99 protein-coding genes, 1 pseudogene and 1 riboswitch (2 of these 101 only partly in view) are annotated in these 115343 nt (G+C 63.1%); of the genes and pseudogenes, 79 read left to right on the top strand and 21 right to left on the bottom strand.

What is annotated here, in order from left to right:
* A protein-coding gene (locus GBB14_RS02020; RefSeq protein WP_151528491.1) for a polysaccharide biosynthesis tyrosine autokinase crosses the window boundary here: on the bottom strand, nucleotides 1-707 show its 5' portion. Its footprint begins 751 nt before the window's first position; only the first 707 of its 1458 coding nucleotides appear in the window; its start codon is at nucleotides 705-707; its stop codon lies beyond the left edge, outside the window.
* An 86-nt stretch (nucleotides 708-793) separates the two neighbouring features.
* The gene (locus GBB14_RS02015; protein ID WP_151528492.1) at nucleotides 794-2299 is read right to left on the bottom strand and encodes a sugar transferase; all 1506 of its coding nucleotides are present in this window, start codon (nucleotides 2297-2299) and stop codon (nucleotides 794-796) included.
* A gap of 342 nt (nucleotides 2300-2641) precedes the next feature.
* On the opposite strand from GBB14_RS02015, the gene GBB14_RS02010 reads away from it, so the two are divergent.
* Complete coding sequence (locus tag GBB14_RS02010; RefSeq protein ID WP_192796090.1) at nucleotides 2642-3574, top strand: LCP family protein; 933 nt, start codon at nucleotides 2642-2644, stop codon at nucleotides 3572-3574.
* A gap of 40 nt (nucleotides 3575-3614) precedes the next feature.
* Here GBB14_RS02010 and GBB14_RS02005 read toward each other — a convergent pair whose 3' ends face one another.
* A complete protein-coding gene (locus tag GBB14_RS02005) occupies nucleotides 3615-4949 on the bottom strand; it encodes a DUF4921 family protein (protein WP_151528494.1) in 1335 nt (444 codons plus the stop codon).
* A gap of 42 nt (nucleotides 4950-4991) precedes the next feature.
* Here GBB14_RS02005 and GBB14_RS02000 point away from each other — a divergent pair, with 42 nt between their 5' ends.
* Both GBB14_RS02000 and GBB14_RS10560 read left to right on the top strand, forming a co-directional pair.
* Nucleotides 4992-5393, top strand: coding sequence for a hypothetical protein (locus GBB14_RS02000; RefSeq protein WP_151528495.1), 402 nt, complete (start codon nucleotides 4992-4994; stop codon nucleotides 5391-5393).
* A 196-nt stretch (nucleotides 5394-5589) separates the two neighbouring features.
* Entirely contained in the window at nucleotides 5590-6423 is an 834-nt protein-coding gene (locus tag GBB14_RS10560) for a hypothetical protein (protein WP_192796089.1), read from the top strand.
* Nucleotides 6424-6440: 17 nt separating this feature from the next.
* Here GBB14_RS10560 and GBB14_RS01990 read toward each other — a convergent pair whose 3' ends face one another.
* Entirely contained in the window at nucleotides 6441-7550 is a 1110-nt protein-coding gene (locus GBB14_RS01990; RefSeq protein WP_151528496.1) for a glycerate kinase, read from the bottom strand.
* Between the two features lie 165 nt (nucleotides 7551-7715).
* On the opposite strand from GBB14_RS01990, the gene GBB14_RS01985 reads away from it, so the two are divergent.
* The 15 genes from GBB14_RS01985 (at nucleotide 7716) to ffh (ending at nucleotide 30203) form a co-directional block, all read left to right on the top strand.
* Complete coding sequence (locus GBB14_RS01985; RefSeq protein ID WP_192796088.1) at nucleotides 7716-8846, top strand: triacylglycerol lipase; 1131 nt, start codon at nucleotides 7716-7718, stop codon at nucleotides 8844-8846.
* 95 nt (nucleotides 8847-8941) lie between these two features.
* Nucleotides 8942-10318: an NADP-specific glutamate dehydrogenase gene (gene gdhA, locus GBB14_RS01980; RefSeq protein ID WP_151528498.1), complete on the top strand. Its 1377-nt coding sequence runs from the start codon at nucleotides 8942-8944 to the stop codon at nucleotides 10316-10318.
* 175 nt (nucleotides 10319-10493) lie between these two features.
* On the top strand, nucleotides 10494-11234 hold the full coding sequence (locus GBB14_RS01975; protein WP_151528499.1) for a DivIVA domain-containing protein: 741 nt from the start codon (nucleotides 10494-10496) through the stop codon (nucleotides 11232-11234).
* A gap of 64 nt (nucleotides 11235-11298) precedes the next feature.
* Complete coding sequence (locus GBB14_RS01970; protein ID WP_151528500.1) at nucleotides 11299-11847, top strand: DUF177 domain-containing protein; 549 nt, start codon at nucleotides 11299-11301, stop codon at nucleotides 11845-11847.
* The gene (gene rnc, locus GBB14_RS01965) at nucleotides 11844-12620 is read left to right on the top strand and encodes a ribonuclease III (protein WP_151528501.1); all 777 of its coding nucleotides are present in this window, start codon (nucleotides 11844-11846) and stop codon (nucleotides 12618-12620) included. Before GBB14_RS01970 ends, rnc begins: the two co-directional genes overlap by 4 nt.
* A 7-nt stretch (nucleotides 12621-12627) precedes the next feature.
* Complete coding sequence (mutM, locus tag GBB14_RS01960; RefSeq protein ID WP_151528502.1) at nucleotides 12628-13482, top strand: bifunctional DNA-formamidopyrimidine glycosylase/DNA-(apurinic or apyrimidinic site) lyase; 855 nt, start codon at nucleotides 12628-12630, stop codon at nucleotides 13480-13482.
* Between the two features lie 60 nt (nucleotides 13483-13542).
* Complete coding sequence (locus GBB14_RS01955; protein ID WP_151528503.1) at nucleotides 13543-15003, top strand: sodium:alanine symporter family protein; 1461 nt, start codon at nucleotides 13543-13545, stop codon at nucleotides 15001-15003.
* Between the two features lie 90 nt (nucleotides 15004-15093).
* Nucleotides 15094-15363, top strand: a complete 270-nt coding sequence (locus GBB14_RS01950) for an acylphosphatase (RefSeq protein WP_225976583.1) — start codon at nucleotides 15094-15096, stop codon at nucleotides 15361-15363.
* 129 nt (nucleotides 15364-15492) lie between these two features.
* Entirely contained in the window at nucleotides 15493-19005 is a 3513-nt protein-coding gene (gene smc, locus GBB14_RS01945; protein ID WP_192796105.1) for a chromosome segregation protein SMC, read from the top strand.
* A 153-nt stretch (nucleotides 19006-19158) separates the two neighbouring features.
* Nucleotides 19159-22671: a hypothetical protein gene (locus GBB14_RS01940; RefSeq protein WP_151528506.1), complete on the top strand. Its 3513-nt coding sequence runs from the start codon at nucleotides 19159-19161 to the stop codon at nucleotides 22669-22671.
* Between the two features lie 57 nt (nucleotides 22672-22728).
* The gene (gene ftsY / locus GBB14_RS01935) at nucleotides 22729-24336 is read left to right on the top strand and encodes a signal recognition particle-docking protein FtsY (protein WP_151528507.1); all 1608 of its coding nucleotides are present in this window, start codon (nucleotides 22729-22731) and stop codon (nucleotides 24334-24336) included.
* 181 nt (nucleotides 24337-24517) lie between these two features.
* Nucleotides 24518-25807: an ammonium transporter gene (locus GBB14_RS01930; protein ID WP_151528508.1), complete on the top strand. Its 1290-nt coding sequence runs from the start codon at nucleotides 24518-24520 to the stop codon at nucleotides 25805-25807.
* A 215-nt stretch (nucleotides 25808-26022) separates the two neighbouring features.
* Nucleotides 26023-26361 carry a P-II family nitrogen regulator gene (locus tag GBB14_RS01925; RefSeq protein WP_151528509.1) on the top strand — a complete coding sequence of 113 codons (339 nt, stop codon included), beginning with the start codon at nucleotides 26023-26025 and terminating at the stop codon, nucleotides 26359-26361.
* A gap of 75 nt (nucleotides 26362-26436) precedes the next feature.
* Nucleotides 26437-28512: a [protein-PII] uridylyltransferase gene (locus GBB14_RS01920; RefSeq protein ID WP_151528510.1), complete on the top strand. Its 2076-nt coding sequence runs from the start codon at nucleotides 26437-26439 to the stop codon at nucleotides 28510-28512.
* A 62-nt stretch (nucleotides 28513-28574) separates the two neighbouring features.
* Entirely contained in the window at nucleotides 28575-30203 is a 1629-nt protein-coding gene (gene ffh / locus GBB14_RS01915; RefSeq protein WP_151528511.1) for a signal recognition particle protein, read from the top strand.
* A 125-nt stretch (nucleotides 30204-30328) separates the two neighbouring features.
* Here ffh and GBB14_RS01910 read toward each other — a convergent pair whose 3' ends face one another.
* Complete coding sequence (locus GBB14_RS01910) at nucleotides 30329-32527, bottom strand: acyltransferase family protein (protein WP_151528512.1); 2199 nt, start codon at nucleotides 32525-32527, stop codon at nucleotides 30329-30331.
* Between the two features lie 382 nt (nucleotides 32528-32909).
* Here GBB14_RS01910 and rpsP point away from each other — a divergent pair, with 382 nt between their 5' ends.
* The 4 genes and pseudogenes from rpsP (at nucleotide 32910) to betT (ending at nucleotide 37285) form a co-directional block, all read left to right on the top strand.
* Nucleotides 32910-33389: a 30S ribosomal protein S16 gene (rpsP, locus tag GBB14_RS01905; protein ID WP_151528513.1), complete on the top strand. Its 480-nt coding sequence runs from the start codon at nucleotides 32910-32912 to the stop codon at nucleotides 33387-33389.
* 154 nt (nucleotides 33390-33543) lie between these two features.
* Nucleotides 33544-34050, top strand: coding sequence for a ribosome maturation factor RimM (gene rimM, locus GBB14_RS01900; protein WP_151528514.1), 507 nt, complete (start codon nucleotides 33544-33546; stop codon nucleotides 34048-34050).
* Entirely contained in the window at nucleotides 34050-34877 is an 828-nt protein-coding gene (gene trmD, locus GBB14_RS01895; protein ID WP_151528515.1) for a tRNA (guanosine(37)-N1)-methyltransferase TrmD, read from the top strand. The genes rimM and trmD overlap by 1 nt, the downstream gene beginning before the upstream one ends.
* A 231-nt stretch (nucleotides 34878-35108) precedes the next feature.
* A pseudogene (betT, locus tag GBB14_RS01890) lies at nucleotides 35109-37285 on the top strand (choline BCCT transporter BetT).
* Here the strand turns inward: betT and GBB14_RS01885 are convergent.
* Entirely contained in the window at nucleotides 37282-37608 is a 327-nt protein-coding gene (locus GBB14_RS01885) for a hypothetical protein (protein WP_151528516.1), read from the bottom strand. The pseudogene betT and the gene GBB14_RS01885 sit on opposite strands and share 4 nt — an antisense overlap.
* A 92-nt stretch (nucleotides 37609-37700) precedes the next feature.
* Here GBB14_RS01885 and GBB14_RS01880 point away from each other — a divergent pair, with 92 nt between their 5' ends.
* Nucleotides 37701-40001 carry a Tex family protein gene (locus GBB14_RS01880; protein WP_151528517.1) on the top strand — a complete coding sequence of 767 codons (2301 nt, stop codon included), beginning with the start codon at nucleotides 37701-37703 and terminating at the stop codon, nucleotides 39999-40001.
* 22 nt (nucleotides 40002-40023) lie between these two features.
* Here the strand turns inward: GBB14_RS01880 and GBB14_RS01875 are convergent, their stop codons facing one another.
* The 5 genes from GBB14_RS01875 to GBB14_RS01855 all read right to left on the bottom strand — a co-directional run bounded on the left by GBB14_RS01875 (nucleotide 40024) and on the right by GBB14_RS01855 (nucleotide 43849).
* Nucleotides 40024-40809 carry a thiazole synthase gene (locus GBB14_RS01875; protein WP_151528518.1) on the bottom strand — a complete coding sequence of 262 codons (786 nt, stop codon included), beginning with the start codon at nucleotides 40807-40809 and terminating at the stop codon, nucleotides 40024-40026.
* A 5-nt stretch (nucleotides 40810-40814) separates the two neighbouring features.
* Nucleotides 40815-41024 (bottom strand): sulfur carrier protein ThiS, encoded by a 210-nt coding sequence (thiS, locus tag GBB14_RS01870; protein WP_151528519.1) that lies wholly within the window; start codon nucleotides 41022-41024, stop codon nucleotides 40815-40817.
* A gap of 17 nt (nucleotides 41025-41041) precedes the next feature.
* Nucleotides 41042-42175, bottom strand: coding sequence for a glycine oxidase ThiO (gene thiO / locus GBB14_RS01865; protein ID WP_151528520.1), 1134 nt, complete (start codon nucleotides 42173-42175; stop codon nucleotides 41042-41044).
* The gene (locus GBB14_RS01860) at nucleotides 42168-42821 is read right to left on the bottom strand and encodes a thiamine phosphate synthase (RefSeq protein WP_151528521.1); all 654 of its coding nucleotides are present in this window, start codon (nucleotides 42819-42821) and stop codon (nucleotides 42168-42170) included. Before GBB14_RS01860 ends, thiO begins: the two co-directional genes overlap by 8 nt.
* Nucleotides 42813-42918, bottom strand: a riboswitch (TPP riboswitch). Its footprint overlaps the gene before it by 9 nt.
* A 13-nt stretch (nucleotides 42919-42931) precedes the next feature.
* Nucleotides 42932-43849 carry a DUF1648 domain-containing protein gene (locus tag GBB14_RS01855; RefSeq protein ID WP_151528522.1) on the bottom strand — a complete coding sequence of 306 codons (918 nt, stop codon included), beginning with the start codon at nucleotides 43847-43849 and terminating at the stop codon, nucleotides 42932-42934.
* 229 nt (nucleotides 43850-44078) lie between these two features.
* Between GBB14_RS01855 and rplS the strand changes: the two genes are divergently transcribed.
* From rplS to GBB14_RS01815, 8 genes are all read left to right on the top strand, one after another.
* Complete coding sequence (rplS, locus tag GBB14_RS01850; RefSeq protein ID WP_018019112.1) at nucleotides 44079-44420, top strand: 50S ribosomal protein L19; 342 nt, start codon at nucleotides 44079-44081, stop codon at nucleotides 44418-44420.
* 198 nt (nucleotides 44421-44618) lie between these two features.
* Complete coding sequence (gene lepB / locus GBB14_RS01845; protein ID WP_225976576.1) at nucleotides 44619-45512, top strand: signal peptidase I; 894 nt, start codon at nucleotides 44619-44621, stop codon at nucleotides 45510-45512.
* A gap of 19 nt (nucleotides 45513-45531) precedes the next feature.
* Nucleotides 45532-46173, top strand: coding sequence for a ribonuclease HII (locus GBB14_RS01840; protein WP_151528523.1), 642 nt, complete (start codon nucleotides 45532-45534; stop codon nucleotides 46171-46173).
* Complete coding sequence (locus tag GBB14_RS01835; RefSeq protein WP_151528524.1) at nucleotides 46170-46475, top strand: DUF2469 domain-containing protein; 306 nt, start codon at nucleotides 46170-46172, stop codon at nucleotides 46473-46475. Before GBB14_RS01840 ends, GBB14_RS01835 begins: the two co-directional genes overlap by 4 nt.
* A 208-nt stretch (nucleotides 46476-46683) precedes the next feature.
* Nucleotides 46684-47103, top strand: a complete 420-nt coding sequence (locus GBB14_RS01830; RefSeq protein WP_151528525.1) for a YraN family protein — start codon at nucleotides 46684-46686, stop codon at nucleotides 47101-47103.
* Nucleotides 47090-48616 carry a YifB family Mg chelatase-like AAA ATPase gene (locus GBB14_RS01825; RefSeq protein ID WP_151528526.1) on the top strand — a complete coding sequence of 509 codons (1527 nt, stop codon included), beginning with the start codon at nucleotides 47090-47092 and terminating at the stop codon, nucleotides 48614-48616. The genes GBB14_RS01830 and GBB14_RS01825 overlap by 14 nt, the downstream gene beginning before the upstream one ends.
* Nucleotides 48613-49803 (top strand): DNA-processing protein DprA, encoded by a 1191-nt coding sequence (gene dprA, locus GBB14_RS01820; protein ID WP_151528527.1) that lies wholly within the window; start codon nucleotides 48613-48615, stop codon nucleotides 49801-49803. The genes GBB14_RS01825 and dprA overlap by 4 nt, the downstream gene beginning before the upstream one ends.
* Nucleotides 49804-49995: 192 nt before the next feature.
* Entirely contained in the window at nucleotides 49996-50877 is an 882-nt protein-coding gene (locus tag GBB14_RS01815; RefSeq protein ID WP_151528528.1) for a tyrosine recombinase XerC, read from the top strand.
* On the opposite strand, the gene GBB14_RS01810 is transcribed toward GBB14_RS01815, so the two are convergent.
* Nucleotides 50878-51363 (bottom strand): M23 family metallopeptidase, encoded by a 486-nt coding sequence (locus tag GBB14_RS01810; RefSeq protein WP_151528529.1) that lies wholly within the window; start codon nucleotides 51361-51363, stop codon nucleotides 50878-50880.
* A 391-nt stretch (nucleotides 51364-51754) separates the two neighbouring features.
* Here GBB14_RS01810 and rpsB point away from each other — a divergent pair, with 391 nt between their 5' ends.
* The 6 genes from rpsB (at nucleotide 51755) to GBB14_RS01780 (ending at nucleotide 58118) form a co-directional block, all read left to right on the top strand.
* Nucleotides 51755-52588 carry a 30S ribosomal protein S2 gene (rpsB, locus tag GBB14_RS01805; protein WP_151528530.1) on the top strand — a complete coding sequence of 278 codons (834 nt, stop codon included), beginning with the start codon at nucleotides 51755-51757 and terminating at the stop codon, nucleotides 52586-52588.
* Nucleotides 52589-52852: 264 nt separating this feature from the next.
* Nucleotides 52853-53686: a translation elongation factor Ts gene (tsf, locus tag GBB14_RS01800; RefSeq protein WP_151528531.1), complete on the top strand. Its 834-nt coding sequence runs from the start codon at nucleotides 52853-52855 to the stop codon at nucleotides 53684-53686.
* 179 nt (nucleotides 53687-53865) lie between these two features.
* Entirely contained in the window at nucleotides 53866-54591 is a 726-nt protein-coding gene (gene pyrH, locus GBB14_RS01795; protein ID WP_192796087.1) for a UMP kinase, read from the top strand.
* Nucleotides 54592-54737: 146 nt separating this feature from the next.
* Nucleotides 54738-55295 carry a ribosome recycling factor gene (frr, locus tag GBB14_RS01790; protein WP_151528853.1) on the top strand — a complete coding sequence of 186 codons (558 nt, stop codon included), beginning with the start codon at nucleotides 54738-54740 and terminating at the stop codon, nucleotides 55293-55295.
* Between the two features lie 171 nt (nucleotides 55296-55466).
* Nucleotides 55467-56387: a phosphatidate cytidylyltransferase gene (locus GBB14_RS01785; protein ID WP_151528533.1), complete on the top strand. Its 921-nt coding sequence runs from the start codon at nucleotides 55467-55469 to the stop codon at nucleotides 56385-56387.
* Between the two features lie 108 nt (nucleotides 56388-56495).
* Entirely contained in the window at nucleotides 56496-58118 is a 1623-nt protein-coding gene (locus GBB14_RS01780; protein ID WP_342447784.1) for an MFS transporter, read from the top strand.
* Between the two features lie 101 nt (nucleotides 58119-58219).
* On the opposite strand, the gene GBB14_RS01775 is transcribed toward GBB14_RS01780, so the two are convergent.
* Nucleotides 58220-58681 carry a lipopolysaccharide assembly LapA domain-containing protein gene (locus GBB14_RS01775; protein ID WP_225976575.1) on the bottom strand — a complete coding sequence of 154 codons (462 nt, stop codon included), beginning with the start codon at nucleotides 58679-58681 and terminating at the stop codon, nucleotides 58220-58222.
* 131 nt (nucleotides 58682-58812) lie between these two features.
* Between GBB14_RS01775 and rlmN the strand changes: the two genes are divergently transcribed.
* Complete coding sequence (gene rlmN, locus GBB14_RS01770) at nucleotides 58813-59916, top strand: 23S rRNA (adenine(2503)-C(2))-methyltransferase RlmN (protein ID WP_151528534.1); 1104 nt, start codon at nucleotides 58813-58815, stop codon at nucleotides 59914-59916.
* 128 nt (nucleotides 59917-60044) lie between these two features.
* Here rlmN and GBB14_RS01765 read toward each other — a convergent pair whose 3' ends face one another.
* Nucleotides 60045-60470, bottom strand: coding sequence for a DUF2631 domain-containing protein (locus GBB14_RS01765; protein ID WP_151528535.1), 426 nt, complete (start codon nucleotides 60468-60470; stop codon nucleotides 60045-60047).
* A gap of 225 nt (nucleotides 60471-60695) precedes the next feature.
* Here GBB14_RS01765 and dxr point away from each other — a divergent pair, with 225 nt between their 5' ends.
* The 5 genes from dxr to GBB14_RS01740 all read left to right on the top strand — a co-directional run bounded on the left by dxr (nucleotide 60696) and on the right by GBB14_RS01740 (nucleotide 66723).
* Nucleotides 60696-61859, top strand: coding sequence for a 1-deoxy-D-xylulose-5-phosphate reductoisomerase (gene dxr / locus GBB14_RS01760; RefSeq protein ID WP_151528536.1), 1164 nt, complete (start codon nucleotides 60696-60698; stop codon nucleotides 61857-61859).
* Between the two features lie 64 nt (nucleotides 61860-61923).
* Nucleotides 61924-63072: an RIP metalloprotease gene (locus GBB14_RS01755; protein WP_151528537.1), complete on the top strand. Its 1149-nt coding sequence runs from the start codon at nucleotides 61924-61926 to the stop codon at nucleotides 63070-63072.
* Between the two features lie 73 nt (nucleotides 63073-63145).
* Nucleotides 63146-64276 carry a flavodoxin-dependent (E)-4-hydroxy-3-methylbut-2-enyl-diphosphate synthase gene (gene ispG, locus GBB14_RS01750; protein ID WP_151528856.1) on the top strand — a complete coding sequence of 377 codons (1131 nt, stop codon included), beginning with the start codon at nucleotides 63146-63148 and terminating at the stop codon, nucleotides 64274-64276.
* A gap of 115 nt (nucleotides 64277-64391) precedes the next feature.
* Nucleotides 64392-65264 carry a type I methionyl aminopeptidase gene (map, locus tag GBB14_RS01745; RefSeq protein WP_151528538.1) on the top strand — a complete coding sequence of 291 codons (873 nt, stop codon included), beginning with the start codon at nucleotides 64392-64394 and terminating at the stop codon, nucleotides 65262-65264.
* 31 nt (nucleotides 65265-65295) lie between these two features.
* Nucleotides 65296-66723, top strand: coding sequence for a cobyric acid synthase (locus tag GBB14_RS01740; protein ID WP_151528539.1), 1428 nt, complete (start codon nucleotides 65296-65298; stop codon nucleotides 66721-66723).
* Between the two features lie 72 nt (nucleotides 66724-66795).
* Here the strand turns inward: GBB14_RS01740 and GBB14_RS01735 are convergent, their stop codons facing one another.
* From GBB14_RS01735 to GBB14_RS01725, 3 genes are all read right to left on the bottom strand, one after another.
* Complete coding sequence (locus tag GBB14_RS01735; RefSeq protein ID WP_151528540.1) at nucleotides 66796-67560, bottom strand: hypothetical protein; 765 nt, start codon at nucleotides 67558-67560, stop codon at nucleotides 66796-66798.
* Between the two features lie 145 nt (nucleotides 67561-67705).
* Nucleotides 67706-69097 carry a mycothione reductase gene (gene mtr / locus GBB14_RS01730; protein WP_151528541.1) on the bottom strand — a complete coding sequence of 464 codons (1392 nt, stop codon included), beginning with the start codon at nucleotides 69095-69097 and terminating at the stop codon, nucleotides 67706-67708.
* Between the two features lie 113 nt (nucleotides 69098-69210).
* Nucleotides 69211-70176 carry an alpha/beta hydrolase gene (locus tag GBB14_RS01725; protein WP_151528542.1) on the bottom strand — a complete coding sequence of 322 codons (966 nt, stop codon included), beginning with the start codon at nucleotides 70174-70176 and terminating at the stop codon, nucleotides 69211-69213.
* Between the two features lie 677 nt (nucleotides 70177-70853).
* On the opposite strand from GBB14_RS01725, the gene mqo reads away from it, so the two are divergent.
* The 6 genes from mqo (at nucleotide 70854) to cobA (ending at nucleotide 77061) form a co-directional block, all read left to right on the top strand.
* Entirely contained in the window at nucleotides 70854-72356 is a 1503-nt protein-coding gene (mqo, locus tag GBB14_RS01720) for a malate dehydrogenase (quinone) (protein ID WP_151528543.1), read from the top strand.
* Nucleotide 72357: 1 nt separating this feature from the next.
* Nucleotides 72358-73458, top strand: coding sequence for an ATP-binding protein (locus GBB14_RS01715; protein WP_151528544.1), 1101 nt, complete (start codon nucleotides 72358-72360; stop codon nucleotides 73456-73458).
* A gap of 19 nt (nucleotides 73459-73477) precedes the next feature.
* Nucleotides 73478-74224 carry a VWA domain-containing protein gene (locus tag GBB14_RS01710; RefSeq protein ID WP_151528545.1) on the top strand — a complete coding sequence of 249 codons (747 nt, stop codon included), beginning with the start codon at nucleotides 73478-73480 and terminating at the stop codon, nucleotides 74222-74224.
* 96 nt (nucleotides 74225-74320) lie between these two features.
* Nucleotides 74321-74929: a cob(I)yrinic acid a,c-diamide adenosyltransferase gene (gene cobO, locus GBB14_RS01705; protein ID WP_151528546.1), complete on the top strand. Its 609-nt coding sequence runs from the start codon at nucleotides 74321-74323 to the stop codon at nucleotides 74927-74929.
* Nucleotides 74923-76287 (top strand): cobyrinate a,c-diamide synthase, encoded by a 1365-nt coding sequence (locus tag GBB14_RS01700; RefSeq protein ID WP_151528547.1) that lies wholly within the window; start codon nucleotides 74923-74925, stop codon nucleotides 76285-76287. Before cobO ends, GBB14_RS01700 begins: the two co-directional genes overlap by 7 nt.
* Nucleotides 76288-76326: 39 nt before the next feature.
* Entirely contained in the window at nucleotides 76327-77061 is a 735-nt protein-coding gene (gene cobA / locus GBB14_RS01695) for a uroporphyrinogen-III C-methyltransferase (protein WP_151528548.1), read from the top strand.
* On the opposite strand, the gene yaaA is transcribed toward cobA, so the two are convergent.
* Entirely contained in the window at nucleotides 77058-77792 is a 735-nt protein-coding gene (gene yaaA, locus GBB14_RS01690; protein WP_151528549.1) for a peroxide stress protein YaaA, read from the bottom strand. The two genes, cobA and yaaA, sit on opposite strands and share 4 nt — an antisense overlap.
* A gap of 32 nt (nucleotides 77793-77824) precedes the next feature.
* Here yaaA and GBB14_RS01685 point away from each other — a divergent pair, with 32 nt between their 5' ends.
* The 4 genes from GBB14_RS01685 to GBB14_RS01670 all read left to right on the top strand — a co-directional run bounded on the left by GBB14_RS01685 (nucleotide 77825) and on the right by GBB14_RS01670 (nucleotide 81952).
* A complete protein-coding gene (locus tag GBB14_RS01685) occupies nucleotides 77825-79591 on the top strand; it encodes a proline--tRNA ligase (protein ID WP_151528550.1) in 1767 nt (588 codons plus the stop codon).
* A 272-nt stretch (nucleotides 79592-79863) separates the two neighbouring features.
* On the top strand, nucleotides 79864-80640 hold the full coding sequence (gene nagB / locus GBB14_RS01680) for a glucosamine-6-phosphate deaminase (RefSeq protein WP_151528551.1): 777 nt from the start codon (nucleotides 79864-79866) through the stop codon (nucleotides 80638-80640).
* A 205-nt stretch (nucleotides 80641-80845) separates the two neighbouring features.
* Entirely contained in the window at nucleotides 80846-81586 is a 741-nt protein-coding gene (locus GBB14_RS01675; protein WP_151588400.1) for an LPXTG cell wall anchor domain-containing protein, read from the top strand.
* 186 nt (nucleotides 81587-81772) lie between these two features.
* Entirely contained in the window at nucleotides 81773-81952 is a 180-nt protein-coding gene (locus GBB14_RS01670; RefSeq protein ID WP_151528553.1) for an antitoxin, read from the top strand.
* Nucleotides 81953-82075: 123 nt separating this feature from the next.
* On the opposite strand, the gene GBB14_RS01665 is transcribed toward GBB14_RS01670, so the two are convergent.
* The gene (locus GBB14_RS01665; RefSeq protein WP_192796086.1) at nucleotides 82076-82966 is read right to left on the bottom strand and encodes a hypothetical protein; all 891 of its coding nucleotides are present in this window, start codon (nucleotides 82964-82966) and stop codon (nucleotides 82076-82078) included.
* Between the two features lie 40 nt (nucleotides 82967-83006).
* Here GBB14_RS01665 and rimP point away from each other — a divergent pair, with 40 nt between their 5' ends.
* The 9 genes from rimP to GBB14_RS01620 all read left to right on the top strand — a co-directional run bounded on the left by rimP (nucleotide 83007) and on the right by GBB14_RS01620 (nucleotide 92963).
* A complete protein-coding gene (rimP, locus tag GBB14_RS01660) occupies nucleotides 83007-83618 on the top strand; it encodes a ribosome maturation factor RimP (RefSeq protein WP_151528555.1) in 612 nt (203 codons plus the stop codon).
* Nucleotides 83615-84607 (top strand): transcription termination factor NusA, encoded by a 993-nt coding sequence (nusA, locus tag GBB14_RS01655; protein WP_151528556.1) that lies wholly within the window; start codon nucleotides 83615-83617, stop codon nucleotides 84605-84607. Before rimP ends, nusA begins: the two co-directional genes overlap by 4 nt.
* A 336-nt stretch (nucleotides 84608-84943) precedes the next feature.
* Nucleotides 84944-85291: a YlxR family protein gene (locus GBB14_RS01650; RefSeq protein ID WP_151528557.1), complete on the top strand. Its 348-nt coding sequence runs from the start codon at nucleotides 84944-84946 to the stop codon at nucleotides 85289-85291.
* Nucleotides 85292-85429: 138 nt separating this feature from the next.
* Nucleotides 85430-88348: a translation initiation factor IF-2 gene (gene infB, locus GBB14_RS01645; protein WP_151528558.1), complete on the top strand. Its 2919-nt coding sequence runs from the start codon at nucleotides 85430-85432 to the stop codon at nucleotides 88346-88348.
* A gap of 195 nt (nucleotides 88349-88543) precedes the next feature.
* Complete coding sequence (gene rbfA, locus GBB14_RS01640; protein ID WP_151528559.1) at nucleotides 88544-88978, top strand: 30S ribosome-binding factor RbfA; 435 nt, start codon at nucleotides 88544-88546, stop codon at nucleotides 88976-88978.
* 3 nt (nucleotides 88979-88981) lie between these two features.
* On the top strand, nucleotides 88982-90052 hold the full coding sequence (locus GBB14_RS01635) for a bifunctional oligoribonuclease/PAP phosphatase NrnA (RefSeq protein ID WP_151528560.1): 1071 nt from the start codon (nucleotides 88982-88984) through the stop codon (nucleotides 90050-90052).
* Nucleotides 90053-90162: 110 nt separating this feature from the next.
* On the top strand, nucleotides 90163-91443 hold the full coding sequence (locus GBB14_RS01630; protein WP_225976581.1) for an MATE family efflux transporter: 1281 nt from the start codon (nucleotides 90163-90165) through the stop codon (nucleotides 91441-91443).
* A gap of 64 nt (nucleotides 91444-91507) precedes the next feature.
* A complete protein-coding gene (locus tag GBB14_RS01625) occupies nucleotides 91508-92314 on the top strand; it encodes a metallophosphoesterase (protein ID WP_151528562.1) in 807 nt (268 codons plus the stop codon).
* A complete protein-coding gene (locus GBB14_RS01620; RefSeq protein WP_151528563.1) occupies nucleotides 92304-92963 on the top strand; it encodes a 4'-phosphopantetheinyl transferase in 660 nt (219 codons plus the stop codon). The genes GBB14_RS01625 and GBB14_RS01620 overlap by 11 nt, the downstream gene beginning before the upstream one ends.
* 16 nt (nucleotides 92964-92979) lie before the next feature.
* On the opposite strand, the gene truB is transcribed toward GBB14_RS01620, so the two are convergent.
* Nucleotides 92980-93921 (bottom strand): tRNA pseudouridine(55) synthase TruB, encoded by a 942-nt coding sequence (truB, locus tag GBB14_RS01615; protein ID WP_151530471.1) that lies wholly within the window; start codon nucleotides 93919-93921, stop codon nucleotides 92980-92982.
* 32 nt (nucleotides 93922-93953) lie between these two features.
* Here truB and GBB14_RS01610 point away from each other — a divergent pair, with 32 nt between their 5' ends.
* From GBB14_RS01610 to GBB14_RS01540, 15 genes are all read left to right on the top strand, one after another.
* Entirely contained in the window at nucleotides 93954-94928 is a 975-nt protein-coding gene (locus GBB14_RS01610; protein ID WP_151528565.1) for a bifunctional riboflavin kinase/FAD synthetase, read from the top strand.
* Between the two features lie 115 nt (nucleotides 94929-95043).
* Complete coding sequence (gene rpsO / locus GBB14_RS01605) at nucleotides 95044-95313, top strand: 30S ribosomal protein S15 (RefSeq protein ID WP_151528566.1); 270 nt, start codon at nucleotides 95044-95046, stop codon at nucleotides 95311-95313.
* A 188-nt stretch (nucleotides 95314-95501) separates the two neighbouring features.
* Nucleotides 95502-97739, top strand: a complete 2238-nt coding sequence (locus GBB14_RS01600) for a polyribonucleotide nucleotidyltransferase (RefSeq protein ID WP_151528567.1) — start codon at nucleotides 95502-95504, stop codon at nucleotides 97737-97739.
* A 541-nt stretch (nucleotides 97740-98280) separates the two neighbouring features.
* The gene (locus GBB14_RS01595) at nucleotides 98281-99204 is read left to right on the top strand and encodes an aldose epimerase (protein WP_192796245.1); all 924 of its coding nucleotides are present in this window, start codon (nucleotides 98281-98283) and stop codon (nucleotides 99202-99204) included.
* A 92-nt stretch (nucleotides 99205-99296) separates the two neighbouring features.
* Nucleotides 99297-100958 carry a sodium:solute symporter family protein gene (locus GBB14_RS01590; RefSeq protein WP_151528569.1) on the top strand — a complete coding sequence of 554 codons (1662 nt, stop codon included), beginning with the start codon at nucleotides 99297-99299 and terminating at the stop codon, nucleotides 100956-100958.
* Between the two features lie 27 nt (nucleotides 100959-100985).
* Nucleotides 100986-101246 carry a cell wall anchor protein gene (locus tag GBB14_RS01585; RefSeq protein ID WP_151528570.1) on the top strand — a complete coding sequence of 87 codons (261 nt, stop codon included), beginning with the start codon at nucleotides 100986-100988 and terminating at the stop codon, nucleotides 101244-101246.
* A 228-nt stretch (nucleotides 101247-101474) separates the two neighbouring features.
* Nucleotides 101475-102662, top strand: a complete 1188-nt coding sequence (gene galT / locus GBB14_RS01580; RefSeq protein ID WP_151528571.1) for a galactose-1-phosphate uridylyltransferase — start codon at nucleotides 101475-101477, stop codon at nucleotides 102660-102662.
* The gene (gene galK, locus GBB14_RS01575) at nucleotides 102663-103928 is read left to right on the top strand and encodes a galactokinase (RefSeq protein ID WP_151528572.1); all 1266 of its coding nucleotides are present in this window, start codon (nucleotides 102663-102665) and stop codon (nucleotides 103926-103928) included.
* Between the two features lie 78 nt (nucleotides 103929-104006).
* Nucleotides 104007-104759: a 4-hydroxy-tetrahydrodipicolinate reductase gene (gene dapB, locus GBB14_RS01570; protein WP_151528573.1), complete on the top strand. Its 753-nt coding sequence runs from the start codon at nucleotides 104007-104009 to the stop codon at nucleotides 104757-104759.
* A gap of 55 nt (nucleotides 104760-104814) precedes the next feature.
* Entirely contained in the window at nucleotides 104815-105567 is a 753-nt protein-coding gene (gene thyX / locus GBB14_RS01565) for an FAD-dependent thymidylate synthase (protein WP_151528574.1), read from the top strand.
* Nucleotides 105568-105657: 90 nt separating this feature from the next.
* Nucleotides 105658-106563, top strand: a complete 906-nt coding sequence (dapA, locus tag GBB14_RS01560) for a 4-hydroxy-tetrahydrodipicolinate synthase (RefSeq protein ID WP_151528575.1) — start codon at nucleotides 105658-105660, stop codon at nucleotides 106561-106563.
* A 2-nt stretch (nucleotides 106564-106565) separates the two neighbouring features.
* Nucleotides 106566-108698 (top strand): ribonuclease J, encoded by a 2133-nt coding sequence (locus tag GBB14_RS01555; protein ID WP_151528576.1) that lies wholly within the window; start codon nucleotides 106566-106568, stop codon nucleotides 108696-108698.
* Between the two features lie 75 nt (nucleotides 108699-108773).
* A complete protein-coding gene (locus GBB14_RS01550; RefSeq protein WP_192796084.1) occupies nucleotides 108774-109403 on the top strand; it encodes a TIGR03085 family metal-binding protein in 630 nt (209 codons plus the stop codon).
* A 110-nt stretch (nucleotides 109404-109513) separates the two neighbouring features.
* Nucleotides 109514-112798 carry a DNA translocase FtsK 4TM domain-containing protein gene (locus GBB14_RS01545; protein WP_370451573.1) on the top strand — a complete coding sequence of 1095 codons (3285 nt, stop codon included), beginning with the start codon at nucleotides 109514-109516 and terminating at the stop codon, nucleotides 112796-112798.
* Nucleotides 112799-113011: 213 nt separating this feature from the next.
* Complete coding sequence (locus tag GBB14_RS01540) at nucleotides 113012-114061, top strand: TerC family protein (protein WP_151528578.1); 1050 nt, start codon at nucleotides 113012-113014, stop codon at nucleotides 114059-114061.
* Between the two features lie 53 nt (nucleotides 114062-114114).
* Here the strand turns inward: GBB14_RS01540 and GBB14_RS01535 are convergent, their stop codons facing one another.
* On the bottom strand, nucleotides 114115-114408 hold the full coding sequence (locus tag GBB14_RS01535; RefSeq protein WP_151528579.1) for a YciI family protein: 294 nt from the start codon (nucleotides 114406-114408) through the stop codon (nucleotides 114115-114117).
* Here GBB14_RS01535 and pgsA point away from each other — a divergent pair.
* Nucleotides 114407-115033, top strand: coding sequence for a CDP-diacylglycerol--glycerol-3-phosphate 3-phosphatidyltransferase (gene pgsA, locus GBB14_RS01530; protein WP_151528580.1), 627 nt, complete (start codon nucleotides 114407-114409; stop codon nucleotides 115031-115033). The genes GBB14_RS01535 and pgsA overlap by 2 nt on opposite strands.
* 4 nt (nucleotides 115034-115037) lie before the next feature.
* Nucleotides 115038-115343, top strand: the 5' portion of a protein-coding gene (locus tag GBB14_RS01525; protein ID WP_151528581.1) for a CinA family protein. The gene runs 195 nt beyond the window's last position; only the first 306 of its 501 coding nucleotides appear in the window; the start codon lies at nucleotides 115038-115040; its stop codon lies beyond the right edge, outside the window.

Here is a 115343-nt window from a genome sequence, read left to right as displayed (position 1 = left end):
CTGAAATCAACCCGCTTGTTCTCGCTAATACTCCTGTCCTCTGGGATAGTGCCCAATTGAGGCAGGGTCGTTATTTCTGCGATGTCTTCACTGCTGTGCAGGCGACGATCGGTCATGTGCACGATCAAGGAAATGAGTAAACCGAGTGCGAGCCCTAGAAACGCTCCTGCCAAGCCGAAGGCCACCGGACTCGGGTTGCTCGGCTCATTCGGTAAGGATGGCGGTGCTACAACGTTCGCATCGATGGTGGGCAAGGTTCGGCCCTCTGGAGTGGAGGTTTTCTTCACCATGTCGGTGAATACCTCGACGGTGGCATCAGCAATGTCCTTCGAAAGCTGCGCTTGATTTGTGGTGGCAGAAATTTCCAGTAACACCGAGTTAGCATTGGCGCTGGCAGAAACCGCATCAACTATCTGTTGACGGGATGCTGGTGTCGCCATATGATCAGCCACTTTGTCGATAACAGCGGCGTTGGTGACCAATTCTGCATAGGATTTCACCATTTGCTGCGAGGTTAAGTTAGCTTGGTAGGGATTGGAGGCCTCGCCGGTAGCTTGGTTCACCGAGATATACACCGTGGCTTGGGAGACATATCGATCTTCCCGCACATAGGAGACTCCAAGACCGGCGGGGATACCGAGGATCATAACCAGCAATATGATCCACCAATGACGAGAAAAGTAACTTTTGAATGAAGTGAAGAACATGAACGGCGTCCTTGGCAGATGCGGTGGTAGTGGATGAGAAAATGTGGTGTGTCCTGACTATGCAGGGCGCTTCTCTGTATAGGCGGCTAGTAAGCGCCGTCGCGTGAGAGCACAGCATGAGCAGTGCTCCACAAAATGTGGATGTCTGTCAACAACGACCAGTTTTCCACATAAGACAGATCTAGGCGCACCGACTGCTCCCAGGTTAGATTGGAGCGGCCCGAGACTTGCCACAGTCCGGTCATACCGGGACGTACGAGCATACGGCGAGCGACGAAGGGATCGTATTGCATGACTTCCTCGCGTAGCGGTGGACGGGGCCCTACTAGGCTCATGCTGCCGCCGAGAACGTTGAAAAGCTGGGGCAGCTCGTCCAAACTGAAACGGCGCAGAAACTTGCCAAAGCGGGTGACGCGGGGATCGTCTTTTATCTTGAAAAGTACCCCGTCCTTGCATTCATTCTGCATCCGCAGGTGCTCTTTCATCTTATCGGCGTCGATTACCATGGAGCGGAACTTGACCATGCCGAAAGGCTGGTTATTGAGGCCCAGCCTTTCGGCCACGTAAAATACAGGGCCACGGCTAGTGAGTTTCACGCCGAGAGCACAGATCAGCAGCACTGGGGAAAACAGCAGAATGAGCAGGCAGGCGCCGATTTTGTCCAACAGTAGCTTTCCAAGCCTACTAGCACCACGATAGCGGGGCTTATCGACGTGAATAAGTGGGATTCCCGCTACGGGGCGTACCAGTATGCGGGGGCCTGCCACATCGATGATGCCGGGCGCCACTAGAATGTCCACGTTGAGCTCTTCCAAGTCCCAACTGAGTTCCCGCATGCCTTGCAAGCCGATGGTGTAGGCACCGGTTATTGCCACGGTGTCAGCGCCGGTGCGTTGGACGAGATGTTTGATATCGCGCCAACTAGACACCACTGGGGTTGAAGAGTGCACTCCCGGTAGTAGCTGGAGTTCCTCTGAAGATTCGGTACTGCAAAGACCTACAATTCGCCAAGGGGTCGATTGGTGGCTGACGACGGTGCTCAGTACTTCGCCTAGAGAGGACTCGCCTACGGCAATTACGCGCCGCTCGCAGCGTCCGTTTTTGTAGTTGCGCCTCATCTGGCTCCGCCATAGCCAACGGCTGAGCAGCAGTAGCGCGAGCCCTAAGGATAGAGCCACGAAGAGATAGCCGCGCGAAAGGTCGGTCTCAGTCAGTACACTCGCGATCGACACAAGACTAAAAATGATGAAAGTAGAGTGAAATACTCTGGTGTAAGTTTCTGCTCCGTCGGCGATCGAGCGTTCGTCGGCGGTCTGGATGACGCGCAAGATGATGATCCAACCGATAACTATCAAGGGGGTGATAACCAGATAAGGAATCTGTCGAGAGCCGGCCCTTGCGTAAGAGTGATGGTTTCCAAATCGCGCCAAATTTGCACAGAAAACAGCTAGAGCGACACACAGTACATCCGTGACTAGAACTCGTTGGCGCAGGTTACGTTGAACCTGCCGAGTGCTCAGCTTGGCAGGTGGAGGGCTTTCTATAGGTGAGGGCTTCCGGCTTTTCGGTGTAGCCCGTGTCTCATCAGTCATATGATAGGCCACCAAACGTTTTGAACGTCTAAGTTTGGCTACGATAATTGCATCGAATGCCCGCGCTGGCATATCAAGGCATGTGGTCGAAGCGGTAAATGCAGCCTTCCTATCATGTGTAATGTCACAATTTGGCCCCCTAGGGGGAGTGATAGGTTCTTGGCTGTAAAATATGAGGTTTCATTTAAAAATCTGATCTACCCTAAATTGGGGGTGAGTGGGTAGTTGATCAACCAAGAAGTACCAATTTTCGGTGGTAGCAGGGCGTCCATGCGCCGGATGGCTCGACGCGCACTCATCTCCCTATCGGCGATGCTTGTACTCCTAATATTCGGTTCTCTTGTGTCCCTAGGAACTGTCTATTGGACGTTCTCGGCCTACCGCACCGCGAACTTGGATGATGCCGCTCTCAACGCAAATACACCACCCAGCCACAATGGCATCTACCTAGTGATGGTGCGGGATACGCGCGCCGGCGGTAACGCTGAATTGCTGAACTCTCGCTCCGAACGCCCTAGTGATGTGGGCCGTACCGATGTTATGGTGCTGGCGCGGTTGAAGTCGGGCACCCCGATTGAGATGGTCTCGATCCCGCGCGACACCTTGGTGGATATTCCGGCATGTGAGCGCTCGGACGGCAGTAGCACCGAGCCGCAGCACACTAAGATCAACGCCGCCTATGCCTTCGGCGCCTCGAGCGATAGCGCCGCTCAAGCCTCCCCCTATGGAATCGCCTGCGCCGAGAAAACAGTGCACGATCTCTCCGGGATCAGTGTGGAAGGCTCGATAGTGCTGGATTCGAAGGCTATTGAGACGGCCATCGACCGCCTCGGAGGGGTGGAGCTCTGCGCCTCGGCGGCACACGCCGCCGCCATTGCGGGGCTTGAAGAGGGCTGCCATACCGTCGACGGCACCACGGCCTTTGCCTTTTCCCAAGCGCGGTATGGCATCGACAATGAGTCGGATATCGCCCGCATTGATCGCCAGCACATGCTCATCGAGGCCTTTGCCGCGCGCCTGTCAGAAAAGCGCGTGCCGTGGGATGTCCCAGAGTTGATGGATATCGTCCACGACTTGGGGCCGCACATCACTACCTCGGAGGGGTTGATCTCGATGAACAACGCCACCAAGGCACTCTCGGCCACCCGTAATGGCTCGGTGCAGGCAGACACCATGCCCTTTGTTCCTGCTCCAGACGGGATCAACGTCGAGCCCGCGCCCGAGGCCGAGCAGACTTGGGTGCGGCTGCGCGGCGAGCAGGAGAGCGGGCAATAAAGCGTCGATAAGCGCCTAGCTACGCCGCCTTTTCCTCGTATTAGGGCAGGGAGGGGGTATAGCGCAGCGGGTTGGGGCGCAGCTCCACCTCCGTGGCAATGCGCAGGTTGGAGGCCACCGTTTCCTTCTCACGCAGCTCGTAGAGCCGTGAAACCACCCGATCGCGCACCGTGTAGGGCGACATAGTGTTCAGGTAAATCTTGGTGCCGCCCTCAAAACCGGCAAGTGTAGAGACGCGCCACTTAATCATCACCCGCCATGGCATCGGCAGATCCAGGTTGATGGGCTTGTGGTGCCACTCCTCATTGCATGGAACTTCGGCGCCGGTGGCGGCGTGGCAGGCGTGGATGAGGTCGCTCATGGCATCGCGCTCATCATCAGCGTGATTCCACGGCTCGGAGCGCGCCGACTTAGAGAAGATCTCGAGAGTGGGGTAGCGGTGCCCAAATCCTGCAAAGCACACGGCGTGGTCATTCTCGGCGATCACGAGATTATGGCGGTGGGCATAATCCACAGCCCACTCGTTATACATATTGGGATTCGCGCGCAGCCGTGAGATCTCGCCCTCTGCCTGCACCCCGCGATCATCGATGGCCACCAGCTGCTTGTGGAGGTGATCGAAGGAGGCGCCGGCAGGTTTCAACCAGTTTTGGAAGACTGCCACATAGGGGGCATAGCGGTTGTGGCGATAGAGATCCTGCATGGAATCCACGGTGAAACGGATGAAGGCGCGATGCTCATCCACGCTGAGCGTGCCCGATGAGGCCAATCCCGAGGTGTCGGTGGCGTCGTCTCGAAAATGGCGCCGTCCGATAATTACGTCATGGCCGCCGGCGAAATAGCCCGGTGCCTTGGCGAGCAAGTCCTCCTCGGTGGTGGCCATCACTTGGGCCTCGGGGATACCAGAGGCGCGCATACGGGTCCGCACAATATTGAGCACATGCTCGCGTCCCGCGGGATCCGCGATATAGGTGTGCATGCGCTGCGAGGTCTCCTCATCGATGGTCAGGTCATAATTGGCCTGCCAATAATCAAAGGACAGGATTTCGAAGAGGTTCGGCACCCGGCGGAAGGCATAATTCTCATCCAACTCGCTCGGCAGCAGCCCGCGCTTGATCTCCCAGCCGAGATCGGTGCGCACGATGCGTGATTTCTCCGGCGGAGTCTCGAGCAGGCGGGCCGCGCCAAAGGCGCAGGAGGTATCCCGGTCCTCGTCCCGTAGGGGCGTGGTCTCCACCTTCGGCACGGCGAGTGGGCGATTGCCGCGGCCGGGCACCGTCCACACCTCCGTACCGGAGAACGGGTTAATCTGCTTGATTGTGCCGTCCGCCATCGTTTGCAAGGGGGCGGGTCGAGAATACATGGGAGAACTCATGGACTCTAGCGTATTAGCTGCACCCTCGACTAGCATGCAAGCATGGCACAGGTCATCTTCGATTGTCTCGTTCCCACCGCAGAGATTCCCGAGCTCAAGCAGCGCTGTGAACTGCTACTTTCTCGCCTCATCGAGTACAACAAAGTAGGAGAAGCCCAGCTCCGCGCCGTCGAGCAGAACCCAGCCCTTCTCGAGGGGGTGGAAAAGGCGTTGCGCGACACCTACGCCGAACAGCACGAGGGGCGAGAGCTCGCTAATGCTGAGGTGATTCGGCTGCTCATGCATATTGAGCGCCCCGCCCACTCTCTCAACGGGCTGGTCATGGTTCTCTCCCGGCTCTTCACTCCCGCCGCCACGCTGCCGCGCGATCCCGCTGCTCTCGAAAACGAGATGGCTTTCGAGCTTCCGGCCCGCTATCCCTGGACCGTGCAGGTACAGCCCTAGCCATCGTTACTGTTCTGGTCTGTCATCTGTTCGCTCGCTAGCGATACCACTGCCAGCACGTGTGAGGGGCGCTACACTGTGCTTCTGTGGCTAAAACAAGTGCGTACCTCGACCACGGTAGTGAGACTGCGGTAGTGAAGCTGCGGTAGTGAGGCCACAACCGACATCCCGAGCACCCCGCGAACAAGGATATTTCATGGCGCCCCAGAACTCTTGGAATGGCCGCGAGGACGCATATCGTCCCCAGAACGCAGCAGAGGACACTCAGTTTTTACCCCGCCCCGGCCAGCCTGGGCCGCAGGGTACGAGCAACCAGGCCTATGACGGCCAGTGGGATACACCCGCTCCCGCCGGCGGGCCAGGTGGCCCCGGTGGCCCCGGTGGGCCGACCGGTCCCCAGGGGCCGGGTAGGGCTGGCGGGGCGTCCGGCGGCCGATTTGCCTTCGGCCCCTTTTTCATCGGACTCGCCATCGGTCTCGTGGTGGCACTCGTCGTTGGTATCGCCGCGTGGATGTTGTCCGGCAGCGAGAAACGCGCCCTTGCCGCAGAGGTCGACGGCATCCAAGAGACACTCACCGCCTATGACTCGGCAAGCACCTTCGTGGAAGCCAATGAGTACATGTGCGAGGAGCACAAGGGCAACCCTGATCACCTCGCTCTGCTCGATAAGCTGGCGGGGGACACTGGGGCGGAGCCGGGCATGGAGGCGGTGACCGTGGAAAAACTGCATTTTGTGGGTAACGATCGCCAGCGCATCCGCTTTGAGGACAGTAAATACCCCACCCGGCTGAAAAAGGAGGATGGGGCCTGGCTCGTGTGCGATCCTTATGTGAATATGCGGCAGCTGAGCGAGGCCTATGAAGACGGAGTGGACTCTCTCGTGGGATCACTCTTTGGTGACGGCGGCCTCGACCTCTTTGGCGACCTTGGCGGCCTCGAGACCCTTGAAGGGCTCAATGACATCACCGGGGAGAGCATCGAGGACTGGGAGCAGCAATACCAGGACCTGATGGGCCAGCTGGGGCTCTAAGCTCAACGCCGCCGCGGTTAGCCCCGAGCGCAGTCTGCGGCGAGCTGCCTGCCGGCGGCGCGCAATTGCTCGGCCACATCCATCCCAGGGGCGAGTTCCTGCACCATCGCTGGGCGCTGCTGTGCCTCATAGCGCCCGCACACCACTACGGCGGTGGTATCAGCTGCCGCAGCCAACTCGCTGATATGGCCTACCACCTTGCCGCCGAAGGAAGTATCGTCCACTCGGCCCTCGCCCGTGACCACCACATCCGCGGCAGCAATCTTGTCAGCAAGGGCGTGGTGGGCGGCCACAAATTCCGCGCCGGGCACGAGCTGAATGTGCTCGTTTGTGCCGTGGATGAGCCCCGATAGCCAGCTCAAGCCCACTGGGAGTGCTCCCGCCGCGCCATAGCCGGCGGTGGTGGGGTCCACGTCGCAGACCGAGCACAGCTGCGCAATACCGCCGTCCAGAATTTCAATGTCTGCGGCGCTGGCACCCTTTTGCGGCCCAAATACTGCCGCCGCCCCCTGTGTTCCGGTGGCGGGGTTCGTCACATCCGCTAGCAGTACCCAGTCCACGGCGGCGGCCTTCACGTTCAGCTGCGCGGTATCGATGAAATCGAGGTTGCGCAGCTCCCCGCCGCCCTGGCGCAGCATATAGCCGCGGTGATCCATGGGCACCGCCCCGAGGGCGACGAGAATGCCGGTGCCACCATCGACGGTGGCAGTGCCGCCCAAGCCGAGCACGATGCGTTGCGCGCCGCGCTCCACCGCATCGGCGATGAGCACGCCGGTGCCATAGGTATCCGAGCTCAGCGGGCTGTGTCCCTCGCCGACCTGGGGCAGGCCAGAGGCGGCGGCCACGTCAATCACCGCGGTGGCTGGGCTGGAGTCCTGGGCCGGAATGAAGGTATAAGTGGCGTCGATAAGCCTGCCATCGGCGGAGGTTGTGGGCAGAGTGATCGGGGTTCCGGCAAAGAGGCTGGATGTTCCCTCGCCGCCATCGGCCATGGGGGCGGCGATGACCTCGGCGGCCGGAAGCACCTCGTGAATGCCCGCGCGAAGATGAGCGCAGGCCTGCTGTGCTGTGGCAGTGCCTTTAAAAGAATCGGGGGCCAGAAGAAACGTCGTCGGGCGATCAGTCATAGCTTCACAGTGTATTAGGCAAGCCACTCTCCACGGTTACGCTATCTGCGCTCTCTGTGGTGCGCTGGCCCGTTATGCTCACTAGGAAGTGAGTGAACGGCGCTGCGCGGCGACGATGCGCCGCGAGAGCGGTGAAATCTCGACCTTGTTTAAGGAGCAATGCTGATGGATACACGATGGCGCATTCGGCGCGCAGCGACGATGGGTCGCAGCACGAGGGCAGTCGCTGCGATTCTGGCTGTCATGGCACTATCCACGGCTGTTCTTAGACCCGCGGCGGGCGCAACACCTACCGCGAGCGCGACTCCCGCGGTGGCAGCCCCAGGTGTGGATGGCCCCCGCGTGGCGCGGCCCTCTCTTGCGAAACGGGTGCTGCTCGACTCCGAGGTTCGCCCCTTGCAGCCGCAGGGGACTAATGATCCTTCCTGTCGCGCCACCGCAGAGCGGCAGGAGGCCGTGATCCTGGTGCATGGCACGGATTCCACCTTCTATGGCGACTACGCGGAATTAGGGCCACGGCTCGTGGACGCCGGCTGGTGTGTATTTGGACTGGACTATGGCATGGGGCCGGACCCGGATCGGGGCTTCGGCTATCGCCCGCTCGAAGAATCGGCGGCACAGGTGGATGAGCTGGTACGCGCGGCGCTAGCCACCTCTGGGGCGACGGGCGTGCACATCATTGGTTTTTCCCAAGGCGCCTCGGTGGCTCGCATGTGGGTGAACTCTATCGATCGGGGTGAGCTCACCCGCAGCTGGATTGGAATCGCCTCGCCGACGCGCGGCGGTGGTCCGGCTCATCTCGGCACCGTGGTGGATCATCTCCACGAGCAGGCGGCGGGGGAGTCGAGCGCAGCACTCAGCCGCGGCCTCGATCGCGTGCTGCAGCCGAGCCTGCAGCAGCTACTGCGCAACTCCCAGGCGATCAAGGAGCAGAACACCCCAGAAGAAACTGTGCCCGGGCCGCGCTATACCACTATTTCCACGCGGGTGGACGAAATGATCTGGGATGTAGACGTGCAAAAGATTTACGGCCCGAACACGCAGAATCTGGTGCTGCAGGAGGTGTGCCCGCAGAATCTCGGTGGGCATATGTACTCTCCCTACAACCCGACTGTGCTCAGCGCGGTGTTAAACCTATTGGACAATTGGCAAAGCGGGGGTGAATGGGGGGAGATTGACTGCCGCCCGGTCCCTCTCGGCTTCGATGTGTCGGAGCTAATTGTGGTGGACAACCTGCGGAAACTGAGGGGTGATACGGCAAACCCTGAAGGTGTGACATACGTAACACATGGCTAAGTTGCGCATACTCCCCCTGAGCAAGAGACTGGATATCGGTAAGACGATAGAAATTCATCCCTCGAGTTCACGAGGGATATGGGAATTGGAGAATTATGACGATTACCGCCACTAAGAACGATGATGTGCAGTCTGTTGACGCACAGATCTCGGAGTACTACAACCGCTTGTGCCAGCGTAACGCTGGCGAGCCCGAGTTCCACCAGGCGGTGCTCGAGGTTCTGGAATCCCTCAAGATCGTCCTCGACAACGATCCGCACTATGCGGACTACGGCCTGATCCAGCGCCTCTGTGAGCCGGAGCGTCAGCTGATCTTCCGCGTGCCGTGGGTTGATGATCAGGGCGAGGTTCAGGTCAACCGTGGTTTCCGCGTGCAGTTTAACTCTGCACTCGGCCCCTACAAGGGCGGCCTGCGCTTCCACCCCTCCGTGAACCTGGGCATCATCAAGTTCCTCGGTTTCGAGCAGATCTTCAAGAACTCCCTCACCGGCCTGCCCATCGGCGGCGGCAAGGGTGGTTCCGACTTCGACCCCAAGGGCAAGTCCGACGCCGAGATCATGCGCTTCTGTCAGTCCTTCATGACTGAGCTGCACCGCCACATCGGCGAGTACCGCGACGTCCCCGCCGGTGACATCGGAGTGGGTGGCCGCGAGATCGGCTACCTCTTCGGTCAGTACCGTCGTCTGGCTAACCAGCACGAGTCCGGTGTCCTTACCGGCAAGGGTCTCGAGTGGGGCGGCTCCCTGGTGCGTACCGAGGCCACCGGTTATGGCCTGGTGTACTTCACCAAGGAAATGATGGCTGCCGACGGGGAGTCCCTCAATGGCGCCAAGGTGATCGTCTCCGGTTCCGGCAACGTGGCTATCTACGCCATCGAGAAGGCTCAGGAATTCGGCGCTGTGGTGATCGGCTGCTCCGATTCCCAGGGTTGGATCCACACCCCGAACGGCATCGACGTGGCCAAGCTGAAGGAGATCAAGGAGGTCCGCCGCGACCGTATCTCCGCCTACGCCGACGAGGTTGAGGGTGCTACCTACCACTCCGACGGCTCTATCTGGGATCTCGAGTGCGATGTGGCCCTGCCCTGCGCTACCCAGAACGAGCTCAACGGTGAGCACGCCCAGAAGCTTATCGACAACGGCTGTAAGTACGTTGCTGAGGGCGCCAACATGCCGTCCACCCCGGAGGCTGTTGAGGTCTTCCGCGAGAGGAAGATCGCCTTCGGCCCCGGTAAGGCCGCCAACGCCGGTGGTGTTGCTACCTCCGCACTGGAGATGCAGCAGAACGCTTCCCGCGATTCCTGGTCCTTCGAGTACACCGACGAGCGTCTCCACGTGATCATGCGCAATATCTTCCGCGCATGTAAGCGTACCGCCGAGGAGTACGGCCACGACGGTGACTACGTCATCGGCGCTAACATCGCCGGCTTCAAGAAGGTTGCCGACGCCATGCTGGCGCAGGGCGTTATCTAACACCCTCCCCGCGGGATGCTATCCCGCTACTGACACACCCTGTCCTCCGGCCCTTGTGGCCGCGGGCAGGGTGTCTCTTGTTGCAGGGTTAAGAAAGCGTAGCGCCGTTTTCTTCGCCTGCATACGCCCATGTCACTCCACCCCGAGGTGGCTGCGTCACGGTAGAGTAAGGGCCATGTATCGCGTCTTTGAAACCCTTGATGAAATGGTCCAAACCGTAGAGCAGGCCTATGGCGTGCCTATGACCCCCAATTGCATGGTGCCGCGCAATGACATGCTCATGCTGCTTGATGAGCTACGCAATGCCCTGCCGGTAGAAATTGATGATGCGCAGGACGTATTGGATAAGCGTGACGAGATTGTGCACGAGGCCACTACCAAGGCCGATGCCATCGTCGGCGAGGCGCAGGCCGACGCCAACGAGATTATGGATACCGCTAACCGCGACTCCGAGGCCATGGTCAATAACGCCCAGGATCGGGCCCACCGTCTCGTAGCCGAGGCAGAAGATGAGGCCCGACGGGTAACCGATGATGCTCACCGCGAGGCGGAGGATCGTATCGATCGCGCTGAGGCGGAGGCAGAGCGCCTCGTGGCCCAGGGTAATGACTCCTATGATCGCTCCGTGTCCGAGGGCCTGGCGGAGCAGCAGCGCTTGGTCTCCGAGTCCGAGGTGGTGCGCCGCGCCAACGAGGAGGCACACCGCGTGGTGGATGCCGCCCATGCCGATTCCAACCGACTGCGCGCCGAGTGCGATGACTATGTGGATGCCAAGCTGGCCGAGTTCGAGGACAGCCTCAACGCCACCCTGCGTGTGGTCTCCCGTGACCGCACCGCTTTGCGACGCGGCGCCGGCGCCGTAGGAAGCGGCCGCTCGAGCGATAACCAGCGTTACGACTACGGCGAGGAGCTCTAGTCCGCAGCCGCCGCTGACTCCCGCGCTTTCGCCCGCGCGGGGCAAGCAACGTAGTCTAGAGTGCATGACATCACCACTGACATTCGATGTAGCACATCTGCTTTCGCCCTCGGCGAATACGGACTATCAATCCACTACCGGCCTCGCGCCTGAGCGCATTGGGCTGGAATTGATTGCTATTGACCAGGGCTCGGAGCTGGCCGTTGACGCCACCCTGGCCCCGCTTGGTGATGCCATCATGGTTGATGCCACCGTGCACGCCACCTTGAGTGGGCAGTGTGCCCGGTGCCTCGAGCCGCTGAGCGTGGAGCAGGACTTCCGTATTTCGCGGGTCTATTCCGAATCCGCCGACTTTATTGATGATGACGCCGCCGGTGACGAGGATGCTGCCGATGAGTTGGAGGATTCTCTCGGCCACATTGATTCCGGCCGCATCGACTTATTGGAGGCCCTGACCACTACGGTGGGCCTCGAGTTACCCTTCAGCCCCACCTGCGAGGACTATGGCGACGAGTGCGATTATGATCTCGTGCCTGCCCCTGATGGGGTTTCGGGCGAAGAAGAGGAAGACCGCATTGATCCGCGGTGGGCAGGATTGGAGAAGTTTCAGTGAGTCGTCGTAAACAGCGTATTCCCCGCGAAAAGGCATGGGAGCAGCGTTTTCACGAGGTCGATCATGCCCCGCTGCTGCAGGCGCTCGGTGTGGAACTCTCCGATGACAGCCTGAAGCTCGCGCTGACACACCGTTCTTTTGCCAATGAGCACGAGCATTTGCCCAATAATGAGCGGCTCGAGTTTCTTGGCGACGCCGTTCTCGGGCTGTCCGTCGCCACTCGGCTCTATCACAACTATCCGCACAGCCCCGAGTCCGATATCTCGAAGATGCGGGCCTCTATTGTCTCCCGCTATGGCCTGGCGGATATCGCCCGCGAGATCAATCTCGGCCCCCATATTTTATTGGGCAAGGGCGAGCTGATGACCGATGGCGCGAATAAGGATTCCATCCTGGCCGACACCACCGAGGCGCTGCTGGGTGCTATCTATATCGAGCATGGTTTCGCCGTGGCCGAGCAGGTGGTGCTTACCCTCTTCGGGCGCAAGATCGAAACCGCTCGCAGCACGGGGCTGCACGTGGACTATAAAACGGCGCTCCAAGAACGCGCCGCCGAGAATAAGCGGGACGCACCGCTGTATCACTGCACCGCTGTCGGCCCTGATCACCAGCGCCACTTCACCGCCTATGCCGTGATCGAGGGCCGCCTCGTGGGTAGGGGAGAAGGCCCCAATAAGAAATCTGCCGAGCAGCAGGCCGCCCGCGAAGCGGTGCCCGCCCTCGAGCACGACTGGGACACCCTGCCGCTTTTCGACGCCGCCAGCGTGGACTAGTACCCCGATGCCGGAACTACCCGAGGTAGAGGTGGTGCGCAGCGGCCTGGCGCCACGATTGCAACAGCGCCGCATCGCAGCGGCCCGCATCCTGCATCCGCGGGCTATCCGCCACAATGAGGACTCGCTGGAGGCGTTCGCCGCCCGGCTGTGTGGCCGCCGGATCGAGGCGGTCTCTCGGCGCGGAAAGTTTATGTGGCTGCGTCTCGACGGCGAGGAAGCAGTAGTAGTGCACCTCGGCATGTCAGGGCAGATGTTGCTCAGCACGGATCCTCATGCCCATGACGCCCATCCGCACCTCCGGGCCGCCCTGCAGCTGGAGGACGGGCCTGCCGTGTGGTTTGTGGATCAGCGCACCTTTGGCTACTGGCGCCTAGATGAGCTGGTGCCTCTGGGCGAGCAGGGGCAGCGCATACCGGCGTCGATAAGCCATATCGCTCGCGATCTGCTCGATCCTGAGGTGTCGCTGCCGCAGGTGGCGGCGGCGCTGAAGCAGCGGGCGCGCCCGATTAAGGCGCTGCTTCTGGAACAAACCATCGTCTCCGGTGTTGGCAATATTTATGCTGATGAGATGCTGTGGGCAGCAGGAATTGCGCCGACGCGATCTGCCCAGCGCATCAGCCTACAGCGGCTGCGGACGCTGCTGGAGGCCGGGCAGCAGGTAATGCGGCGGGCCCTTGCTCAAGGCGGCACCAGTTTCGATGATCTCTATGTGAACGTCAATGGTGCGTCCGGCTATTTCGCGCGATCGCTCAACGCCTATGGGCAGGAAAGGCTCCCCTGTGCGCGCTGTGGCACTGAGATAAGAAGAATCACAGTGGTGGGTCGCTCCACCTATTTTTGTGGCCGCTGCCAGCACTAACCGCTTGCGTGACTAGCATTACGGTAGGAAGAATTCGTGTCCGGCGGTATATTTTTCCTCATGGAATCTTTCACCGCTGCGATTGACTCATTTAATGAGTACTTCTGGTACCTAGTCATCGCCCTTTTGGTCATTGCTGGCGTGTACTTCGGTGTGCGCACCGTGCTCGTCCAGCTCCGGTTCGTGCCGGAGATGTTCAAGTCCATCACGGAAAAGCCCTCCGATATCTCGGAAGGCAAGCAGGGCGTCTCCGCCTTTAAGGCCTTCACCATCTCCGCAGCCTCGCGCGTGGGCACCGGTAACGTTGTCGGTGTGGCCATCGCTATCGCCACCGGTGGACCGGGTGCGGTGTTCTGGATGTGGCTATTTGCGCTGCTCGGCGGCGCCACCGCCTTCGTGGAGTCCACCTTGGCGCAGGTATATAAGGTGCGCGATGAGGATTCCTACCGCGGCGGACCGGCCTACTACATCACGAAGGCCTTCAACGCACGCTGGCTGGCGCTGATCTATGTCATCGCCATCGTCACCACCTATGGTTTCGTATTCAATGCGGTGCAGTCCAACTCCATCGCCGCGGCCGTCACCCTGTCCTTCGATATGGACACCATGACCGCCAAGATGATCATCGGCGCCCTCATGGCGGCGGCGACCTACGTGGTGATCTTCGGCGGTATTCGCCGCATCGGTGGCTTCACCCAGGTGGTTGTCCCGGTGATCGCCGTGGCCTATATCGTCATGGGCTTCATCGTGGTGGCGCTGAATATCACCGAGGTGCCCCGCATGCTGGAAAATATCGTGCTCAACGCCTTCGGTATCCGCGAGTTCGCTGGGGCCACCCTCGGTGCAGTCATCATGAGAGGTGTGCAGCGTGGCCTGTTCTCCAACGAGGCCGGTATGGGTTCGGTGCCCAATGCCGCTGCGACCGCGAGTGTCTCTCACCCCGCCAAGCAGGGCCTAATCCAGACCTTGGGTGTGTACTTCGACACTCTCGTGGTGTGCACCATCACCGCATTCATCATCCTGCTCTCCCGCGGCGACTACGCAGCCAGCGATGGCGGTATCGAGCTCACCCAAACCGCACTGGCCTCCACCGTGGGCACGTGGGGCATTCACTTCCTCACCGTGGTGATTATCTTCCTGGCCTTCTCCTCGGTGATCGGTAACTACTACTATGGCCAGTCCAATATTGAATTCCTCACCAAGTCCCCGAAGGCCCTCACCATCTACCGCGTTGTGGTGGGCCTGTGCGTCTTCGGTGGCGCGCTGGGCACCGTGCCGCTGGTGTGGTCGCTGGCCGATGTGTTCTCCGGTTTAATGGCCACGATCAACCTGGTGGTCATCATCCCGCTCGGCGGCGTGGCTGTGGCCGTGCTGAAGAACTTCTCCGAGCAGCGGGCCAAGGGCCAGAACCCCGTCTTCCACCGCGACGATGTGCCCGGCCTGCGCGGCTGGGACGGCATGGAATGCTGGGACGGCTCCGATCCGCTGACCCACCGCGAAGAAAAGGCAAAGGATTTCTAATCGATGTGCCCGTCGCAGGATCACTCCTCAGCAGCAGCGGCCGGCAGCGAGCCTGACGCCTCCCGCGCCGAAGATGCCGCCGGCACGCGGGTGACGGCGTGGGTGCACGGCCACGTCCAAGGCGTCGGTTTTCGCTGGTGGACCCTGCAAAACGCGAAAGAGCTCGGGCTCGCTGGATATGCGAAAAACCTCGTGGACGGCCGGGTCTGCGTGGTGGCCGAAGGCACGGAGACGGCCGTAGCAGAGCTGGTGCAGCGACTGAGTGAGCAGCCCAGTAAGCATCACCGGCCCGGCTCGGTGGAGACGGTGATCCCGCACTACACCGACCCGCGCGGGGCGAGCGGTTTTCACACCCGCTAAAATCTGTGCGGTGATCATCGCACGCTGGCCCTTCCGCGTGCTGCCTATCGGGGCAGGTCGTGGATGGGCAGCCCAGCGCCGCTGCCTAGTGAGGAGCGCGAGCTGGGGCCATGCCGGGAGGAATTCAAGGTGTATTTGAAGTCGCTGACTATGAAGGGCTTTAAGTCCTTCGCCAGCGCCACCACCATGAAGTTCGAGCCCGGCATTTGTGCTGTCGTGGGGCCCAATGGCTCCGGCAAATCCAATGTGGTGGATGCGCTGGCCTGGGTGATGGGGGAGCAGGGCGCGAAAAGCCTGCGCGGCGGCAAGATGGACGATGTCATTTTCGCCGGCGCCGGCGGGCGCAAGCCCCTCGGGCGCGCCGAGGTGACGCTGACAATCGATAACTCCGATGGTGCCCTCGACATCGACTACTCGGAGGTCTCTATTACCCGCCGCATGTTCCGCGATGGCGCCTCCGAATACGAGATCAACGGCTCGCGCGCCCGGTTGATGGATATTCAAGAGCTGCTCAGTGATTCCGGCATCGGCAAAGAGATGCACATTATCGTCGGCCAGGGAAAACTGGCCGAGATTCTCGAATCCCGCCCGGAGGAGCGCCGCTCCTATATCGAAGAGGCCGCCGGGGTGCTCAAGCATCGCCGCCGCAAGGAAAAGGCGCAGCGCAAGCTGGTTGGGATGCAGTCCAACCTGGATCGCCTGCGCGACCTCACCGAGGAGCTGGGCAAGCAGCTCAGCCCGCTGGCACGTCAGGCCGAGGCGGCGCAGAAGGCCGCCACGGTGCAGGCGACGGTGCGGCACAACCGGCTGCAGCTGGCCGGCGATACCATCACCCGCCTGGACGCCGCCTGCGCCGATGCGGAAGTACACCATCGCCGCGCTATCGATAGCCACGCCCAGGCACGTGCAGATCTGGAGCAGGTGCAGGCCGCGGCTGCTGAATGGGACGCCGCGGTAGACGAGGTGACCCCGCAGCTCGAGCAGGCCCAGAACCTGTGGTTCGAGCTGTCCTCCCTAGCCGAGCGGGTGGACGCCACCTTACGCATCGCCCGGGAGCGCACCAGCCGTGCCGCCGAGGAGGCCTATCAGGGCCCGGATGCCGCCCAGATACGCGAGAAAGCCGAGCTGGCCGAGGAAGAAGCCTATGAGCTCTCCGAAGACAAAGAGATGGCGGCCGCCCAACTCGAGGAGATTTCCGGCGAGCTGGCCACGGCACGGGAGAACTACGAGCGCGCCGAACGCGAGCACCGCACCCGCATCGCCGCCATCGCCGATCATCAGGCCGGGGTAGCGCGTCTGGTTGAGCGCGTCGATAGCGCGCAGAAAGCCATCGCCGCCGCCGAGCGGCGCGTGGAGGAACGCGAACAACAGGTGCGCCAGGCTGCCAGCTCCCTCGACGAGCTGAACAAGGAGCTCGCGCAGGCGAAGAAGGCCCTGCAGCACACCACGTTGCAACGCGCCCCCTTGGCGGAGGACTCCCGCCAGGCGCAGGCCGAGGCCCACGCCGCCGAGCAGCGACTCGAGGAGGTCAGCGCCGAGCACCGCGAACTCGACGTGGCCATCTCCCGGCTGGAATCGAAGGTGGAGGTATTAAGCCAGCAGCGTCCCCGCGCCGCCCTGGCCGCGGATATCGCCGCAGACTATAGCCAGCTCGCCGAACACGTGCGGGTCGATACCGCCCTCGCCCCAGCCTTGGCGGCGGCACTGGGCTGCCACGCCGAGGCGCTTGTGGGCGAGCTACCCGATGCCGAGCTGCGGGCCCGGCTTGCCGCCGAGAACACCACCGCCACGGCCTTTATCGCCAGCGGCGAGGCCGATCCTTGGCGCCTTGATGCCGATATTGGCGCGCATCGCTGGCTCTTGGATGAGGTGGAACTATCCCCCGCGGTGTCCTCGGCGCTGACGCGGATGCTGGTGGATGTGGTGATCGTGCCCGATATTGCCGCTGGGCGGGAGCTAGTGGAAGCCGATCCGCGGCTGCGCGCCGTCACCCCTGCTGGGGCGGTGCAGGGGCATGGCTGGCTCATCACCGATAGCGGCAGCAGCGATGCGGAGGCTGTGGGCTCCACCAGCGTGGAGATCGCCCAGCAGATCAGCGATACCGAGGCCACCTTGTCCACTCTGCTGCGCCGTCGCGAGGATATGGCCGGTACCCTCAGCGGCACCAAGAAGGCCGCCGAGGACGCCCGCGTGAATGTGGCCGCCACCACCGCCGCGCTGCGCGAGTTCGACGCGGTGGATAAAACCAAGGCCGCCGAGGTCGATCGGCTGATCAAGGCCACCGATAATAAGGAGCGGGAACACACCTCTCTCTATGAGCGGCTCGATAGGGCCAGCAAGGAGCTGGAGCAGGCGCGCGAGGATTATCGCACCGTCTCCGAGCTGTTGGCTTCGGCCGAGGATGAGGACAGTCCCGCCGAGGTCTCCAGCGCCGAGAAAGACAACCTGGCCGCGCATGTGGAGCAGCTGCGCTCCATGGACACCGAGGCGCGGCTGCGGCTGGGCCAGCTCGAGCAGCGCGAAAACGCAGCCCTCGGCCGGGCCGCGGCACTGAAGTCGCAGGCGATGCAGGCCGAGCAGCAGCGCGCCCGGCATGAGGCACGGCTGGAAAAGCGCAAGCAGGAGACGCGTCTGGCCGCCGTGGTGGCGGAGCTAAGTGAGCGGATGCGCAGCAGGGTGGCGGCGGCACGGGAAGCCGTGTCCACCCAGCGCCACGAGCTGGAGCAGCGCAAGGCCTCGGTAGTCAGCAGCGCTCGCCGGGCGCGCGAGGAGCTGTCCGCGGCGACCCACAAAGCCTCGCGCCTCGGTGATGCCCGCCACGAGGTGGAGATGGCGCTGTCCACAACTCGGGTGCGGCTGGAGGAAAGCGTCGTCAAGCTCAGCGAGCAGACTGGGGTGGATGCTGCTACGCTGCGCAGCGAGCACGCCCCCGGCCCGGGCTTTGATCGCGCTGCCACCACCCGCGAGTTGAAGCAGGCAGAAAAGCAGCTGGCCGCCCTGGGCAAGGTCAATCCCTTGGCCCTCGAGGAGTACAAGGCGCTGGAGGAGCGCTATGACTATCTCAGCTCCCAGCTGGCCGATGTGGAGCAGGCCCGGGCGGATCTGGAGGATGTGATCGAGTCGGTGGACGATCAGATCCTCACCCTCTTCACCGAGGCATGGCGGGATGTGGAGCAAGAATTCCCCACGGTCTTCGCCACGCTCTTTCCCGGAGGAGAAGGGCGGCTGCTGCTCACGGACCCCTCCGACATGCTCGGTACCGGCATCGACGTGGAAGCCCGCCCGCCGGGCAAGCGCGTGAAACGACTCTCGCTGCTCTCCGGTGGCGAGAAATCGCTGACTGCGGTGGCACTGCTCGTCGCGATCTTCAAGGCCCGGCCCTCGCCGTTTTATGTCATGGACGAGGTCGAGGCGGCGCTTGACGACGTCAACCTGCGGCGCCTCATCGCGCTGTTTGAGGATCTCCGCGAAACCTCGCAGCTGATCGTGATCACCCACCAAAAACCCACCATGGACATCGCCAACGTGCTTTACGGAGTGACCATGCGCGGCGATGGCGTCACCCAGGTGCTCTCGCAGCGCATGAGCCCGCACAGCGAGCCCCGCAGCGTCGATCCGGCCGTGGGCGAGCCCACAACCTAGCGCCTCGGGGCGTGCCCGCACCGGCAATCGGGAGTCGTGGTGAACTGGCGCGGCACGTGGACTACGCTAAGACTCTTAGCGCAGGCATGCCACGCGCTGCGTCGAGTACCGCACAGTATGTGATCAAGCAGTAGAAGGGGACCACACCAACTTATGAGCACCGGCGCCGGTAGTAGAACCAACACAGCCGCCGATTCCTCCTCCACGGAATTTCTACTCGGGTGGGCCTTCCGCACCGAGCTGGAACTCAAGCAGGAGTTCGAACACACCCCCACCTTTCCCCTCCGGGCGCTGAGCTCGGATGCACTTGAGCGCATCGAGCGCTTCTATGGGGCGTTTCTATCGCGGCAGCTCGCCGATGGCGCCCAGCTGGAGGAGCTTATGGTCTCCTCGCCGAACCTCGCGCTGGCCACCCTGCTCAACCGCGCCTCCACGATGATTGACGCCGAGAGCTTTTTCATCGAATACCTCTCCGGCATGGCGCTGCCCACCACCGAGGACATGGTGGCCGCCGCCGATAGTGCGGCACGCCGGGTGATCGCAGCCACCGAGACCACCGTTCCCGAGGGCATGGCGGAGTCTCCGGTGCTGGTGCTTGCCGCCCACATCGGCGTGACTGCCGCCGAGATCCCCGGGCTGCTCGAGCTACTCGACGCCCAGAATGGCGAGGTAGACGTGGCCTTCTTGGCGGAGGCAGAGGAGCTTCCCGTCACGGCCGCGGTGGCCCAGGCCGCCCCAGAGCTGCTGGCGGAGGTGCTGCACTCGGTGGAGACCTTCCGCCAATTCACCGCCTCTCAAGGCGCGACGTGGCGGGTGCGTAGTGATGAGTGGCCGAGCCCGGCTATGGTGCAGCCAGTGGCGGAGCATGTAATTGCCGAGCTGCGCGAACGGCCGGTGGGCACCGAGGATCGCCAGCACGCCGTGGGCGTGGGTACCCGCGAGCTGCGCCCCCGCATCATGTGGAACGCCGCCCGCCGGAAGGTGTGCTTGCGCCTGCCGGAGCAAAAGGTGGTGAACCAGCCGAATGAGGAGATTCAATGGCGGGTGTCTATCGACGGCACCACCACTGTCTATCGCACCGGCCGCCCCTGGGGCGAGCAGCGCCCCTACTCTCAGGCGCTCGATATCGCAGTGGAGCACCAGACCCGCGAGATCGCCATCCACGATGTCACCACCGAGCTGAACTGGGTGGTGCCGGTGATCGACTCGGAGGATCCCGCCCTGATCTTCACCCCCAAGGGCGCGAATGTCACCGACAAGGCCTCCTTGCACTATCCCGAGCTGTGCGTGGTGTGCCCGAATGACGCCCAGGTGGTGGACGTGGTCACCGGCCGCGACCTGCCGATCATCGACACGGTAGCTGTTGAGGGCTGGGATAAGTGGCAGTGCGTGCGCGTGGATACCTCCGATGCGGCGAGCCTGAAGATCGACCGCGATGGCGCCGGCGAGCAGAATGTGCGCTGCGTGGATGCCCGCCAGCGCGTGATCTTCCGCGATCCCTCCCCGGCCGCCGCCTGCGTGCGCACCACCAGCGGCCTGCCGGTGCATTCCGAGTCGCTGCTTGCTGAGTTCCCGCCCACGGTATCGGGCCAGGCAGAAACGTGGTATCTGACCATCTCGGCCTTCGCCGGCATCGGCGAGGAAGGCATGGAGGTGGCCCCAGCCGAGCCGCTGGAGGTGCCCGCAGAGGGCGGCGTCTTCGATATCTTTGATCCTGCCGCGTGGGACTCACCGTGGGTGGGGGAGTACCTCATCCGTTTGCGCGGTCCCCGCAATGAGTCCTTCCGTCACGAGTGCGCCCTGGTGGAGGGGCTGCACACCCAGAGCGAGGTAGCCGGTGGGTCCCTGACCTTCCGTATCCCCGCCCAGGGTGGACTCTCCCCGGCGACGCTGCGCATTAGCCACGGCGAGAAACCTTTTGCTGTGGTGCCCTCCCGCGTGGAGGTGGCAGCCGATGCCGCGGGCGTGGATTTCGCCATCACCACCGAGGAAGGCGATCAGCTGCCGCTGCGCTATACCCCGCCGCGGCTGCTCTTTGAGCTGCCGCTGCAGACCCAACCGGCCTCGTGGCGCACCACCCGCGCCCGCGTCCAACCCACCGAGTTCGATCCGCAGGGCATGGTGCGCCTGCGCGTGCCCGCCGGCGGCGGAGTGAGCCAGCCGAGTATTTCCGTGCGGAATAACCACGGCACCCCCTTGCGCACCGCGAAGATGACGCGCCTCGATGACTACACCTTCGCCGCGGATATGTCGCGGCTTGTGGGCTCGATGAACGCCATGCCAGCCGGCCGCATGGACCTGGAGTGGGTAGATAAGGCCGTGAATCGGAAGGTCTCCGTCGGCCTCGCCGATATCAACCCTGCTCCCTTGACCTCTGGGGTTGAGCTTGTCGACGATACCCTGCACTGCAGCGATCTGCCGAGCGATCACCGCGTGGGCGCCTGGATCTGGCCATTGACCGCCCCCTGGGCGCTGGCGAGCACGATCGACGAGATCAGCGCCCAGACCCCGCTGCCAGAGGCATATCGGGGCGCTGGCGATCTAGCCATTCAGCTCTTTTCCTCTGATCCCTATAGCGTGCAGCGTCCCGCGCGCACGCCCGCAGAAACGGCATCGACCATCGCCCAAGAGGGCTACTATCGCAGCGGCTCGGCGGGCTTTACCGAGTTCTCCGCGTTTCTCGCCGGCGAGTCCGACTCCGCTCCCGACGATCCCGCGATTATGCCGATGCTCTGGGACTTCCTTGCCTCCGAGGATAGGGCCGATACCCCGATGCGGCGTGCCATCACCGCCGTGGTGCGTACCCATCCGCAGCAGGCCCTGTCAGGGCTGGCCTCCTCGCTGGTGCCCAGCGAGTTGCAGCCCGGCTGCGTAGTCTCCTCCGGGCTGGTGGCCACCCCGATGTCCGGCACCCATGAGGGGGCCGAGGCCACCGTGGACGCCACGGAGATTCACCGCAATGCGTGGATTGGTGTGCTCAGCACCCTGGCTGGGCTGCCGGAGCTGGCCGCAGCCCTCGAGGAAGAGACCATAAGCCCCGAGACTCGACAGCGGCTGCGGGCCGTGATGAAGCAGCTGGAGGACGCCGCCGGTAAGCGCTTGGTGGAGACGCTGAGCACCGGCCGCGACGCCACCTTGGACACCGCCTGCATTGATCGTTCGACTGTGCAGATCGCGCACATGGATCCGGCGCAGCAGGAGATGCTGCTGGAGATGTTCTTCTCCCAGGCAGAGATCGTGCCGGGGCCGATGATGGCGGATTCCACGCGATTGATGGCGGTATTTGAAACCTTCAAGCACCGCGAGCAGCTCTCTGAGATCTTGGTGCGGCACAAGCTGATCAAGCCGGCCTTGACGCTGATGCGCGGTATCAAGGGCGCGCAGCGCCGGCTCTATAACTCGGCGCGTATCCGCTTCGACAAGTTGGATGGCGTGGATACCGATAACCCGCAGGATCTATGGGCGCTGGCACCGGTGGTGTCGATGATTTTCGCTCTCGCGGCGCGCATGCACGCCCACGACATGCTGGGCAAGTCCAAGCTATTGGATGAGGTGGGCCCGGGCTGGGCCGAGATGGCCACCGTGGTGCCGGATCTGGTGACCGGCGACGTGGTCTCGAGCGAGGCAATGGTACTGGCGGAAAAGTATCCATCGCTGGCGAGCTAGAGATACTAACGTGGACGGGGATATCCCAATAAAGACCCACTAGTGAGGATTGACGCTATGGATACCACTTATATTATTGCGGCGGTTGTTGTTGTTCTGCTGCTGCTGATCGCGCTCATTGTGATCGGTTTGAAGCGCAAGCAGGCCAAGACTGTCTCTTTCGAGAAGGACGAAGAGGAGACCAAGGAGCTCACCCGCGAGGAGAAATCCGGTAACTATCAGGCGCAGGGCGGCTTTAACTTCGCCCCCGCCGCCGGTAGCGGTTCTACCCCGAAGAAGAAGGAGCCCGAGCTTCGCGACGGCCAGCGCCTCGACGGCCCGCAACCCTCCACGACCCCGCAGGACACCCCGCAGCCCGAGCCCACCGCAGTGGAGAAGCCGGCACCGGAGCCTGTAGCGGAGCCTAGCGAGCCCACCGCAGCGGAGGAGCAGATCAGTTCCGTCGAGGACGCCGAGATCGATCGGGTGGAGGCCGAAAAGGCCACCGAGCAGCCTGCGCCAGCCCCGGTCGAGGACGCCCCGGTCGAGGAGGATCAGGCCCGCAGCGTCAGTGACGGGCCGGCGCCGCTAACCCAGTCCGCGTCGTCCAAGAGCTATGAGCAGCCGGTCGTTTCTGAGGGCAAGACTGCTGCCGAGGACGATGCTGAGCAGCGAGAGGGCGTCGATAAGCCTGCTGCGGCGGCGGAGGAGTCCGATACCGCCGTGGTGGAGCCCGAGCCGGCCGAGGTCGAGCGCGAGGATATCGCACCCGCCGAGGGGCGTTTGGGCAAGCTCCGTGGACGCTTGTCGCGTTCGCAGAATGTGATCGGCCAGTCTGTGCTGGGTATTCTCTCCGCCGGCGATCTGGATGAGGATGCTTGGGAGGAGATCGAGGACACGCTGATCATGGCGGATCTCGGCTCCACGGCGACGATGAAGATCGTGGATGATCTGCGTGAGAAGATCGCCGCCCGCGGTGTGTCCAGCGAGCAGGAGGCGCGGGCCATGCTGCGCGAGACCCTCATTGAGGCCTGCCAGCCGGAGCTCGATCGCTCCATCCGCGCCATCCCCAATGAGGGCAAGCCAGCCGTGGTTCTGGTGGTGGGTGTCAATGGCACCGGTAAAACCACTACCACCGGTAAGCTGGCGCGCGTGCTGGTGTCTATGGGCCACAACGTGGTGCTGGGCGCCGCCGATACCTTCCGTGCGGCCGCCGCCGACCAGCTGGATACCTGGGGTACTCGGGTGGGTGCGACCACCGTGCGCGGCAAGGAAGGCGCCGATCCGGCATCGGTGGCCTTCGACGCCGTGGCACAGGGCATCGAGCAGCACGCCGATGTGGTGCTCATCGATACCGCCGGGCGTTTGCACACCTCGCAGGGTCTGATGGATCAGCTGGGCAAGGTCAAGCGCGTCGTAGAGAAGAAGGCCGAGGTGGACGAGGTGCTGCTGGTGCTGGATGCCACCGTGGGCCAGAACGGGCTGATTCAGGCGCGCACCTTCCGTGATGTTGTGGATATCTCCGGTGTGGTGCTCACCAAGCTCGACGGCACCGCCAAGGGCGGTATCGTGTTCCAAGTTCAGGAAGAGCTGGGTGTGCCGGTGAAGCTCGTCGGCTTGGGCGAGGGAGCAGACGATCTTGCGCCCTTCGAGCCGGAGAGTTTCGTCGACGCACTCTTGGGCTAGAGCTACCCCCGCGACCGCATGATTACCGCCTCCTATCTGTGCAGATAGGGGCGGTTTTCCTATGAAGGGGTGCCGCTTTCTATAGGGCAATAGAATTTATTTTTCTATTGGGCTATAGTTATTTTTGTTGGTGATAGATACCCGACGATAACGAGACACAGCAGCAAGAAAGGAAGAAAGCATGGAGGGAAACGCAAGCTGGATGCTCATGTCCGCTTCCTTGGTGTTGCTCATGACTCCTGCACTCAGCATGTTCTACGGCGGAATGTCCCGCCAGAAGTCCGTACTGAACACGATGATGATGTCCTTTGGGGCGATGGGGGTCGTCATCCCCATCTTCATTCTTTATGGATGGTCCATGTCCTATGGTGGCAAGGACCTCGCCGGCATTGTGGCCGATCCCTTCACGGACTTCGGCCTGCGCAATGTGATGACCGATGGCGCCGGCGAGTACGTGATGAGTGAAGCCGGGTATCCGGCGATTATCGACGTCGCCTTCCAGGTGACTTTCGCCGTTATCTCCGTGGCGCTCATCAGCGGTGCTATCGCTGAGCGCGTGAAGTTCTCCTCCTGGCTGGTATTCGCCGGCCTGTGGGTCACTTTTGCCTATTTCCCGCTGGCGCACATGGTGTGGGGCGGCGGATTGCTCTCCGAATCCTCCCACTCCATTGCGGGTTGGATGTTCGGCACCGAGGGCGAGGACGCCCTCATCGGGCCGGTAGACTTCGCCGGCGGCACCGTCGTGCATATTGCCGCAGGCACCGCAGCGCTGGTGCTGGCCGTAGTCTGCGGACGCCGTAGGGGCTTCCCGCGCCACGTGCACCGCCCGCACAACCTGCCCATGGTGATGGTCGGCTCTGGCCTGCTCTGGTTCGGCTGGTGCGGCTTTAACGCCGGCTCCGCCTTTGCCGCCGATGGGCTGGCCGGTCTGGCATGGATGAATACCGCCGCCGCAGCCGCCGCCGGCATTATGGGCTGGCTGGTGGTGGAGCGTATCCGCGATCACCACATGACCTCCCTCGGTGCGGCCTCGGGCGTGGTGGCAGGCCTGGTGGCGATCACCCCGGCCGCCGGTGCTCTCGACCCCGTCGGCTCCCTCGCACTCGGCGCCGTTGGCGGTGGACTCGCGGCCTGGGCAGTGAGCTGGAAGTACCGCTTCGGCCTCGATGACACCCTCGATGTGGTGGGTGTGCACCTAGTCGCTGGCCTGTGGGGCACCATCGGCCTGGCGCTACTGGATACCAATATCGGTATCTTCTACGGCGGTGGTGGCGATGGCTTCAAACTGCTGGTGGTGCAGTTCGCAGTGGCACTCGCGGCGATGATTGTCTCCGCCGCGGTCACCGTGGTCATGGCCCTGATTATCCGCAGCACCATGGGCTGGCGCATCGAAGAAACCGATGAGGAAAGCGGAATCGACTACCGCATCCACGGCGAGACCGCCTACGAGACCTCCTCGATGCGCTTCTAGCGCAGTCCCGGCAGGTGGCACCGGAGTCCATCGCGGATCCGGTGCCGCCGACGCAGACTATGAGAAATAACTACACTCTGTAGGCACAACCTATTTACGCGGCCCTAGTGCCGCGTGCACGGCGAAGGCGCGGAGCGCATCGACCTCATGCGAGGCCCATCGATGACAGCTCGGCGCGGACACCGATACCGCTATCTCCAAGGAGTGACTGTCCCATGAAGCTTGTTACCGCCATCGTTAAGCCTTTTACTCTCAACGACATTAAAGAAGCCCTCTCCCAGATCGGCGTGCTGGGCATGACCGTGACCGAAACCCAGGGCTATGGCCAGCAGAAGGGCCACTCTGAGGTCTACCGCGGCGCCGAGTATGCCATCGACTTCGTGCCGAAGATCAAAATCGAGACCATTGTGGACGATTCCCAGCTCGACGAGGTGCTCGACACCATCGCCAGCGCCGCCCGCACCGGCAAGATCGGCGACGGCAAGATTTGGGTGAGCCCGATCGAGCAGCTCGTGCGCGTGCGTACCGGCGAGCGCGGCTCCGACGCCCTGTAACTTCACGCCGCTCTTTTCTCCAGCCTCCGGGCCCACGTGCGTTGGGTACCGGGGGCTGTTTTTATGCTGATGACTATGAAGCTCTCCCATACCGCCGCTGTGTTTCGCAGCGACACCCTCGATTCCGTGCACCAGACGGTAGCCACGGTGCAGGTGCCCCCAGGCTGCGCTCTCGCGGCCACCGGTTCTTTCGCGCGCGGAGAAATGACGCCACATTCCGATCTCGATCTGGTGCTGCTCATTCCCGATGATTTCGACGGTGATCTCTCCGAGGTGTGGTATCCCATTTGGAATTCGCGCATCGCCCTCGACCACAGCGTGCGCACCACCGCCGACTGCCTCTCGGTACTGGCCACCGAACCCAGCGCCAGCCTCGCCTTGCTGGATTTGTGCCATGTCAGCGGCGACGAGGAGCTCACTGCCTTCACCATCCGCGCGGTGCGGCATCGCTGGCGGCAAGTGCTGCCGCGCAAATTCGACCACATCGCCGATGAGGCCATTAAGCGCTGGCGGCGCTCGGGCTCGTGCGTGTCCATGACTCGGCCGGATCTGAAAAACGGGCACGGCGGGCTGCGCGATATTGAGTTGCTGCGCGCGCTCGCCCTCGGCAATCTCGTGGACGCCCCTGATCTTTCCCGCGAGCGCCGTTTGCTTATCGACGCCCGCACGCTGCTGCACACGGTCGCCCATCGGCACCGAGATGTCCTCGACCCCGAGTTCGCCGTGGACGTGGCCGATAAGCTCGGCTTTACCGATCGTTATGAGCTGTCCCGCGCCATCGCCGAGGCCGCCCACAACGTGGATGTGGCCCTGACGCGGGCCCTCGATGGCGCCCGCGATGTGATCACCCGCGTCCCGCTGACCCGCAGCCGCCGCCAGCCGGTGGACTTAGATGTTTTTGCCCAAGGCGATCACGTGTCCTTGGCGCGCGATACCAACTTCGAGGATCCGGGCCTGCCGCTGCGCGTTGCCGCCGCAGCCGCCCGCCACGGGCTGCGGGTGTCCACGGCCGTGTGGTCCTCGCTGCGCACCTGCCCGCCGCTGCCGGAGCCGTGGCCTAAGCCCTCAGTCGAGGACTTTTTTACCGTCCTCTCCAGCCCCGAGCACACCCTCGAGGTGGTGCGGTCGATGGACCGCTTCGGATTATTCAGCCCGCTCGTGCCGGAGTGGGAGAGAGTGCGGGGTCTCATGCCCAAGGAACCCACGCATATTCACACCATCGACCGCCACTCCATAGCCGTGGTGGAAAACTGCGCCAGCGAAACCATCGCGGCGGCACGCCCAGACCTGCTGCTTCTGGCCGCGCTCTTCCACGACATGGGCAAGCGCTGCGGCCGGCCGCACGCCATCGTGGGCGCGGAGATGGTGGTGGCACAAGCCCAGCGCATGGGTTTCGCCGCGGCCGATGTGGAGGTGCTGCGCACCTTGGTGCTCGAGCACACCACCCTCGCGGAATTGGCCACCACCACGGATGTGAGTAGCGAGGATAGCGTCGATAAGCTACTCGATGCGGTGCACTACGATCAGCTCATCCTCAACCTTTTGGCGCTGTTGACCAAGGCAGATGCGCGCGGCACCGGGCCGGGGGTATATAGTTCCACACTGGCCTATGGCATGGACATTCTCGTGCGCAATGCCGAGCGGATGCTCACCTGTGTTGTGCCGCAGCCGCCGCAGATTGAGCAGGTTGAGACCATCGAGGTCGTGCGCCGGGGCGCGCACTACCGGATCCTGGCGCGTATTCCGAACCGCGCCCAGCTGATGACGCTGTTGGCCACCGTTCATGCCAGCGGCCTGCGGCTGCGCAAAGCCGGCGTCAATGGCGACTGCGTGGCCCTCAAGGCGCGGCCGCGTTTCGGCACAGAACTCGACATTCAGCATTTTGTGCAGTCCTATAAGTCGGGAGTGCACACCACCCCGCCGCAGGTGCACACCTCCATGGTGGCCACCTATTGGTATGGCCGCACCGTCGAGGTGCGCGCGCCCGATGTGCACGGCATCCTCGGCACACTACTGAGCGTGCTGCCAGAGGTGGAGTGGCTGAGCCTGCGCCGGCCCGGTGCCACCTGTATTGCCCAGTTTTGTCTCGCCGGCGAGTATGACTCCGCGCAGATCGAACGTGACGTGACGCGCTGCCTGCTCAACGGCTAGCATAAATCCGGTATAGGTAATGTATAGCGAGACAAGACGTACATCTAGGGGAGAAACTTTTCGTGTTTGAATCACTATCAGACCGGCTCACAGGGGCGCTAAAGGATCTACGCGGCAAAGGCAAGCTCACTGAAGCTGATATTAATGCCACCGCCCGCGAGATCCGGCTGGCGCTGCTCGAGGCGGACGTCTCGCTGAGTGTGGTGCGCGGCTTTATCAAGCGCATCAAGTCCCGGGCAACCGGCGCGGAGGTTTCTAAGGCGCTCAACCCGGCGCAGCAAGTGATCAAGATCGTCAACGAGGAACTCGTTGACATTCTCGGTGGAGAGACCCGCCGGCTGAACTTGGCCAAGAACCCGCCCACGGTGATCATGCTCGCCGGTCTGCAGGGTGCTGGTAAAACCACCCTGGCCGGTAAGTTGGCTAAGCACCTCGCCGGACAGGGGCACACCCCCATGCTGGTGGCCTGCGATCTGCAGCGCCCCGGCGCCGTGCAGCAGCTGCAAATCGTTGGTGAGCGCGCCGGTGTGCCCACCTTCGCCCCCGATCCCGGCACCGCCCTCGGCAGCGAACACGAGATGGGCACCTCCCATGGCGACCCCGTGGATGTGGCCCGCCAGGGTATCGCTGAGGCCAAGCGAGCTCAGCACGATATCGTGATCGTGGACACCGCTGGTCGTCTCGGTATCGACGAGACGCTGATGACGCAGGCCCGCAATATTCGCGATGCCGTGAACCCAGACGAAGTGCTCTTCGTGATCGACGCCATGATTGGTCAGGATGCGGTGCACACCGCCGAGGCCTTCCGCGATGGCGTGGATTTCACCGGCGTGGTGCTGACCAAGCTGGACGGCGATGCTCGCGGTGGTGCGGCGCTGTCGATCCGTGAGGTTACCGGCAAGCCGATTATGTTCGCCTCCTCCGGCGAGAAGCTCGAAGATTTCGATGTCTTCCACCCGGAGCGCATGGCCAGCCGCATCCTCGGCATGGGCGATATGCTCTCCTTGATCGAGCAGGCCGAGCAGAAGCTGGACCAGGAAGAGGCGATGAAAACCGCCTCCAAGCTGGGCACCGGCGAGCTCACCCTGGAGGACTTCCTCGATCAGATGCTCATGATCCGCCGCATGGGGCCGATCGGCAACATCCTGAAGATGCTGCCCGGCGGCTCCCAGATGTCGCAGATGGCCGACATGGTGGATGAGAAGCAGCTCGACCGAATCCAGGCCATCATCCGCGGCATGACCCCCGCTGAGCGTGAGGACCCGAAGATCCTCAACGCCTCCCGCCGCAAGCGCATCGCCAAGGGCTCCGGTGTGGCCGTCTCGGAAGTGAACCAGTTGGTGGAGCGCTTCTTTGAGGCGAAGAAGATGATGAGCAAGATGGCCGGCCAGTTCGGCATGCCGGGCATGGGCGGCGGCCGCTCGGCCACGAAGAAGAAGCCGAAGGGGCGCAAGAATAAGAAGGGCAAGCGCACCAATAAGGGCAAAAACCGCGGGCCGAAGCGGGGCGCAATGCCCGGAATGGGCGGCGGCATGCCTGGGATGGGTGGCGGCATGCCCTCCCCAGAGGAATTGGAGAAGCTGCAGCAGCAGATGGGCGGCATGGGCGGTGGCTTCCCCGGTATGCCGAAGATGCCGAAGGGCATGGAAGATATCGATCTGAGCAAGCTGGACTTCGGTAAAGGCAAATAGCTAGATCGGGCCGCCGCGGTCGCTGCGGCCCGATAGCCCACAGGCGGCCTGCGCTTCCCTTGAGAAGGAGGAGTGCAGGCCGCCTGCTGCTGTCGGTGTGCCCGTCGCGCCCGGGATGAGGGCGCCTAGCGCATGTTCACCGGATCGCTTTCGTCGAAGAAGGTGGTGGTGGGGGTGGCGTCCGGATCGCCGAGCTTGTCGGGGTCGATATCGGCAAACATCTTTTTCAGCTCGGCCCGCAGCTTCTCCTTCAGGGTGTAGGCATAGGCCTCCGAGATGTGGTTGCGATCGCGGTAGACGTAGACATTGCCGATCACCGGCGGGCAGAAGTCCTCCTCGCAGAACCAATCAGCGGTATCCACCGAGCGCATATTGTCGAAGCCGTCCAGGATCTCCTTGGCGGGATCCTCCTCTGCGTAGACGAGGTCTCGGTCCACGCCGCACTCTTCAGCGCTATTGCCCTGGGCCATGCACTGGGTGCGGTTGAAAGGCGTACCGTCCTCATCCCAGCCCCATGGATTATCGCGCAAGCCCAAGAAGGGGATACCGGCCTCGTCCAGCAGCTCCCAGACCCGCTCATAATCAAAAGGCACATGGTCGGGGCCCTCGCCGCTCAAGAACTGCGGGCGGGTGGAGGTGGAGAGCACCAGATCCGGCTGGGCTGCCAGCAGCAGATCCAAGGACTTGTGGTTATAGCGGGCGCACGTATTCTCCGGGCTGTATTCGCCCTCGTATTGCAAAAAGAGCGGGCAGCCCTGGCGCAGCTGCGGGATGATCCGCCACCCCTCTTCCTTAGCGATGTCGATGAGTGCCGAGGAATATTGCTCGGCGTGGCTGCCGCCCACCAAGTAGATGGTTTTGTTGAAGTTATCCAATTCGCCATAGGCACAGGGCCCATCCTCGCCATCGGGATTGGAGGCGGTGGTAGGGAAGTAGGCTGGGGGCTGGGAAGAAAAGGCCATGCAGCGATCCCAACCGATCTGTGGATAGAGATCGCCAACCAGCTCCGGATCAGGCTGCGGGTCCACATCCTGCGGCACAGTCGCTCCGCTGAGTGCCAGCGCCCCAGGATAGATCTGCGGGTCCAAAATCTGCTCCTCGGCGTTGCTGAGCTGCTGGTCATAGGCCGGCGCGATAGACAGCAGAAGGAGGAACACGGTGGCCACGCTGGCACCGCCCAGACCCCGCAGCCGCGCCGCGGAGTTATTCTGCATCGCTTGGAAGGCACTCCACGCCACATACTCATCATTCATCGGGCGGGAGCGGTGCTGACGCAGCGGCTTTTCCACGAGGGTGTAGGTGATATGGGCCAGCACCACGGACAGCGCGATCACCGCCACGCCCAGCACGATGCTGGGCTCGGTGAGATCGAAGTAGATCACCGAGAGGATCAACAGCGGCCAGTGCCAGAGATAAAGGGAATAGGCGATATCGCCGAGCCAGCGCATGCTGCGGCGGCTGAGCAGAGTCGATACTGGGCCGGAGCCGAGGATGATGAACACCGCACCACCGAGGGGATAAAGCGTCCACGGGCCGGGGAAAACCTGCGCACCGTCGAAGAGCAGGCCGGTGCTGAGCACCATGAGCAGACCCAGGACCGCCAGGGCGGAGCGCAGCTTCTCATTCAGCTGAATCCTGTGCCCATAGATGGCCAGGACGGCGCCGAGGGTGAGCTCCCAGGCGCGGGAGAAGGTGGAATAGTAGTTGAGGCCCTGATCCTGGTTGTGCAGAATGCACGCATAAATAAAGGACGCTAGGGTGATGAGAATGAGGATGGGCCCCGCCACCGTGGATACCCGGGTGCGGCGCAAGCGCAGCAGGCGCAGCAGCGCCAGCAGACCGAGGGAGAGCAGGATAGCCGCCACATAGAATTGGCCCTGCACTGACATGGACCACAAATGCTGCAGCGGGCTGACGCTATCCGAGGCCACGTTATAGTCGGCGTCCTGGGTGGCCAGCTCCCAGTTTTGGTAGTACAGCAGGCTGGCAAGCAGCTGCTTGACCAGCGTGCCCTCCTTCAGCGAGGGCACCATCCACCACACCAAGCCCGCCACCGAAACGAGCACCACCACCAGCGCCGGCACCAGCCTGCGGATGGTGCGCCATAGCGGCCACCATGGATTAAGGGAGGCGCGCATGCGCTCGGCGTAGCGCAGCTGCGAGCCGAGGAAGAAGTAGCCGGATAGCAGCAGGAAGACGTCGACGCCGCCGGAGACACGGCCGACGAACACGTGGAAGATCACCACAAAGGCGATAGCGACACCGCGCAAACCGTCGAGGTCGTAGCGATATGACACCGATTTCAGCGCATTGCTCTCAGACACTGGGTGAACTCGACTCCTTTGATGCTCATCTTTTCCGCCCAGCTTAAGCCGACCGAAAAAATATACAGTGACAAGGTTTAAGCCTGTGGCAGCGGGCTGATATCGACTGTTTAGCCTACCGACCACGGGCGCGTTTGACGAAAAGACGCGAGCGTTGTGGGGCCGCGGATGGAGGGGAGCAGTACTTAAGCGTGGGTTGTGTCTGTCGAGGGCCTCAGGTAGTATTCTTCGAGTTGTCTGCGGTAACTGCCAGTCCCCGAGTACGTCTCGCCTGGCGACCCCATGGTGTCACCCGCAGGTAAATCCAAGGGTTGAACCGGCGCCCACCACCTGTGTAGGCGCGTCTGTACTGCCTAAGTGACAAGAAGAAAAGGAGCCATACATGGCTGTCAAGATTAAGCTCGCCCGCATCGGTAAGATCCGCACCCCGCAGTACCGCGTGGTTGTGGCTGATGCTCGTACCCGCCGCAACGGCAAGGTCATCGAGAACATCGGTATCTACCACCCCAAGGAGGACCCCTCGGTCATCCGCATCGATTCCGAGCGTGCTCAGTACTGGTTGGGCGTGGGCGCCCAGCCGACCGAGCCGGTTCTCGCCCTGCTGAAGGTCACCGGCGACTGGCAGAAGTTCAAGGGCATCGAGGGCGCCGAGGGCACCCTGAAGGTTGCCCCGGAGAAGAAGTCCAAGCTGGAGCTGTTCAACGAGGCTCTCTCCGAGGCCAATAACGGCCCGACCGCCGAGGCCATCACCGAGAAGAAGCGCAAGGCTAAGGAAGAGAAGGACGCCGCTGAGGCCGAGGCCAAGAAGAAGGCTGAGGAAGAGGCTGCCAAGGAGGCCGAGGCTGAGGAGGCTGCAGAGTAAACTCTGCGCGCTTATCGACGCCAACCGCACCACGCCCCGCACATTGTGCACAGGGAAAGCGTGGTGCGGTTTTCTCATGCGTAAGCCGCCCTGGCGCGGGGCGCGGCTGGCCACTAGTTCACCCACGGCAGAAAGGGCTTTAAACTACACAATCATGGATGAGAAGCTGCAGATTGGGCGCGTGATCAAATCCCATGGCATTAAGGGAGAAGTGATCATCGACCCCACCACCGATGTTCCCGAGGAACGATTCGCCATCGGCGAGGTGCTCGAGGGGCAGCAAACTGGAAAAACCCTTGAGCTCACCATCGCCGCGGCACGAGTGCATAAGGGGCGGCTGCTGGTGAAGTTCAAAGAGATCGCCGATCGCACCGCGGCCGAGAGCCTGCGCGGCATGCGCTTTGTCGCCGAACCCCGCGAGGAGGACGAGGACGAGGGCTTCTACGATCACGAGCTCGAAGGCCTGCGCGTCTACGTCGATGGCGCACACATCGGTGAGGTGCTCAGCGTCGAGCGCGGTGTGGCCCATAACCTGCTGAATATTCGGCTCAGCAGCGGCGGCGAGAGCCTTGTTCCCTTTGTTGAGGCGATCGTGCCCGAGGTGGATCTGGAGAGCGGCAGCATCACGCTGACCCCGCCGGAAGGGTTGTTGGATCTCTGATGCGTCTCGATGTTCTCAGCATTTTCCCCGGCTATGTGGAGCCGCTTCGCCACGCCTTGATTGGCAAGGCGATTGAGCACAACATCGTGCAGGTCGGGGTGCACGACCTGCGGCAGTGGGCCAGCGGCAACCACAAGGCGGTGGATGATTCCCCCTATGGCGGCGGCCCCGGCATGGTGATGAAACCAGAGGTGTGGGGGCCTGCGCTGGATGATGTCGCCGCCGGTACCGGGCCCGCTGCCGAGGTGGAACTGCTCAGTTCAGCCCAGCGGCACGTGCGTGGGCCGGCCGTGGTGGAGCAGGACTATGAGACAGTGGCGGAGCAGCGGCCCCTGCTCATCGTGCCCACCCCGGCAGGCCGGCCTTTTCAGCAAGCCGATGCTGAGCGCTGGTCGAGGGAGAGGCATATCGTGTTTGCCTGCGGCCGTTATGAAGGCATCGATCAGCGGGTGGTGGAGGATGCCCGCCAGCGCTATCGGGTAGAAGAAGTCTCCATCGGTGATTACGTGCTGGTCGGTGGGGAAGTAGCGGTGCTCGTGATGGCGGAGGCAATCGTGCGACTGATCCCCGGGGTGCTGGGCAATAAGAACAGCCACGAGGATGACTCCTTCTCCACTGGTCTGCTGGAGGGGCCGAGCTACACCAAGCCCCGGAGTTGGCGGGGACTCGATGTTCCCGAGGTGCTGTTCTCCGGCGATCATGCCCGGGTGGAGAGATGGCGGCGGGAGCAGGCGCTGCAGCGCACCGCGGAGCGTCGCCCTGATCTGCTCGAGCACGTGGAGCTTAGCGCCGTTGATCGCGCATTTCTCGCCGAGCTGAATCCTTAACATGCGCCGGTGCGCTGCGACGATAATATTGCCCTCTCAACCTGATGTCGGCGGTGGGGTCTACACTGTTATTCGCCATACGCTCGCGGGCGCGGCGCGCCAGAGAGAATTCTGTGGCGTCGCGCGGAGGTGGTGCGTGCTCCTGCGTCGCTAGGCGGGGAGGGGGCTCGCAGCCCCAGTGCGGGTGTGTGCGTGCACGAGATCAACGCCATCGATAACGAGAGTTGCGAGATGTCTTCGAGCAATACCCCTAGGACCTATAAGCAGACCACCCAGCCGCACGAGGAACCGACGAATCGCCGCGCCATCGTGGGCACCTATAGGGCGGGCACCTTTGATAGCGGCGGCCGGCCACCGAAACCGAACTGGGTGGTGTTCATCACCTCCGGTATCGGTGTGATCCTGGTGTCCATCTGGGGATTGGTGAACAAGGATTCCGCGGAATCCACCCTGAACACCGTCACCGGCTGGATCACCTCCAATTTCGGCTGGTTCCTCATTCTCACCGTGGCGGCCGCCCTGATATTTATGCTGTTCATCGCTTGCTCGCGGGCTGGGTCCATCAAACTTGGCCCGGATCATGCTCGGCCGCAGTACTCGCTCTTTTCCTGGTCCGCGATGCTTTTTGCGGCCGGTATCGGCATCGGATTGATGTTCTACTCCGTGGCGGAACCCATTAACCAGTACTACGGCCCGCCCGAGGGAGAGGGAGAAACCGCGGCCGCTGCCCGCGATGCGGTGGTGTGGACCTTCTTCCACTACGGCATGTCCGGCTGGGCGCTCTACGCGCTGCTTGGCATGGCCTTCGGCTACTACGCCTACCGGCTCAATATGCCTTTGGCGATTCGCTCTGCCCTCTATCCGATTCTGGGCAAGCGGGTGCACGGGCCGATTGGAGACGCCGTGGATATCGCCGCGATGCTCGGCACGGTCTTTGGTGTGGCCGCATCCCTCGGCATCGGCGTGTTGCAGCTGAACTTCGGGCTGCAGTTCCTCTTCGGCATCCCCGAGGGGCACGCCGCCCAGATTGGTCTGGTGGTCGTGGCCATCCTCGCCGCGACCGTCTCGGCGGTGGCCGGGGTGGATAAGGGCATCAAGCGCATCTCCGAGATCAACGTGTATCTGGCGCTGCTGCTCATGGTCTATGTGTTGGTCACGGGCAAAACGGCCTTTCTTTTCGACGCCATGATGCAAAACATCGGCGATTACCTCACCAAGCTCCCGAGCTGGACGTTTAGCTCCTTTGCCTATTCCACGACGCCCGCGCAGACCGGGGAGTGGATGCAAGCGTGGACCCTGTTCTTCTGGGCATGGTGGGTGGCATGGGCGCCCTTTGTGGGGCTCTTCTTGGCGCGTATCTCCCGCGGCCGGACGCTGCGCCAGTTCATCGTGGGCACCCTGGTTGTGCCCTTCACCTTCACCGCGCTGTGGGCCTCTATCTTCGGCAATACCGCGCTCGATAGGGTGATGGGCGGCGATACGGAATTCGGCCTGCTCACCAACGACAATCCGCAGCAGGGCTTTTTTGTGCTTCTCGATGCCCTCCCGTACGGCTCCGTCATGGTGGCTCTATCGCTGGTGGTGGGCATGCTGTTTTTCGTCACCTCCGCGGACTCTGGGGCGCTGGTGATGAGTAATTTCGCCTCGCATGTCACCGACTCCCAACAGGATGGCACCAAGTGGCAGCGCGTGTTCTGGGTGGCCGTAGTGGGGCTTTTGACCGTGACGATGCTGCAGATCAACGGCATTTCCGCGCTGCAATCCGCGACGATCGTCATGGGCATTCCCTTCGCCATCGTGGTGTATCTCCTGATGTTCGGCCTGAGCAAGTCCTTGCGCCTCGAGGTATTCGAGCAGCAGTCCCGAAAGGTGGCCCTACACTCGGCGATCTCCTCGCGCACCGGCAGGAACTCGGAGGAGGATTGGCGCAGCCGCATTCAACGCGCGTCTACCTGGCCGGATCAGCAACGTAGCCAAGAGTATGTGGACACAATCGCCCGCCCCGCACTCGAAGACGAGTGGCCACCCAGATGCGGGAACAGGGCATCGATGCGCTGCTGACCACCTCAGAAGTAGAGGGAACGGGGATCAACCAGCTCGACTTGTTGGTGGATTTCGGTACCGAGGAGAAGTCCTTCCGCTACCAGGTCTATCCCGTGCGTGAGCTCAGCCCCGGCTTCGCCCACACCACCGAGACCGTCTACTACCGGCTCGAAGTGTTCTCGCAGAGCGGCTCGCTGGGCTATGACGTCTATGGCTATACCCGCCAGCAACTGATCTCGAATCTCTTGGATCTCTACGACCGGCATCTCGAGTTCTTGCACATGCAGCAATATCTGCCCGGTGGATCGGATCACTCGGATAATGCCTCGTTTGTGGATCAGTGGCCGGCGGAGGACCAGCACTAGCGCCAAGCGCAGGCCGCGCTCACGCCCGGATCGATCTCCCCGGTGCCGCTGGAGCCGTACCACAGAGTGTCCTCGGCGAAACAGCTCATCACCTGCTCTGTGCGCAGCGGCTCGGCGGCATGCACCACCACGCGGTAGAGGGTGCCCGGCCGCCCGCCCGCTTCGTTGAGCAGCATATTATCCGGCTCGCAGGACAAGGACACGGCTTCGGTGTGCAGCGAGACCAGCTCGGCGATGCGGGAGGGGACGAGCTCGCTCGCGGCGCGCAGGACATCAGGGGTACAGAAGACGTGCAGATCGGCGTAGTACATAGCTTTTATCATGCCCCTTCGGCAGCGCGGCTGTCTCACCCCGCGTTCTCGTCCCGGTCCACCAGCGCCGCGCGCAGGCGGTTGCGATTGCTAAACTAGCGCGAATGATTGCTCGCACTATCGCTGAAGAACTGGGGCTGAAGCCCAGGCAGGTAGAAGCCACCATCGCGCTTTTAGATGAAGGCAATACCGTGCCCTTTATCGCCCGCTATCGCAAAGAGGTGACCGAGGGGCTCGACGATTCTCAGCTGCGCCTGCTCGCCGAGCGGCTGAGCTATCTGCGGGAACTCGCCGAGCGCAAAGAGACCGTGCTCGCAGCCATCGCGGAACAGGGGAAACTCACCGAGGCGCTGCGGGACCAGATCGAGGCCGTGGACACCAAGGCGCGCTTGGAGGATCTCTATCTTCCCTATAAGAAGCGCCGCACCACCAAAGCCGACAAGGCCCGGGCCGCCGGAATCGAGCCGCTTCTCGACGCTATTCTGGCCGAGCCCACCCAGCCGATCGATGCCAGCGCTTATGCCAGCGCGGACTATCCCGGGGAGAAGGAGATCCTCGACGGTGCCCGCGCCATCCTCATCGACCGCTGCGCCCTCAACGCCGATCTGGTGGGCGAGGTGCGCGAGCGCGTCTTTCGCCAGGGCGTGATGAGCGCCAGCGTCGTGGAGGGCGCGGCAGGCGAGGGCGCGAAATACAAGGACTACTTCGACTTCTCCGAGCCGCTGAGCAGCCTGCCGAGCCACCGCATCCTGGCGTTGCTGCGCGGGGAGAAGGAGGGTGTTCTCAATCTCACGATCGAGGCGGGCGAGGATGCCGACTATGAGGCCATGGTGGCCGCCGCCATGGATATCCCGGTGGCCCACAATGCGTGGCTGAAGCAGGCGGTGCGTTTCGCCTGGCGCACGAAGCTCTATGTCTCGGCCTCGCTGGATGCGCGCATGCGGCTGAAGGAGATCGCCGAAAAGGGCGCCTTGGAGGTCTTTTCCACCAATCTGCGCGATGTGCTGCTCGCCGCCCCGGCCGGGCAGCGGGCCACGCTCGGGATGGACCCGGGCTACCGCAATGGCGTGAAGGTGGCGGTGGTCTCGGCCACCGGGGCGGTGCTCGCCACCACGATCGTCTACCCGCACCAGCCGCAGAACCGCTGGGACGCCGCCCGCGCCGAGCTGGCCGGGCTGTGCGCCGAGCATGGGGTGGAGCTGATTGCGGTGGGCAATGGCACCGCCTCCCGCGAAAGCGACAAGCTGGCCCACGAGATCGCCGACATGATCGCCGCGGCGGGCGGAACGCGCCCCACCCCGGTGGTGGTGTCCGAATCGGGTGCCTCGGTGTATTCCGCCTCCGAATTAGCAGCCGCAGAATTTCCGGAGATGGATGTTTCGCTGCGCGGGGCGGTCTCGATCGCCCGCCGGCTGCAGGACCCGCTGGCCGAGCTGGTGAAGATCGACCCGAAATCCATCGGCGTGGGGCAATACCAGCATGATGTGAACCAGGTGGCGCTGGCCCGCAGCCTGGATGGAGTCGTCGAGGCCGCGGTGAATGCCGTGGGCGTGGATGTTAATACCGCCTCGGTGCCGCTGCTGGAGCGCGTCGCCGGGATCTCCTCCACGGTGGCGCAGAATATCGTGCACTATCGCGACCAAGAGGGCGCTTTCCGCTCTCGGGCACAGCTGAAGAAGGTGCCGCGGCTCGGCCCCAAGGCCTTCGAACAGGCCGCGGGCTTTCTCCGCATCCACGGGGCTACCGACCCCCTTGATGCCTCCGCGGTGCACCCCGAGGCCTATTCCGTGGCGCGCCGCATGGCCGAGTCCACGGGCCTGAGCGTTGGCGAGCTCATCGGCAATAGCCGCGTGCTCTCCCGTTTGGCACCCGCCGATTTCGCGGATGATCGCTTCGGTGTGCCCACGGTGAGCGATATCCTCGCCGAGCTGGACAAGCCCGGCCGCGATCCCCGCCCCGAGTTCGCCACCGCCCGCTTCAAGGAGGGCGTGGAAAAAATCAGCGATCTCACTCCCGGCATGGTTCTCGAGGGCACGGTGACTAACGTGGCGGCCTTTGGTGCCTTCGTGGATGTGGGCGTCCACCAGGACGGCCTAGTCCACGTCTCGGCGATGGCTGATCGTTATGTCTCCGACCCGCACGAGGTGGTGCGCTCCGGACAGGTGGTGCGGGTGAAGGTGCTGGATGTCGATGTAGACCGCAAGCGCATCTCACTGTCCTTGCGGCTTGACGACGACGCCTCGCAGCCAGCCACCCCAGCTGCAGGTGGATCCGGGTCTGCCGCGAAGCCTCGGCGGCGCTCTGGTGGCAGGCGGGGCGGTGGGCAGCGCCGCTCCACCGGTTCCGCGCAGCGTCGCAGCGACCACGGCTCCATGGCCGAGGCGCTCAAACGCGCCGGGTTCTAGGCGTAGCGGGCTGCGCGCAGCCCTAGAGGACGGTGTCCGCCCAGCTGGCCAAGCCCTCAAACGAGGAGGAGGCCTGGGCGTGGCGGCGCTGCGGGATTCGGCCTGCGGCGCGGGCATGGGCGCCCGCCTGCACGGCGAGTTTCATCGCGGTGGCCATGGCCACCGGATCCTGGGCACGGTTGACCGCCGAGGCCAAGAGCACCCCCGCGCAGCCCAGCTCCATGGCGCGGGCGGCATCCGAGGCCGTGCCCACCCCCGCATCGAGCAGCACCGGCACCTGGGCGCGGGAGCAGATCAGCTCGAGATTGTGCTCATTGACAATGCCTAGCCCCGTGCCGATCGGGGAGCCGAGCGGCATCACGGCATGCACTCCTACATCCTCTAAGCGTTGGGCCACCACCGGATCGTCCGAGGTATAGGCCATCACTGTGAAGTCATCGAGCACGAGCTGCTCACAGGCATCGAGGGTTTCCACTACATCGGGCAGCAGGGTGTGCTCATCGGCGATCACCTCCACCTTGATCAGATCCGTGCCCAGAGCCTCCCGGGCGAGGCGCGCGGTGAGCACGGCATCACGGGCGGTGCGACACCCAGCCGTATTGGGCAAGGTGGCGATCCCTAGTCGGGAAAGCAGCTCGAAAATAGACTCCCCGCTGGTGTTGGTGCGCCCAGCGTGGCGTCGCATAGCCACCGTGGTCACCTGCGTGCCGGAGGCGAGAAGCGCCTGCTCCAGGATGTCCTGGGAGGTGGCCCCGCCGGTGCCCATGATGAGGTGGGAGGAAAACTCGTGTGCGCCAATACGCAGCATAAAAACTAGCCTCCTTGGGCGGCGGTGAGGATATCAATGGTGTGATCGGCGGTGAGCGTATGCTCGGCCCACTCCGCGGCCGGCACCACTGTGGCGTCCACGGCCACGGCGATACCCGCGGTCTCTGCGGAGCCGGTGTGCTGCCGCACCACCTCGGCCACGGTGATCGTGGAGGAGAAACGCTGGGGCGAATCATTGATGGTCAGGGTGAACATAGGGGTGGATGTACTCCTCACAACGTGCTGGGTCGTTCGTGACGATAAGGATTGCAGTGCTCGAGATCCTGTGGCTCGCCGCCTTCTACGAGCTCGACCGTGCGGCGCGCCGCCCAGGAGCTGAGCAAAATACCGTGCCGGAAATAGCCGGTGGAGACGATGAGATTGGCGATGCGGGCGCGGCCCAGATAGGGCAGATCATCCGGGGAGCCGGGCCGGGCGCCGGTGGCTGCCTCGATGAGCTCACATTCTTCGAGCCCGGGCATGATGCGGATGGCGTCGCGAAGCAAATCATAGACCGCCCCCACCTTGGGCTCTTGCAGATGATCCTCGCGGGTGCTCGCGCCAATAGCGATGGTCTGATCCACTGCGCGCGGAATGATGTAGACGGGGCGATCCTCCACGAAGCCGCGTATCACCTTGGTGCACAGCGGCTGCAGGTGAGCGGGCACCCGCACGCGCAGAATATCGCCGTAGACCGGGCGCAGCTGCACCGGATTGTCCCAGCCGGTGATTTCCCCCACGCCTAGCCCGGCGGCAAGTATCACCTGCTCGTTTTCCTCCACCGCATAGGTGGCGGCGCTGGTGTGCAAAGCCTGCACGCGCTCCGCGGCATCGAGATGAGTCACCGCCTCGGCATGAAGCTCCACCCCGAGCGTGCGACAGGCATCAAGCAGGGCGCGGGCGCAGACGCGAGGATAGATCTGAAAATCCCCGGGGATGCTCACCGCGCCCGTCAGGCGCGGGCTCAGCGCCGGCTCCTCGCTGCGGGCCTGGCGGGTGGTGATGCGAGCGGCGCGCATCTCGAAAGCGTGTTGATATAGCGCGAGCTCTTCTACATGCTGGCCATCGGCGTGATCGGCGGCCACCACTAGGGTGCCGGCATCATCGAATCCCAGCGGCAGCTCGGTGTTCGCGGAAAGCTCCGCCACGAGCTCCGGCCAATACCGGGCCGCATCCTTCATGAGCGGAAAGAGAGCCTCTTGGCGGTACTGCACCTCCGCCACCGGGGCCAGCATCCCGCCCGCATAATGGGTGGCCCCAGAGGCGGGGGAGGGATCGAAAAGCCGCACCTGATGGCCGCGGCGCGCAAGACTAAAAGCAGTGCTCAGGCCCACGATTCCGGCGCCAATGATCGTCACCTTAGACATGGCTCAACCCCCGCAGCACCTGCTGCACGGCCGCGCCGGGATCGGGAGCATGATGCAGGGCGCGCACCAGCGCGACGCCGGCCACCCCGGTGGCGCCAAGATCGGCGGCATCGCCGGGCTGGACATCGCCGATGGCCACCACGGGCAGGGTGGAGAGCTCTACCAGCTCCGGATAACCGGCAAGACCAATGGGGGCGCGACCGGAGTCCTTGGTGGGGCTGGGCCGAAAAGGCCCGCAGCCGATGTAATCAATTACATCGGCCACCTCATTCGCGGCGGCGACGAGTTCGCGGGTGCCGGTGGTCAGCCCGATGATGGCGTCGGGGCCAAGCAGGGCGCGGGCGGCGCGGACGGGGATATCGTCTTGGCCGAGGTGAACTCCCGCAATCGGCGCGCCCGCGGCACGGGCCGCTAGGGCCACATCAACGCGGTCATCGACGAGCGTGCGCGTTGTCGGTGCCACCTCGTGCACAGCGTGGGCCACGGCGCAGGAAAGATGATAGAGATCGCGGGCAGAAATAGGCTTCGAGCGCACTTGCACGACGCCCGCGCCGGCGCGAGCGCAGCGCACCGCCGTGTCCACGACCCGCACGGGATCGTCGGCGGCGGTGACCAGATAACAGCGATAATCAACGGTGTCGCCCATATGCATGCTTCCTTCGTCGGTGCTAACCACAGCAGGTTCTAGCGGTGTGTTCTCAGCCTCTCGCCGCTGCGGCGATGAGGCACCCGCGCATGGGGATTAGTGTACGCGCTCTAGGCGCTCGTGTTGCTCGTTTCGCTAAGACGAGCGTTGATCTCCGCGGCGATCTCTGCGGCCTGCCCCTCGGGTACCACGATGGTCGCGCGCTGCTGCTGCAGGTGCACGCGCACCGCATTGCCGGGGCCGGGGATAACGAAGAGATCGGAGCCATTCTGGTTGATTCCATAGCCGCCGTAATCCCAGAAACCGACGCGGTCGAGAATCTCGACGTGGTGTATCTCCGAGTAGGGAAACACCATGAGTTCTGGGGAGCGGAGGATCAGGGCGGCGTCGTGAAGCTCGATGCGCGTGCGGCTGCTGAGACTCGCGGTGGCGATGATGATCCCGAGGACAAAGATCATGGTGGCGGGGGAGATGAGCACCAGCAGCAGGGAAAGAAGCAGGAGGAGGAGTGTTCCCCATGGGATGCGGCGGGTGGTTTCTTCCCAGACACGGGGCGCAGACTCGACGTGCAGCGCCGCGATTGTCTGGCGGCGCACCCAGCCACGGAGTAGTGCTGCGAGAAACACCGAGAGCAGCATCGTGATCACACCCGGCAGCCACGCCGGGTGCACCGTCGCGAGCTCTGTCTCATCGAGACCGCGTTGGGGCAGCAGGACATCGAGGAGCAGCGCCAGCATAAAACCAGAGGACAGCACCGTCGCCCCGCCGAGGCCGCACACCCGCCGCCGTACCGCTAGTCCGCCCAAGAGCAGGGCGAGGGGGCCGAAGAGCCCCGCCAGAATAAGAATCAGCGGCAGTGGAGAACCAAAGTTATTGGGCGGGCCGGTCAGGCCCCAGTGCGTGGCGATGGTCGCGGGAAGCTCGGGCAGCAGCGCGAGTAGAATCCACGCCAGCCCCGGCAGCATAATTGCCAGCGGCAGCAGCAGATAGGCGATCAGGAAGGGTCTACGGGGCAGCTGGGAGCTCATGCCATAGAAGTATAGGAGCGAAGGGGGCTGGCGGCTGCGCCACGCATGGAGAATACGGCGTGGCGATCATTTGTTATTGCTGGCTGAGCATGGCATAATCTCGAAAGTTGTCTGCCTCATTGATGGCAGCTTCTGTCACTGTCTCGGATACGAACCAGCCGAGCGCCCCGGCACGTGGGGAAAAGCCGCTAGGTTCCTCTATTCAGCACAAGATTCAAAGGATTGTTTCATGAACATTCTCGACAAGGTAGATGCAGCATCGCTGCGCGACGATATCCCGACTTTCCGTCCCGGTGACACCGTGGACGTGCACGTGAAGATCATCGAGGGCGGCAACCAGCGCGTCCAGGTCTTCCGTGGCGTTGTGATCCGTCGCCAGGGCGGTGGCATCCGCGAGACCTTCACCGTCCGCAAGGTGTCCTTCGGCATCGGTGTGGAGCGTACCTTCCCGGTGCACTCTCCGAACATTGATCACATCGACGTGATCACCCGCGGTAAGGTCCGCCGTGCGAAGCTCTACTACCTGCGCAACCTGCGCGGTAAGGCTGCCAAGATCAAGGAGCGCCGCTAGTACTAGCGCGTCGCCTCTGGCACCGGCCGTCGTCCCTTTCGTGGTGGACGGCGGCCGGTCTGTATGTATCCCCGTGCCCGCATAATAAGGCAGCGCGGAGCAGGCCATGGTGCGGGTGCGGGCTGCATTTTTTGGCTCTGCGCAGCGCCGGATTGTGGTGGCTAGGGCTGTCGCGTCCGGCTGCTAGTATTTATCCCTATGACTGAGCGCCCCGATCACGAGCTAGACGCGACCCCCTCCGACTCGCCGACGCCTCCGGCTGCGTCGAAGGATGCCACAGCCGGCAGTTCCGCTCACTCGGATCAGCCTCAGCCCCAGGACGGCGAGGACACCGCAGCAGCCACAGCCGCCGAGGACACCACCGCGGCGGACACGGCTGCCGCGGAGGACGCGGAGGATGAGGAGGACGATGGCGGCAAGCCGTGGTACATCGAGATTCCTCTCGTTATCGCCGTGACCCTGGTGATCGTCTTCGTGCTCCAGACCTTCGTGGGCCGGGTGTATCTCATTCCCTCGGCGTCGATGGAGCCCACCCTGCACGGCTGCCCCGAGTGCACGGGGGACCGCATCGTGGTGGACAAGCTCACCTATGACTTCACCAAGCCCGAACAGGGCGATGTGGTGGTGTTTAAGGGGCCAGAGTCCTGGAACCAGAACTTCGTGTCCACCCGCTCGTCCAATACCCTCATCCGCGGCCTGCAGAATATCGGCGCGTTTGTGGGCGTGGTCGCCCCAGATGAGAATGACATGGTCAAGCGCATCGTTGCCACCGGTGGACAGACCGTGTCCTGCCAAGAAGGCGATCCCGGCGTGATGGTCGACGGCACGAAGGTGGATGATTCCTATGTGCTTGATCCCCCGACCTATCCGGTGGATAGCGCCAATGGCTCCGATGCCTGCGGTGGCGCCTACTTCGGTCCCGTCGAGGTGCCGGAGGGGCACTACTTCATGATGGGCGATAACCGCACCAACTCGGCCGACTCCCGCTATCACCTCGGCGATCAGCACCAGGGGACGGTGCCCGAGGAGAATATCATCGGCAAGGTGCGCTTCATCATCCTGCCGCTGTCCCGCATTGGCGGCGTCGACTAGCCCAACGCCCCACAGCAGCGTGCGGAAAAAGAAATACCTGCGCACCTACGAGGCAGAGCTCACCGCAGCCGGCCTTGGTCCAGTCGCAGGCGTTGACGAAGCGGGGAGGGGAGCCTGCGCCGGCCCGATCACCATCGCCGCCTGCGTGCTTCCCGATCGGCCCCTGCGCCCCTTAGCGGAGGTCACCGATTCCAAGAAACTCACCCCGGCCGCCCGCGCCCGGCTGGCGCCGCTGATTAAACACCACGCCCTGGCGTGGTCAGTGATCCACATTTCCGCCGCCGATATCGATGCCCGCGGCCTGCAGCATGCCAATACTTCCGGGATGCGGCGCGCCATCTACGCCCTCGATATCGCCCCTGGATTTGTGCTTATCGACGGCTACCGCGTGCCCGGGCTCGCCCGGCCCAGCTTGCGCGTGATCAGCGGCGACGCCGCGGCGCGCTGCATCGCGGCGGCCAGCGTATTGGCCAAGCATGAACGAGACACCCTCATGCTCGAGCTCGATGAGCGCTATCCCGGCTATGGACTGGCCGGGCATAAGGGCTATGGCACGAAACTCCACATGGATGCGGTGCGCCTCAAAGGACCCAGCCCAGTTCATCGCTATAGTTACAGAAACATTCAGGAAGCTTGTAGCACGTGGAAGGAAACGCGATGAGCGCCGAAGAGCTGGAAAACTACGAAGCAGAAGTAGAGCTGAGCCTCTACCGCGAATACCGCGATGTGGTGAGCCAGTTCTCCTATGTAGTGGAAACCGAACGCCGCTTCTACCTCGCCAATGCTGTGGAGCTGATCCCGCACACCGAAGGCGCCGAGGTTTACTACGAGGTGCGCATGTCCGATGCGTGGGTATGGGATATGTACCGCTCCGCTCGCTTCGTGCGCTTCGTGCGTGTCATCACCTTCAAGGACGTCAATATCGAAGAGCTGGATAAGCCAGAGATGATGATGATCGATTAACAGCTGAACCGCCGCCGTGCTCATAGCCTCGGCGGCAGCGAGTAGTACTGCACTCTGTGGATAGCGCACCCCGCTATCCACAGATTTTTTCTTATCTTTCTTCTTTTCCTGCCGAGTGCTCGATTGGGAATCACACTAGGGACGCATCCCCGCCACAACGAGGCGATGCTCCCTGTACCCCTGAATCGACACCTGAAGGCAGAATTCGATGACACTAGCTACGTCTAGCGACGGCTCCTTACACCCACATCAGCGCTCGCCGCGGCCCGGCCCGGCCTCCTCCACACACAACGCGCGGATCGGCCGCACCGGAGAAGAGCACGCCGCACGTCTCTATGAATCCACCGGTGCCCGCGTGATGGCCCGCAACGTGCGCTACCGATGCGGCGAGATCGATCTGATCGTGGAGGATCTCGACGGCACCATCGTGTTTGTGGAGGTCAAAACCCGCACCAGTACTCAGTACGGTGGGGCGGAGGCCGTGACCGCTCGCAAATTACACCGCATGCAGCGCGCGGCGCTGCGCTGGCTTGAGCGCAAACCCTATACCCCGATTCGCTTCGATGTCGTGCTCATCAGCCCCGCGGGCGTGGAATTGTTCAGCGGGGTGGACCATGGCGCTCGCTAAGACAATCTCCGCCGCCCTCGATGGCGTCACCGCCTTTAGCGTGACGGTGGAAGCCCACATCGGCCCCGGTCTGCCGCGCACAGACATAGTGGGTCTGGGCGATGCGGCCATTAACGAGGCCCGCGACCGCATCCGCACCGCCGTGAAAAACAGCGATCTGCCTTGGCCCAAGACACGGATTATCGTTAATCTCTCGCCGGCGAATGTGCGCAAGTCCGGCGCCCAATGCGATCTCGCCCTCGCCATGGCGATACTGGGGGCGCGCACTGCCACGCCACTGGAACACACTATGTTCCTCGGCGAGCTCGGCCTCGATGGCCAGCTCAAACCCTGCCGCGGCATCCTTCCCATGCTGCGCGCAGCCGCCGAGGCAGAGGTGAAAACGGTGGTCATTCCCCGCGCCCACGCCCAGGAGGCCGAACTCATCGATACCCCCACGGTGCTAGTGGCCGATACCCTCCGCGAGGTCTATGACTGGATCACTGGTGGCGGCGGGCTCGAGCGGATAAGCCCCACCGAGCACACCGCACAGCCGAGCCGCTCCGCGGTCGATCTTGCAGATATCGCCGGCCAAAAGGAAGCGAAACACGCCGTCGAGGTGGCCGCCGCTGGGGGACACCACATCTTTTTCGTGGGGCCAGCCGGCTCCGGCAAATCCATGCTGGCCGCAGCGCTGCCCTCCATCCTGCCGCCGCTGAACCGCCATCAACAGATTGAAACCACGGCCGCGCATTCTGTCTCCACCCACGGCTGCGAGGACATCATCACCCGGCCGCCGCTGATCGCCCCGCACCACAGCGTCAGCAGCGCCGGGTTGATCGGCGGCGGTTCCGGGAAGGTGAAACTTGGTGCCATCTCCTTAAGCCATAACGGTGTGCTCTTTCTCGATGAGGCCAATGCGATCGCCGCATCCGTGCTGGATAGTCTCCGCGTGCCGCTGGAAAACGGCGCCGTGGTGCTCAACCGCAGCGACAAGGTCGTCACTCTGCCCGCCAGGTTCCAGCTCGTCCTTGCCGCCAATCCCTGCGCCTGCGGGGCGGATAGCGATTCCTCGTGTACCTGCAGCGGTGCCGCCCGCGCCCGGTATCTGAACAATATTTCCGGCCCTATCCGCGATCGCATCGACGTGATCGCCCGCACCCACCGGGTGGGTGGGGTGCTCAGCGATAACAATTCCGAAAGCTCCGATATCGTGCGCCAGCGCGTCGCCGCCGCGCGGGAGATCGCGGCCCGGCGCTGGGCCCCAGTGAACCCGCACGGGTGCACAAATGCTGTGATTCCCGCGCCGCTGCTGCGACGACACTATGCCGCGGATGAAGAAGCCATGGCCTATGTGGGGGCCTTTTTGAGTGCGGGGGAGATCTCCCAACGCGGGGTGGACAAGGCCCTGCGGTTGGCGTGGACGCTCCGAGACCTCGACGAGGCCAGACACGGCGCGGCCGCGCGGCCCACCCTCGACCACATGGCCCGCGCCCTCGAACTGCGCACCGAGGAAGGAAAACTGCAGCGATGACAAACTCCGAACGCCTCCACACCTGGGTGTATCTCAACTACGTTCTCGAAGGCCCCTCCCGGGTGCTGCACGCGCTGCTCACAGCAGGGCACAGCCCAGAAAAAATAGCGGCCGGAATTCGCCACGGGGAGCAGTGGGTGGGTGAGCTCTCCCGCAGCGCCGAGCGGCGCGCACACTTTTGTGAAGAACAGGCACTACTGCGGCAGGCTGAGCAGCTGCAGACCCGCTTTATCTGCCCCGATGATCCGGAGTGGCCCCGGGAACAACTCGATCGCGCATTCGGCTTCGCCGCCTCTGGCACCTCGGAGCATCTGCGAAGCTATGCGGCCGATGCTGTCGCACCCCATGGCCTATGGGTGCGCGGCGGCGATCTCTCTGCGGCGGTGGCGCGCTCGGTGGCGATCGTTGGTACCCGCGCTATGAGCTCCTATGGGCAGCGCGCGAGCGAAGAGATCAGCCGCCAGTTAGCCGAGCAACACTGGACCATCATTTCCGGCGCCGCGCTGGGGGTAGACACTGCCGCTCATACCGCGGCCCTCGACGCTGGGGGATGCACCGTCGCCGTCGGCGCCCACGGGGCGGGACGCTGCTATCCGGCGAAAAACACGGCCCTTATCGAGCGCATAGTGCGCTCCGGCGGCTGCTGGGTGAGCGAATACCCGCCGCTCACCCCGCCGGCGCGGCATCGCTTCCTCACCCGCAATCGACTGGTGGCAGCGCTCAGCGCAGGCACTGTGGTGGTCGAAGCCGGCTGGCGTTCTGGCGCGCTGAATACGCTGGCTTGGGCGCAAGGGCTCGGCGCTGTCGCCATGGCGGTGCCCGGCCCCATCACTGGGGCGGGCTCCCTTGGTTGCCACGACAAGATCAAGCGCGGCGATGCGCAATTGGTTGTCAGTGCGGCCGACATCATGGGGCTGGTGGGCAGGATCGGGGAGGTCGACGTGGATGGGCAGTGCGAACTGGCCTTTCCCAGCGACCCAATCCAGCAACTCAGCCGCAATGAACTCAAGGTCTATGACAGCCTGCCCTGCCGCAGCGATCAGAGCCGCACGGCAGCCCAGGTGGCGGAGAGTGCTGGGCTCAGTGTGGCGCTGACAGTGCATCTTTTGGTGGAGTTGCAGCGCCGCGGACTCGCCCATAGAGACGGCGTGAACTGGGCAAAGAGGATTTCCGGAAAAATAAAATAAAAAAGTTTTACCCAAGGGGTTGCGCATTAGGTATGCCTTAACTTACGATACAAGGGCAGCCTAAGTTAGAAGTTAGCGGGTTCGGGCTGACTCCCGCTAATAGCTAAGCTGTGCACTATGGGTGAACATCAGCGCTCAGCGGAGACGTCGAATACTCCTGTCGCGACGTCTCCGCTGGCGTGTTCTCATACTATGACTCCAGCATTCACTGTCGCTCTTGACGACTACTGCGATCACCTCTCCTATGTCGGTGATCGATCTCCCGCCACCGTCCGTGGCTATCGCTCCGATCTTGTGGGGTATCTTTCTCGACTACGCACGTGGTCAGACTTTAGTCTCAGCACCATGCGGCTATGGCTGGCCGAGGCGCTCGAGCAAGGACTCTCGCGGGCAAGCATGGCCCGCCGCACCGCCGCACTGCGCTCCTTTTCTACCTGGGCCTACAAGGCTGGCTATATCTCGACGGATGTGGGCCATAAGCTCCACACCCCGAAACCGGGGCGTCATTTACCCACCGTCGCCAGCGTTGCCCAAGCCGAGGAGCTATTGAGCGACTTGCCCACCGACACCCCGGTGCAGCTGCGCGATAGGGCGCTGCTGGAGCTGCTCTATGCCTCCGGTATGCGCGTGGCCGAGCTGTGCGCGCTCGATAGAGAGAATCTGGATATCCCGGCGGGAAAGGCCACGGTGACGGGTAAGGGCAATAAGCAGCGGGTGGTGCCCTTTGGGGCGCCCGCGCGCCGCGCGCTCCGCGAGTGGCTGGAGCGGGGTCGCCCGCAGCTCGCCCAGTCTAAGGAGACGGCACTCTTTGTGGGCGTGCGCGGCAGGCGCATCGATCAGCGCCAAGTGCGGCGCGTCGTCGAAGCGCTCACCCTCGAGGCCGGTCTGGCGCCGCTCAGTCCGCACGAGATTAGGCACAGCGCCGCCACCCACATGCTCGATGGGGGAGCGGACTTAAGAGAAGTACAGGAACTACTGGGGCACGCCTCCCTGCAGACCACGCAGATCTATACCCACGTCTCCACGGCGCGATTGCACGAGGCCTTCCGCCACGCCCATCCGCGCGCGGACTAATCAAGAGCCCGCCCCGCGAATGGGTTTGAGCCGGATCGTAGGCCGGGAGAGGAGACTTAAAGGATTGATGTACTCGCCATCGCGGCGTGCACCCCACTGCAGTCCCGGATAGTGGGTGGTGGGGGCGGCGAGTCTGCCGATAATCTCCCCAGCGCGCACCCGATCATCGCGCCGTACCGTGTAGTGCACGGGCTGATAGGTGGTGCGCACCCCATCTGGATGATCGATCGAGACAGTGGGAGTGCGGGCCACCACCCCGGCGAATGCCACCACGCCCTCATCGGCGGCCCGGACTGCCGCGCCGATATCGGCAGCCAGATCCACCCCGCGATGGCCCGGGAGCCAATTCTGGGCGGGCTTCGCAAAGGGCCGAATCACGCGCGAGGCGTGGGCTAGGCCCGTAGTGGGGTCCACATAGGCCACGGCCACCGGTGCGGTGACGACCTGCAGCGTGATCACAGCCAGAACAACAAGAAAACGAGTCATGCTCACGAGGGTGGGGGATTCGCCCGAGAGATTCCCTCTATCGCCTCTCGAATGGGCGCGATCTGTGCATGGTGGTGCGCATGTGACGATTTCGCCGCTGAGCTGTGCACACGCATGATTGCGGCAAAGAAAGACGGAATTGCTCCCACGCACATCGTGGGCTAATGTTTAGCTAGCAGTGTGTCCATCGGCTGTGTATGCACCGACGGGCCTACTGACTACGCGCGGTCGCGTGTGCCCTTGCCTTAAAGGGTGCCGCCACAGCTGCATGGTCCCCACGCCGTGAGGTGCGGGGTGCAGTGAGGCGAAAAGTGGCCGCTAGGGTGCAGGATAAAAACCTGCACAATTGACACTAACCGAATCTAGATTTTCCCAGAAAAGGAGCATTCCCATGGCAGTTGTAACCATGCGCGAGCTTCTCGATGCTGGTGTGCACTTTGGCCACCAGACTCGTCGTTGGAACCCGAAGATGCGTCGCTTCATCTTCACCGAGCGCAACGGCATCTACATCATCGACCTGCAGCAGACCCTGACCTACATTGACGAGGCTTTCGAGTTCGTCAAGGAGACTGTGGCTCACGGCGGCAGCATTCTGTTCGTCGGTACAAAGAAGCAGGCCCAGGAGGCTGTGCAGAACGAGGCCGAGCGCGTTGGCATGCCCTACGTCAACCACCGCTGGTTGGGCGGTATGCTCACCAACTTCCAGACCGTGTCCAAGCGTCTGCACCGCATGAAGGAACTGCAGGCCATGGACCAGGCCGAGGACGGCTACAAGGGCCGCGGCAAGCGCGAGATCCTGATGCTCACCCGTGAGCGTCAGAAGCTGGAGCGCGTGCTCACCGGTATCGCCGACATGAAGAAGATCCCTTCTGCCATGTGGGTTGTAGACACCAACAAGGAGCACATCGCCGTTGCTGAGGCGAAGAAGCTCAACATCCCGGTCGTTGCCATCCTGGACACCAACTGCGATCCCGATGAGGTCCAGTTCCCGGTTCCGGGTAACGATGACGCCATCCGCTCCATCAACGTTCTTACCAAGATCGTGGCCGAGGCCGTGATCGCTGGTAAGCAGGCACGCGAAGAGCGCGAGCTCGCCGCAGCCAAGGAAGCCGCTGGGGACAAGGACGCTGCCCCCAAGGCTGAGGCCGGCGAAGAGGTTGCACCGAAGGTTGAGGCATCCGAGGCTGCTGAGGCAGCTGCCGATGCATCGGCTGAAGAGAAGTAACTTCACCGAGCTCACACTCACACAGAGCCCTCACTCGCACTGCGATACAACTTCACTGTCGTTGGTTGTGCGGTGGGGGCTGTGTTATTCGCCCTGAATAACACCACATCATTCGCAGTGCGTATCGACGCCCACTTCACTTCACTGCAGAGCGGCATGCTCTCATCTAGGGTTAGTGGGCGATGGCCCGTGAATACTGCGGGACCACAACGCACGTGTTGTGGACAACTAAACATCCAACAAAACCAAGGAGGATCGTCACGTATGGCGAACTACAGCGCCGCTGACGTTAAGAAGCTCCGCGAGCTCACCGGCTCCGGAATGATGGACTGCAAGAAGGCTCTTTCTGAGACCGATGGCGACTTCGACAAGGCTGTCGAGCTGCTGCGCATTAAGGGTGCTAAGGACGTGGGCAAGCGCGCCGAGCGCACCGCCGCCGAGGGCCTGATTGCCGTCTCCGGTTCCACGATGATCGAGGTCAACTCTGAGACCGACTTCGTGGCCAAGAACGCCGAGTTCAAGGAATTCGCAGCCAAGGTGGCTGACGCCGCTGCCGCTGTGAAGGCTAACTCCGCCGAGGAGCTCAACAACGCACCGCTGGACGGCTCCACCGCCGGCGAGGCTATCCAGGAGCTCTCCGCCAAGATCGGTGAGAAGCTGCTGCTGTCCAGCGCTGTCACCCTCGAGGGCGAGAACATCGCCGTCTACAAGCACCAGCGTGCAGCCGACCTGCCGCCGGCAGTGGGCGTGTTGGTGGCTTATACCGGCGAGGGCGAGGCTGCCGAGCAGGCCGCTCACGCCGCCGCTATGCAGGTTGCCGCCATGAAGGCGCAGTACCTCAACCGCGACGAGGTCCCCGCCGACATCGTCGAGTCCGAGCGTGCTACCCAGGAGAAGATCACCCGCGAAGAGGGCAAGCCGGAGCAGGCTATCGCCAAGATCGTGGAGGGTCGTATGAACGGCTTCTACAAGGACGTCGTCCTGGAGGACCAGGCTTCTGTTTCTGATAACAAGAAGACCGTCAAGCAGGTCATGGACGAGGCAGGCGTGAAGCTCACCGGCTTCGCTCGCCTCGAGGTTGGCCAGCACTCCTCTTAATCTCTAGGCGCTGAGCGCCGAGTAGACCTGCATCCCGTAGCCACGGGGTGCAGGTTTTTCTTGTCCTTAGAGCAGGAAGAGCGAGGGTGGCGTCGATAAGCCGAGTGCGGGGAGCATGTTATTGGGCCGGCGGGTAGAATACGCAAACGAACCAACCGCGTCGACGAAAGGTGACAACTATGGCCGAGGGTGCCACTCGTGAGGGATATAAGCGCGTCATGCTGAAGCTCGGGGGTGAAATGTTCGGCGGTGGCACTGTGGGCATCGATCCCGATGTGGTGGAAAACGTGGCGCAGCAGATCGCGAGTGTCGCCCGCGAGGGGGCGGAGGTTGCCGTGGTCATCGGCGGCGGCAACTTCTTCCGTGGCGCCCAGCTGCAACAGCGCGGTCTGGACCGCAACCGCTCGGACTATATGGGCATGCTCGGCACCGTGATGAACTGCCTCGCCCTGCAGGACTTCCTGGAGCGCGCCGGCATCGACTGCCGTGTGCAAACCTCCATCAACATGGCGCAGGTGGCCGAGCCCTACCTGCCGCTGCGCGCTAAGCGCCACCTGGACAAGGGCCGTGTGGTGATCTTCGGCGCCGGCATGGGTCTGCCGTACTTCTCCACCGACACCACCGCCGCGCAACGAGCCCTGGAGATCGACTGCGAGGTGCTGCTCATGGCCAAGGCCGTGGACGGAGTGTACTCGGATGATCCCCGCACCAACCCCGACGCCGAACTCTTTACTCAGATCACCCCGCGCGAAGTGATCGAGCGTGGCCTGAAGGTGGCCGATGCCACCGCGTTTAGCCTGTGTATGGACAACAACATGCCGATTCTCGTGTTCAATCTGCTGCAGGAGGGCAATATCGCCCGCGCCATCAAGGGCGAGTCCATCGGAACTCTCGTCCAATCCTGATAGATTGGGACGATGAACCTGTGAGAAGCAGACCGTCTCAGGTGCCGCGGCGTCGGGGCCGGTCTGTTGCTCGCTTGAATGAACGCCCACCGCGCGCTCGTCCGCGCACCCACATATAGAGAAGTGAGAACTACACCATGAGTGAGATGATCGAGGAGATCCTCTTCGACGCCGAAGGCCGTATGGAGCAGTCCGTGGAGTTTGTCCGCGAGGACCTCACCACTATCCGCACCGGTCGCGCGAACCCCGCAATGTTCAACGGCGTGATGGCCGAGTATTACGGGGCGATGACCCCCATTACCCAGATGGCTACCATTTCCGTTCCGGAGCCGCGCATGCTGCTGATCAAGCCCTATGAGCAGAGCCTGATGAGCGAGATCGAAAACGCCATCCGCAACTCCGATCTGGGCGTAAACCCCACCAACGACGGCCAGGTGCTGCGCGTGACCATTCCGCAGCTGACCGAGGAGCGCCGCCGCGACATGGTGAAGTTGGCTAAATCCAAGGGCGAGGACGCCAAGATCGCCATCCGCAATATCCGCCGCGATGGCAATCAGCACCTGAAGAAGATTCAAAAAGATGGCGACGCCGGCGAGGATGAAGTGAAATCCGCGGAGCAGCAGCTGGATAAGATCACCCAGAAGCACGTGGCCAAGGTGGACGGGCACGTCGAGCGCAAGGAAAGCGAGTTGATGGAGGTTTAGGCCTTCACCTCGCAGGACAATCCAGAGGGCACCCCGAATCGCTTTATCGCCGAGTCGCCGCCACGGTAAGAGGCCAATGCAGCGCCGGTGTGTCCTCCTGTTGAGCGTTGCGACCCTACCGGCGGGTAGTGCGTGGCGCTCAGCGCGTTAACTGCACACTTTGGAGGGGCAGTGGAAGAGAAGAACCGGGGCGAGCTGATCAAAAATCCCCTTGGTCTCAGCGGGGAGCACCTGCCGAAGCCGAAAAACAAGGCGGGCCGTGACCTCAAAACCGCCATCGGTGTGGGAGTGGGCCTCGGTGCTCTCGTGCTCGCCTGCATCTTCCTCATCCCCTATGGCTGGTATCCGCTCGTGGCGCTCGCCGTCGCCGGCGGCACTTGGGAGGTGGTGCACCGCCTCCGCGAGCACGGCTATGTGGTCCCGCACTGGGTGCTGATCATCGGCGGCCAAGGCATGGTCTGGCTGTCTTGGCCCTTCGGGGTAGACGGGATGGCTGCCGCCTATGTCACCACGGTGCTCGCGCTGATGTTTGGCCGGCTTTTTCACCGTGGCCGCCGCACCGCCCCCCAGAACTATCTCCGGGATATGAGCATGGGCATTTTCGTGCTCACCTGGATCCCCATGTTCGGCACCTTCGCCGCGCTCATCTCCAGACTCAACGATGGGCCAGCGGACCCCAAGTGGTACGTGGTTACCTTCATGCTGTGCGTGGTCGCCTCCGATGTCGGTGGTTTCGCCGCCGGCGTATTTTTCGGCTCGCATCCCATGGCGCCGGCGGTGAGCCCCAAGAAGTCCTGGGAAGGCTTCGCCGGCTCGATCGTCCTCGGCACGATCACCGGTGCACTCTGTGTCACCCTGCTGCTCTCCGGTTCAATCTGGGCCGGCATTCTCTTAGGCCTTGGCCTCGTTATCTGCGCCACGCTTGGTGATCTCGTCGAATCCCAATTCAAACGCGAACTCGGCATCAAGGATATGTCTACGCTTCTGCCCGGCCATGGGGGACTGATGGATCGCCTCGACGGCATGCTGCCTGCAGCCATGGTGACATGGCTGGTGCTCTCCACCGTCGCGGTAGAAGCCGCAGTGGTCTAATACCGAAGCGCAGACACCACCGCTGCGGGGCCGCTGCACGTGTGTGTGATGGTCGTCGATAGAGGTGAAGATAAAGCGGTTTAGCAGCGGCGACTATGCTGAAGCATCATGATGGCACATAACTCTATAGATGCAGTAGCGCCTGCGGAGGAGCACGTCGCCACCCCGCATAAGTGGCGCGCACTCATCATCCTCGCAGTGGGGCTGGCGCTGATCGTGCTCGATGGCACCATCGTGGGTGTATCCATGCCCACGATTATTCGCGAACTCAACCTTGATCTCTCGGAAGCCCAGTGGGTCAGCAGCGTCTACTCGGTGGTATTCGCCGCCTTGCTGCTCGCCGCCGGACGCCTCGGCGACCGCTACGGCCGGCGTAAGTTTTTCCTCGCCGGGCTGTGTATCTTCGCAAGCGGCTCGATCCTAGCCGCACTCTCCAGCTCCGTGTCCACACTGATTGTGGCCCGCGTGGTGCAAGGCGTGGGTGGAGCCTGCATTCTGCCATCGACGCTATCCACCACTAACGCCATGTTCCGCGGCAAGGATCGCGCGGCAGCCTTCGGCGTGTGGGGCGCGGTGATGAGCGGCGCCGCCGCACTCGGCCCGCTGCTCGGCGGTGTCATCACCGAATACGCCGGCTGGGAATGGATCTTTTGGGTCAACGTTCCTCTGGCCCTCGGCCTCGTCGGCGCAGCACTCGCGTGGGTGCCCGATACCTCCGCCGAGCCCATCGGCAGTGCGCAGCACTCTGCGGGCGAGAGAGACGTTCTCGGATTTAGCCTCTCCGCGATCGGCTTCGGCACGCTCGTCTTCGGCATCATTGAAGGCCCCAAACTGGGCTGGTGGACAGCAATCTCGGACTTTCACCTCGGCTCCGCACAGTGGCCCCAGCACTGGCCCTCTGCCGCTGGCATCGCGCTGGTGATTGCCGCGGTGTCCTTGAGCGGCTTCGTCGCCACCGAGTTGCGCCGTGCCCGCAGCCAGCAGTCGGTCTTGCTGGATCTCGGCATGTTCCGCTATCCCACCTTCACCTGGGGCAACCTCACCGCCTTGATGGTGGCGGTAGGCGAGTTCGCGCTCGTCTTCGTGCTGCCGCTCTACCTTGTGTCCTCGGCGGGACTGTCTGCCCTAGCTACGGGGCTCGTGCTGGCCGCGATGGCGATAGGTGCCTTCCTCTCTGGTGCCGCAGCCCGCCATCTGGCAGCCAGAATCGGCGCTCCGGGTGTGGTGCTCGTGGGCTTGGGGCTTGAGGTTTTCGGCACGCTACAGCTCGCTGCCGAGGAACGGGTAGGACAGCCCTTGTGGCTCGTGGTCTTCGCTCTGGTGGTCTATGGCATTGGCCTCGGCCTCGCCTCGGCGCAGCTCACCTCGCTGGTACTCGGCGATATCCCCGTTGCCCAATCCGGCCAAGCATCCGCCACCCAGTCCACCGTGCGCCAGATCGGCTCAGCCCTAGGTGCCGCCATGGCCGGTGCCACCCTCTCTGCCGCCCTCGCATGGAAGTCCGCAGACTTCGTCGGCAGCCAAGCGCAGCTAGCCGAGGCCATGCGCAGCTCCGCCGGTGGAACATTGGTCGGCCTGCGCCAGCAGGGCGCACCCGAGGAGGTGATTGCGCCTCTGGCGCGCGTCTTCGCCGAGGCCACCAAGGTATCGCTCTACGCGGCCGTGCTGTGTCTGGTCATTGGTCTGCTCGGGGCGCTGATGGTGCGCCGTTCCACCAAGAAGCGTCCCTAAAACCTAGCGTTCTACCGCCCGCCGCAAGGCACGGACAGAAGTAAACAGCGGGGCGCCCTCAAACGTGAGAGCGCCCCGCTGGCAATTAAAACGACGGGTAGTTATTGGCGGGCCTTTTTTACCTGGCGCCGCAGCTCAAACATTCGCACGATGCCGGCTAGGGCCATAATGAGCGCCCCGGCGATCGCGGCGAGCAAGAAGCCCACGCCGGCGGGGAACTCAAAGGTCCACGCGAAGAGATGCAGTTCCACCGCCTGCTGGTTCTGCATGATGAACACCAGCAAGAGGATGAGCAGCAAAGCACCGATAATCAGCGCCGCCCACGTAGAAGAGGCGAGAGTGCGGTTGAGCTTGGCCGGCTTCTTCTCCGCGGCCGCGGAGCTATCCGCCTCGCTGTGCTGCTCCGGCGCGCTATCCTCGCGGCGGGCTGGAGTAGCGGAGCTCTCGGCGCGCTCGGCTACGGCGTCGTGGGCGCGGGTGGGGTGGGAGGAGCCGACGATCGAGTCGTCATTAATACGCGGGTGCGGCTCGGAGCTGGGATTGGGCTCAGCGGGGGTGGTCACGGATGTCTCCTCGTGCGGGGTGTACAGATCGTGCAGGTGGAAAGAGAGAATAAATCTCTAGGAAGTCTCAAACACCGTCAGTATAGTGGATTTCCTCGGGCCTCCTTCCTCGTGAGACAATGGGGCCTACTATGTCTGAACCCGTTCGCCTCCAGTTCAAAGCCCCGCAGCGCGGCATGCCGCCGCTGCACTTCGCCGATCTCGATCCCGAGGAGCGCATCTCCGCTGTTACTGAGCTGGGGTTGCCGAAGTTCCGCGTCAACCAGATTGCCCGTCACTACTATGGGCGGCTCGAAGCCGACCCGCTGACGATGACCGACCTGCCCGAGTCCGCTCGGCAGAAGGTCAAGGACGCACTCTTTCCCGAGCTGATGTCCAAGGTGCGCGTCACCGAAGCCGATGCGGGCGCTACCCAAAAAACTCTGTGGCGGCTCAATGATGGCACGCTGCTGGAGTCGGTGCTCATGCGCTATCCAGACCGCGCCACCCTGTGCATCTCCTCCCAAGCCGGATGCGGAATGGCGTGCCCTTTCTGCGCCACCGGCCAAGGCGGATTGGATCGCAATCTTTCCATTGGTGAGATCGTGGATCAGGTGCGTCGGGCGGCGGCCACCATGCAGCAGGAGGGTGGCCGCCTGACCAATGTAGTGTTCATGGGTATGGGCGAGCCGCTGGCCAATTACAAGCGCGTATTGAGCGCGGTCAAGCAGATCACCCGCCCGGCGCCGGAAGGTTTCGGTATCTCCATGCGCAATGTCACCGTCTCCACCGTGGGCTTGGCGCCGGCGATCCGGAAATTGGCTGATGAAAATCTCAGCGTCACCCTCGCGCTGAGTTTGCACACCCCAGATGATGAACTGCGCGATAGCTTGGTGCCGGTGAATAATCGCTGGTCCGTGGCCGAGGTGCTCGACGCCGCCCGCTACTATGCGGACGCGACCGGCCGCCGTGTGTCCATCGAGTACGCCTTGATCCGCGATATCAATGATCAAGACTTCCGTGCGGATATGCTGGGCAAGAAGCTGCACCAGGCCTTGGGCTCGCGCGTGCATGTGAACCTCATCCCCTTGAACCCCACCCCAGGATCCAAGTGGGATGCCGCACCCAAACAGCGCCAGGATGAGTTCGTGCGCCGCGTGATCGCCCAAGGCGTGCCCTGCACGGTGCGCGATACCCGCGGTCAAGACATTGCCGCCGCCTGCGGTCAGCTCGCCGCGGAGGAGCGGGCCAGCTAGCTCACGCGTCAGCTAGCTCACGGACCAGCAATGCAATAATCCCCCATGCACCTGCTGGGTGCCTGGGGGATTATGTGTGCTGTGTGAAGGAGGGATTCCTTAGACCAGCAATCTGAACAGCGCTGTGCTTACTTCTCCACAGCAGTGCGGTTCGGGACGGTCGTGGGATCGATGTTGAGCGCACGCAGCTCGGAGTCGCTCAGCTCGGCGTACTTGCCCGTCATGGCGTGCTGCTGGTAGGTCCACACCGGCTCCTGGTGGCCCTCCGGCTTGTTGTGGGCGGTCACGGTGCGCACCTGGTTGAGCTTGGGAGCGAAGAGCTGAAGGAGCAGCGCGATAGCCACCAGCGCGGCGAGTACGAGCAGCCAAATGGTCTCCACGTGGCCCTTGTGGTTACCGAAGTTGTAGCCGAGGAGGAAGAACACGGAGACCCAGCCAGCAATCTGGGTGGGGATCAAACCGAGATCGTGCCAGCCCCACTTCGCCGAGGGCTCGTCGAGGGTGCTTACGCCGTTGTAGACTTCCGGCTCGATGTGGTGGGAAGCGCCAGACACAGTCTTTTCTCCTTCTTAATAAACGCTTAAAGTTCTCCGTCTATCTTTGCACATTCTTAGGTTTCATGGAAGTTGTTTTGCTCGCTCCGTGTCGCAACAGCGGCCCGTCCCCAGCCGTGCTTTTCGCGCTAGCCTCACACGGGGGATAGGCGGCGGGCCGCGGCGCGCAGAGCTTCTTGGTAGTGTCCGCAGCCGCGCTTGTGGTGCGAGTGCAAGAATAAAGGAATGAAGACTCGCGTCATCCTCTTAGGAAGTACAGGTTCTATCGGCACACAGGCCCTCGAGATCATTGAAGCGAATCCCGATCGCTTTGAGCTTGTGGGGCTGTCCTGTGGTGGCCGCTCCGTCACGCTCGCCATTGAGCAAGCCCGCCGCTGCGGACTGGCGCCCGAGCAGGTGGCCATCGCGGATGATACCGCGGCGCAGACAGCTTCGGAGGCGCTCGGCGGAACGGTGATCTCCGGTGCGGATTCCTCTGCCGAGCTGGTGCGCAGCCAGCAGGCCGATACCGTGCTCAATGGTCTGGTGGGCTCCCTCGGGCTGGGGGCCACCCTGGCCGCCCTGGAGTCGGGGGCACGCTTGGCGTTGGCTAATAAGGAGTCCCTCGTCGCTGGTGGCGATATTGTGCTGCGCGCCGCCGCCCCCGAGCAGCTGGTGCCGGTGGATTCGGAGCATTCGGCGATGGCCCAGTGCCTGCGCTCCGGAAGGAGCGAGGAGGTCGCCCGCTTCGTCTTGACCGCCTCGGGTGGCCCCTTCCGCGGCTGGGACCGAGAGCGCATGTGGGAGGTCACTCCCGAGCAGGCCGCCGCACACCCCACGTGGTCGATGGGGCAGATGAACACTCTCAACTCTGCCACCCTCATTAATAAAGGACTCGAGCTCATCGAGGCCAGCTATCTTTTTGATATCGACCCGCAGCTCATTGATGTCACCGTGCACCCGCAGTCGATCATTCACTCCATGGTCACCTTCGTCGATGGCTGCACCATTGCCCAGGCCTCCCCGCCGTCGATGAAGCTGCCGATCTCTCATGCCTTGGCATGGCCGGAGCGGGTCAAGGATGCGCAGCCTGCACTGGACTTCTCGCAGTCTTTCGCTTGGGAGTTCGAGCCGGTGGATAATGCCGCCTTCCCTGCGGTGGAGCTGGCCCGCCACGTCGCCTCGCGCCGCGGGAGTGTTCCCGCGGTGTACAACGCCGCCAATGAGGAAGCCGCGGAGGCGTTTTTGCAGGGCCGCATTCGCTTCCCGCAGATCGTGGATGTGGTGGCAGCGATCGTCGATAAGGCTGAGGATTTCGCGATTCCGCCCCGCGACGTGGCGGATGTGCTGGCTGTGGAGGACAGGGCGCGCTCCTTGGCACAGCAGGAGATTCGCAGCCGCGAGCGCTAGCTGGATAGTTAGCTCGACGGCGCTGTAGTATGCGAGGGGTTAGCTCGAGGCAGAAGGCGGTGGAATCGTGAGTTACACAATGGGTGTGGTGCTTTTCGCGCTCGGTATTGCGATCACGATCGCATTGCACGAGTTGGGCCACCTGCTGGCGGCGCGCGCCTGCGGTATGCGGGTGCGGCGCTACTTCATCGGTTTCGGCCCCACGCTGTTTTCCTTCCGCAAAGGCCACACCGAATATGGCCTCAAAGCGATTCCTTTGGGCGGGTTCTGCGATATTGCGGGCATGACCTCGGTGGATCCCGTCACGGAGGACGAACGCCCTTACGCCATGGTGTATAAGCCCTGGTATCAGCGCGTGTTTGTGCTCCTCGGCGGGGTGCTGATGAACCTGGCCCTCGGCCTGCTCACGCTGTATCTGGTGGCCGCCACCGCTGGGTTGCCGAATCCCGATCCGGATCTCAGCGCCCGGGTCGGCGAGGTGCGCGAGGGGCCGGCCGCTGTGGCGGGCGTGCGCCCAGGCGATACGATCCGCGCGATCGATGGGCAGCCGATGGCCACCTTCACCGATGTGCGCGACTATGTGGTGCAGCGCCCCGGCGAAGAGATCACGGTGCAGGTGGAGCGCGATCACCGACCCGTCGATCTGGATGTGCGCGTAGATTCCCGTACAGTGGAGGGCCAGGAGATGGGTGTGATTGGGGTGGTCAATGCGCCGATCCCTGATCTCTACCTCAGCTATGGCCCCCTCGAGGCGGTGCCCGCCACCCTGCACTATTCCGGAGCGATGCTGCATGCCACGTGGCAGGGAGTGGCCTCGCTGCCCGCCAAGCTGCCCGGGGTGGCTCGGTCCATCTTCGGAGCTGAACGCGAGATGGATTCGCCCATGAGCGTGGTGGGTGCATCCCTGGTGGGCGGGGAGCTCGTGGAGCGCTCGCAGTGGTCGATCTTCGCCATGATGCTCGCCAGCCTGAATTTCTTCCTCGCGCTGTTCAACCTGCTTCCCTTTGTGCCGCTCGATGGCGGCCATATCGTGATCGTGTTCTATGAGAAGCTTCGCGACGCCATCCGCCGGATGCGCGGCCTCGCCCCGGCGGGGCCGGCCAATTATGCGGCCCTCATGCCGCTCATTGTGGTGATGTGGGCGCTGCTGATGGGCATCGGTGTGCTGATCATTGCTGCCGATGTGGTCAACCCTGTGCGCCTATTCGGCTGATAACATCAACATTCAAAGCCCAAAAAATCTCTTAAAGGAGAATCTCTCTGTGAGTACCCCGATCGGTCTCGGCATGCCGGATGCCCCGCTGCCCACCCTCGCGCCACGTCGCACAACCCGCCAGATCATGGTGGGCGATGTGGGCGTGGGATCCGATTATCCCATCTCCGTGCAGTCGATGACGACCACCAAGACGCACGATATTAACGCCACGCTGCAGCAGATCGCCCAACTCACCGCGTCCGGCTGCGATATTGTGCGCATCGCCTGCCCCAAGACGGTGGATGCGGAGGCGCTGCCTGCCATTGCGAAGAAATCACCCATTCCCGTGGTGGCAGATATTCACTTCCAGCCGAAATACATTTTCGCGGCGATCGACGCCGGCTGCTCGGCCGTGCGCGTTAATCCCGGCAATATTCGCGAATTCGATGGGCGCGTCAAAGAAGTGGCGAAGGCCGCCGGCGAGGCCGGCATCCCGATCCGTATTGGCGTGAACGCCGGCTCGCTGGATAAGCGCTTCTTGGAGAAGTACGGCAAGGCTACCCCGGAGGCGCTGGTGGAGTCCGCGGTCTGGGAGGCCGGGCTCTTCGAGGAGCACGGTTTCGGCGATATCGCCATCTCGGTCAAGCACAACGACCCGGTGGTGATGGTGGAGGCCTACCGCCAGCTCGCCGCGCAGACCGACTACCCGCTGCACCTCGGTGTCACCGAGGCGGGTCCGGCCTTCCAAGGCACCATCAAATCCTCGGTGGCCTTCGGCGCGCTGCTCGCCGAGGGTATTGGCGATACCATTCGCGTCTCCCTCTCCGCTGACCCGGTGGAGGAGATCAAGGTGGGCGATCAGATTCTGCAATCGCTGAACCTGCGTCCCCGCAAGCTGGAGATCGTCTCCTGCCCCTCCTGCGGTCGCGCCCAGGTGGATGTCTACACCCTGGCCGAGGAAGTCACCGCAGGCCTGGAGGGCTTCGAGGTGCCGCTGCGCGTGGCCGTCATGGGCTGCGTGGTCAATGGCCCAGGCGAGGCCCGCGACGCCGACCTTGGTGTGGCCTCCGGAAACGGCAAGGGCCAAATTTTCGTCAAGGGCGAGGTGGTAAAGACCGTGCCCGAATCCAAGATCGTGGAAACTCTGATTGAAGAAGCCACCCGCATCGCCGAAACCATGGAGGAGACCGAGTCCGGTTCGCCCTCTGTGACGGTGAGCTAAACCCACCCTGTATTGACGTTGTTCACCAGCCCCTGCGCGCGAGCCGCCAGGGGCACGGCTGTGCTGATGGAGGGCGGCGTCGATAAGCGTTGGCGACGGGCCTAGTATAAGGGGCATGACTCAACGCCCCCGTTTGCAAGTACCTGCCCGCAAGACTCCTATCCGTGCTGTGCCGGATCATATTGAGCGTCCGGAATACGCGTGGAAGGACGAGGTGCAGGAGGCCATTGGCGAACCCTATGTGCAGACCCCCGAGACCATCGAGGCGATGCGTGAAAGCTCCAAGATCGCCGCGAATGCCCTGCGTGAGGTGGGTAAGGCCGTCACTCCTGGAGTGACCACCGATACCCTGGATCGGATCGCGCACGAGTATATGTGCGATCACGGCGCCTATCCTTCCACGCTCGGCTATCGCGGCTTTCCGAAATCCTGCTGTACCTCGGTGAATGAGATTGTCTGCCATGGCATTCCCGACGCCACCGTGGTCCAGGACGGCGATATCGTGAACGTGGATATCACCGCCTACAAAAATGGTGTGCACGGCGATACCAATGCCACTTTCCTCGCCGGTGATGTCTCCGAGGAGCACCGGTTGCTCGTGGAGCGCACCAAAGAAGCAATGATGCGCGGTATCAAGGTGGCCAAGCCGGGCCGCGAGGTCAATGTGATCGGCCGGGTCATCGAATCCTATGCCAAGCGCTTTGGCTACTCCGTGGTGCGTGATTTCACCGGCCATGGCGTGGGCCCGACCTTCCACAATGGGCTCGTGGTGCTGCACTACGATTCCCAGGCCTATCGCGATGTGCTCGAGCCGGGCATGACGCTGACGGTCGAGCCGATGATCAACCTCGGCGGCCTCGACTACAAGATGTGGGACGATGGCTGGGTGGTGCAGTCCACCGACGGCGCCTATAGCGCCCAGTTCGAGCACACCCTCGTGATCACCGAGGATGGCAACGAGATCCTCACCCTGCCCGACGAGGACTAGAGACGAGGACTAGAGACACAGAAGAACTCCCGTGGTAGCTCTACTGATCGCCGGCACCACCTCCGATGCCGGGAAATCCATTATCGCCGCCGGTCTGTGTCGGGCGCTGAGCCGCCGCGGCTATGCGGTGGCCCCCTTCAAGGCACAGAACATGTCCAATAACTCGGCGGTGTGCCCCACCGGCGGGGAGATTGGGCGCGCCCAAGCCATGCAGGCGGCCGCCTGCGGGCTGGAGCCGCATGTGGACTTCAATCCCATCCTGCTCAAGCCCGGATCGGATCGCACCTCGCAGCTGGTGGTGCGCGGCACCGCCCGCGGGCAGGTATCGGCCACCTCCTATGTGGAGCACCGCCTCCAGCTGCGTCAGGTTGCGGCGGCAGCACTCGGCGACCTCGAGAGCCGCTATGACATCGTGGTCTGCGAGGGAGCCGGCTCGCCGGCGGAGATCAACCTGCGCGCCACAGACGTGGCCAATTTCGGCCTCGCCGAGGCCGCGGACCTGCCGGTGTATGTGGTGGGCGATATCGACCGTGGGGGAGTGCTGGCGCATCTCTATGGCACCCACGCGATTGTCTCCGCCGCAGACCGGGCCCGCATCAAGGGTTTTGTGATCAATAAGTTCCGCGGGGACCAGAGCCTGCTCGAGCCAGGGCTAGAGGAGCTGCAGCGACTCACTGGGGTTCCCACCGTGGCGGTGCTGCCCTATATTCACGGGCTGTGGCTGGATGCGGAGGACTCCCTGCAATCGGTGATCGGTGCGCCCGTCGGGCCACCCACCACGGCCTTGGGCACCCAGCGGCTGCGGGTTGCGGCGGTGCGGCTGCCGCGGGTGTCTAATGCCACCGATGTGGAGGCGCTGGCCTGTGAACCGGGCGTGACCGTGACCTGGAGCGTCGATCCGGATGAGGTGGCCTCCGCTGATCTGGTGGTGCTGCCCGGCTCGAAGTCCACGGTGTCGGATCTGCAGTGGCTGCGCAGTAGCGGACTGGCAGATGCGATCGTGCAGCGCAGCGGCCCGACGCTCGGTATCTGCGGCGGCTTCCAAATGATGTGCCGCCACATCACCGACGGGGTCGAAGGCCCCAGGGATGCTGCAGGACTCGGGCTTTTCGACGCCACCATCGAGTTCCAGGAGACCAAAACCCTCACCCGCACCCCGCAGGGCGGCTACGAGATCCATCACGGGCGGGTAGTGGCCAATGCCGAGCAGCCCTGGCTTAATGGCGAGGGCTGCGCCACCGCATTATGCCGCGGCACCCATGTGCACGGCCTACTTGAACACGATGCCACCCGCCGCGATTTTCTCGCCTGGGTGGCTCAGACCGCCGGCAAGCCGGGGTTTGTGGTCAGTGCCGATACCTCCTTTGCCGCAGAGCGGATGCGCCAGCTGGATCTCATCGCCGATACGGTGGAGCAGCACTGGGATCTGGCGCAGCTCTGCGCGGATCTCGGGGTCTAAGCCGCCGGGCCTAAGGCGGCGGGGCCTAAGCCGCCGAGCGCTACCGGCGCTGCCGGCGGGCGCTGCCAACTCTTAGGCGGCGTCGTGTGGGCGCTGCTGCGGCCCACGATAGGAGAGCCCGCCGCTGAGCCCGAGTGCTGCGGCGGCGATATAGCTCAGGGCCAGAGCTTGGGGTGGGGCATAGCTGGCCCACCAGCTGCTGGGGGTGGCGGCGATAACGATGGCGTAGGTCATCACCGCGGCAATGATGGCGGCTGCAAGCCGCAGTGGCCAGGCGCCGCGGGAGCGATAGGCGCGCAGATCGATAATGCTCCACAGGCTCAGCACGAGGGTGGCTACAGCGGTGGCCAGCACTCCGGAGCGGGTGAGCAGGGTATCCGCGCCGAGGGAGATATAGCCGGTGGCCAAAGCGCCGCTGATGATGCCAAAGACAGCCGGGACGCAGCGCCGCGGTAGCAGCAGGAACCCGCCGAGGGCACAGGCCACGGCCGCGACAGGCATGGCATAGAAGGAGGCGAGGGTCACGGTGGAGTGAATCGTCGGCGAGCCCAGCTGCCGGACCACGAGGGTGGCGCAGCCACTGATCAAACTCACCACCGCGCCCGCCCCGCACAATAGGTGGGGCCACCGGATCGGCACATGCTGGTACACGAAACGCCGAATGGCCAGGAGCCCAATGGCACCAGAACACACCACCATGGTCACGGCGGCGAGACCGGAGTACCACAACGATTGATGCGTGAAGTTCGTGCCCAAGGCAGACAAAGCTATGGTCACAGCTACAGCGAGGCTGAGCGTGGCCACGGATGCGGGGTGACGGGATACTGGTGCAGACACGATGGTTTATGGATTCTACGCCGTGGGGGAGAGGAGAGAAAAGCGGCAGGCACGGGTGCGGCAGTGACCCCTCGCAGGCGTCTGTGCTGCGCGGGAGTGCGGCGCCCGGCTGCCGCTGCTTTCGCCGTTCAGGCGGGGCGAGAAGCTAGGAGAAGTCCAATCCCAGCAGTGCGTTTTCCACCAGCTCGGGGAGCGCGGGGTGGATCCAGTACTGCTCGGTGGCGACCTTACGCACATCCAGCTTGAAGGTCATGACTGTGATCAGCTGGTGGATCAGGGTGGCGGCCTCGGGGCCGATGAAGTGCGCACCCAGCAGCTGGCCGGTGGCGCGATCGGCGATGAGCTTCACAAAGTTGGACTCATCTTCCATCGCCCAGCCATAGGCCACATCGCCGTACTTTTGGATCTTGACGGTGATGTCATAGCCCCTATCGCGGGCCTGTTCTTCGGTCAGTCCCACGGTGGCGATCTGCGGATGGGTGAACACTGCGGAGGGCACGTTCTCGTGCGGCATGGGGCGCAGATCCTCGGGGTGCAGCAGGTTGTGGCGCACGGCGCGCATCTCCGCATTGGCCACGTGCTTCAGCAGGTAGGGGGAGCTGCAATCGCCCAGCGCCCACACGCCCTCGCAGCTGGTGCGGCCGTAGTCGTCCACCTTGATGCGGGGGCCGTCGAGTTCGATGCCGGACTTGTCGGCGTCGAGCTGGTCGCCATTGGGCACGCGTCCCGTGGCGGCGAGGAAGACATCGGCCTCGAGCACGGTGCCATCGTCGAGGGTCACCCGAACCCCATTCTCAGTGTTGCTGGCCTCGCTGATGTCGTGGCCCAGATAGGTATTCCAGGTCTTTTCGGCCACCTCGGTGAAGTAGGTGGTGAGATCCTCGTCGAGGGTTTTCATCATGCGCGGGGAGCGGTTAATCACGGTCACCTTGGCGCCGAGATCGTGGAAGACATGCGCGAACTCGGCGGCGATGAACCCGCCGCCATGAATGATGATGGACTCGGGAAGATCCTCGAGGCGCATGATGTCTTCGTTGGTGTAGTAGCGGAAATCCGTGCCGGCATAGGGCGGCACAATCTGCGGGCGCGAGCCCACGGCCAGCACGATCTGCTCGCCGGAGATCACTACTGGGTTATCACCATCCGCGGTGGCGATGGTCTTGGTGTCCACAAAGCGGGCGTGGCCATCGTAGACATCGATATTCGGGGTCTCTTCGCCGCGACGATAGGCTTCGCCGCCGGCGGCAATCTTATCGATGCGCTCGCCGAAGACGCGCTCGCGCAGGGCCGGCCAATCCACGGAGTTGAACTGGGTATCGAGGTTATAGCGCTCGCTGTGGGCGGCGGCACGGGCCTGCTCTGCGGCGTAGACGAACATCTTGGTGGGGATGCAGCCGACGTTGAGGCAGGTTCCGCCGAAGACGCCCTTTTCCACGATCGCGATGGACTTATCCTCGAACTCTGGGCCGGGAATCGAGTTACCGGAGCCGGTGCCAATAATCACGAGGTCATAGTGTTTGTCCGCGGCAGTAGCCATAGGGGAAATCTCCTTCATACACGGGTCATAGTTGGTGAATACGAGTTGTCGTTCTCCAACAGTAGTGCTCGTGTCAATCGGGCGCTGTCGCGTCCTTTCCTCGCCGGGGTGTGCTAGGGCGTGTGCCTGCGGTGCCGGCGCATCCAGTCCACCGTGAGCTCAAGCGCCTGGGTGCGTGTGGGCTGGGCGGACAGGTACACATCGTGCATCGCCTGCGGTAGCGCGGTGATACTCAGCACGCTCGATAGGTGCGGGGCCCGCGCCCAGATATCGGCGACCTCTAAAACGATATCGCTGCTGTGGGCGTCGGCGAGCGTATCTCCCTCGCCGCTGCGCTCGGCGGTGAGTACCAGGCTCGCGATCTGGGTGCGTAATTCATCGCGGGCGAGGCGTTGCTGGGATTGCGCCACCGCCCGCAGCCAGGTGAGTCGTTTCGGGAAACCTGCCAGTGGCTTGAGCTGGAGATCGTAGTCCCATTCGCCGCCATAATCGCGATGCAGGGATTTGCCGTAGCTGGGATCGGGTTGCTGGCGCAGCAGTGCCTCGGGGCGCAGCCGCGTGATCGCCCCCGCGAGCCGCGGAACGTGGGTGCGCAGCCACGGCGGGCCAAGCATCTCCAACCAGGGGCTGTTATAAATCACCGAGTCCACGGGAAGAGTGGTCTGGGCTAGCCATTCCGCCACCGCCAGCGCCCCAGTGGAGTGGGCGATGAGGTTGACGCTGGAATGCGCGGCCACCACCGGTGCGAGAGTGGCCTCCAAGTCCTCGCAGTACAGCCGAATATCACTGACATGGTGGGGCGTCTGTCCTTCGCGCAGCGCGCGGCCACACTTGCGCAGATCCACGGCATAGGTGGTGACTGCGCGGGAGTCGAGATAGCGCGCCACATGATCGTGGAAGAAATAGTCGGTCATCCCGTGCACCATTACTGCGGCGTGTTCATGCTGGCTCTTATGGCGCACCAGTGCCGCGCACACAGGGCTTTCTCCATCGGGATCGGCCCCGAGCTCGCACAGCGCATACTCATAGTCCGCGCCCAAACGATCGAGCCGCCACTGCAGAGGCTTATCGACGCTCACTTCGCTTCATTCCTCACCTTCTTGGCCATGGAGCATTCTCGCGCGGCCAACTTTACGCGCCCAGCTCGGAGGCGAAGCACAGACGATGCACCACTCTCGCACGGGGCTTGGTGACCAGCCGCGCCGGGCTGCTGTGAGCAATCTTGGCGCTGGTCTGATCGAGCGAGCCCAATCACCGATGGCGGTGCTGATCATGGCGCTAGGGCGAGCCCACACAATCAAAAAGGTGGGGGTGCAGTGCGCGCCCAGTTTCGCTCTTTTGGGGGTAAAAAAGAGGTGGATTCATACAATTCCCTGTGCTTAGGGCCGGTGAATAATGCTGAGCGCGTGCTGTGAAAACGCCAGCGTGATGGTGCCTTCTTTGCTGCGTCGACACGCGCCGCGCCGAAAGGGGCGCGAGAAGAGTAGTGGTAGGACCTCTAAAAGAGTATTTGTTGGCCTGCGTAGGCGCGTAAACTTGAACCAGCACAAACGCACCCGCGCCCCGCGTGCACCCGTTACGAGTGCCGGTGGTTGCGAGGCGTTTGTAGGGGTCGCGCCCGTTCTGCTATGACTGCTCGCCGCCCGTCGTTTCTGTGGTGGTGGGTAGTTCAGGCTGAATTCTGTGCGGGACCTATAGAGACAATGCACAACGCGTGAGAGCACCGTAGATAGAGAATTAAGGAAGTTGGACTGACGTGTCAGATTCCAAGGCAGCTACTGCCCAGGTACGCGATGAAGTGGATGTAGCGTTTGTTGGCGCCGGCATCATGAGCGCCACCCTCGCCGCAATGTTGAAGCAGCTGGAGCCCTCGTGGAGCCAGCTCATTCTGGAGCGGCTCGACGCCCCAGCTCAGGAGTCCTCCTCCCCCTGGAACAACGCAGGAACGGGCCACTCCGCCCTGTGCGAGCTCAACTACACCCCTGAAGCTAAGGGGCGTATTGATATCGACAAGGCCATCAACATCAACGAGAAGTTCCAGGTGTCGCGCCAGTTCTGGTCGCACCAGCTGGACACCGGGATTCTGAAGGATCCGCGCGAGTTCATCAACCCGGTGCCTCACGTGTCCTTCGCTCACGGCGAGGACCAGGTGGCATATCTGAAGAAGCGCTTCGATGCGCTCAAGGATCACCCGCTCTTCCCGGGCATGGAGTACTCGGATGACGACGCTGTCTTCTCCGAGAAGCTGCCGTTGATGGCGCAGGGCCGTGACTTCGCCAAGGAGCCGGTCTCTATCTCGTGGACCTCCGCTGGTACGGACATCAACTACGGTGCCCAAACCAAGCAGTTCATCGAGGGCCTGAAGGAGGCCGGCACCGAGCTGCGCTACGGCCACGAGGTGAAAAACCTCAGCCAGGATGGCAAGAAGTGGAAGATCACCACCACCAATGTGCATACCGGTGATACCTCTGTGATTACCGCGAACTTCGTGTTCGTCGGTGCCGGCGGCATGGCGCTGCCGCTGCTGCAGAAGTCCGGCATCCCCGAGATTCGCGGCTGGGGCGGATTCCCCGTGTCCGGCCAGTGGCTGCGCTGCACCAATGAGGAGCTCATCGAGCAGCACGCCGCCAAGGTTTATGGCAAGGCGTCTGTGGGCGCTCCGCCGATGTCGGTGCCGCACCTGGATACCCGCGTGATCGACGGCAAGCGCGGCCTGCTCTTCGGCCCCTACGCGGGCTGGACCCCGAAGTTCCTCAAGACCGGCTCCAACCTGGATCTGTTCAAGTCCATCCGCATTACGAACCTGCTGTCCTATGTGGGCGTGGGCGTACAGGAGATGGGCCTGACCAAGTACCTGATTACCGAGCTGCTCAAGGATCAGAAGGCGCGCATGGAGTCGCTGCGTGAGTACATGCCGACTGCCCGTGATGAGGATTGGGAGCTGGTCACCGCCGGCCAGCGCGTCCAGGCTATCCAGCCGGTCGCCGGACCGTCCTTCTCCACTCTCGCGTTCGGTACCTCGCTGATCAATAACTCCGAGGGCTCTATCGCCGGTATTCTCGGCGCCTCCCCGGGTGCGTCCATCGCCCCGGCAGCCATGCTTGAGGTGCTGGAGCGCTGCTTCGGCGAGCGCATGGTGGAGTGGGGACCGAAGATTAAGGATATGGTTCCCTCCTACGGTGTTAAGCTGGCAGCGAACCCGCAGCTCTTCGAGGAGACGTGGGAGCGTACCCAAAAGACACTCAAGCTCGAGGATTAATGTGACTGAACACACCCCCGTTCCTGGTTTTCCATTTACCGCGATCGTGGGGCAGGAACAGCTCCGGCTGGCCCTGCTTCTCAACGCCATCTCACCAGGGATCGGGGGTGTGTGCGTGCGCGGAGAAAAAGGCACCGCCAAGACCACCATGGTGCGTGGCTTCGCTCCGCTTCTCGACGGTTCCCTCGTGAACCTTCCCCTCGGTGCCACCGAAGACCGCGTGGTGGGATCCCTCAACGTGGAGACCATCCTGAGCACCGGCAAGGCCGAGTACAAGCCCGGCCTGCTCGCCGAGGCCGATGGCGGCATTCTGTACGTAGACGAAGTTAATCTGCTCGCCGATCACCTCGTGGACGCGCTGCTTGATGCCGCCGCTACCGGGCGGGTCAGTATTGAGCGCGATGGCGTCTCCTATAGCGCCCCCGCCAAATTCGTGCTGGTGGGCACCATGAACCCCGAAGAGGGCGAGCTGCGTCCGCAGTTGCTCGACCGTTTCGGGCTGGCGGTGGAAGTCACCGGCTCGAAGGACCCAGCCGTGCGCGGGGAGATCATTACCCGCCGCTTGGCCTATGAAAACGACCCCCACGGTTTTGCCGCCCAGTGGCAAGAGCAAGAAACCGCGCTCAAAGACCAGCTGGATCAGGCCCGCGCCGCCGTGGCGCAGGTGGAGCTGCCGACCGTGCAGGTGGCGCGTATCGCCCAGCTCTGCGCCGCCTTCGATGTCGATGGCATGCGCGCCGATATCGTGATTGCCCGCACCGCTGTCGCCCACGCAGCGCTGCGTGGCAGCGAGATCGTGGAGGATGAGGACGTGCGCGTGGCCGCCCAGCTGGCGCTGCCGCACCGCAAGCGGCGCAATCCCTTCGATGAGCCCGGAATCGACGACTCCGAGTTGGACGAGAAGCTCGACGAGGCCATCAACGACAACCCCGATCCCGAGCAGAACACCGAACCGCCGCAGGAGGATGAGCCTGCCGACAGCTCGGAGGAGCCCTCCGCACCGGAGCAGGAGGAGTCCGAGGAGACGCCGCAGGAGGAGCAGCCGCAGCGCGGCGATGGAAAGGGTGATAGCGCCTCGATGGGCGCTCCCTTTCTCCGCTAGAACACTGCGTCGGCGGGGCATGGGCGAGGAAGCCAATCCGGGCCGACGCTCCAAGGCGCTGTCGAGTGAAGGGGCGGTGATTCGCTCCACCACCCACGGCAGGGGAGTGCATGTGGTGGCCACCGCCATGGCGGCCGCTGAACGCGGCGCCACCATTAGCAATGGGCGTTTGGAGCTGCGGCCGGAGGATCTGCGTTCCTCCATCAAGGCGGGCAGGGAATCGAATCTCATCGTCTTCGTGGTGGACGCCTCCGGTTCGGTGGCTGGCCACACCCGCCTCGAGGCGGTCACCGGTGCGGTGGAATCAATTTTGAAAGACGCCTATATCCGCCGCGACAAGGTGGCGGTGATTACCGTGCGTGGCCGTGCCCCCGAGCTTTTGCTGCCACCGACCAGCTCCATTGATGTGGCGCGGCGTCGTCTCGAATCCGCGCGGGTCGGCGGGCGCACCCCGCTGGCCGAGGGGCTGGTGATGGCCGATGAGCTCATCACCCGCCAAGCGCGGAAGGAACCGGGCCGCCGCGCCATCATGGTGGTGCTTAGCGACGGCCGAGCCACCGGTAACTATGGGATGAAAGAGGCCTATGCGGCCGCCGATGCTATCGCGGCCAAGGGGCTCAGCGGGTCCATCGTGATCGACTGCGAGGTCTCCGCCCGGGTGCGGCTGGGGCTCGCGCGCACCCTCGCGGAGCATTTGCGCGCCCCCTGCGTGCAGCTTGCGGAGCTCAATTCCGATAACGTCGCCGGCGCCATCGAGTCGCTCTAAAGGGGTGGGGCAGACAACCCCGCGGCCGGGAGGCGGGGTGTGTCTCGCTACTATGGCTCAGAGATACACCCCCTGTGCGAAAGTGAGCCCTACGCGATGCCCCAAGGCAAAGTTGATCCGAAAAATATTCCCGATGATGGCCTCACCACCCGGCAACGACGCATGCTGCCGGTGACCGCGGTGCACACCGGGGAAGGTAAAGGAAAGTCCACCGCCGCCTTCGGCATGGCGCTGCGCGCCTGGAATCAAGGTTGGAAGATCGGCGTCTTCCAATTCGTGAAATCCGCCAAGTGGCGGGTCGGGGAAGAATCGGTATTCCTGCGCCTCAACGAGCTCAGCGATGAGCCGCTCGTGGAGTGGCACAAGATGGGCGAGGGCTGGAGCTGGGCGAAAAAGCGCGGCGATGAACAAGATCATGCCCGCGACGCCCGCGAAGGCTGGGAGGAAATCAAGCGCCGCCTGGCCAATGAAACCCATGATCTCTACGTGCTCGACGAGTTCACCTATCCCATTAAGTGGGGATGGATCGACGTCGAGGATGTGGTGGAGACACTACGCACTCGTCCCGGCACTCAGCATGTGGTGATGACGGGTCGCGACGCCGACCCGCGCCTGCTTGAGGTGGCGGACTTGGTCACCACCATGACCAAGGTCAAGCACCCGATGGACCAAGGCCGCAAAGGCCAGAAGGGGATCGAATGGTAAGCGTGCCCGGTGTGTGCATCGCGGCCACGGCCTCGGGCACGGGCAAAACTACCATTGCCACGGGCTTGATGGGGGCGCTGGCCCGGCGCATGAACGTCGCGCCGTTCAAAGTGGGGCCGGACTATATTGACCCCGGCTACCACGGCCTGGCCTCGGGGCGCGTGGGCCGTAACCTCGATTCGGTGATGTGCTCCGTCGATCGCATCGGCCCGCTCTATGCGCATGGTGCCGCCGGCTGCGATATCGCCGTGGTGGAAGGCGTGATGGGGCTCTTCGATGGCCGCATCACCGACTCCCCAGAAGACGCCGGCGCCGGTTCCACCGCTGAGATCGCCGCCGCGCTCGGGCTGCCCGTGATCCTCGTCGTGGATGTCTGCGGCATGAGTCAATCGGCAGGCGCGATTGTGCGTGGTTTTGCCATGCACAACCCCCATGTACGCATTGCTGGGGCGATCATTAACAAGGCAGGCACCGATCGCCACGCCGAGGTGTGTCGCCGCGCCATCGAGAACGCAGGGGTGCCGGTGGTGGGCATCATCCCGCGCATCGACAAGGTGGAAGTACCGTCCCGTCACCTCGGACTCGTCACCGCCGCCGAGCGGGGCGGTGCCGCCGTCGAATCCGTCGAGCGCATGGCGGACATGATCGAGAACTACGTGGACATCGATGCCATTCTCGAGCTGGCCTCCTGCGCCTATGCCGGTCCCGCCTGGGATCCGGCCGCAGAGGTCCACGCCGTGGACAGCGCCCCGCGTATCGCTTTGGCTTCGGGGCCGGTGTTCAGCTTCGCCTATGCCGAGCACACCGAGCTGCTGAGTGCCGCCGGCGCCGAGGTGCTGGAATTCGATCCCTTGCACGAGGAACTCCCCGAGTGCGAAGGGCTCATTGTGCCCGGCGGATTTCCCGAGGAACATGTGGAAGAGCTCGCCGCCCGGCATAGCGTTACCGCCGGGGTGCGCGAGCACATCGCCGCCGGCAAACCGGTCCACGCCGAATGCGCGGGACTGCTGTGGCTGCTCAAAACCCTCGACGCCCATCCCATGGTGGGGGCGATCGGCACCCATGGCGCCATGGGCCGCCGCCTGAAACTGGGGTATCGGGAAGCCGTGGCGCTCGAATCCTCGGTGCTCTACGAGGCCGGCCACAGAGTCACCGGCCACGAGTTTCACCACACCGCCCTTGCTGAGGAGACCGCACCCGGTTTTCGCCCAGCTTGGGGCTGGCGGGGCTGGGATGGCGCTGCGGTGGCCGAAGGCTTCGTGTCCGCAACGATCCACGCCTCCTATCTCCACGTCCATCCCGCCAGCGTTCCCCACGCGATCGAGAACTTTGTGCGCACTGCGGGCAGGCATCGCTAAATCGATTTTTGCCCACCAAGGCCACTACACTCACAATTCATGACAGTGACTCTTATTGGTGGCGGACCCGGAGCGTGGGATCTGATTACGGTGCGCGGCATGCATGCCCTGCAAGAGGCCGATGTGATCCTCACCGATCACCTCGGTCCGAGCGCCGAATTAGACAAACTCTGCGATGTCTCGACCAAAGAGATCATCGACGTCTCGAAGCTGCCCTATGGCCGGCAAGTAGCCCAAGAAAAAACCAATGAGCTGCTGGTGACCCACGCCCGCGCCGGGAAGAAGGTGGCGCGGCTCAAGGGCGGCGATCCCTATGTATTTGGCCGCGGTTTCGAAGAGGCACAGGCCTGTGCCGAAGCCGGTATCGCGTGCACCGTTGTGCCGGGCGTAACCAGCGCCATTGCTGTTCCGGCCGCCGCCGATATCCCCGTGACCCAGCGCGGGATGGTGCATTCCTTCACCGTGATCTCGGGGCATCTCGCCCCCGATAACCCCAATTCGCTCAACGATTGGACGGCACTGGCGCATACCGGCGGCACCCTCGTGGTGATTATGGGCGTGAAAAACTCTGGTGCCATCGCGGAGCGTTTGATGTCCGATGGCCGCAGCCCCGAGACCCCCGCCGCCGTGATTCAAGAAGGCACCACCGCTGAGCAAAAAATGCTGCGCTGCACGCTCGCGACGCTGGGCGCCTCTATCCGCGAGGAGGGCATTGCCCCGCCCGCAGTGCTGGTGATCGGCGAGGTGGCAGGACTCACCCTGCCGAATGCCTAGCGATCCACCACGAGCGTCAGCTGCGTCGGGCTGCTGAGGCTGATAGAAAGACCAGCGCCCTGGGCGATCTCGACCACTTCATCGAGGGTGTCCGGCTCCGCATCGTGCAGGCAGAGCACGCGGGCAAGTTCGCCCTTGTAGTGCTTATTGAAGTGGCTCACAACCTTGCCCGCGGTGGTTTCCACGCGCACGGTGGCCGCAGAGGGGAGCGGGCCAAGATTCTGATACGCCCCCGAGCGGAAGTCCAGCACTAGGCCCTCCACGCCGGCCAGGGCCTCGGTGATGGCTGCACCCCAGCGCTTTTTCATCGTTGGTGCAGCGGCTGCGGGATCCTCCTGGCGCGGCACCTTCGTGCTCGCAGACAGCCGGTAATGGGGGATGGGATCCTGTCCCCGCACGACGCCAAAGAGCGCTGAGCCCACAGCCAGTCGGCTCCACCGGGGTTGGGGGAGAGTGGCCGGGGAGAGGGCGTCGAAAAGCACCCCCGTGTAGCGACTCAGCGCCGGGGTGGTGGGGGAGGTCCACAGCTGCTGATTAGCGGCGAACTCCTCATCAAAGTTGTTTTTCAACTTCAGCGCCTCGCGTGCCTCCGCAGCGTCAAGAGCGCGCAGATCATCGATAATCTGCTGGCGCAGGGGAGCCAGTTCGGGGAAGCCGAGGGAGTCGAGCGACAGCGGCGCGCCATCGCCGCCAAAGGACTTGGTTTCAGAGGGTGGGAGCACAATGAGCACGCCCCTGAGTGTAGCTAGTAAGATCGGGCACCATGATTACACGCTTGTCTCAGCTCTTTTTGCGCACGTTGCGCGATGATCCCGCCGACGCTGAAGTCCCCAGCCACAAGCTTTTGGTGCGCGCCGGATACCTCCGACGCAATGCTCCGGGCATCTACTCCATGCTGCCCCTCGGAGTGCGCGCGTTGGACAAGATCGAAAAGGTTGTGCGCGAGGAGATGAACGCCATCGGCGCTCAAGAGCTGCGCTTCCCCGGCCTGCTGCCCCGCGGGCCCTATGAGCAGTCCAACCGGTGGACCGAATACGGCGATAACGTCTTCCGTTTGAAGGACCGCAAGGGCGCGGACATGCTGCTCGGGCCGACCCACGAGGAGATGTTCACCCTCACGGTCAAGGACATGTACAGCTCCTATAAGGATTTCCCCGTCATCCTTTATCAGGTGCAGACAAAGTATCGCGATGAGGAGCGTCCCCGCGCCGGTATCCTGCGCGGGCGCGAGTTCATTATGAAGGATTCCTACTCCTTCAACATGGATGATGCTGGGCTTGAGGAGTCTTATCAGCTGCACCGCCAGGCGTATCAAAACATTTTCGACGGCTTGGGCGTGGAGTATGTGATTTGTGCTGCGACCTCCGGCGCGATGGGCGGCTCGGCCTCCGAAGAGTTCCTTGCTATTAGCCCCACCGGCGAGGACACCTTTGTCTGCGCCACCGAGGGCGACTATGCCGCCAATGTCGAGGCCGTGGTGACCCCGGCCGGCGAGGAACGTGATCCCGCGGCAGCCCCCGCCGCCGAGGATCACGAGACCCCTGGTGCCACCACCATCTCTGCGCTAGTGGAGTGGGCGAATACACAGGGCGTCACTATTGAGGGCCGTGCTGTGGAGGCCAGCGATACCCTCAAGTGCATCGTGGTGCGCGTGACGGACCCCGGTGCCGAGAAACCCCGCCTCGCGGGTGTGGTTCTGCCTGGCGACCGCGAGGTGGACATGGGTCGCTTGGCCGCCAGCTTCGAGCCTGCCGAGGTGGAGCTCGCCGAGGACAAGGACTTTGCGCACAACCAGTTTTTGGTGAAGGGCTATGTGGGCCCGCGCGCACTCAACGAGCATGAACTGAGTGTGTACGCCGATCCGCGCGTCGTGCGCGGCACCTCATGGATCACCGGCGGCGATGTGGAGGGCCACCACAGCGTGAACATGACGGTGGGTCGTGATTTCGAGGTGGATGCCTATGTGGAGGCAGCCGAGGTACGCGAGGGCGATCCCGCGCCGGAGGGAATGGGCGTGCTCACCCTCGAGCGCGGTATCGAGATCGGGCACATCTTCCAGCTGGGCCGCAAATACACCGAGGCGTTCGATGTGCAGATCTTGGATGAGAATGGCAAGCGCGCGGTGCCCACGATGGGCTCCTATGGCGTGGGCGTGTCCCGCCTGCTTGCCGTGATCGCCGAGCAGACACACGACGAGAAGGGCCTGAAATGGCCGGTGTCTGTGGCCCCGTACGAGGTGCATGTGGTGATCGCCAACAAGGATGCCGAGGCGGCAGAAGCCGCGGAGAAGCTCGCCGAGGAGCTATCGGCGCGGGGCATTGATGTGCTCTTCGATGACCGCCCCAAGATTGGCGCTGGCGTGAAGTTTAAGGACGCCGAGCTGTTGGGTATGCCCTTCATGGCCGTGGTGGGTCGTGGCTACAAGGAGGGCACCATCGAGGTGCGGCCGCGCGGTGGCGAGGCCGAGAACATCGCCGTGGACGAAGTGATTGATCACCTCGTCGAGCTGGTCACGCAGGGGCGTCGTTAGAGGGCACGAGGCCGCGAGAAAATCAGACGGCCTCCGGCGTAGATACGACGTCTGATGAGTGTGTAATGTGGGTGGCATGGGATCTCTTCCCATGCCACCCTTGATCTATTCATATCGCTGTCGCGGGCAGTGCCCGCAGGCACAAGCGGGGCAGGGGAGCGGAGATCCTCAGCACACAGTGAGGCCGCGCGCCGCGGCCATCCTATTCGTGGTCACTGCTACCGCGAATGAGGACTGAGGATGCCGGCGCGCGTAGATAAGAAAGGGACGCTATGCGCGTAATTATCACCGAGTCCCCTGCTGAGGTTGCCACTATCGCTGCCGACATGATTGCCGACACCGTGCAGGGCAAGGGGAAGGTTTCCATCGGGCTGGCCACCGGCTCTACCCCTATTGCCACCTACAAGGAGCTCATTGCTCGCCACCAGGCGGGCGAGATCAGTTTTGCCGATGTGAGTGTCTACATGCTCGATGAATACATCGGTATTGATCGCTCTGACGAAAATAGCTACTACCGCACCATCCGGCGAGAATTCGCTGAGCACGTGGACATCGATGATTCTCGCGTCTTTAGCCCCAATGGTCAAGCCGAGTCCATCGCGGAGGAAGCCGCCCGCTATGAGGCTGCAGTGCGTGCTGGCGAGGTGCAATTGCAGCTGCTGGGCATCGGCTCGGACGGACACATTGGCTTTAATGAGCCGGGCTCCGCCTTCGACTCTCCGACCCACCGCGTGATCCTGCATCCGCAGACGGTGCGCGATAATGCCCGCTTCTTCTCCTCCGAAGAGGAGGTCCCCGTGGAGGCCATCACCCAAGGTCTGGCCACGATCCGTGCCGCCCAGCATCCGGTGCTGCTTGCGACCGGCGCCTCCAAGGCAGAGGCAGTGGCCGCGATGGTGGAGGGGCCCGTGACGGCGCACTGTCCGGCCAGCATTTTGCAGTTCCACCCGAACTGCACTGTCATCGTCGATAGCGAGGCCGCCGCACAGCTCGACGATCGCGAGTTTTATATCGCGGCCGAGAAGCAACGTCGCGCCCGCATCAACTAGTACGTATTGGCCCCTGTTTGGGGGCCAATGCCCTTGTGTAGGTTCGGTAGCGAAACTAACATTGCACACTAGGAGTTTCTGCACTGGAGCGGTGCTCTATCGGTACCGCTCACCTGCTGAACCCATTGTCTCCACCCAACCCCGTAGCGTGCACTCGATCTACCTCCCGAGACCGCCAGCTACGTCGATAAGAAAGACGCTACTTATGTCTCTGAATTCCCTCTCTCGCAGCACCACCGTCGGCCGTAGCCTGCGCGTTGGCATGGCAGCCTTCGCCGCCTCGGGCCTGATGCTCTCCGGCGGTATCGCCGCCGCCGAAGAAGGTGACGCTGACCAGGCGACCTCTAGCGAGTCCTCCTCGTCCTCCTCTGATAGCACTAACCAGCCTGCCATCGGCGGCGACTACGAAGGAGATGCTAATGGCAGCGCTGCTGAGGAAGGCGACAACTCCGACAGCACCGACGCCGCCGCAGGTAGCAATGACGCGAGCGACGATGCTGAAGGCCAGGACGATACCAATGGTAAGGGCGATGCCGAGCACGGCGACCACGAAGACGCTGAAGGCCAGGACGATACCAATGGTAAGGGCGATGCCGAGCACGGCGACCACGAAGACGCTGAAGGCCAGGACGATACCAATGGTAAGGGCGATGCCGAGCACGGCGACCACGAAGACGCTGATGGTCACGACCACGGCGATGCGGCCGATAAGGATGGCAAGGGTGATATGCACGATGGTCACTCGCACATGGACGAGTCCTCGGCCACTCCGGCTCCGATGAACGAGCACAACCACAAGGATCAGCACGGTCATCACAACCATGAGTCCCACTCCGGCCCGGCCCTGGCCAACACCGGTGCCAATGTCGGCATGGTAACGCTCGGCGGCCTCGTCATCGCCGCCGCCGGCGCCGGCTTGGTAGCACTGCGCCGCCGCGCTTCCTAAGGGCTATTCCGCCAACTCGTTTCACCACTGGCCACGCCGCCCCGCGCTCTCAGCAGTGGGGCGTCGTGGCCGCGTGACGTTCTCAGGGCACGACTGAGCGCGGGGCCAGTTACACGCCCGCACCCGAGATTCGTTAGCATTATGCGAGTAAACACAAATCACAACAATCGAAAGGTGTGAAACTTCATGGGAATCATGGATAAGGCAAAGGAATTCCTGAGCGACGACGACAAGCGCAAGGACGTTCTCGACAAGGGCGAGCAGGTGGCCAAGGATAAGCTCGGCAACGAGCACTCCGACAAGGTTGACAAGGCCCGCGACGCCATCGACAAGAAGTTCGAGGGCTCCACCGAGGGCGAGAACTAAACCCTTAGCGCCCGACAGCCACCATCCCGCAGTGATGCAGGATGGTGGCTGTCGTGTATCTGCCCATAGTTGTGCTGGCAACCGCGGGGATCAAAGGTGGGGGAGGCGTCGATAAGCCTTGGCCTAGATGCCGATCGCGGCCGCCCGATGAGAGTGCACGGACACCTGGCCAATGGCCTGCGCGGCGCACTGCGCGGCAGTGGAATGCGAGGCTTCGAGCAGGAAATGATCCCACATCCCGCGGGCATTATCGCAGAGCTGGCGCACAAAAATATCGGCGCTGGCGGCATCGCTCATCTGCTCATAGCCCTCCATCTGATAACTCGTCGGAGCAGTGTCGGGCTGGAGACCATTGGCGGCCGCGATTTGGGTGAGCGCCACCGCAATCATCCGGTGATCGGTGCCCAGATCCGCAAAAAGCTGGGCGTGTTGCTGATTATCGGCAAACGCCTCCGCCGTGCCGAGGCCATAGATCGCGGCCTCGTGGAAGGCGATCATCTCCAGCAGGGCCGACTTTTCTTGTTTACTCAACGCCACATCCTCGGCCGCGATGGCGTCGAGCCGCAGCATATCCTTGGCCTTGTCCGGATCCTCCTGGTAGAGCCGAGTGCCCAGATCGGCATAGATGCTGGCGAGGACCATCCACGAGTCGGATTCGATCGTGGACACCGCGTCGAACGTGGCGCGGGCGGAATCAGCTAGGGCCGTGGACAGCTCGGCAGAGACCGTGGCGGCACGTTCTGCAATCGCATCCGCATCCAGCGCCTCCACAGAGCAGCGCTCGGGCGAGGACCCCTGCTCGTCGATGCCGCAGCGGCGGTTATTTTCCTCCACGAGCATGCTGGCGTGAGTGTGGCGCATCTCGGCGATCGGCGGTTGTGCCTCCGCATCAGCCTCCGCGCCGATAGCGAGATCCTTAAGGCCCTGATCAACAGAGCGATACGGGGCGCACGAGGCCAGTGTCGCCCCAGCCCACAGGGCTGAGGTAGCGAGAAGAAACTGCCTGCGGCTCATACGATTCATGGCTAAGAAGCATACCTGTATGCTTGCGAGCATGGCTTTTCCCTCTAAAGATGCACTTCACTCACTTATTGCTCCAGTAGCCCACGCCCACGGGATGGCTGTGGAGGAGATCAAGATTAACCGCGCTGGCGCCAAGTCCGTGATCGCGATCATCGTGGACGCCGCCGACAGCGCCGGCATGGAGGCCGAGGTGCCCAGCCTCGAGGCCGTGGAGGTCGCCGCCGGCGAGTTCTCTGCGGCCTTCGACGCGGCTGAGGAGGCAGGGGAGATGTCCTTCGGCGCCCAGGAATACACCCTCGAGGTGTCCACCCCAGGAGTGGATCGGCCCTTGACGACGCCGCGCCACTGGCACCGCAACCGCGGGCGACTGATCAGCATCACCCAGGGTGATGTGCAGCTGCGGGGGCGCGTGGGCGCGCTGTCGGCAGAGCAGGACTCGGTGATCGTGATCTCTAAGCTCTCCGCGAAGCAGGCGAAAAAGGCCGGCAAGAAAGCAGGTGAGCTTGAGGTGCACGCGCTAGGATTGGGCGATATTGATCGCGCGGTGGTAGAAATTGAGTTCGCCAAGGCTCCTGTTGCCGAGGCGGAACTTGCCGATATGTCGTATGAAGATGCCCTGCAGTGGCGAGAGGATCACAAGTGAACATTGATGTCCAGGCGCTCAGCGCCATCGAAAAGGACAAGGGAATTGCGGTTTCGGAATTGCTGTCGACGATTGCCGACGCTCTGCTCGAGACCTACCGGCAGAACTATCCCATGGACGAGTCCACGCAGGCTCGGGTGGACATCGATACTGCAAGCGGCAAGGTAGCAGTGATCCTCACTGAACGTGACGAGGACGGCACCGTCCTGTCCGAACGCGACGACACCCCCGCGAACTTCAACCGCACCGCAGCCCTGGCCGTGCGCAATGCCATTGTGGCGCGGCTGCGCGAAGCAGAGGCCAACCGCGTCTTTGACGAGTACACCCGCTTCGAGGGCACCGTTATCTCCGGTGTGGTGCAGGCCGATGCGCGCGCCAATGAAAAGGGCATTGTGGTGGTGCAGCTGGGCACCGAGGCCGATGGCCACGACGGTATCCTCATCCCCGCCGAACAAATCCCAGGCGAAAACCTCAAGCACGGCGATCGCGTCAAAAGCTTTGTGGTGGGCGTGTCCAAGGGGCCGCGTGCCGTGCAGATCAACCTCTCGCGGACCCACCCTGAGCTGGTGCGTAAGCTCTTCGAGCTGGAGATCCCCGAGGTCGAGGACGGCGCCGTGGAGATCGTCAGCATCGCCCGCGAGGCAGGCCACCGCTCCAAGGTGGCGGTGCGTGGCACCGTTAAGGGGCTCAACGCCAAGGGCGCCTGCATCGGTCCGCGCGGCCAGCGCGTGAACAACATCATGAAGGCACTGGGCGGGGAAAAGATCGACATCATCGATTACTCGGAAGACCCCCAGCACTATGTGGGTAACGCGCTGGCACCGTCCAAGGTGGTCTCCGTGGAGATCACCGATCTAGAAAACCAGATCGCCCGCGTCGTGGTGCCGGACTATCAGCTCTCCTTGGCTATCGGCCGCGAAGGCCAAAACGCTCGCCTCGCCGCGCGCCTGACTGGGTGGAAGATCGACATCCACTCGGACGCGGAATAGCGGGCGAGTGTCGAGAGCGTCGCGCCGAGCTCGCCGACCGAGCGGGCGCTGAGCCCGGCTGGCTCGGCTGCGGCACAGCAGCGGCGCGAGCCCCACTGCGAGCTCACTGCGGGCCCCACAACTCAGCGGCATATGTGGAACAACCACAGCTGAACGTGGGGCCGCTTTAAGGTTCTGTTAAACATTTCGGCTGCTTTCGCGTACACTTGTTCTCGGCTCACAAACGTGTGGTGACAGCCGGTGGGTTTTTGTGCCCAAAAACCGGATCGCCGCACGGGACGTGAGAAGCAGAGCTCAGAGGAGCTAACCATCGCAGCAGCCACAAGAAAGGGCCGGATGACGCAGTCGAACGCAGCACACACCCCACAGCGGATGTGCATTGCTAGCCGTCGCCTGTTTCCCGCGTCCGAGTTGCTGCGCGTGGTTGTTGATCCCGCCGATGCCTCGCGCATCATTGCCGATCCTGCGGCTGTCCTGCCGGGGAGAGGGGCGTGGATTCAACCCTCATTGGCTCACTATGAGCTCGCCTGCAAGCGGCGCAGCTTTGCGCGCGCCCTACGGGTATCCGCTTCGGTGGATACACAACCCGTTCGCACCTACATTGCATCGCTCGGGGAACCGAATGGATCCCCACAAAGCCAATGTGAGCAGCGGGATGACACAGAAGGAAGATTCGAACACTGATGAGCACACGATGAAGCATCAGCGATGAACGTCCACACGCAACCGTAGAGGCAGCAGGCCCTAAGAAAGACACACTTCACCTTTTAGTGAAGAACACTTTCCCGGCCGCTCGCCTCTGCACAAACCACGAGGAGAGAAGTGCCAGGAAAGCTACGAGTACATGAGCTCGCGAAAGAGCTCGGTATCAAGAGCAAAGACCTACTCGCCACGCTCAAAGAGCAGGGCGAATTTGTAAAGACTGCATCGTCGACAATCGAGCCGCCGGTAATTAAGAAGATGCGCGCGCACTACGCAGCGCAGAACGCCGACTCCGGCGCCGAGGCCGACAAGCCCGCCGAGAAGGCTCCGAAGCCGGCCGCGGCGGCGTCGACAAGCGCCGCAAAGCCCGGTGCCAAGCCCGGTGCGAAGCCGGCTGCCAAGCCAGGCGCTAGCCAGAAGGCTGTGGAGAAGCCCGCCGACACCGCTGCCGAGAAGGCTCCGAAGCCGGCTGCGGCGGCGTCGACAAGCGCCAAGAAGCCCAGCGCCAAGCCTGCCGCCAAGCCCGGTGCAAAGCCGGCTGCGAAGCCTGCGCCGACCCCCGGCGAGGAGAAGCCCGCTGCGGCGGAGAAGCCCGCTGCCAGCGGCGCTCCCAAGCCCAGCTTCCAAGCTGCGCAGGGCGCACAGAACGACACCAAGGGCGGCGAGGATGCAGCTGCGCAGCACAAGCCTGCTGCCGACTCCGCTATGCCGAAGCCGCGTCCGCGCCCCAAGCCCGGCCCGAAGCCGGGTGGCCGTGCGCCGCGCGTAGCCAATAATCCTTTCTCCACGGGCACGAACCCGGCTCCGCGCCCGGGTGGACACCGTGGTGGTCAGGGCCAGCAGGGTCAGGGCCAGGGCGGCGGCAAGCCCGGTGCAAAGCCGGGAGCCAAGCCGGGTCGCGGCAAGCCCCGTGGCCAGCAGCAGGGCGGTCAGGAGCGTCAGGGTGGCGGTCGTCGCCCCACCCCGGCGATGATGCCGAACCACCCGAGCCCCGGCCAGATGCCGTCGCGCTCCGCTGCGGGTAACCGCGGTGGCGGCCGTGGCCGTGGCGGCCATGGTGGCCCCGGCGGTCCCGGTGGTCCCGGTGGTTTCCGCGGACGCGGTGGCCGTCGTGGCGGTACCGCTGGCGCATTCGGTCGTCCCGGTGGCGCACCGCGCAAGGGCCGCAAGTCGAAGCGGCAGAAGCGCAATGAGTACGAGGCAATGAAGGCACCGAACGTCGTTGGTGGCGTGCGGTTGCCCGATGGCGGCGGCAAGACCCTGCGTCTGGCCCGCGGCGCCTCGCTGTCCGACTTCGCCGAGAAGATCGGTGCCGATGCGTCCTCGCTGGTGCAGGCATTGTTCAACCTAGGCGAGATCGTGACCGCTACGGCCTCTGTCTCCGATGAGACCCTGCAGCTGCTGGGCGAGGAGATCAACTACAAGGTTGAGGTCGTCTCCCCGGAGGATGAGGACCGCGAGCTCCTCGAGTCCTTCGACTTGCAGTTCGGTGAGGACGAGGGCGATGACTCCCTGCTGGAGAAGCGCCCGCCGGTGGTCACCGTCATGGGTCACGTCGATCACGGTAAGACCCGCCTGTTGGACACGATCCGTCAGTCCAATGAAGCCCGCCGTGAGGCCGGTGGCATCACCCAGGGCATCGGCGCCTACCAGGTCGATGTTGAGGCTGAGGGCCAGGATCGCACGGTGACTTTGCTGGATACCCCGGGTCACGAGGCGTTCACCGCCATGCGTGCCCGTGGTGCTAGCTCCACCGATATCGCCATCCTGGTGGTTGCTGCGGATGACGGCGTGATGCCGCAGACCGTGGAGGCCATCAACCACGCCAAGGCTGCTGATGTGCCGATCGTGGTTGCCGTGAACAAGATCGATAAGCCGGGCGCAAACCCGGAGAAGATTCGCGGCCAGCTCACCGAATACGGTTTGGTTCCGGAAGACTACGGCGGAGAGACCATGTTCGTGGACATCTCCGCGAAGCAGGCCACCAATATTGATGGACTGCTCGAGGCCGTGCTGCTCACCGCAGACGCCTCCTTGGAGCTCACCGCGAATCCGAACATGGATGCCCAGGGTGTGGCCATCGAGGCACACCTGGACCGCGGCCGCGGCCCGGTGGCTACCGTGATCGTGCAGCGCGGTACCCTCCGCGTCGGCGATTCCATCGTGGCTGGCGACGCCTATGGTCGTGTGCGCCGCATGGTGGACGAGTACGGCAACGACGTGGAAGAGGCGGGTCCGTCTCGCCCCGTGCAGGTGCAGGGTCTGAACTCTGTGCCCGGTGCCGGCGATAACCTGCTGGTGGTCGATGATGACCGCATGGCACGTCAGATCGCTGACCGCCGTAACGCCCGTCGTCGCAATGCCATGCAGGCCCGTGCGAAGAAGCGCATCTCCCTCGAGGATCTGGATGCGGTGCTGAAGGAAACCAACACCCTCAACCTGATCCTGAAGGGCGACAACGCCGGTTCGGTGGAGGCTCTGGAAGACGCCCTGCTGAAGATCGAGGTGGACGACGAAGTCCAGCTGGAGATCATCGACCGCGGTGTGGGTGCTGTCACCCAGACCAACGTCTCGCTGGCTGCCGCCTCCAACGCCGTGATCATTGCCTTCAACGTGCGTTCCGAAGGCAAGGCCACCGAGGAAGCCAACGCCGAAGGCGTGGATATCCGTTACTACACCGTCATCTACCGTGCTCTGGAAGAGGTGGAGGCAGCCCTGCGCGGCATGCTCAAGCCGATCTACGAGGAGCGCGAGGTCGGTCGTGCGGAGATCCGCCAGCTGTTCAAGGCATCCTCCGTGGGCCTCATCGCAGGCTGCATGGTGGAATCCGGCAAGGTGCGTCGCAACGCCAAGGTGCGCCTGATCCGCGACGGCAACGTGGTGACCGACAAGGCCACCATCGAGTCGCTGCGCCGCGAGAAGGACGATGTCACCGAGGTCGCCGCCGGTTACGAGTGCGGTATGGTGCTGTCCTATCCGGACATCCAGGTCGATGACATCATCGAGGTATTCGAAGAGGTCGAGGTGCCCCGCACCTAAGACCCCGCCTACTCGCCACTGGTGAGTATGTGTCGTACACAGCCCTGTCGCCTTCTGTGGTGGCAGGGCTGTTGGCGTGCCGCCGCTCGTCGTCACGGTGTCCAGGCGGCACGATAGAATAACGGGGTCTCCCGCCACCGCCGCATCGCATGGCAGGACGGGAAACACACACAACGAAGAAAGGGAGTAATCACCATGGCTGATAAGCAACGCGCCGGCCGGATGGCGAAGCGAATTCTCACGATTGTTGCCGATTCGATTGAATTCCGCATCAAGGATCCGCGGCTGCAGTATGTCACCATCACCGATTGCCGCATGACCGGCGATCTGCACGACGCCACGGTGTTTTACACGGTCCGTGGCGCCACCATCGACACCGAACCGGATCACGAGGAGGCTGCCGCCGCCCTCGAAAGCGCCCGCGGCCAGCTGCGTAAATACGTCGGCGATGCGCTGAGCGTGCGTTTTACTCCGCGTCTGTCCTTCGAGCTCGACACGGTGCCGGAGGCGAGCGCCCACCTGGAGGCGCTATTAGCCAAGGCCCGCCAGCGCGACGAGGAGCTGCACAAGCTCTCCGAGGGCAAAAACTATGCTGGCGGCGAGAACCCTTACCGCGAGGCCGAGGAGTAAAAGGTGTCCTCCCCGCGCTCGCGCTTATCGACGCCACCTTCCGCCACCACATCTGCTGCCGCGATGCTCAGCCCCGCCCGGCTGGGCGTGCGCGATAGTGACTTCCGCGGCCACGACCTGGATGCGGCGATCGCTGCGCTGCGCTCTGCCCGATCTGTGGCCGTGGTGGGGCATGTGCGCCCGGATGCCGATGCGATTGGTTCGGTATCTGCGCTCATGCAGGTGGCCGAGGCTTTAGGGGCGCGGGCGCGCGGCTATATTGACCACCCCGGCGGGGTAGCGCGCAACCTCAGCAGCATTCCGCGGTGCGCGGATATCTCCTGGGAGGGGCCGATCGCCGTGGATTCGGACTGCGTGGTCGTTGTCGATTGCGGCGATCTGCACCGTGCCGGCCGCTATGCCGAGCAGATCGCTGCCGGCGAGTGGGCGCGGATCATGATAGATCACCACGAGCACAACCCTGGGGTGCAGGGCGTGAACCTTATTGCTCCCCGAGCCGATTCCACCACCGCCGTGATCTGGCTGCTCGCCCAGCGGGCGGGTGTGGAGCTCACCGAGTCGCTGGCCCATGCACTCTACGCGGGGCTGGTTACCGACACTGGGTGTTTCGCGTGGGGCGGCAACGAGGATGCCACCTCGCGGCTGCTGCTCGCCGCCGCGCTGGCCGAGAGTGGGATCGATACCGGAACGATCACCGCGGATCTCATGGATCGCTCCACCGTGGCAGAAACCCAGATGCTCGGCAGGCTGCTGGCAGGGGTTGAGGCCGTGGACACTCCGCTGGGTCGGGCCGCCATTCTCATCGCCCCCTATGCACAGCTGAGTACGGTTCCGCCCTTCGTGGCGGAACGCGCTGTGACGCTGCTGCACGCCCTCGAGGATGCTGCGGTATGTGTGGTGGCCAAAGAACAACAGCCCGGCAAATGGAACCTCTCTTTGCGCTCGGAGCAGATTGATGTGGCTGCGCTGGCGCGCCGCCACGGCGGCGGAGGACATATCCACGCCGCTGGGCTGAGCATGACCGGCACCGAAGAAGACTGTTGGACGCTGATGAAGGATTATCTACTGCAGTGAGCCTGGACTCCACCGATTCCCCCGAATGCACCGACTCCCCCCGCGCCGCGGCAGGGGAGGATGCCCCAGCTAACGCCGAGGAGCATGAACGCCTCGCCGCCGCAGGCAAGGTGAGTATCCGTACCGTGTTGGCGTTGGCGCTGCCCGCCCTGGGCGTGCTCGCCGCGACACCGCTGTACTTGCTGCTCGATACCGCGGTCGTCGGCCGGCTGGGTAAAACCGAATTGGCCGCGCTCGGCGCCGCCACCACGCTCTTTTCCGTGGTCACCACCCAGCTCACCTTTCTCTCTTATGGCACCACCGCCCGCGCCGCCCGGCTCTATGGGGCGGGCAAAAAGAAGGAAGCGGTGGCTGAAGGGGTGCAGGCCACCTGGGTGGCGCTGCTGGTCGGCTCGGCCTTAGCCGCCATCATGTTCTTCGGCTCCCCCTGGTTTACGCTCTGGCTCTCGAGCAGCGCCCCGGTGGCCGCCGAGGCCACGCTCTGGCTACGCATCGCCAGTTTCGGTATCCCGCTGCTGCTGATCACCATGGCCGGCAATGGATGGCTGCGCGGCATCCAGAACACCACCGCCCCGCTCTGGTTCACCCTCACCGGCGTGATCCCCGCCGCGATCCTCGTGCCGATATTGGTGCACGCCTATGGCTTCGTGGGCTCGGCGTGGGCCAATCTCACCGGTTTGGCGCTCACCTCTGCCTGCTTCCTGCTCGCCCTGGTTCGCTCCCATGGGGGCTCTTGGGCGCTGCGCCCGCAGGTGATCCGGCACCAGCTGGTGCTCGGGCGAGATCTCATTATTCGCTCCTTGTCCTTCCAGGTGGCATTTCTCTCCGCCGCCGGGGTCGCCGCCCGCTTCGGCGAGGCCTCCCTCGCCGCGCACCAGGTGATGATGCAGCTGTGGAACTTCCTCACCCTAGTGCTCGACTCGCTGGCGATCGCTGCCCAAACCCTGACCGGTGCGGCGCTCGGCATGGGCTCGGTCTACCGGGCTAGGGGAGTGGGGCGGCTGGTGGTGCTGTACTCCACCGCTGTGGCCGCAGTACTGGCGGGGCTCTTTGCGCTCGGATTCCGCTTCATCCCGCGGCTATTCACCCAGGACGCCAGCGTGCTTGCCGCCATGGAGTGGCCGTGGTGGATTCTGATCCTCATGATTATCGGCGGCGGTGTGGTCTTCGCGCTCGACGGAGTGCTACTGGGTGCCGCCGATGCGGTGTATTTGCGCAATGCCACCATCGCCTCTGTGGTGCTGGGCTTTTTGCCAGGCGTGTGGCTCTCGCTGTTTTTCGAGGCCGGGCTCACCGGCGTGTGGTGCGGGCTCTTGGCCTTCATTTTCATCCGCATGGTCGCTGTGCTCTGGCGTTTCACGTCCATGAAGTGGGCCAATAACGCCGTATAGTGAGGGGATACAAGCGACCCCGAGTGAGTAGCGATCCGGTGCGGAGAAAGGCGATGGTGCGGCAATGACCACCCTGTGGGCTGTCTCGGATCTGCACGCCGCGGTCAAAGCCAATGCGGAGATGATCGCGCGCATCCAGCCCACGAGCCCCAGCGACTGGCTCATCGTCGGCGGGGATGTGGCCGAACGCACCCCCGATATTCTGGCTGTCCTCGTGCAGCTCAAGGAGCGCTTTGAAGAGGTGATCTGGGCGCCAGGTAATCACGAGCTGTTTTGCCGCTCGACTGATGCCGTGGTGGGCCGCGAGAAATACGCCGAGCTGGTGGCCGGCTGCCGCGCCCGCGATATTTTCACCCCCGAGGATCCCTATCCCGTCTTTGCCGGGCGCACCATCGCGCCGCTTTTTACGCTCTACGATTACACCTTCCGCCAGCCGGGGCTCACCGCCGAGGAGGCGGTGCAGCGCGCCCGGGACAATCAGGTGATGCTCACCGACGAGTTCGCCATTGCCCCCTTCGTGGATATCCGCGCGTGGTGCTGGGACCGATTGGCCTACTCGGTTAAAAGGCTCAGCCGCGTCACCGGCCCCACCATCTTGATCAATCACTGGCCGCTGGTGATTGAGCCGCTCAATCAGGTGGCCTGGCCGGAGATATCGCTGTGGTGCGGCACGATCCATACCCGCACCTGGCCGGTGCGTTATCGCGCGGAGAAGGTGATCTACGGTCATCTGCACCTGCCGGGGGAAACGGTGGTCGACGGCATCCCCCATATCGAAACCTCGCTGGGATATCCGCGCGAGTGGAAGAACCGTCCCGCCAGCGCGCCATGGCCCTATCCGGTGCTGGAGGTGGACGCGGATGCAGTGTAGTCCCAATCTCTTCCCCGCGGCCGCCCAATTTTGTTCCATGCAGGTGGATCGCAGCAGCGCCGATCTGAGTCGATACCACGAGCTCCACCCCCTCGAGCAGGCCTTGGTGGCGCACGCGGTGACGGTGCGGAAGGCGGAGTTCGGCGATGCGCGCTGGTGCGCCCACCAAGCGCTTAAGAAGCTCGGGCGCGACTCTGGGGCGCCGATCCTGCGCGGCGAGCGCGGCGTGCCCTTGTGGCCCGCGGCGGTCTCGGGATCTATGACGCATACCGATGGGCTGCGCGCTGCGGTGGTGGCGCCGCGGCTGGTGGTGAAGTCCATGGGACTTGATGCCGAACCCGCGGCCTCTTTGCCGCGGGGAGTGCTCGGCTCCATCGCCCGCCCCAGTGAGCTATCCCAACTCGATGAACTGGAATCCCAAGGCATTCCCTGCGCCGACCGCCTGCTCTTTTGCGCCAAGGAGGCCACGTATAAGGCGTGGTTTCCGCTGACGCATCGCTGGCTCGACTTCGATCAAGCAGAGATCGATGTGCGCAGCGATGGCACCTTCATCTCCTATCTCTTGGCCCGCCCCACACCGGTGCCCTTCATGACGGGCCGCTGGGAGATCCGCGAGGGCTTTATTATCGCCGCCATCGCCGTGGTCTAGCTGCCAACTCGCTGCGCTAGAGGGTCGAGGGACGGGCGACGAATACCGTCGATAAGCGCGAGCCCTTTTCTTTAAGCAGCGCAATCGCTCGGCCATCCGGGGCCAGTGCCGCGTGCACGCCTTTGAGCCCGCGCGGGGAGAGCCATTTCCCCATGCTCACATCCCGCGCCTCCGCTGCGCTCAGCGGCAGCGGGGGAAAGCTCACGGCCATGGCCTGATCCAGGCTCAAGGACAGCTCAGGCGTATCCTCGAGCTCCTCCAAGGTGCGGGCGTGGTCGAGGGTGAAGGGGCCAACAGTGCTGCGACGTAGCGCCGTGAGGTGGCCACCCACGCCCAGCCCCGCCCCGAGGTCGCGGGCGAGGGAGCGGATATAGGTGCCCGAGGAGCAGTGCACCGAGCAGCGGATATCCACCCAGCTATCGTGGCGCGCAATGGAATGAACCACGAAAGAGTAGATAGTGACGCTGCGTTCAGGAATCTCCACCTCGATTCCCTCGCGCACCAGCTCGTGGGCGCGGCGGCCATTGATCTTGATCGCCGAGACGGAGGAGGGGCGCTGCATAATCTCCCCACGAAGCTGTGCGATACTGTCGTGAATCTGCTCATCGCTGATCGCGGAGGCATCGTGCTGGGTGAGAATATCGCCCTCGGCGTCATCGGTGGTGGTAGCGGCGCCTAAGCGGATGGTGGCGTCATAGGTTTTGGTATCTGCCACGAGATGCGCGAGGAACTTGGTGCCGCGTTCGATACCGACCACCAACACCCCGGTGGCCATCGGGTCAAGAGTGCCGGCATGGCCTACTTTGCGGGTGCCGAAGATCCGCCGCAGCCGCCCCACCACATCGTGGGAGGTCATGCCCTGAGGCTTGTCCACCACCACCAGTCCCGAGGTGGCGAGGGGGTCTGCGGCGGCGGCCAGCTGAGCGGGGGAGGGGATCTTCTCTTGGGGGAAAGACATGCGTATTAGCCTATGCCGTACCCTATACACTTGTGAATATTTGGCATGGTCTGGATAACGTCCCCGCACAGCTCGACGCCTCCGTGGTCACCATCGGAGTTTTTGATGGCATTCACAGCGGACATCAAACCCTGCTCCGCCGCGCCGCCGCTCTTTCTGGGGAGAACGGCGTGCCCTCTGTGCTCGTGACCTTTGATCCGCATCCGCTGGCCGTGGTGCGCCCAGATAAGATGCCGCCGTTGCTCGGCACTGTGTATGACCGTGCCGAGATCGCAGCCGCGCTGAATATCGACCATCTGCTGGCGCTGCGTTTCGACGCCTCCCTCGCGCACCTGTCGCCAGAGGAGTTTTTCACCACCGTGCTCGTCGAGAAGCTCGGCGCGAAGGCCGTGGTGGTGGGGGAGAACTTCACCTTCGGTCATAAGGCTGCCGGCACCACCGACACGCTGCGCGAGCTCGGCGAGAAATACGGCGTCGAGGTGGCGGTGTTGCCGCTGTTAAATGAAGCGGGTCTGCCGATCTCCTCCACCCGTATCCGCGGGATGCTCGAGCGCGGCGAGATCCGCGAGGCCAATGCGGCGCTGACTCGCCCCTTCGCGGTGCAGGGCGAGGTTGTGCGCGGTGCCGGCCGCGGCGGCAGGGAACTGGGATTTCCCACCGCGAATCTCTATTTCCCGCCCAGCCAGGCCCTGCCCGGCGATGGCGTCTATGCCGGGTATTTTACCGTGCTGGACTCCACTCCCAGTCCCGGCGATATGCGGTGCGGGGTGCGCTATCCGGCGGCGATCTCGGTGGGAAATAACCCCACCTTTGAGGATCCGCGCCGCAGCGTAGAAACCTTCGTGCTCGACCGCGAGGCGGATCTTTACGGCCATCAGGTGCGGGTGGAGTTTGTGGACTTTGTGCGCGGCATGGAGAAGTTCAACGGGATTGAGGACCTGCTTGCTGCGATTCGCTCAGACGTGGCCGCCACCCGCGCAATTGTTTCCGAACCTATCGACTGCTAATATCTCTCGGGTTGGTTGTGACTGTGGTCTGCAACAGTCACGCCCACCGACCTCCTAATGGGAGGGCGGTGCCTGTTTTTTACTGCGGACTGAAATATTTTTGGAGGATCCCCTCATGGCATTGGATACCGCAAAGAAGAAAGAAATCCTGAACGAGTACGGTCTGCACGAGACCGATACCGGTTCTCCCGAGGCTCAGGTTGCCCTGCTCACCTACCGCATCCGCAACCTCACCGAGCACCTGAAGAGCCACAAGCACGATCACCACTCCCGTCGTGGTCTGCTGCTGCTCGTTGGTCGTCGTAAGGGCCTGCTGCAGTACCTGCAGCGCACCAACATCGATCGCTACCGTGACCTGATCTCCCGTCTGGGTCTGCGTCGCTAAGCGTCGTGCATCGGAGGCGATTACCGCCTCATCTCACCACCTCTCGTCCTTGTGCGTCGAGAAGGTGGTGTTTTTTATGCGCCATGTGCTGCGGAACTGCTAGACTAAATCACCGTTATAGACACCCAACTCAGGCGGCACCGATGACCGCCTCCATTTTTAGTTATAAGAGGAGTTCGCAAGCACACATGCGCGACGTATTCGTTAATAAAGACACCGACTTCGGAATCATCGAAGCAGTTGCCACCATCGATAATGGCGACTTCGGTACCCGCGAGATCCGGCTCGAAACAGGACAGCTTGCCCGCCAGGCTGATGGTTCCGTGACCGCGTATCTCGATGAAGAGACCATGATGCTGGCCACTTCCACCGCATCCAATCAGCCGCGTGAAGGTTTCGACTTCTTCCCGCTGACCGTGGATGTGGAAGAGCGCATGTACGCTGCAGGTCGCATCCCCGGTTCCTTCTTTCGTCGTGAGGGCCGCCCCTCCACCGAGGCCATCCTAGCCTGCCGTCTGATTGACCGGCCGCTGCGCCCGACCTTCGTCAAGGGCCTGCGCAATGAGGTACAGATCGTGGTCACCGTGCTGTCGGTGAACCCGCAGGATATGTACGACGTGGTGGCTATCAACGCCGCCTCCGCTGCCACCCAGCTCTCCGGTCTGCCGGTCTCCGGCGCCGTGGGCGGCGTGCGTATGGCTCTCGTTGTGGACGAGGACCATCCCAAGGGCCAATGGGTGGCATTCCCCACCCATGAGCAGCACAACTCCGCCGTATTCGAGCTGGTGGTTGCTGGTCGTCGCGTCACCCGCAAGCAGGGACGCAAGAATGTCGACGATGTGGCCGTGATGATGGTGGAAGCCGGCGCCACGGAGAACGTGGTCGAGCGCATCAACGATGGTGCTCCGGCTCCCACCGAGCAGGTTGTGGCCGAGGGTCTGGAGGCCGCTAAGCCCTTCATTGACGTTCTCTGCCGCGCCCAGGAGGCGCTGGCTAAGGAGACCGCCAAGGAGACCCAGGAGTTCCCGCTCTTCCCGCCGTACTCCGAGGAGATCTTCGAGGCCGTGGAGAAGAAGGCCGCCAAGAAGCTCAACAAGCTGCTCACCATCTCCGGTAAGCAGGAGCGCGACGAGGCCACCAATGAGCACATGGAAGAGATCGAGGAGCAGCTGAGCGAGCGCTTCGAGGATCAGGAGAAGGAGATCCGCGCCGCCTATAACTCGGTGATGAAGCAGATCGTGCGCCAGCGCATCCTGGCCGAGCACTTCCGTATCGATGGCCGCGATGTCACCGACATCCGTGACCTCAGCGTGGAGGTGGATCTGATCCCGCGCGCCCATGGCTCCGCCCTCTTCGAGCGTGGCGAAACCCAGATCCTCGGCGTGACCACTCTGGACATGCTGAAGATGGAGCAGCAGATCGATTCGCTGACTCCCACCACCTCCAAGCGCTATATCCACCACTACAACTTCCCGCCCTATTCCACCGGCGAGACCGGTCGCGTGGGCTCCCCGAAGCGCCGCGAGATCGGCCACGGTGCGCTCGCCGAGCGCGCCCTGATCCCGGTGATCCCCTCCCGCGAGGATTTCCCCTACACCATCCGTCAGGTCTCCGAGGCGCTGGGCTCCAACGGCTCTACCTCCATGGGCTCGGTGTGTGCGTCCACGCTCTCGCTGCTCAACGCTGGTGTGCCCTTGAAGGCACCCGTCGCGGGTATCGCCATGGGCCTGGTCTCCGGCGAGGTGAAGGGCTCCACCGAGTATGTGGCGCTCACCGATATCCTCGGCGCCGAGGATGCCTTCGGCGACATGGACTTCAAGGTGGCCGGCACCGCCGACTTCGTCACCGCGCTGCAGCTCGACACCAAGCTGGATGGTATTCCGTCCTCTGTCCTTGCCGACGCGCTCTCCCAGGCTCGCGACGCGCGTCTGACCATCCTCGACACGATGGCCGATGTGATCGATGAGCCGGATGAGATGAGCGACTACGCACCGCGTATCACCTCTGTGAAGGTGCCGCAGTCCAAGATCGGCGAGATCATTGGGCCCAAGGGCAAGACGATTAACTCGATCACCGAGGACACCGGTGCTGACGTCTCCATCGAGGAAGACGGTACGGTGTTCATCTCCGCCACCTCCGGTGAGGCTGCGGAGCAGGCGATTGAGAAGATCAACGCCATTGCGAACCCGCAGCTGCCCAAGGTGGGCGAGCGCTACCTCGGCACCGTGGTCAAGACCACTCCCTTCGGCGCGTTCGTGTCCCTGTTGCCGGGCCGTGACGGTCTGGTGCACATCTCGAAGCTCGGTGGCAAGAAGCGCATCGAGAAGGTCGAGGACGAGGTCAATGTGGGCGACAAGCTCCAAGTGGAGATCGCCGATATCGACAATCGTGGCAAGATCTCTTTGATCCCCGTCGAGGAGAGCTAAGCTCTCCGCCGCGTACCCGACTCTCGGGTGCGTAGTGCTTAAATAACAACGCCCCGCAGCACACCTAGGTGTGTGCTGCGGGGCGTTGCCTATGTCTGCCCGCTCAGCCCGCTGCAGGCACAGATGAGGCAATGATAAGACCAGTGTGAGAGAGGATATAACCACGCCCGAGTGGCTGCATTCTCTGATCGTTACCCCAAGCAACCCCACATGAGGGAAGCGGGCACGTTGCGGCTGTGAGCTTAGCCACGAACTAGGCAGGTAGGTCGTCTGATGTTGGGCTTGATGTGCGTAAATGTCTCCCTTATCGCGCAGGTCAGGGCTTATAAGAAGGCCGGAGAGTGGAACATGGGCTCTCAGATGGCGGTGAATTCATGGTGTTCATTTCCGCAAAAGTGGGCGTAGCATGAGTGCAGAAGCACACATACTCACAGGCTGTTGATTATTACCTGTGCCTGTAGGTGTGTGTGGTACCTCATAGCTAGTGGCGCGGTGGAGCGGCAACGCTCCCCGCACAATGCACGGAAAGGGACGCGAACTCATGACCACCCGCGATATCACCCTCACAGCCGGCGATTACACCGCAACGATCACCACTCGAGGTGGGGGAGTGCGCACCCTGAGCTATCGAGGCGCTCCCTTGCTCATCGGGTACGAGGCAGGTGAGGATGCGCCGATGAATGCCGGCAATATTCTGAGCCCCTGGCCCAACCGAGTGGACGGCGGAGTCTTCATTTTCCACGGCACCACCCATGAATTGGAGATCACCGAGCCGCAGCGCAATAACGCTATTCACGGTTTCGTGCACTACCAAGAGTGGCAGTGCGTGGACATCTCCGAGGCGTCCGTCACACTCGAGCTGCACGATGGCCAGCACCAAGGCTGGCCCTGGGCGCTGCACCACAGCGTGACCTGGAGCCTTGATGAGGCCACCGGATTGAGCTGTGCGTATCGAGTGCGCAATGCCAGCGATGACACTGCGCCCGTAGCCGTGGGCTTCCACCCGTATATCACCGCCCACGGTGCGCCGCTGGACGAATGCGAGCTCACCCTTCCCTGTGGCAGCTATCTGCCTTTGGAAACGACCCGCAATCTGCCCGCGGGGCCGATGACGGCGACCATTCACCTCGGCGTGAACGAGGATGTGGCCACGGGGATCGCGATGGACGGGGTGTTCTTTGATCACTGCTTCAGCGTCGACAAGCCCCAGCAGCCCTCTGCCTATGAAGTCACCCTGCGGCATCGCGATAGCGATGCGTCCGTGGTGCTGCGTTCGGACATGCGCACCCCGTGGCTGCAGGTCTTTACGGCTGATCCCGACTATGACTGCGGTTATCCCGGAGTGGGGCGGGCCCTGGCGGTGGAGCCGATGTCGGCGCCGGTCAACGCTTTCCGCTCCCATGGGGCGGCCGAGCTAGATCCCGAAGAAAGCCTGAGCATCAACTTCGCCATCGCGGCAGGCTAGAAGCTCTTTAACTGAATATAGACACTCATAACCAAGCAGGCTTTGCGGAAGAATGCTCGCGGAGCCACAAACCAACCCAAGGAGAAAGCAACATGATCGTCGCTGAATCCGCGCTCCGGCTTGATGCCACGTGGGTCGATTACGCGATCGTCGCGTTATATTTCGTCTTCGTTCTCGGAATCGGCTGGGCCGCCCGCTCGCGCGTGTCGAGCTCCATCGACTTCTTCCTCTCGGGCCGTTCGCTGCCTGCGTGGGTGACGGGCCTTGCCTTCATCTCCGCTAACCTGGGCGCCGTCGAGATCGTGGGCATGTCCGCCAACGGTGTGCAGTATGGCTTCCAAACCATGCACTACTTCTGGATCGGCGCTGTGCCGGCCATGGTGTTCCTCGGCATCGTGATGATGCCCTTCTACTACGGCTCCAAGGTGCGTTCGGTGCCCGAGTTCATGCTGCGGCGTTTCGGCCCCGGCGCGCACTTGGTCAACGCCATCTCCTTCGCCGTGGCGCAGCTGCTCATTGCCGGTATTAACCTCCTGCTGCTGGCCAAGGTGGTCAACTCCCTGCTGGGCTGGCCGCTGATCGTCACCCTCGTTATCGCCGCGGTGATTGTGCTCAGCTACATCACCCTCGGTGGTCTCTCGGCCGCTATTTACAATGAGGTGCTGCAGTTCTTCGTGATTATCGCCGCACTGCTGCCGCTGACCCTGATCGGTCTGCACAATATCGGTGGCTGGCAGGGTCTGAAGAACGCTGTGGAGAATGAAAGCCACTTCCACACCTGGCCGGGCACGGAGATCTCCGGTTTCGATAACCCGGTGATCTCGGTGATCGGTCTGACCTTCGGCTTGGGCTTCGTGCTCTCCTTCGGTTATTGGACCACCAACTTCGTGGAGGTGCAGCGCTCCATGGCTGCTGATTCGCTCTCCTCGGCTCGGAAGACCCCGATTATTGGTGCCTTCCCGAAGATGTTCGTTCCCTTCGTCGTGGTCGTGCCCGGCATGATTGCCGGCGCCACCGTCACCCCGATTATGAATGGCAGCGCCGAGCCGAATGACGCAATGCTCTATCTGATGCGTGATTTGCTGCCCAATGGTTTGCTCGGTGTGGCGCTGGCAGGTCTGCTCGCCGCGTTCATGGCCGGTATGGCTGCCAATATCTCTGCTTTCAACACCGTGATGAGCTATGACATCTGGCAGGGCTATGTGGTCAAAGATAAGCAGGATGATTACTACACCAAGGTCGGCCGCATGGCCACCGTGCTGGCTACCCTCATCGCCGTGTTCACCGCGTTGATCGCCGAGAACTTCGGCAACGTGATGGACTACCTGCAGACTCTGTTCGGCTTCTTCAACGCCCCGCTGTTCGCCACCTTCATCCTCGGTATGTTCTGGAAGCGCATGACCCCGACCGCCGGCTGGGTGGGCCTAGTCATGGGTACTCTGTCCGCCATGGCCTACTGGGCCATCGCCACCTTCTCCTCGGTGGAGTCGGGCTTCTTCAACCTGCCCGGTCAGGGCACCGCGTTCGTGGCTGCCTCCATCGCCTTCATCGTGGACATCACCTTCTCCATCGTGGTCTCCATGATGACGAAGCCGAAGCCGGATCATGAGCTGGTTGGCTTCGTGAAGTCCGTGACCCCGAAGGAGAACCTCACTGACGCTGCTGAGGCCAGCCTGCCGTGGTACAACCGCACGGTGCCGCTCGGTATCCTCTGCATGGTTCTCGTGATCGCGCTCAACGTGATCTTCGCCTAGCACTAGATCAAGGAAGGAGTAATAACCATGGCTAAAAAAGATACCCACAAGGCTGGCGCCTTCGATATTCGCAACGTCATCGGCGGGCTCATCGGCCTCTACGCTGTGATCCTCTTGGGTTCCTGGCTGCTCTTGGATCCCGGTGTGGATCCCTCCACCGGCGTGCCCAAGGACGCCACCTATAACCTGTGGACCGGCCTTATGATGGCTGTTGTGGCCATCGTCTTCTTCGCGTGGGCGAAGATGCGTCCGATCATCGTCCCCGATGACATCGAGGACATCCAGTAATACTGCACGCCGCGAGGGACGATCGCCCCTCGCGGCACAGTCCGGGGCCAGTGGTGTGCCCAGCTGCCCCGGCTGGACATCCTGCCGCGGCGCCCTCGTTGGGGGCCGTGCTAGGGCACACCACACACGCTTTTCTTTTCCATAATTTCATCATCACCCCCTCAGAGCAGGCTCACGGGAGTGGCTGTGAGCGTCGCCGAATTCTCCGTTTAAGGAAGTGAATGTTCAATGGCAATGCCAGACGAGACCCCGAGGAGCGTATCCGACTCCGCGTCCCCCGAGGTGGCTATCACCCGCACCCGTCTCGCTGATGGTCGCGAGCTCATCTACTTTGATGACGAGCCGGACTATGTATCGGGGAAGGCTACTCGTGAACTGCACGATAGCCGCGAGCTGCCCCCTGCGAGCACGGTCTCGGAGATGCGCCGTGATCCCTTGACCGGCGAATGGGTGGTCTTTGCCGCCCACCGCATGAACCGCACCTTCATGCCGCCGGCCAACGAAAACCCCCTGGCGCCCACCACCCCCGGAGAGATCCCCACCGAGATCCCGGCCAATGACTACAACGTGGTGGTCTTCGAAAACCGCTTCCCCTCGCTGTCGCTGCACATTCCGGAGGATGTGGACTTTTCCGGCTATGTCGATGACAACGAGCTCTATCCCCGCGGTGCCGCCCAGGCCCGCTGCGAGGTGGTGTGCTTTACCCCCGAGCCCAGCAAGTCCTTCAAGGACCTCGGCTTTACTCGCGCCCGCACCGTGGTGGAGGCATGGGCACACCGCACGAAGGAGCTCTCGGAGATCGAGGGCGTGCGCATCGTCTTCCCCTTCGAAAACCGCGGTAAGGAAATCGGAGTCACGCTGCAGCACCCGCACGGCCAGATCTACTCCTATCCCTATCTGCCGAAGCGCGCCCAAGCGGTACTGACGCAGGCCAAGGCCTATGAGGAGAGCAAGGGTGGCTCGCTTTTCGACGCGATTATCAGCGCCGAGCAGGACAGTGGCCGCCGCGTGCTCATCGACGGTGAGCACTTCATCGCCTTCGTGCCCGCCGCCGCAGAATGGCCGGTGGAGGTCATGGTGATGGCCAAGCGCGCCGAGGCCTATGACTTCGCCTGCCTCAACGATGCGGAAAAGGATGAGCTCACGCGCATCTATCTGCGTCTGTTGGGGGCAGTGGACAACTTCTTTGACGGGGTGGAGAAAACCCCGTACATCGCAGGCTGGAACCAGGCGCCGATCGGCGAGGACCGCCGCTATGGCCGCCTGTACCTGCAGCTATTTTCCATGATGCGTTCCCCGAACCGTATGAAGTTCCTGGCCGGCTCCGAATCCGGCATGGGGGCGTGGATCTCGGACACCACCCCTGAACGCATTGCCGATCGTTTCCGAGAGATTCTTGAGGCAGGGGAGAAGTAAATGACACAGAGCGTCCAGTGGATGGACACCCTCGAGGCTCCGCAGGGCATTGAACGCGCTAAGGAGCATTTCCGTGAGATCTTCGATGCTGATCCGAGCGTGGTCGTAGCTGCGCCGGGTCGCGTCAACCTCATCGGCGAGCACGTCGACTACGCCGGCGGCATCAGCGTGCCCTTCGCGCTGCACAACCGCGCATATATCGCGGCCGCGGCGCGCCCCGATGATGTGCTGCGCGTGAGCTCCGTTGGCGCCGATCCCGCGGTGGTGGAGTGCCGGATCGATGAGGTCGGCCCGAAGCATCCCGATAACTGGGCCGGCTATGTCATCGGTGCGGTCTGGGCCGCCATCGAGGCGGGCATTCTGCCGGAGCAGGGCATGGATCTGGCCATGGTCTCCGATGTTCCGCTGGGGGCTGGCCTGTCCAGCTCCGCGGCCATCGAATGCTCCGCCATCACCGCCGCCATGGCCCTGGCGGGTATGGAGATGACCCCGCGTCGTCGCCGCCGTCTCGTCGAGTGCGCCATGCGCGCAGAAAATGAGGTCGTTGGTGCCTCTACCGGCGGTATGGACCAGCGCATCTCCCTGCTTGCCCAGGAAGATAATGCTTTGGCCATCGACTTCTTGGACAACTCCGAGCAGCTGGTGCCTTTTGATGTCGGTGCCGCCGGCTACACCCTGGTGGTGTGCAATACCAACGCCCCGCACTCGCTGGCCGATGGCCAATACGCCTCCCGCCGCGCCGTGATCGACGGGGTCACCGCCCACGCCCACGTTGCGACCCTCCGCGAGGTCGAGGATCCCTTCGCCGTCGCCCAGCAGTGGGCGGCACAGAATGTGCCCGAGGGCAGTACGGAGGAAGAATGGCAGGAAGTAGTACACCGCCGGGTGCGGCACGTCATCAGTGAGATCGAGCGCACCTCCGAGGCTGTGCAGATGCTTGTCGACGGCAACCTGCAGGGCTTTGGCGAGCACATGTGGGCCTCCCACGCCTCGCTGCGGGACGACTATGAAGTCTCCACCGAGGAGCTCGACCTAGTGGTGGATACCGCCCGCGAGTTCGGCGCCCTCGGCGCCCGCATGACCGGTGGTGGATTCGGTGGCTCGGCCATCGCGCTGATCGATATCCGCACCGCCACCGAGCTGGTCGAGGCCATCAACGAGCGCGCCGCGGAGCGCGGCTACCCGCAGCCGGAGTTCCTGCTCGCCATGCCGGGCTGGGGCGCACGCATCGTGGAGAGCGCGCACGGTAGGTTCTCCCACACATAACAGGGACGCTTGCCTAGACTGGTGGGGTACATTAACCCACCAGTCTTTTAGCTATCTCAAGGAGCAGGGAAGAACATCATGGCAGAATCCACCATTGCAGTTGGCGTCCTCGGAGCGAAGGGCCGCGTGGGCCAGGCGGTTGTAGCGGGCGTGGAGGCCAGCGAGGATCTGCGCCTGGTCGCGGCACTCGATCGGGGCGATAGCCTAGACGAGCTCGTCGCATCGGGAGCCGAGGTAGTGGTGGATTTCACCACCCCGGACGTGGTGATGGACAATCTCGAGTTCATGATCTCCCACAATATTTCCGCGGTGGTGGGAACAACCGGCTTCACCGCCGAGCGCCTCGAGACCGTGCGCGGCTGGCTGGAAAACTCCAGCTCCTCGGTGCTCATTGCCCCGAACTTCGCCATCTCGGCGGTGCTCACGATGCAATTCGCCCGCCAGGCCGCGCGTTTCTTCGAATCGGCCGAGGTGATTGAGATGCACCACCCGAACAAGCTGGACGCTCCCTCGGGTACCGCAGTCCACACCGCGGAGGGCATCGCCGAGGCCCGCCGCGAGGCCGGTATGGACAGCCAGCCGGATGCCACCACCCAGTCCCTCGAGGGGGCACGCGGCGCCGATGTGCAGGGAGTGCCGGTACACGCCGTGCGCATGAGCGGCACCGTGGCCCACGAGACCGTGATCTTCGGTACCCAGGGCCAGTCGCTGACCATCAAGCAAGACTCCTATGATCGCACCTCCTTTATTCCCGGTGTGCTCGTGGGCGTGCGCAACTATGCCCAGCACCCCGGGCTCACTGTGGGACTGGAGCACTACCTCGGGCTCTAAGTGGCGATAGCAGCCAGGGATGCGTCGATAAGCGAGAAAAGAAAGAACGGTAGAGGTGGCAACACATAAGGATTTATCGGTGCAGCTGGTGGCCTGCACCTCGTTTCAGGCGCCGAGCGATATCGACTGGAGCACCGATGCAGAAGGAGCCGAGGCGCTCGTGGAGTTCGCCGGGCGGGCCTGCTACGAGAGCTTCGATAAGCCGAATCCACGCACCGCGAGTAATGCGGCCTATATACGCCACATCATCGATGTGGGGCATACAGCGCTGCTCGAGCACGCCCAAGCCACGATGTATATTCGCGCCATCTCGCGGGCCTGCACCCACGAGCTTGTGCGTCACCGCATGTTCTCCTTTTCCCAGCTCTCGCAGCGTTTCGTGCACCCCAACCAAGCCACGGTGGTGGTGCCGGGCGTGATCGACCGCGACCCCGAATTGCGGCGGCTCTTTGATCGAGCGATGGATGAATCCCGATTCGCCTATGATGAGCTGCTCGCCGCCTTAGAGGAGAAGCTCGCTGACGAACCGAATGCCCTGCTGCGCAAGAAGCAGGCCCGGCAAGCAGCGCGCGCGGTGCTCCCCAATGCCACCGAATCACGCATCGTGATGACCGGTAATTTCCGGGCATGGCGACACTTCATCGCCACCCGCGCCACCGAGCACGCCGATGAGGAAATGCGGACCGTGGCCGTGCGATGCCTCGAATTGCTCAAGGACGCCGCCCCCGTGGTTTTTGGTGATTTCGATATCGCCATCCTCAGCGATGGTTCACCCATGGCGTCGAGTCCCTATGTGGGCGTGTCCTAAAATGGAGACGCTTGGGGCAGGCGATATACTCCCTTTCTCCGCCGCGGAAGCAGACACGATCCCGACACACAGAGAGTAGCTAGATACAGCATGAACACTGGATTTGCCGAGAAAAACGGAACCGATATCTTCGGTACTGTGGGCGTAGCGATGATCACCCCCTTCGATGAGGACAATCGCCTCGACGTGGCTACCGGACGAAAGCTCGCGGCTCATCTGACGTCTCGGGGCGTGGATGCGCTCATCCTGGGCGGAACCACTGGCGAATCGCCCACCACGACGCAGGCAGAAAAAATCACCTTTATTAAAGAAATCCGCGCCGAGGTGGGCGACGATATCGCCATTGTGGCCGGGGCCTCCACCAATAACACGGCCGCCTCGCAGGAGCTGGCGCGCGCCTCTCGGGATGCCGGCGCGGACGCACTTCTGCTGGTCACGCCGTATTATTCGAAGCCTTGCCAAGAGGGTGTGTACCAGCATTTCCGCGCGATCGCCGATAGCACCGATGCGCCGGTGTGCATCTATGACATCCCCGGCCGATCTGCGATTCCTGTGGAGTCTGATACTATGAGGCGTCTAGCCGAGCACGAGAAGGTTCAGGCTGTCAAGGACGCCAAGGGCGACCTCGTTGGGGCTACCACTCTGATCGCCGAAACCGGTCTGGCATGGTACTCGGGCGATGATCCCCTCAACCTTCCGTGGCTCTCCCTTGGAGCCAGCGGTTTTATCTCCGTGATCGGGCACGTTGCACCGCAACAGCTCCGTGACTTGTACACCGCCTTCGATGAAGGTGATCTTGTACGCGCCCGCGAGATCAACGCAACGCTCGCGCCCCTTGTCGCCGCTCAAGGCCGATTGGGTGGCGTCTCCATGGCTAAGGCAGCATTACAGCTGCAAGGAATTAACGTGGGAGCTCCACGTCTGCCGCAAATACCCGCGAATGACGACGACATGACCGAGCTCCGAAATAATCTAGAACAAGCTGGAGTCTTATAAATATGAATGAACCCCGTAATCGCTCTCGTAAGGTGACGCGTAAGGCGGGACCGCCCGAGGTCGAATTCCAAGCCCCGGGTGAAGCCAACCCCTCCCAGTCCGATAACTCTGGGTCCTCCCAGTCCGACTCGAAGGGTTCGAAGAAATCGAACTCCCAGGGCGGCAAACAGTCCACTGGCGGCAAGTCCGGCGGTTCTTCCTCGAAGAAGTCCGCGAGCGGCGATAACCGGGACAATAACAACTCTAACGGCGGGAATGGAGGCAAGAACTCCAAGAACAACGGCTCGAATAAGCGCGGTTCCCGCAATGGTTCCCGCGGCAATAATAACCGTCGCGGCGGTCGCGGAAACGACCGTGGTGGCCGCTCCGTGGTGCACACCATGCAGGGCGCCGACCTCACTCAGCCGTTGCCGGAGCCGCCGAAGCAGCCGAAGGATGGGCTGCGCATCATCGCCCTCGGCGGTATTTCCGAGATCGGTCGCAACATGACCGTCTTCGAATACCACAACCGTCTGATGCTCATCGACTGCGGCGTGCTCTTCCCCTCCTCGGGCGAGCCGGGTGTGGACCTGATCCTCCCTGACTTTGACTATCTCGAGTCCCGCCTCGATCGCCTCGACGTCCTCGTGGTCACCCACGGCCACGAAGACCACATCGGCGCGATCCCGTGGCTGCTCAAGCTCAAGCCTGACCTGGAGATCTTGGCCTCCAAGTTCACCGCCGCGTTGATCTCCGCCAAGTGCCAGGAGCACCGCCAGCGTCCGAAGCTGACGATCATCAACGAGGACTCTCACGAAAAGCGCGGTCCCTTCGATCTGCGTTTCTTCGCGGTCAACCACTCCATCCCGGACTGCCTGGGCGTGGCACTGAAGACCGGTGCCGGCCTGGTGCTGCACACCGGCGATATCAAGCTGGATCAAACCCCGACGGATGGTCGTCCCACCGACCTGCCCGCGATCTCCCGCTTCGGCGACGAGGGAGTGGACTTGTTCCTCTGCGATTCCACCAATGCCACCACCCCTGGTGTCTCTGGCTCGGAAGCAGATATTGCGCCGACGCTGAAGCGTCTGGTGACCGAGGCGAAGCAGCGCGTGATCATCGCCTCCTTCGCGTCCAATGTCTATCGCGTGCAGTCTGCCGTGGACGCGGCCGTGGCTGCAGGCCGCAAGGTGGCCTTCAACGGCCGTTCCATGATCCGCAACATGGAGATCGCCGAGAAGCTCGGCTACCTGAAGGCGCCGAAGGGCACCATCGTCTCCATGGACGATGCCTCCCGTATGGCACCGCACAAGGTCGTGCTCATCACTACCGGAACCCAGGGTGAGCCGATGGCTGCGCTCTCGCGCATGGCCCGTCGCGAGCACCGCCAGATCACCGTCCGCGATGGCGATCTCATCATCCTTTCCTCCTCGCTGGTGCCCGGCAATGAGGAAGCAGTCTTCGGCGTGATCAACATGCTGGCCCAGATCGGTGCCACCGTGATCACCGGCCACGACGCCAAGGTGCACACCTCCGGCCACGGCTACTCCGGCGAGCTGCTCTTCCTGTACAACGCCGCCCGTCCGAAGAACGCCATGCCGGTGCACGGCGAGTGGCGCCACCTGCGCGCCAATAAGGAACTGGCCATCTCCACCGGTGTGGAGCGCGACCGCGTCGTGCTCGCCCAAAACGGTGTGGTCGTGGACTTGGACCAGGGCCGCGCCAAGGTTGTGGGCCAGATCCCGGTGGGCAATCTCTACGTCGATGGCGTCACCATGGGTGACGTGGACGCTGAGGTGCTGGCCGATCGTACCTCCCTCGGCGAGGGCGGCCTGATCTCCATCACTGCCGTGATCGACAACCGTTCCGGGCAGCTGCTGGAAACGCCGCGCGTCCAGGCCAAGGGTTTCTCCGAGGAGTCCAAGGACATGATGCGCGAGGTCACCGAGATGGTGGAAAACACCATGACCGATCTTGCCGGCGAAGGCGAAGGCGACCCCTACCGCATGGTGCAGAAGCTGCGCCGCACCGTCTCCCGCTTCGTGGAGAAGAAGTGGCGCCGCCAGCCGATGATCGTGCCGACCGTCATCCCCATGCGCTCGAAGGACGATGCGCTTGACGACGACGACATCAAGGCCGCTCGTCCCTCGCTCTAAAAAGTAGTCGCGCTCAGGCGCGACCACGCGATACGCCCCAGTCCTAGCCAGCTGAAACTGGTTAGGATGGGGCGTATGTCTTTGTCTCAATCAGAACGCCAGAAACTCGCCGCACTCTTTACAGAGCTCGGCCCCACCGCTCCTACTCTCTGCGCGGGGTGGGACACCCAATACTTAGCCGCGCACCTGCTTGCCCGCGAGACCAATGTGCGCGCCGCCGGCGGCATTGTGATCCCGCAATTAGCAGACGCCCACGACGACGCCGTGGAGCAGCTTTTAGCAGATAAAGGCTATGAGACGATCGTGGAGGAATGGGCCGCCGGCCCGCCCACCTTACTCAAGCCCTTTGACTCGGTGATGAATACTGCCGAGAACTTCGTACACCACGAGGATGTTCGCCGCGCCCAAGAGGGATGGACCAAGCGGGAACTGAGTCCCGCAGAGGAAAACGAGCTCTACAAGGTGGCCAAAACCTTAGGGCGCACCATGGTCTCGTCCAAGGGCTCGGCCGTGGCCTGTGTTCCCACCACCAGTGAGCTTTCGCGCTTCGTGGTGGGGGATAAGCGCAAGGTTGCCTCCGCCGAGGACCAGGTAGTGACCGTAATCGGTGATATCGGCGAGATCGTGCTGTGGCTCTTCGGCCGCGAGCCGGTGGATGTGCGCATCCTTGGTGATGAATCCGGAGTGAAGAAGAAAAGCCTCTAGCGCCGGTGCCGCCGGTGGGGTGGTGCGGGTGACAGTTCTTTTCACGGATCGGGCCCCACGCCCGTGTTGCTGCTGTGACTACAGGGGTGCGAGGGGATAGACTGAAATGCATGACTGTCACGAGCCAAACCGGATCTTCCCGGAGGAAGAAGAAGCGCCCCTCTAGCTCCACCTCGCGCCCAGGCCGTAGTTCGAGCACTGGGCGTTCTTCACGCTCGGCCAGTTCTACCCGATCCACCTCTGTGGTCACGACCTCCACCCACCCCGCCTACCGCGCCGCGGAAAGCTCCGGCGAGCGCACCGGCAGTGCCTTGGTGGCCGTGGGGCAGGGGGTATCCGCCATGGCCAGTGCTACCGCGAACGCCACCCGCGGCATGGGCGCGAAGCTGGCCCAGAGCAAGGCTCGAATGGCTGAGCGCTCCCAGCAGCGTAAGGCCGCTAAAGCCGCGAAGGCGGCGGAGCAGGCCGATACCGGCGAAGGAGCGGAGGCGGAGACCACTGTCATGCGGCGGGCTCGTACCCCGCATGAGGCCTACCCCCTCAACGAGACAGACTCCAGCGGCTACGCGGCGAACCCGCGTAGCTCGCGTTCCTCCTATGGCTCCGAGTCCACCGCCTCCGAACCGGATACGGAGGAGGCGCCCGAGGCGAAAGACACCGCCGGTGGCCCAGACTTTATTGAGCGTCATTCCGATGGCATTGGCCTCAGCCTGATCGGCGTGGCTGCGGTGATCGCCGCCAGCATGTGGTTTAACGTGGCGGGCCCCGTTGGCCGCGTCATCGCCGGCTCGAGCCAATGGCTCATTGGCGCCGGCGCGCACCTCTTGCCGATCGCACTGATCGCCCTAGCTGTGGTGGTGATGATGGACACCTTCCCCAAGGCCACCCATCGGCTGCGTGTGCTGGTGGGCACCGCCTTGATCGTGGCGGGCATGCTGGGGCAGATCCATATTTTCTCCGGCCAGCCCACGACCATCGCGGGGCGCGCCGATTCCGGTGGCATTATCGGCACCCTCTTCGGCGGAGTCCTGGCTCTAGGCTTTACTTCCTATGTGGCCGTGCCGATTCTCACGCTCGTCATCATCTACGGCGCCTTGCGCGTCACCGATATCAGCGTGCGGGAATTCGTGGATATCTGCTCCATGTGGATCCGCGAACAGCTCGGCCGCGGCGAGTCGGAGGACTTCGATATCGACGCCGCCGCAGAATCCGAGTTCGACGAGGACGCGGCACAGAGCCCGCTGGTAGAGGACTCCGCGCTGTATCGCCCCCACCGCCAGCGCGAGCGAGACAGCGCGGAGATCCCGCGCCGTGTGCCCGCCAGCCCGCAGCAGCCTGCCCCGCGCCCGAGCGCAAGCCCGCGCCCCCGCTACACTGCCGCCGCCGAGGACAGCCAGCACGCCCCGCAGCCCGAGTATTCCGCCTCCGAGGCGGAGCCGACTGCGGTGCTGCCGCGTGATTACACCCCGAGTGATCCGCAGACCACCAGCTCCTTCGAGGCCATCGGTACAGACTCTCCGCTGCCGGCAGAAGAGCCCGAGCTGGCAGAGGATGACTATGCGGACGAGGACTACGCAGCAGCCGAACGCAGCGACGATGCCGTACAGCGCTCCCATGATGCGGTGCGGCGCTCTGCCGCAGCCCGCACCGCCGCGCATAGCCCGCGCCCAGCGACCCCGCAGCCTGCTGCGCCGACACCCGCTGCCTCGATGCCGGCTGCGCCCGAGTCGGACGCGGCTGAGGCCTCGACGGTGGACCCCGCGGCGATTCCGGCCTCCACGCCGCGCAGCGAGCTGAATAAGCGGGAGGAGCCGGCGCGCGAGCCGGCGCCGGTGGCCAATAGTGACAGCGACTATGAGTTGCCCTCCACCGATTTGTTGGTGGCCGGTAGCGCGCCGAAGACCCGCTCGGCCGCCAATGACCGCATGATCGAGGCCATCACCGAGGTCTTTAATGAGTTCAAGGTGGACGCCCAAGTGACGGGTTTCTCCCGCGGCCCCACAGTCACCCGCTACGAGGTGGAGCTCGGCCCGGGCGTGAAGGTCTCGAAGGTGACCAACCTGCAGTCCAACTTGGCCTACGCGGCGGCCACCGATAACGTGCGTCTGCTCACCCCGATTCCCGGCAAGTCCGCCGTGGGTATCGAGGTGCCCAACTCCGATCGCGAGATGGTGCACCTGGCCGATGTGCTGAGCTGCCCAGAAACCCATGACAATCCCGATCCGATGGTTATCGGCTTAGGCAAGAACATCGAGGGCGATTTTGTCTCCCACTCGGTGCAGAAGATGCCGCACCTGTTGGTGGCGGGTTCTACCGGCTCCGGTAAGTCCGCCTTCGTCAACTCGCTGCTCGTGTCGCTGCTCACCCGTGCGCGGCCGGAGGATGTGCGCCTGATCCTGGTGGACCCGAAGATGGTGGAGCTCACCCCCTACGAGGGGATTCCCCACCTGATCACCCCGATCATCACCCAGCCCAAGAAGGCGGCGGCCGCTCTGCAGTGGCTGGTGGATGAGATGGAGCAGCGCTACCAAGATATGAAGGCGGCGCGCGTGCGCCACATCAAGGACTTCAACCGCAAGGTCAAAAGCGGCGAGTACCAGGCCCCGCTGGGTTCGGAGCGGGTGATCGAGCCCTATCCCTACATCGTGTGCGTGGTGGACGAGCTCGCCGATCTGATGATGACCGCGCCGAAGGAGATCGAGGAATGCATCGTGCGCATCACGCAAAAAGCGCGTGCCGCAGGCATTCACTTGGTGCTGGCCACCCAGCGCCCCTCGGTGGATGTGGTCACCGGTCTGATCAAGACGAACGTGCCCTCTCGTCTGGCCTTCGCTACCTCCTCGCTCACTGACTCGCGCGTGATCCTGGATCAGGGCGGCGCGGAGAAGCTCATCGGTATGGGCGATGGCCTGTTCATTCCCCAAGGCGCCGGCAAGCCGCAGCGCATCCAGGGCGCCTATGTCACCGACGAGGAAGTCCAGGCAGTGGTGGAGGCCGCCAAGGCCCAGGCCGAACCGGAGTACACCGAGGGCGTCACCGACGATAAGTCTGCGGAGGCCAGCAAGGATATCGACCCGGACATCGGCAACGATCTCGAGGATCTCCTCGAGGCCGTGGAGCTGGTGGTCACCGCCCAGGTGGGCTCGACCTCCATGCTGCAACGCAAGTTGCGCATCGGCTTCGCCAAGGCCGGCCGGCTCATGGACCTCATGGAAACCCGCGGGGTGGTCGGCCCCTCCGAGGGCTCGAAGGCCCGCGAGGTCTTGGTTAAGCCCGATGAGCTGGACACCATCCTGTGGATGATCAAGGGCGCTGATCCCGCCGAGGCGCCTAAGGAAGAGGATGGCCCCGAGGTAAAAACCGTGGATGCGAATCCCACCGGCGGAGTGTTCTAAGACCGAACCCGCACACATCAAGATCAATGTGTGCGGGTTTTTCGTATATAGTGGGTTCCGTCATGGAGGGGAGTACCCCTGAAATGGTGGTGATCGTCAGCACGGCCGCCGCTGCACCGCGATGGCGTGCAGCAGCCCCGGTCCCACCAGCCCACTACGCGGTGGGGGAGACCTCCGGTAGGTAACTACTTATCGCACCGGAGGATAATCACTATGCATGTGCCTTTGTGGGTGTGGGTGCTCACGGCCGTGATTGTCATTGCATTCATCGCATTCGACTTCTTTACCCACGTCAAAACCCCGCACGAGCCGAGCTTGAAAGAAGCCGGCTTTTGGACCGCCTTCTACGTGGTGCTCGCCATGCTCTTCGGCGGTTTTGTGTGGCTGTTCTGGGATCACCAACGCGGCCTAGAGTTTCTCTCCGGCTACGTCACCGAAAAAGCATTGAGCGTGGACAATCTCTTCGTGTTCGCGCTGATCATCGGCACCTTCAATGTTCCCCGCAAGTACCAACAAAAAGTGCTGCTCTTCGGTATCGCCATGGCGTTGGTCTTCCGCACCGTATTCATTCTCCTGGGCGCGGCCGCCATTAATGCCTGGTCGGATATCTTCTACCTCTTCGGTATCTTCTTGCTCTACACGGCGATCAAAACCGTGTGGGAAGAGGCGAAGGATGCACCGCCGACCAATCCTGCGGACATGGCGATTATCCGCTTCACCCGCCGGTTCATTCCGATGACGGACGACTACAACGGCGATAAGATGACCGCCCGCGTCAACGGCAAGCGTTTCTTTACCCCGATGGCGATGGCGCTGGTGGCGATCGGCTTTATCGACGTGATGTTCGCCTTCGATTCCATCCCCGCCATCTACGGGCTCACCAACGAGGCCTATATCGTCTTCACCGCCAATGCCTTGGCCTTGATGGGCCTGCGGCAAATGTACTTCCTGCTCGATGGCCTACTCGATCGCTTGGTCTACCTGGCCTATGGTCTGGGCATCATCTTGGCGTTCATCGCCGTGAAGCTCATCCTGCACGCCCTGCACGAAAACAACCTGCCCTTCATCAATGGCGGCGAGGATGTGCACGTGCCCGAGATCGGCACCTGGGTGTCCCTGGCCTTCATCGTGGGCGTGTTGGTGCTGACCATTGTGGCGTCCTGGATCAAGGGCAAGCGCGATGAGGCCCAAGGGGCCGTGGCTATCTCCACGAACAAGCTCTTGGGTAAGCACGAGGACAGCGCCACCGGCGATGGCGCGTAGCGCAGTGCCCGCGTGGAGACCGCCCAGGACCAGGGCGGCGAGACGCCCTCACGCTAGATATCGAAGACGTTGAGCACGGGGTTCCAGGTTTTAAAGGAACGGGACTCCAGTGCGCCGCCCGTGTAGAAGGGGTCGCGGTCCATGAGCGCGCGGGCATCGTCGATACCCGCCTCGTCCTCGAGAGCGATGAGGATGAGCGCGCCACCCTCGCCGTCGGTGTAGGGGCCGGAGCCGATGAGCTTTCCCTGCTGCTTGAGATCGCCAAGAAACTCGCGGTGTACGGGCCGAATCTCGGCGATCTTTTCGGAGCTGGGGGAGTAGGAGTATTCCACTGCGAAAACCTTCATGGTTTCAAATTATAGGTCGCAAGGTAGGGTTGAAGGCGTGAAGGACCCGAGCAACAGCACCCCAGCAGCTAACTCCGTGCAGCGACCCTCGAATTTCAATCTGCCGAATGTATTGACATCGCTGCGCATTATTTTCGTGCCCGCCTTCGCGTGGCTGGTGCTGACGAGCCAAGGCCAGAACAATGGCTGGCAATGGGCCGCGTTCATCATGTTCGCCCTGTTAATGTTCACCGACAAGCTCGATGGGGACATCGCGCGTAAACGCGGGCTGATCACGGAATTCGGCAAGATCGCCGATCCCATAGCCGATAAGGCGCTGATGATCACCTCCTTGGTGTGCCTCAATCTCATTGACATGCTGCCGTGGTGGGTCACCATCGTCATCGTGGCGCGTGAGCTGGGCATTACCTTCTGGCGCATGGTGCAGCTCCGGCGCGGGAGGGTGGTTCCGGCCTCCAAGGGCGGCAAGCTCAAGACCGCGCTACAAACCATTGCCGTGGGGCTCTATTTGCTGCCGCTGCCAGGGTGGATGGACATCCCCAGTTTTGTGGTGATGCTGGCCGCTGTGGTGGTGACCGTAGTCACAGGTGTGCAGTACATTATCGACGGCCGCAAGACCAATTAAGAGCGTGGACTCTCTCGATACCGCCGCGTCAGCGCTGCTCGACGCGCTGCGCAGGCGCGGATTGACTCTGGCCTGCTGTGAATCCTTGAGCGCCGGGATGCTCGCCGGCACGCTCGCCAATATCAGCGGCGCCTCCGCGGTTCTGCGCGGTGGTCTAGTCACCTATGCCACGGAGCTCAAAAGCGAACTCGCCGGGGTGGACCCACAGCTGCTGGACCTATTCGGCCCTATATCCCCGGAATGTGCCGCCGCGATGGCGCGTGGAGCACGCCGGGCCTGCGGCGCCGATATCGCCATCGCCCTCACCGGC

The organism is Corynebacterium sp. 51B, assembly GCF_008930785.1.
Classification (GTDB): Bacteria; Actinomycetota; Actinomycetes; order Mycobacteriales; family Mycobacteriaceae; genus Corynebacterium; species Corynebacterium megadyptis.
The sequence above is the reverse complement of the archived record's forward strand: the minus strand, read 5'-3'. Positions and strand labels throughout refer to the sequence as shown.

Bases quoted from the DNA above. Each gene is read 5' to 3' on its own strand.
- GBB14_RS02015 (WP_151528492.1), bottom strand. From the start codon at position 2,299: ATGACTGATGAGACACGGGCTACACCGAAAAGCCGGAAGCCCTCACCT.
- GBB14_RS02005 (WP_151528494.1), bottom strand. From the start codon at position 4,949: ATGAGTTCTCCCATGTATTCTCGACCCGCCCCCTTGCAAACGATGGCG.
- GBB14_RS02000 (WP_151528495.1), top strand. From the start codon at position 4,992: ATGGCACAGGTCATCTTCGATTGTCTCGTTCCCACCGCAGAGATTCCC.
- GBB14_RS10560 (WP_192796089.1), top strand. From the start codon at position 5,590: ATGGCGCCCCAGAACTCTTGGAATGGCCGCGAGGACGCATATCGTCCC.
- GBB14_RS01990 (WP_151528496.1), bottom strand. From the start codon at position 7,550: ATGACTGATCGCCCGACGACGTTTCTTCTGGCCCCCGATTCTTTTAAA.
- GBB14_RS01985 (WP_192796088.1), top strand. From the start codon at position 7,716: ATGGATACACGATGGCGCATTCGGCGCGCAGCGACGATGGGTCGCAGC.
- gdhA (WP_151528498.1), top strand. From the start codon at position 8,942: ATGACGATTACCGCCACTAAGAACGATGATGTGCAGTCTGTTGACGCA.
- GBB14_RS01975 (WP_151528499.1), top strand. From the start codon at position 10,494: ATGTATCGCGTCTTTGAAACCCTTGATGAAATGGTCCAAACCGTAGAG.
- GBB14_RS01970 (WP_151528500.1), top strand. From the start codon at position 11,299: ATGACATCACCACTGACATTCGATGTAGCACATCTGCTTTCGCCCTCG.
- mutM (WP_151528502.1), top strand. From the start codon at position 12,628: ATGCCGGAACTACCCGAGGTAGAGGTGGTGCGCAGCGGCCTGGCGCCA.
- GBB14_RS01955 (WP_151528503.1), top strand. From the start codon at position 13,543: ATGGAATCTTTCACCGCTGCGATTGACTCATTTAATGAGTACTTCTGG.
- GBB14_RS01940 (WP_151528506.1), top strand. From the start codon at position 19,159: ATGAGCACCGGCGCCGGTAGTAGAACCAACACAGCCGCCGATTCCTCC.
- ftsY (WP_151528507.1), top strand. From the start codon at position 22,729: ATGGATACCACTTATATTATTGCGGCGGTTGTTGTTGTTCTGCTGCTG.
- GBB14_RS01930 (WP_151528508.1), top strand. From the start codon at position 24,518: ATGGAGGGAAACGCAAGCTGGATGCTCATGTCCGCTTCCTTGGTGTTG.
- GBB14_RS01925 (WP_151528509.1), top strand. From the start codon at position 26,023: ATGAAGCTTGTTACCGCCATCGTTAAGCCTTTTACTCTCAACGACATT.
- GBB14_RS01920 (WP_151528510.1), top strand. From the start codon at position 26,437: ATGAAGCTCTCCCATACCGCCGCTGTGTTTCGCAGCGACACCCTCGAT.
- rpsP (WP_151528513.1), top strand. From the start codon at position 32,910: ATGGCTGTCAAGATTAAGCTCGCCCGCATCGGTAAGATCCGCACCCCG.
- rimM (WP_151528514.1), top strand. From the start codon at position 33,544: ATGGATGAGAAGCTGCAGATTGGGCGCGTGATCAAATCCCATGGCATT.
- trmD (WP_151528515.1), top strand. From the start codon at position 34,050: ATGCGTCTCGATGTTCTCAGCATTTTCCCCGGCTATGTGGAGCCGCTT.
- GBB14_RS01885 (WP_151528516.1), bottom strand. From the start codon at position 37,608: ATGATAAAAGCTATGTACTACGCCGATCTGCACGTCTTCTGTACCCCT.
- GBB14_RS01880 (WP_151528517.1), top strand. From the start codon at position 37,701: ATGATTGCTCGCACTATCGCTGAAGAACTGGGGCTGAAGCCCAGGCAG.
- GBB14_RS01875 (WP_151528518.1), bottom strand. From the start codon at position 40,809: ATGCTGCGTATTGGCGCACACGAGTTTTCCTCCCACCTCATCATGGGC.
- thiS (WP_151528519.1), bottom strand. From the start codon at position 41,024: ATGTTCACCCTGACCATCAATGATTCGCCCCAGCGTTTCTCCTCCACG.
- thiO (WP_151528520.1), bottom strand. From the start codon at position 42,175: ATGTCTAAGGTGACGATCATTGGCGCCGGAATCGTGGGCCTGAGCACT.
- GBB14_RS01860 (WP_151528521.1), bottom strand. From the start codon at position 42,821: ATGGGCGACACCGTTGATTATCGCTGTTATCTGGTCACCGCCGCCGAC.
- GBB14_RS01855 (WP_151528522.1), bottom strand. From the start codon at position 43,849: ATGAGCTCCCAGCTGCCCCGTAGACCCTTCCTGATCGCCTATCTGCTG.
- rplS (WP_018019112.1), top strand. From the start codon at position 44,079: ATGAACATTCTCGACAAGGTAGATGCAGCATCGCTGCGCGACGATATC.
- lepB (WP_225976576.1), top strand. From the start codon at position 44,619: ATGACTGAGCGCCCCGATCACGAGCTAGACGCGACCCCCTCCGACTCG.
- GBB14_RS01835 (WP_151528524.1), top strand. From the start codon at position 46,170: ATGAGCGCCGAAGAGCTGGAAAACTACGAAGCAGAAGTAGAGCTGAGC.
- GBB14_RS01830 (WP_151528525.1), top strand. From the start codon at position 46,684: ATGACACTAGCTACGTCTAGCGACGGCTCCTTACACCCACATCAGCGC.
- GBB14_RS01825 (WP_151528526.1), top strand. From the start codon at position 47,090: ATGGCGCTCGCTAAGACAATCTCCGCCGCCCTCGATGGCGTCACCGCC.
- dprA (WP_151528527.1), top strand. From the start codon at position 48,613: ATGACAAACTCCGAACGCCTCCACACCTGGGTGTATCTCAACTACGTT.
- GBB14_RS01815 (WP_151528528.1), top strand. From the start codon at position 49,996: ATGACTCCAGCATTCACTGTCGCTCTTGACGACTACTGCGATCACCTC.
- GBB14_RS01810 (WP_151528529.1), bottom strand. From the start codon at position 51,363: ATGACTCGTTTTCTTGTTGTTCTGGCTGTGATCACGCTGCAGGTCGTC.
- rpsB (WP_151528530.1), top strand. From the start codon at position 51,755: ATGGCAGTTGTAACCATGCGCGAGCTTCTCGATGCTGGTGTGCACTTT.
- tsf (WP_151528531.1), top strand. From the start codon at position 52,853: ATGGCGAACTACAGCGCCGCTGACGTTAAGAAGCTCCGCGAGCTCACC.
- pyrH (WP_192796087.1), top strand. From the start codon at position 53,866: ATGGCCGAGGGTGCCACTCGTGAGGGATATAAGCGCGTCATGCTGAAG.
- frr (WP_151528853.1), top strand. From the start codon at position 54,738: ATGATCGAGGAGATCCTCTTCGACGCCGAAGGCCGTATGGAGCAGTCC.
- GBB14_RS01780 (WP_342447784.1), top strand. From the start codon at position 56,496: ATGATGGCACATAACTCTATAGATGCAGTAGCGCCTGCGGAGGAGCAC.
- rlmN (WP_151528534.1), top strand. From the start codon at position 58,813: ATGTCTGAACCCGTTCGCCTCCAGTTCAAAGCCCCGCAGCGCGGCATG.
- dxr (WP_151528536.1), top strand. From the start codon at position 60,696: ATGAAGACTCGCGTCATCCTCTTAGGAAGTACAGGTTCTATCGGCACA.
- ispG (WP_151528856.1), top strand. From the start codon at position 63,146: ATGCCGGATGCCCCGCTGCCCACCCTCGCGCCACGTCGCACAACCCGC.
- map (WP_151528538.1), top strand. From the start codon at position 64,392: ATGACTCAACGCCCCCGTTTGCAAGTACCTGCCCGCAAGACTCCTATC.
- mtr (WP_151528541.1), bottom strand. From the start codon at position 69,097: ATGGCTACTGCCGCGGACAAACACTATGACCTCGTGATTATTGGCACC.
- GBB14_RS01710 (WP_151528545.1), top strand. From the start codon at position 73,478: ATGGGCGAGGAAGCCAATCCGGGCCGACGCTCCAAGGCGCTGTCGAGT.
- cobO (WP_151528546.1), top strand. From the start codon at position 74,321: ATGCCCCAAGGCAAAGTTGATCCGAAAAATATTCCCGATGATGGCCTC.
- GBB14_RS01700 (WP_151528547.1), top strand. From the start codon at position 74,923: ATGGTAAGCGTGCCCGGTGTGTGCATCGCGGCCACGGCCTCGGGCACG.
- cobA (WP_151528548.1), top strand. From the start codon at position 76,327: ATGACAGTGACTCTTATTGGTGGCGGACCCGGAGCGTGGGATCTGATT.
- GBB14_RS01685 (WP_151528550.1), top strand. From the start codon at position 77,825: ATGATTACACGCTTGTCTCAGCTCTTTTTGCGCACGTTGCGCGATGAT.
- nagB (WP_151528551.1), top strand. From the start codon at position 79,864: ATGCGCGTAATTATCACCGAGTCCCCTGCTGAGGTTGCCACTATCGCT.
- GBB14_RS01675 (WP_151588400.1), top strand. From the start codon at position 80,846: ATGTCTCTGAATTCCCTCTCTCGCAGCACCACCGTCGGCCGTAGCCTG.
- GBB14_RS01670 (WP_151528553.1), top strand. From the start codon at position 81,773: ATGGGAATCATGGATAAGGCAAAGGAATTCCTGAGCGACGACGACAAG.
- GBB14_RS01665 (WP_192796086.1), bottom strand. From the start codon at position 82,966: ATGAGCCGCAGGCAGTTTCTTCTCGCTACCTCAGCCCTGTGGGCTGGG.
- rimP (WP_151528555.1), top strand. From the start codon at position 83,007: ATGGCTTTTCCCTCTAAAGATGCACTTCACTCACTTATTGCTCCAGTA.
- GBB14_RS01650 (WP_151528557.1), top strand. From the start codon at position 84,944: ATGACGCAGTCGAACGCAGCACACACCCCACAGCGGATGTGCATTGCT.
- rbfA (WP_151528559.1), top strand. From the start codon at position 88,544: ATGGCTGATAAGCAACGCGCCGGCCGGATGGCGAAGCGAATTCTCACG.
- GBB14_RS01625 (WP_151528562.1), top strand. From the start codon at position 91,508: ATGACCACCCTGTGGGCTGTCTCGGATCTGCACGCCGCGGTCAAAGCC.
- GBB14_RS01620 (WP_151528563.1), top strand. From the start codon at position 92,304: ATGCAGTGTAGTCCCAATCTCTTCCCCGCGGCCGCCCAATTTTGTTCC.
- truB (WP_151530471.1), bottom strand. From the start codon at position 93,921: ATGTCTTTCCCCCAAGAGAAGATCCCCTCCCCCGCTCAGCTGGCCGCC.
- rpsO (WP_151528566.1), top strand. From the start codon at position 95,044: ATGGCATTGGATACCGCAAAGAAGAAAGAAATCCTGAACGAGTACGGT.
- GBB14_RS01600 (WP_151528567.1), top strand. From the start codon at position 95,502: ATGCGCGACGTATTCGTTAATAAAGACACCGACTTCGGAATCATCGAA.
- GBB14_RS01595 (WP_192796245.1), top strand. From the start codon at position 98,281: ATGACCACCCGCGATATCACCCTCACAGCCGGCGATTACACCGCAACG.
- GBB14_RS01590 (WP_151528569.1), top strand. From the start codon at position 99,297: ATGATCGTCGCTGAATCCGCGCTCCGGCTTGATGCCACGTGGGTCGAT.
- GBB14_RS01585 (WP_151528570.1), top strand. From the start codon at position 100,986: ATGGCTAAAAAAGATACCCACAAGGCTGGCGCCTTCGATATTCGCAAC.
- galT (WP_151528571.1), top strand. From the start codon at position 101,475: ATGGCAATGCCAGACGAGACCCCGAGGAGCGTATCCGACTCCGCGTCC.
- galK (WP_151528572.1), top strand. From the start codon at position 102,663: ATGACACAGAGCGTCCAGTGGATGGACACCCTCGAGGCTCCGCAGGGC.
- dapB (WP_151528573.1), top strand. From the start codon at position 104,007: ATGGCAGAATCCACCATTGCAGTTGGCGTCCTCGGAGCGAAGGGCCGC.
- dapA (WP_151528575.1), top strand. From the start codon at position 105,658: ATGAACACTGGATTTGCCGAGAAAAACGGAACCGATATCTTCGGTACT.
- GBB14_RS01555 (WP_151528576.1), top strand. From the start codon at position 106,566: ATGAATGAACCCCGTAATCGCTCTCGTAAGGTGACGCGTAAGGCGGGA.
- GBB14_RS01550 (WP_192796084.1), top strand. From the start codon at position 108,774: ATGTCTTTGTCTCAATCAGAACGCCAGAAACTCGCCGCACTCTTTACA.
- GBB14_RS01545 (WP_370451573.1), top strand. From the start codon at position 109,514: ATGACTGTCACGAGCCAAACCGGATCTTCCCGGAGGAAGAAGAAGCGC.
- GBB14_RS01540 (WP_151528578.1), top strand. From the start codon at position 113,012: ATGCATGTGCCTTTGTGGGTGTGGGTGCTCACGGCCGTGATTGTCATT.
- pgsA (WP_151528580.1), top strand. From the start codon at position 114,407: ATGGTTTCAAATTATAGGTCGCAAGGTAGGGTTGAAGGCGTGAAGGAC.
- GBB14_RS01535 (WP_151528579.1), bottom strand. From the start codon at position 114,408: ATGAAGGTTTTCGCAGTGGAATACTCCTACTCCCCCAGCTCCGAAAAG.